This is a genomic window from Pseudomonas sp. 22085 (assembly GCF_052045815.1).
Taxonomy (GTDB): Bacteria; Pseudomonadota; Gammaproteobacteria; order Pseudomonadales; family Pseudomonadaceae; genus Aquipseudomonas; species Aquipseudomonas glycinae.
In genome coordinates this window covers 399725-515067 of record NZ_JBQEQA010000001.1, presented here as the reverse complement: position 1 = coordinate 515067, position 115343 = coordinate 399725, and the positions used below count along the sequence as shown (strand labels likewise).

Below are 115343 nucleotides of genomic sequence, written 5' to 3'. Positions count from 1 at the left end.
GCTTTCAGCGCTGTGGCCAGAACCGCTCGCCACCCCCCGGTGCCTCCGTCCACGCTTGCAATGAGCGGGTCGGCAGGTCGAAGTAGTCCCGGGTCCGTGCATAACCATGCCCGCCCATGCGCCCGATCGCATCCAGCCCCAATTGATCGATGTACAGGGTTTTCGGGTCGATCAACTCGTCGCGCACATGCGCCATCAACACCTCGCCAAAAATGATCTCCCGCGACTGACCGATGTTCAGCGCGATCATTCGCCGACATTCCAGCGCCACGGGTGCTTCGCCGATTCGCGGGCATTTGACCGAGGTGCCGGGAATCGCTGTCAGGCCGGCAGCGGTCAACTCATCGAAACCCGGCGCAAATGGCACGGCGCAGACGTTCATGGCCTCCACCAAGGCGTCACTGACGATGTTGACGGTGAATTCCTGATTCATCTGGATATTGCGCGTGGTGTCCTTCGGGCTCTGGTCGCCGTAGTTCTCCACGCCGAGCGCGAGAATGGGCGGGTCCGCCGACAGCGCATTGAAAAAGCTGAACGGCGCGGCATTGACCCGGCCTTCGGCGTCGATGGTGGTGACCAGTGCAATCGGGCGCGGCACCACGCTGCCGATCAGAATCTTGTACTTTTCCCGTGGGCTCAGTTGGCTGAAATCGAAGCTGTGCATGGCAGTGTTCTCTAAAGAAGTGGATCGATGGCGCTCAACGGCGCCTCGGCACTGTAGTCGTCGGCAAACGCAATGGCCGGCTGGAACAGGGTTTTCCAGTCCGGTTGGCCAAAGGCCCGGTCGCTGTGGCTGCGCATCAGTTTTTCGTATTGGCGCTGGGCCTGACGCTGCAGAGTGGGGTAGTCGACGCCGATGACCTGACCGTCGTGCATCACGCAGCGACCGTCGATGTAACTGGCGATGCAGTCGTCGCCGCGCCCGGCCAGCAGCAGGTTTTTCAGTGGATCGAACAGCGGGCCCAAGTGCAGGCCGCGCAGGTTGAACACGGTGATATCCGCTTTGGCGCCGGGCGCCAGACGACCGAGATCGTCGCGGCCCAATGCCTTGGCGCCGCCGAGGGTCGCGGCGTTGTACAGGTCGAGGCTGCTGGTCAGCGCCGATCCACCTTCCATCAACCGGGCGATGTTCAAACCGTGGCGCATGTTGGCCAGCAAATCCGCCGGCCAGGTGTCGGTGCCGAGGCCAAAGTTGATGCCTTTGGCCCGATAGCGGCCGAACGAATTCAGCGCCTCGCCATCACGGGCGAACACTAGCGGGCAGTGCACCAGACTGGCGCCGCCGTCGATGAGCCGTTGCAGATCGTCATCGCCCGAGGTGTAGATGCCGTGGGGCAGCACGCTGTGCGGGGTGAGCAGGCCGAGTTGCTGCAACCAGCCCAGCGGCGTGGTGCCGCGCAACTGTTCGACCATCGCCACCTCACCCAGCGCCTGACAGCAATGCAGACGCATAGGTGCGTTCAGTTCACGACTCAACGCGGACGTGCGTTGGAGCAGCGCCGGGGTGCAGGTCTGGATGCGATCCGGCAGCAGCGCACCGCGAATCAACCCGGCGTGGGCGCCATCGAAATCCTTGAAAAACCGTTCGGCCGCGTCCAGCCCCGCCAGGCCCCGAGCCTCATCCCAGTGATGGGCGAGGGTGCCGTCGGCGCGCCAGTAACTCATGCCGCTCATGTAGCAGGGGCCGAGATAGGTGCGCAGTCCCAGTTCGCCGGCCACGTCGGCGACCGCCGCGAACTCGTCGTAGGTCTCCGCCCATTCGCGGTAGTACATCGAAGTGATCGGCATGGCCGTGGTAATGCCGTTGCGGATCAACTGGGTGAAGGCGTAGTGGTACTTGAAGACCTCTTCCTCCGGGCTGAATGACTCACGCGGGCCGGCCGCCAGATACTCCGCCGACCACATCCGGCCCATCGCGCGCTCGTCGCCGTTGTCCAGAGTCAGCACGGTGGAGTCGAGATCGCCGAGGGCGTCGAGGTCGATGAAACCGGGGCCGATCAGCGCATTGCCGTAGTCGATCCATTGATCCACCGGCCCTTGGTAACCGCGCCCGACAAACTCGATCCGCGAACCGGCGAACACCACTTCACCATCGCGCCACAGCACATGCTGCGTGCCATCGAAACCGACCACGCAACCGGCCTTCAGGCCGATCCGTTTCACAGACGGCTGCCCAGCAGACGACCGCCGCTGGCGATCAGTTCGCCGCCGCGATAGACCTGACGCACTGGCCGCGCGACTACCGCTTCTCCAAGCGTTTCCACCGGCATCAACAGAAAATCCGCCGGCCGGCCAATGGCGAAGCCGTAATCCTCGATCCCCAATGCGCGCGCACCGTTGACCGTCGCCGCTTCGAACGCCGCCGCCAATTCATCGTCCTTGCCCAGGTCGAAACGGAATGCCAGCAGCATCGCCCGTTCCAGCATGTCGCCATTGCCCATCGGCGACCACGCATCACGAATGCCGTCGGAACCGAGGCACACGTTGACCCCGGTCTCACGCAACGCCAGGAATGGCGGAACAGCACAATCGGCCGGCGCTGAACTCATCAGCGAAATCCCCAGCGCCGCGAGGCGTTCGGCGACCGGTTTGACCTGACTCCACGGCAGCATGCCGAGGCAATAGGCGTGGCTGATCATCACCCGGTTCTGCAGGTTGAAACGCTCGGTGTAATCGGCGATCCGGGCGATCTGCCACAGGCCCAGTTCGCCTTTGTCATGCAGGTGAATGTCGACGCCACGCTGGAACTCGCTGGCCAGTTTGAACACGAAATCCAGTTGCGCGATCGGGTCGTTGTCGATGCCGCAGGGGTCGAGGCCGCCGACATTCTCCACGCCCAGGGCCATGGCTTCGCGCATCAGCTCGGCGGTGCCGGGTCGGCTGATCAGGCCGGTTTGCGGGAACACCACCAGTTGCAGGTCGATCAGGTCGCTGTAGGTTTCGCGCAGTTGCTGCATGGCCTCGACGTGGCGCAGGCCGAATTCCGGGTCGATGTCGACGTGGCAACGCATCGTCAAAGAACCCCGGGCGATGCAGTTTTCCAGCAGGGCGCCGGCGCGTTCGGCGATCGGCGCTTTTATTTCCCGCAGGACGCGGCGCTCGTTGCTGATGTAGTCCTTGAGCGTCGGGCCGGCGCTGTTCGGGCGCCAGGGTTGGCCGTACAGGGTCTTGTCGAGGTGGACGTGGCTTTCCACCAGCGGCGCGGTCAGGAGCTGGTTCTGGCCGTCGATGTCGGTGGCGGCCAGTGGAGCATCGGAGGCCGGGCGGCGTTGGGTGAACTTGCCGTTTTCGATCAGCAGGTCTTCGGCGGGGGCGCCGTAGGGGCGGATGTTTCTGAGCCAGCGGGGGTGGGACATTTCATACCTCTGTTTCTAGGTTGTCTGGGCGGGCCTCATCGCTGGCAAGCCAGCTCCCACAGGGATTTGTGTCGCTCAGAGATCCAGTGTGGGAGTTGGCTTGCCAACGATGGCCGCAACTCGGTCTTGAGTCAGGTGATCAACCCTTAAGCTTCGACCAGATCCGATCCTGCAGCTCCCGCGCCTTGTTGCTGCATTCCTTCTCCGGCCGCAGTCGCGAGGCGTACTCCTCGGGCATGTTGATCGCGTCCATGACCTTCCATTTCGCATCCAGCAACTGATCGCTCTGAATTCCGTTGGCATAGGCAATCGCGTTGGACACGGCCGCCGCGTTTTCCGGTTTCATCATCCAGTCGATAAAGATCTTGGCGTTGCCTGGATGCGGCGCGCTTTTCGGTACGGCGAAGTTGTCCTGGAACATTGCCAGGCCTTCTTTCGGGTACACGTACTTGATGGTGCTCTTCTGCAACGTGGCGCGGGCCGTCGAGCCGTTCCAGTTCTGCATCATGATCACCTCGCCCGAGGCCATGCGGTCGACGGTGTTGTCGGAGCTGTACATCTTCAAAAACGGCTTTTGCTTTTGCAGCAGTTCGAGGATGCGTTTGGCGTCCTGCGGGTTTTCCGTGCATTCGTCGACGTTCAGGTAATGACTGGCGGCGTTGATCACGCTGCTGGAAGTGTCGAGGGCGGCGAGCTGGCCTTGCAGTTCCTTGCGCGGCTCGAAGAATTCTTTCCACGAATCATCGAGCTTGCCGCCCGGTACCCGTGCGCTGTCATAGGAAAACCCGGTGGTGCCCCACAGGTACGGCGCCGAAAACTTGCGGCCCGGGTCGAAGCTCGGATCGCGGAACGGGCCTTTGACGTACTGGAAGTTGCTCAGGGTCGGGGCGTCGATTTCCAACAGCAGGTCCTGCTTGATCAGCGTCTGCATGATCGACTGCGACGGCACGATCACGTCATACGCGGCGCCGCCGGCCTGCAACTTGGCGAGCAGGGTTTCGTTGCTGTCATAGCCGTCCATGGTGACCTTGATCCCGGTCTCCTTTTCGAACTTGGCCAGCAGATCCACCGGGTAGTAGTCGGTCCAGTTGTAGAAGAACAATTGCTTGGGCTCGGCGGCGTGGGCGCTGAACGCGGTGAAACAACTCAGGGCCAGACCGGATACTGCCAGACGCATGTTTTTCACTTTCATGAGCGCGCTCCAGGTTTATTGTTGTTTGCCGCGTTGGCCGAGCCAGAAGGCCAGCACCACCAGCACGATGGAAATCACCAGCATCAGGGTCGAAATCGCGTTGATCTCGGGCGTTACCCCGGCCTTGATCGCCGAGAAGATGTACACCGGCAACGTGGTCGAACCGGGCCCGGCGACGAAGAAGGTCATGATGAAATCGTCGAGGCTGACCACGAACGCCAGCACCGAACCGGACAACACCGCCGGCCACAGCAGCGGCAGGGTCACGCGGCGAAACACCTGCCACGGATTGGCGTACAGGTCGTTGGCGGCCTCCAACAGGCTCTTGTCCAGATCGTTCAGGCGTGCGCGAATCGGCAGGTAGGCGAACGGAATGCAGAAGCCGATGTGTGCGACGATCACTGTCATCAGCCCGAGCTTGATGCCCAGGGCCATGAACAGCAGCAGGGTGGCGACGGCGGTGACGATCTCCGGCAGGATCAGCGGCAGGTTGATCCCGCCCTCGACCATTTTCTGTCCGTAGAACGGCCGGTAGGTCGCCAGCGCCGCCAGCAGTGCAATCGCCGTGGCGCACACCGTGGCGATGGTCGCGACGATGATCGAGTTCAGCGCCGCCGTCTGGATCGAAGGGTTGGCCAGGATCCGCCCGTACCAGGCGAACGAGAACTCGGTCCACACCGTCGCCGAGCGGTTGGCGTTGAAGCTGTAGGCGATCAACACCAGGATCGGCACGTACAGATAGGCGAGGATCAGCAGGCTGATTTCCCGGGTTGCGGGGAGTTTTTTCAGGTGCAGAGAGATCATGCTTTCGCTCCCCGGTTCAGGGTTTTCACCGCGCTGCGGCTGTAGAGGGCGTAGAGCACCAGGGACAACAGCAGAATCCCCAGCAACAGGAACGACAGCGAACTGCCCAGCGGCCAGTTGCGCGCGGTGCCGAATTGCTGCTGGATCAGGTTGCCGATCATCAGGGTTTTGCCGCCGCCGAGGATCGCCGGGGTGATGAAGGCGCCGAGGCTCGGCACGAACACCAGCAACGCGCCGGCAATCACGCCGGGCATCGACAGCGGCAGGATGATCCGCCGCAGGGCGTGCCAGCGATTGGCGCCCAGGTCATAGGCGGCTTCCACCAGACGCCAGTCGAGTTTTTCCAGGGTCGAGTAGATCGGCAGAATCATGAACGGCAGAAAGCTGTAGACCAGACCGACGCTGACCGCGAAGTCGTTGTAGAGCAGGGTGATGCCACCGGCGCTCGGAAACAGCGCGTTGAGGCTCTGGGCGACCCAGCCCTGTTCGCGCAGGATGATCAGCCACGCGTAGTTGCGGATCAGCAGGTTGGTCCAGAACGGAATGGTGATGAGCAACACCATCAGGTTGCGCCGGCGCGGGGTCAGGCTCGACATCCACAACGCCACCGGAAACCCGAACAGAAAACACAACACTGTGGTGCCACCGGCCTGGAACACCGAGCGTAAAAGGGCCTGGGCGTAGACCCAGTTCAGCTCCAGTTCGCCGTCAAAACCTTCCTGGAAAAACAGCTGCACGTAACTCTGCAGTTGCCATTGAGCCTGCCAGTCGACGCCGCCGTAGGTGTTGCGCGGCAACAGGCTGATGTAACCCATGATCCCCAGCGGAATGGCGATCAGGGCGAGCAGGGTCAACACCACCGGGCTGAGCAACAGCGCGCGGTTGAGGGAGGGGGAAGTGCTGCTGACGCTCATCTCAGGCCTCCATCAACAGGCAGGCCTGGGGCGGCAGGTGCACCGCCACGGGCTCACCGACTGCGCGACCACGGTTCAGACCTTCGTTGTTTTCCCGCAGCATGACTTTGATGTCGTTGTTCAAGCGGCACTGGTAAAGGGTCGCGGTGCCGACATACAGCACCGCTTCGATCACGCCGCGCAGATGATGCGGCTGATCTGCTGCAACCAGTTGCGAGCGCTCGGGCCGGAATGCCAGCTGCACGCTGCTGCCATTGACGCCTTGGGGCGGGCAGGGGATTTCCACCGGCATGCCGTTGGGTACGAAGATGTTTTCGTTGTGTTCCCCGCGTCTGAGTTGGCCGGGGAGGAAATTGATGTCGCCGATGAACTGGGCGACGAAGCGGTGCTGCGGGCGTTCATAGATGTCGGTCGGGGTGCCGATCTGCAGGATCTTGCCGGCGGACATCACCGCGATCCGGTCGGACAGGGTCAGCGCCTCTTCCTGATCGTGGGTGACGAAGATGAAGGTAATGCCGGCTTCCTGCTGCACGCGCTTGAGTTCGACCTGCATTTCCTTGCGCAGCTTCAGGTCCAGCGCCGACAGCGGCTCGTCGAGCAACAGCACCTTCGGCTTCGGCGCCAGGGCCCGGGCCAGAGCCACGCGCTGCTGCTGGCCGCCGGATAATTGCGCCGGTTTGCGCCCGGCCAGGTGCTCCATCTGCACCAGCGCGAGCATTTCGTCGACCCGTCCGGGAATCGCCTTGCGATCAAGACCCTGCATCTCGAGGCCGAAGGCGATATTCTGCGCGACACTCATGTGCGGAAACAGCGCGTAACTCTGGAACACCGTGTTGACCCGACGCTTGAACGGCGGCAGGTGATTGACCGTTTCGCCTGCCAGACGGATCTCGCCGTCGCTGACGTGTTCGAAACCGGCGATGGTGCGCAGCAGGGTGGTCTTGCCGCAGCCCGAGGGGCCGAGGAGGGTGAAAAACTCGTTGTCGGCGATATTCACCGAGACGTTGTCGAGGGCAGGCGCGAGGCCAGGGTCATCAGAATACCGCTTGGATACGTTACGCACTTCAATGGCTATTGGTTGACCCATAATGGTGCAATCCTCTAATTATTGTATGCAATATCTGAATGCAATTTAGAAATACCCGGATTAATCTGCTGGCGCAACCCCCCATTTCCCTGACTGAGTCGCTCGTCGGGCAGCGCTGCCAGCATTGAAGGAGTTTTCAGATGACCGAGAAAAAACCGGAAACCACGGTCGACCGCGTCTACCAAGGGGTTTACGAGGCGATCAGCAAGCGTTCGCTGCGTCCGGGGATGAAGCTGGGCGAGGCGTCGCTGGCAGAATTGTTCAATGTCAGCCGCACGTCGGTTCGCGCGGCGCTCAAGCAATTGGAGGCCGACGGACTGGTCACCACCGAGCCCAATAAAGGTGCGTCGGTGTCGCTGCCCAGCGATGAGGAAATCCGGTCGCTGTTCGAAACCCGGCGTCTGGTCGAGATCGGTATCGTCACCGAACTGTGCCGGCGCAAGGACTCTGCGGTGATGCAGGACTTGCGCGATCATTTGCTGCTCGAGGACGAAGCCCACGAAGCCGGCGACCACGAGCGACTGATCCACCTGCTGGGCGAGTTCCACATCAAGCTCGCCCGCAGCCTGAATAACCCGGTGCTGCTCGACTGGTTCCAGAAGTTGATTTCCCGCGCCTCGCTGTACGCCGCGGCGCTGGATGACGACAGCCACGAAGCCTGTCGCGACGACGAACACCTGCGCCTGATCGAGTACATCGAGGCTGGCAATCAGAGCGCCGCCATCGAGCTGACCTGCATACACCTGGACGGCATCCAGAAGGCGATTCTCGACGTCGCTGCGAAGCTCAAGACCGGCTACCATCCGCTCAAACATCTGATCGAAGTCTGAGCGTCGGCTGCCACTGAAATCGGCTATACCTCTAATGAAACCATCGTTGCCCAATGCGCTCGAAACAGACGGGCGCGACGTTTGACCGCGCAGCGATAGATCCGGATCAACCACAAGGCGTTGAAGCAGCTGATGCAGTTTTTATCCGATAGCCATGGGTGTGACGGCTGGCAAGGCGAGATGGCCGGGCGAATCCGTGCGTTCGACTGGAGCAGGACCGATCTGGGCCCGCTCGAAACCTGGCCGGCCAGCCTGTGCAGCACCGTGCAACTGATGCTGGCATCGCCGCTGCCGATGGTCATGCTCTGGGGCCATGCCGGTTACATGATCTACAACGACGCTTACTCACGATTCGCCGGCGGACGACATCCCTACCTGCTCGGATCGCCGGTGGAACTGGGTTGGCCGGAGGTGGCCGATTTCAACCGGCATGTGGTCGATACCTGTCTGGCCGGCGGCACCCTGGAATATCGCAACAAGGTCCTGGTGTTGCTGCGCGATGGCGTCCCCGAGGACGTCTGGCTCGATTTGTATTACAGCCCGGTGGCCAACGATGCCGGTGTGCCTTCGGGCGTGATGGCGATGGTGGTGGAAACCACTGAACTGGTGCTGTCCGAACGCTTGCGTCAGGCCGCCGAAGACGCTTATCGCGCCGATAACGAGCGGGTGCGACTGGCACTGAATGCCGGGGCACTGCTCGGTTCCTTTGTCTGGGACGTCAGAAACAACGTACTGTCGGCCGACGAGCGTTTCGCCCGGACATTTTCCTATCCGCCTGATCAAGACCTGAGCAATCTGCCGCAGCATATCGCCGAAGCGCACATTCACCCGGACGATCGCAATTGGGTCAAGGAGTGCGTGGAGAATTCGGTCCGCACCGGCGAGCCCTACAACGCCGAGTACCGGGTGGTGCGTGCCGATGGCAGTTGTCTGTGGGTGCTCGCCAGCGGCGCTTGTGAATTCGACGAGCACGGCCGGCCGTTCCGTTTTCCCGGTGTGCTGATCGACATTAACGAGCGCAAGGCGGCTGAAGAGTCACTGCTCAAGTTCACCCGCAACCTCGAACAGCGTGTCGCGGATGAAGTCGAGGCGCGCCTCGCCGCCGAAGAGCAATTGCGCCAGTCGCAGAAACTCGAATCCATCGGCGGCCTCACCGGCGGCGTGGCTCATGACTTCAACAACCTGCTGCAAGTGATCGCCGGCAACCTGCACCTGTTGGCGCGGCATGAACCGGACAATGCCAACGTCCAGCGTCGGGTCAGCGCCTCGCTGGCGGCGGTGGAGCGTGGCGCCAAGCTGTCTTCGCAACTGCTCGCGTTTGCCCGGCGTCAGCCGCTGTCGCCGGCGGTGTGCAATCCCCGGCAAATCTTCGACGGCGTCGGCGAGTTGCTGCAACGGGCGCTGGGCGAAACCATTCAGATCGACGTACAACTGCCGGACGAACCTTGGCACATCAACGTCGATCGCAATCAACTGGAAAACGCCATTCTCAATCTGGCGATCAATGCCCGGGACGCCATGAAGGGCGAGGGCACGATTGTGCTCGGTGCCTCGAATCTCTCACTGGATCGGGCGTTCTGTTCGGGCAAGGGCATCGTGCCGGGGGATTTCGTCCGGGTTTCGGTCAGTGACAGCGGCGTGGGCATTGCCCCGCACATGCTCGAGCAGGTGTTCGAGCCGTTCTTCACCACCAAGGCCGACGGCCAGGGCACCGGTCTCGGTTTGAGCATGGTGTTCGGTTTCGTCAAGCAGAGCGGCGGCCATGTCGAGATCGACAGTCGGATCGGCGAAGGCACGCGGGTGCAGTTGTACTTCCCGCGCAGCCTGCGCCCCGTGCTTGATGACTCTCCGAGCGTCAATTATCAGCAGGCGGGTGGTCACGAGACGATCCTGGTGGTCGAGGACAACGAAGCGGTGCGCACCTCGGCGGTCGAGCTGTTGCGCGAAGAAGGCTACCGCGTGTTGATCGCCGGCAACGGTGACGCGGCCATGCAGATGTTGATGGAAGGCGCTCGGGTCGACCTGATCTTCACCGACGTGGTCATGCCCGGTCTGATCAAGAGCTCCGATCTGGCGGCGTGGGCCAAGGTGCAAATGCCGCCGGTGGCCGTGTTGTTCACCTCGGGCCACACCCGCGACATCATCTCGCGCAACCACCAGCTCAGTCCCGATACGCATCTGCTCGGCAAGCCTTACGGGCCCGAAGCGCTGTTGCAGATGATCCGTTCCGTGCTCAGCACCTGAGCTCCAATCCCCTGACCAAGGCTGGCCGATGACTTCCAGACGCAATTCCAGTTCTGCCGCCGGCATGGTTCGCGTGCGCGGTGCCCGTGAACACAATCTGAAGAACGTGGACGTCGACATTCCTCGCGATGCACTGGTGGTGTTCACCGGGGTGTCGGGGTCGGGCAAGTCGTCGCTGGCGTTTTCGACGCTGTATGCCGAAGCCCAGCGACGCTATTTCGAATCGGTGGCGCCCTATGCGCGAAGGCTGATCGATCAGGTTGGCGTGCCGGACGTCGATTCCATCGAAGGCCTGCCGCCGGCCGTGGCCCTGCAGCAACAGCGCGGCACGCCGAGCACGCGTTCGTCGGTGGGCAGCGTCACCACGTTGTCGAGCCTGATCCGTATGCTGTACTCGCGCGCCGGCAGCTATCCGCCGGGGCAGCCGATGCTCTACGCCGAGGACTTCTCACCGAATACGCCGCAAGGCGCGTGCCCGCAATGCCATGGACTGGGCCGGGTCTACGAGGTCACCGAGGCGTTGATGGTGCCGGATCCGAATCTGACCATCCGCCAGCGCGCCGTAGCCTCATGGCCGCTGGCCTGGCAGGGGCAGAACCTGCGCGACATCCTGGTGACCATGGGTATCGATGTCGATATCCCGTGGCGCAAGCTGCCGAAAAAACAGCGTGACTGGATCCTCTTCACCGAGGAAACACCAACCGTTCCGGTGTACGCCGGGCTGACGCCGGAAGAAACCCGCGTCGCCCTCAAGCGCAACATGGAGCCCAGTTATCAAGGCACCTTCACTGGCGCCCGGCGCTACATTCTGCATACCTTCACCCATTCGCAAAGTGCGCTGATGAAGAAGCGCGTGTCGCAGTTCATGATCGGCAGCCTTTGCCCGTTGTGCGATGGCAAGCGCCTCAAGCGTGAGGCGCTGTCGGTAACGTTTGCCGGGCATGACATCGGCGAGTTGTCGCGGATGTCTCTGTTGCAAGTCGCCGAGGTTTTGCGGCCGGTCGCGGACGCGAGCTGGCTGGAACACGCCGATGAAACCGGTGAAACCCTGACCCACAGCCAGACCCGCGAAGCCCGGCAGCAGCGCGTGGCCCATGGCGCCAGCGGCCACGCCAACGCGCCGGACGTGCGCCATACGCCGAACCTGTCGCTGGAAAAACGCCTGGCCGCGCAGCGCATTGCCGAGGATCTGCTGGAACGGGTCAGCACCCTGACCGATCTCGGCCTCGGTTATCTGGCCCTGGAACGCAGCACGCCGACCCTGTCGTCCGGCGAATTGCAACGCCTGCGACTGGCCACCCAACTGGGCTCGCAATTGTTCGGCGTGATCTACGTGCTCGACGAACCTTCCGCCGGCCTGCACCCGGCCGACGGCGAGGCCCTGTTCGAGGCCTTGCAGCGTCTGAAGGCCGACGGCAACAGCGTGTTTGTGGTCGAGCACGATCTGGACACCATGCGCCGGGCCGACTGGCTGATCGACGTCGGCCCGGCAGCCGGTGAAAAGGGCGGGCAGATTCTCTACAGCGGCCCGCCGCCGGGGCTGGCGGCGATCGAGCACTCGCAGACCCGCGCCTATCTGTTCGCCGAACAGCAACGCTCCACACGCGCCGCGCGCAAACCTTCGGGCTGGCTGAAGCTCGACGGCGTCACGCGTAATAACCTGAATAACCTCAGCGCCGAGTTTCCGTTGGGGTGTTTCACCTCGGTTACCGGCGTCTCCGGTTCCGGCAAGTCGAGTCTGGTCAGCCAGGCGCTGCTGGAACTGGTCGGCGCGCAGCTCGGGCGCAGCGTCGGTGACGCCGAGCCGGAAGAACTCAATCTGGAAGACGATACCCCGTCTGCCAGCACCGGCCAGGTCAGCGCCGGGCTGGAGTCGATCAAGCGTCTGGTGCAGGTCGATCAGAAACCCATCGGCCGCACCCCGCGTTCGAATCTGGCGACCTACACCGGGCTGTTCGACAACGTGCGCAAGTTGTTCGCCGCGACTGACGAGGCGAAAGCGGCGGGCTACGACGCCGGGCAGTTTTCCTTCAACGTCGCCAAGGGGCGCTGCCCGACCTGCGAAGGCGAGGGCTTTGTCAGCGTCGAGTTGCTGTTCATGCCCAGCGTTTATGCGCCGTGCCCGACCTGCCATGGTGCGCGTTACAACCCCGAGACCCTGGCCATCCTCTGGCAGGGCTTGAGCATTGCGCAGGTGCTGCAACTGACCGTGGATGAAGCGGTGGTGGTATTTGCCGAGCAACCGGCGATCCGTCGTTCACTGGAAGTGCTGCGCGACATCGGCCTCGGTTACCTGCGCCTCGGGCAACCGGCGACCGAGTTGTCCGGCGGCGAAGCCCAGCGGATCAAACTGGCCACCGAGCTGCAACGCAATCAGCGCGGCGCGACGTTGTATGTGCTCGACGAGCCTACCACCGGTTTGCATCCGCGAGACGTCGACCGCTTGTTGGAGCAACTGGACAATCTGGTGAGCGCAGGGCACACGGTGATTGTGGTCGAGCATGAAATGCGCGTGGTGGCGCAGAGCGATTGGGTGATCGACATCGGCCCGGGTGCGGGGGATCAGGGCGGCCAGATCGTCGTGGCCGGGACGCCGCAGAAAGTGGCGGCGAGCAAGAAGAGCCGGACTGCGCCGTTTCTAGCCCGTGCCTTGAATCGATAACTGCGTCGCCTGGGCCGGCCTCGTCGCGGGCAAGCCCGCTCCCACNAACTGTGGGAGCGGGCTTGCCCGCGATGGCGGTGTGTCAGGAACCGTCGAGGGTGCGACGCACCTTGTCCAGCAATGCGCTGATCTGAAACGGCTTGACCAGCATGTCCATGCCGGCTCCGAGGAATACTTGGCGGTTGATCGCGGTTTCCGCATAACCAGTCATGAACAGGATCGGCAGCGCTTCGCGCCAGCCCCGGGCAACGTCCGCCAATTCGCGGCCGGTCATACGTGGCAGACCGACGTCGGTCAGCAGCAGGTCGATCGACGCGTCGTTCTGCAAGCGTTCCAGCGCCGTTTCGATATCACCGGCCTGGGTGCAGCGGTAACCGGCGTCTTCCAGCACTTCGGTGACGAACAGGCGTACCGCCGGCATGTCTTCGACGATCAACACATGTTCGCCCGAGCCTTGCGGATCAATGGTCACCGGGGCCACATCGACAGCGGTCGGATCGCTGGTGGCCGGCAGCATGATCGTCACTTCGGTGCCGCGTCGCGCTACGCTGCGGATGTGCGCATCGCCACCGGACTGACGGGCAAAACCGTAGATCGTCGACAGCCCCAGCCCGGTGCCCTGGCCCAGCGGCTTGGTGGTGAAGAACGGCTCGAACACCTTGTCGATCACGTTGTGCTCGATGCCGGTACCGTCATCGCGCACCGATAGCGCCACGTAGGATCCATCGGCGAGGTTCGGGTCGCCGTGGGAGTACGCCGCGTAAGTGCTGACCCAGATATTGCCGCCCCGTGGCAATGCGTCCCGGGCATTGATCACCAGATTGAGTACCGCACTTTCGAGCTGAATCGGATCGACCAGCGCGATGGCGGCTTTGGTGGTCAATTCGAGCTTGAGGGCGATGCGTTCGCCGATGGTGCGCACCAGCAATTCTTCGAGCGAGCGGACGTGTCTGTTGATGTCGACCGGACGGGTGTCGAGTGGTTGCTGACGGGCAAACGCCAGCAGGCGGTGGGTGAGCGAGGCCGCGCTCCTCGCCGAGTTCAGAGCCGCTTCGGCGTAGAACTGGACCTTGTCCGTTCGGCCATCGGCAACACGTTTCTGAATCAGTTCGAGGCTGGTGATGATTCCGGTCAGCAGGTTGTTGAAGTCATGGGCGATGCCGCCCGTGAGCTTGCCCAGCGCATCCATTTTCTGTACTTGCAGCAGTTGCGATTCGGCGCGTACCCGGTCGGCGACTTCCTTGGCCAGTTGCGTGGTGGTGTCGTCCAGCTGCGCCAGGTGCGAGCGCTCGCGATGACGGTGTTCGGTGACGTCTTCGACGAACACCAGGCTCAGCTTCGGAGTCCGGTAGGGCGAAATCTGCCATTCGGTCTCGCGAACCTCACCCTGCACGCGCATGTTCAGCGTGCCCTTCCAGCGCTCGCCGTCCACCAGTCGCAGGCGCAGTTCGTCGAGGATCGCGCTCTGATCCTCGGCAAAGCATTCGCTGAGGGTCTGCGGGTCGCGGTTGTCCTGGATCAGCTGGGAAAAGGCGTGATTGCACTCATGGACTTTCAGATTGGCATCGAGCACCGCGATGGGGGCGGAGACGTTGACGAAGATCTCGCGGAAACGCGCCTCGCTTTCGCGCAACGCGTTCTCCGTATCACGCACCCGCAGCAGGGTGCGCAACGTTGCCAGCAGCACGTCGGGATCGACCGGATGAATCAGGTAGGCATCGGCCCCGGCATCGAGGCCGGTGATGATGTCGCCGGTCTGGATCGACGCGGCGGACACGTGGATCACCGGAAGCAGGGCGGTGCCCGGGTCGGCGCGCAGTTTACGCACGATGTCGAACCCGCTCATGTCCGGCAGGTTGACGTCGAGGATCAGCGCATCGAGCGACTGACTGGCGATCAGGGCCAGCCCCTCGCCGCCGGTGCCGGCCTCGAGCACTTCGTAACCGTGGCGCTCCAGCCGTCGGCGCAAGGCATAGCGAGTGGCGACGTTGTCATCGACGATCAACAGACGGATGTCATGTTTCATCGACGTTCTCCTGGGCAAGTGCCAGCGGAATGATCACAAAAAAACTTGAGCCCACGCCCGGTGTACTTTCGACACCAACCTCACCACCGAGCAATTCAGCGAAGCGTTTGCACAGCGACAGGCCAAGCCCGGTGCCGCGCAGGCGTTTTTGCAGCGGTGAGTCGACCTGGGAAAAGTCTTCAAACAAGGTGCCGTGCAGCTCCGCAGCGATACCGATGCCGGTGTCGCTGACGGCGAACCGCACCTTGCCCTCACCCTCAAGACGCGCCGAGATCCGGACCTCGCCACGGGTGGTGAACTTCAGCGAGTTGGAAATGAAGTTGCGCAGGATCTGCGCCAGCTTCTTGTCGTCGGTGTAAAGACGCGGGAGGCCTACCGGCTCTTCGAAAATCAGGTCTACGGCCGTGGCATCGACAATCGGCCGGAACATCCCCCGCAGTGCGGCGAACAGGTCGAACATGTCGAACCACGCCGCAGAAATGCTGATGCGTCCGGCCTCGATCTTCGCCAGATCGAGCAGGTCGTCGACCATGTCGCTGAGTTCCCGGGCGGCGGTGCTGACAAACGCCACCTGCTTGTGTTGCTCGGGGCTGAGGGGGCCGTCGAGTTCGTCGGCGAGCAGGCTGTTGATGCTCAGGATCGAGCCCAGCGGCGTGCGGAACTCGTGGCTCATGTACGACAGAAAACGGCTTTTCAGGTCGGATGCCTGACGCAGTTGTTCAGCCTGGGTATCCAGCTCGGCGTACAGCGCGAGCACGCCCTGATTGGTTTCGTCGAGCTCTTCGCGTAGCGCTGCGGTTTCGCTCTGCAACTGGGCGATCAAGGCAGCCTGTTCGGCGTTGTTCAAGGTCGGGGACTCAGTCATGGGCGGACTCCAGGGCAACCACCAGCACGGTGACATCGTCGCGCCCGCGGCAGAAGTCGCGGTGCAGGACGGTGGCAATCACGGCGGGATGGCGATGCACCAGACCGGGGTAATCCTGAAGGTTCCAGCGGGACTGCAAGCCGTCGCTATACATGATCAATAGATGTCCGTTCACGTGAGCATAGTCAAAAGGCTGGGCTTTTCTGTATTGGCCACCGACGATGCCCGGATGCGAGGCCAGTCCGCGCGACTTGTCGGAAGCGATCAGGCTGGCACCGATGTTGCCGACACCGGTGAACGACAGACTGGCACGGCCGGCGTGAAACTGCGCGAATGCCACCGCGCCGCCCCGGCTACCGATCATCTCACGGTGCATGTCTTCCATCAGCAGCGTCGGCGCACCGAACGGATTCAAGGCAAAGGCCTTTTCACCGGCGCGGGCCGCACGCTCGGCGTCCTCGCCATGGCCCAAACCGTCGACCACCAGTGCACTGACGTCACTGCCGTGGATCGCCAGATGCCAGACATCACCGCAGGCCGGGTCGTTGTGCAGCGAGTGTTGGCTGACACCATACGGCATATCCACCTGCCGGTCGCTGCGCGGGTATAAACGAGCGAGCAGCACCGCGCCGCGATGGTCGGCAAAAACATCGAAGACATCCGCCTGGCGTGCCACGGCGCCCAGACCGATGCCCTGAGTACCGCCGGTGGAAAAACCATCGGCCATGCACGCATCCAGATCAAAGCCCTGCGCCCGGTCGACTGCAATCATCTCGATGCCGTCGTCACCCCGACGCGGCAACAGACGCAAGTGAAGTTCGCCGTGCCCGGCATGCTTGAGCACATTGCTCGCCAGCTCCGTGGCCACCAGCGCGACGCGGCCGGCATCGCTTTCGCCAAAACCGTGTTGCTCGGCCAGACGCTGGGCCGTACGCCGGGCATGGCCGATCTGGCTGCTGTCCTCGATCACCAACACCTGGGTCAATGTCCCGCTGATGTTCATGTCCATCGGGTGATCGTTATGCGAGTGCCTTTGCCGGGCTCGGTGTCCAGTTCGAATTCATCTACCAGTCGCTTGGCCCCGGTCAGGCCCAGGCCCAGACCGCTGCCGGAGGTCCAGCCGTCGGTCATCGCCAGTTTGATGTCGGGAATACCCGGGCCTTCATCGCGAAAGGTCAGGCGCAGGCCGACCTTGTGGTTGTCATCGAGGATCTGCCAGTCCATGTCTCCGCCACCGCCATACACCATGGTGTTGCGCGCCAGTTCACTGACGGCGGTCACCAGTTTGGTCAGGTCGATCAGGCGCATGCCGCACTCGGTGGCCAGCTTGCGCGCCGTTTGCCGCGCCAGCACCACATCCTGCTCGATGTTGATCGGTTGGGTACCGCTGCTGCGCACGGTCATTGCTGGCGTACTCGTTCCTGCAGCAGCTTCATTCCGCGCTCGACGTTCAGCGCGGTGCTGACGCCCGGCAGGTAAAGACCGAGCTCCACCAGCGTGATCGCCACTGCCGGTTGCATACCGACCAGCATGGTTTCAGCGTCCATGATTTTCGACAGGCCGGAAATGGTGCCGATCATCCGGCCGATGAACGAATCGACCATGTCCAGCGCCGAGATGTCGATCAGCACGCCGCGCGCGGAGGTCTTGCTGATGCGCTCGGACAGATCGTCCTGCAAGGTGAGGGCGAGTTGGTCATGCATGTCGACCTGGATGGTCACCAGCAGGAAGTCACCCATCTGAAGAATCGGGATACGTTCCATTGTTCAGACCGTCTTGGTGAGGGTGATGCCCAGACGGGTCAGGGCCAGCTTCAATGCGTCGGCCAGATTGGCTTTGGTGACCACGCCTTGCAGGTCGAGGCCCAGGTGCACGATGGTCTGGGCAATCTGCGGACGCACGCCGCTGATGATGCAGTCGGCGCCCATCAGACGGATCGCGGTCACGGTCTTGAGCAGGTGTTGGGCAACCAGCGTGTCGACGGTTGGTACGCCAGTGATGTCGATGATGGCGATTTCCGAGCCGGTGTCGACGATGCGTTGCAGCAGCGATTCCATCACCACTTGGGTGCGCTGTGAATCGAGGGTGCCGATCATCGGCAGGGCGAGCACGCCATCCCACAGTTTGACCACCGGGGTCGACAACTCCAGCAGTTCTTCCTGCTGGCGCTTGATCACCGCTTCACGGGACTTCTGGAACGTGCGAATGGTGTACAGGCCGAAAGCATCGAACAGTTCGGAGATTTCCCAAAGCTGTTCGGCGAGCAGGGCGGGCTGGTCCCGATAATGGTTTTGCAGCAGGGCGAACAGCGGGCCCTTGAGCGAGAAAATGAAGCTGGCGGTCTGCTGGGAATCCTGACCGAGCTGGGCGCGGCTGTGGGAGAGTTTTTCGAGGAACTGGCGCATGCCTTCCCAGCCCGGCGCGGCGATGTTGGTGCCGCTGTCGTTTTCCAGGCCACTGACCACCAGTTGCAGGAATTCGCCGGTCTGTTGCTGTATGTCGTGTTCTTTGAGGTTGCGCGTAGCGCCGGTGGTTTGAAGCCCGTTGATCCATTCGCCCAGCAGTTGAACCTGATTGTTTTTAATCGCATTAAGTGTGCTGTTCTGCAGTGCTGCCATGTGCCTGTTGCTCCATTGCGAATTGGGGGCCGGATCTTCGGAAAATGACCGGCGCGAAGTGAATGACCCTGGCCGTTCGAAATAGTTGTTCGTTCCCGCGAGGATATTTTTGATCTGCCGCAAGCAATGCACCGGTAACTCTAGTCGGCGTGGCCGCAAATGCTGATCTTTTGCCTGCAACAAGGCCCCAACGCAAAGAGGCCGCGTCCAATGGAGGCGGCCTCTTTGAGTACCTGGCGGTTACTTGCTGGGGTGTTTGGCCTGTAGCTCTTTGGCGGCGGCCAGGTGTTTTTCCAGACCGGGCAACATTTTCTGCGCAAAGGCTTTGAGTTCGGTGGCGCCTTTGACCTTGTCGTCGGTCACGGTGTTGGCTTGTTTCTTGAACAGCTCGATGGTTTCTTCGTGCGCCTTGACCTGATTGTTGGCATAGGCGGCATCGAAGGATTCATCGCGCATGTCGAGGATTTTCTCCTTGGCCTGTTTGACCAGGGTCGTGGTGTCCGGCACTTCAATGTCGTTGGCCTTGGCAATCGTGGCCAGTTCATCGTTGGCCTTGCCATGGTCGGTGATCATCATGTTGGCAAACGCCTTGATGTCGGCCGATTGGCTCTTTTCCAGCGCCAGACGGCTGGTTTCGATTTCGGCGATGCCGCCGGCTGCTGCGTTATCGACGAAATCGTTGTCGGTGGCGGCAAAGGCCGAACCCATGCCGGTGCTGAGGGCGACAGCCAGAAAGAGATGACGCAGTTTGAATCCGTCCATTGGTGTTTCTCCACGCAGGTTTTTGTGAGCGTTAACCAATGGAGGGATTTCGCCGACCAAAGGTTTTATCGCATTTGCGAAAGGGCGACGAACGGGCACCGCTGGTCTGACAGGAGGTCGACAGAACCGGTCAACCGAGGCCATTCTGATACCTGGCCAGCGCAATCGGTCGCGTTGGCTGCCGATCAACTGACGGAGGTGTTCCATGCCGGTGACCCATGATTTGTTACAGGACTTGAAACTGACAAAGGAAGAGATCCAGCAACGACGCACCGCGGATCCACATCTGGATGCACTGATCAACAAGTATTCCCAGGCGGACGCCGAAGTCGTCAAGGCCGAGACGGCGACCTCGGATGCACCCAGCGACGACACCCTGAAGAAACTCAAAGAGAAACGCCTGCAGGTCAAAGACAAGATCGTCGAGCAGTTGCAGGCCCGATCCTGAACGTCAGTCGCGCCACCGGCCCTCGCTGGTGAAACGACTGGAACGACAGCCCCGACCGGCACCTCGAATGTTCAGAGTCTTTACATCGCGACTCTTACCGAGGTGCCTTATGAAAGATCCTAAATTTCCCAGTGAAGAGCAGGGTGCATTCGACCCGGTTCCTACCCATCCCGAGCCCAACAGTCCGGCGCACACCGTTCGTAGTCCTGAAGAAGAACGCAAGAGCGAGGAAGTGCCGGAGGATGAGGATCCGGACAAGTTCGATCGATCCAGTAACTGATAGTCCGCCATCGCTGGCAAGTCGAATCGTCGCACCGCAGCTCCCACAGGTTTTACGTCGTCTGCAGATTCCGCGATCAACGCAGTAACTGTGGGAGCTGGCTTGTCGGCCCGCCGCATCGCAGCGATGACGTCAGCCGATTCATCACAAATCTCAAAGCCTCACTTCAAGGCGGCGTCCAATGGCATCCGCGCCATGTGCGTGGCCTTCAGCGAGCCGAAATACAACCACTCGCCATACTCGCGCACCGTGGTGATCGGCGAGTAATTGCCGGCGCTGGCGTCCTGCAGATTGGCGATCACTTTGCCGTCCAGATCCAGCCCCAACACGAACCCGCGTTTCTCCACCGGTTTGGGCAGCACGGTCATGGCCCGCACGATCATCTTGCGTACGAACGGGTGTTCAGCGGTGCGGTCGAGCAGCGGATTGCGCGGCGTGTACAGCGCCACCCAGAAGCGATCCCGGCCATTGTAGGCGAGGTTGTCCGGCAGCCCCGGCAGGTTATCGATGAACAAATCGTGAGTGCCGGCCTTGGGCCCGGTCAGCCAGTAGCGGCTGATGCGGTAGGCGCCGGTTTCGTTGACCAGCACATAAGCGTCTTCCGGGCCGAGGGCCACGCCGTTGGCGAACTCCAGCTTGTCCAGCAACAGACTGGTTTTTCCGGTCTGGAAGTCGTAACGCAGCAGGCGTCCGTCGCCGCCATGTTCGATGATCGCTTCGCCATCGTGACCGTAACCCCAGCGACTCGAGGCGTCGCTGAAGTAGGCGTAGTGTCCGGACTTGTCGATCGCCACGTCATCCGTGAAGCCGAACGGCAGACCATTGGCTTCGGTGGTCAGCGCCACCAGCTGACCCTGTGCGTCGAGGGACAGCAAACCCTTGACTCCGTCGGCGATCACCAGCAAACCGTTGGGATGCCGCGCCAGCCCCAGCGGCCGGCCGCCGGTATCGGCCAGCACCTTGCGCTGTTGGCCGTCGAGGCTGGTGCGCAGCAGGCGACCGTCGTGCAGGCCGGTGATCAGGAAATCGTTTTCCAGCAGCAGCGCTTCCGGACCTTCGATATTGCTCGGCCCGACCTGTGCAACACCCTTGAGCCGCTGGTTGTCAGCGTACTGGCCTTCGCTCAGCGAGGGCGCTGGTTGCGGTGTCCATGCCACGGGCTCGACCTTGGTCGGCATGAGCAGCAGGAACGCCACGATGACGACGATCAGCAACAACACCGAATAGCGCCACTTCACACGTGAGCTCCTGCAAGGGCCAGGTGCCGGGTGGCCATGTCGCGCAGGGCGAGCATCGAAGTCGCCGATTCGCGCTCGATGCGACGCTTGAGCAGCAGATGGTTGGCGATGCGCAGGCCGATGCCCTCGAACTGGTAATCGAGGGTGCGCACGAACCGCGTGGCACCGTCGTGCGCCGAGCATTCATAGGTCAGCAGCAATGACAGACCCTGATCACCCTGAGCCCGGGCACACCAGCGCCGACCGGGCAGGTATTCGGTCACCTCCCAACGCAAATGCCCCGCGCGTCCCCCGGCATGGATGTCCTCGTCGAATCGCGCGCCGGCATGCAGCGCACCGCTCGGGCCGTCGATCTTCAGTGAAGACGGATGCCACTCCGGCCAGCGACTGACGGTGGCGGCGTAAGCGAGGACGGCGATCGGATCGCCGGCAATGTCGACGGTGTGCTGCATGCGGGTCATGGGCGTCCTCGAATCGGTTGAAGGGGCGGTTTCCGGCTCCCAGTAGAGGGTGCCGAACAGGTAGTCCATCAGCGGAAAAACGATATTGAAATTGCGCTCCTGCATGCGTTCGCGACGGTGGTGCAACTCATGCAGACGGCGCATCTGGCGGATCCACGGCAGCCGGGTCAGCGGGTTCTGCGGCGGCAGATGCTCGCAGGCATGAAACACCTCGTAAGTCAGGTAACCGAACACCATGCAGCCGCCAAACAACCCGGCGACGTTGCTGTTGACCTGCGCAAACAGCCACCACAGGGGCAGGGAGATTGCCAGCGTGTGCAGCACGATCAGCCAGGCCGGGAACAGGATCACCCGCCAGTCGCGGGCGCCGTCGTAGGTCATGTGGCCGGGGGTGAAGAAACTGTGATGATCGCCGGCATGCCGGGCGTAGAACATCCGCGCGAAGCGCTTTTTGTGGTGACCGAGGTGGCGGTGCACCATGTACACGCCGAAATTGAAGAACAGCAGGGTCAGTGGCACGGCCAGCCATTCCAGCGGTTGCACCTGGTGCACGCTGCTCCAGAACGCGCCGATGGCCAGCACACCGAACAGCAGCACGAATGCGCCGTGCAGCCACGGGTTGTAGCGGGGATGGATCGCCGCCCGATAACGGCTGCGAAATGCCTCGGTGGTCTGCCTCACTGCGCTCACCTGCGGATATTGTCGTTATCCCGGCAGCGTAGCCGATCCCGCCGTTTGTGCAGGGCCAACCTTCAGGTCACAAGTGCCATGCTCCGGTGTATGGCGGCCGTCAGCTCAACGGGTTCCAGCGCTGCGACCAGTCGTCATCGGCCTTGATCACTTCGCGCAGCAGATCGAATGCCTGTTGCAGGATCGCCGAGTCGCGGTCGCGGGAGTAGACGAGGTAGGTCGGATAGCCGAATTCCGGGGCTTTGGTCACCGGCTCCAGCGCGCCGCTTTCCAGATAAGTGCGCACGACCCGGGTCCGGAAATAGCCGCTGCCGCCGTTCTCCAGGATGTATTGCAGGGCCAGCGGGCCGAGGTTGAAGCTCAGGGCGGCCTTGGCCTTTTCCGGCAGGGCAGCGTCGTGCTGGCGGCGGAAGTCCGGGCCCCAGTCGATGTACACGTAGGGCGCAGGGCGGCCGGGCGTGGTCACCAGAATCAGTTTTTCTTCCAGCACTTGCTCGACCTGCAGCCCCGGCCAGTATTCCGGTTGATAGACCAGCGCCGCATCGAGCACCCCCAGTTCGAGCTGGCGCAGCAGGTTTTCGCCGTCGCGGATGTCCATGCGCAGGGCGTGACCGGGGATTTTCTCGCGCAATTCGGCGGCCCAACTGAGCATCAACGGGTTGCACAGGCTGACCTCGCCACCAATGTGCAGCACGTTGTGATAGCCCTCGGGCAAGGGCAGGTCGCGGCGCGCCGCTTCCCAGGTCTGCACCAGTTGATTGGCGTAGACCACGAAGGCCTCGCCGTTGGCGGTCAGGCGTGCGCCGGCACGGTTGCGCACGAAGAGAGTGCTGCCCAACTGGCTTTCGAGTTTCTGGACACGGGCGGTGATTGCTGTCTGAGTGACGAACAACTTCTCGGCCGCCGCGGCGAGGCTGCCGTGGCGGACGATTTCCAGAAAGGTGCGGGCGAGGTCGATGTCCATGGGCGGGCCGGTGGTTGAGGTGCGCGCATTGTACGGGCAGCCCCGGGACCGCGTCATTGTTCAGTCAGCCACTTCGACTTCATGCACCCGCGCCCATTCCTCCACCAACCGCGCCGGCGTACAGCAAGTCTTGCGCTTGTACACGAAGTTGCGGCACTTCTCGGCGAACTGATTGCGGTTGTACAGCATGTCTTCCTGCATCTCTTGCAGCTCCGCCTCGCGGCATTGGCGGATCAGCGCATGATCGACCCGCAGCTTGCGTTCGCGCACCGGCGCATAAGTCGGATCACTCAGCACACTGTTGGCCCGTTGCAGCAGCCACAGCGAAAACTCGTCCGGGCAGCGTGGGCCGACTTCCTGGACCATGCCCAGTTGCAGCGCCTGAGCAGCGCTGACCGGCAGACAGGCCTGGGTCAGTTGTTCGGCCATGGCCGGGCCGACGGCGCGGGGCAGGCTGTAGGTCCAGTATTCCGAGCCGTACAGGCCCATACTCTTGTAGTGCGGATTGAGCACGATGTCGGCGCGGGCAAACACGATGTCGGCCGCCAGTGCGAGCATCACGCCACCGGCGCCAGCATTGCCGGTAACCCCGCTGACCACCAGTTGCCGCGCGCTGAGCAATTCTTCGCACACATCATCGATGGCCTGGATATTGGCCCAGGCTTCGGCGCCTGGATCTTCTGCGGCCTGAATCACATTCAAATGCACGCCGTTGGAAAAACTGCCGCGTCCGCCCTTGATCAACAACACCTGCGTGTCGCGGGACTTGGCCCAGCGCAGGGCCTCGACCATGCGCCGGCATTGTTCGGTGCTCATGGCGCCGTTGTAGAACTCCAGCGTCAGCTCGCCGACCTGGCCGGACTCGCGATAGCGGATCGGCTGATACGGCTCGTCGCTGAATGGCGCGTTGGCAATCGACCAGTCCAGCACCGGCACGTGCGCCAGTTGTCCGGCCAGTACATGCCGCGCCGGACGCTTGAAGGTTTCCTCGCCCGGTTGCGGTTTGCGTCGCAGCGAGCCGATCCACAGGCTGTGATCACCGGTCGCCACCAGCACCGCGTCGTCGTGTACCGCGAGAATTTCGCCGGGCATGCCGGTGCGCTGGTCGAGGTGCGCGTCGAACACGTAATACTGCCCGCCGGCGAGACTGGCGAGCACACCGGGCTGGCCGTCCGCCGCATCGATGCAGCGTTTGATGAAGCGCGAGCAGTCATGCCAGCTGAAAGTGCGGTCGTCCTGTTTCATGTTCGGCTGCAAACGCCCGCGCACTTTCGGATCGTTGTAATCCAGCGCCACCGGCACGAAGCCGTCGATGAATTTCTCCACCACTTCACGGATGCAACAGATCGCCGCGTCGCTGACCCGGCCGTTGTACAGCTCGGATTTGCGCAGCCCCGTTGGCAGGTTGAATTCGCAGGTGGCCCAGACCGGGCCGGCATCCATTTCTTCCACCGCTTGCAGGGCGGTCACGCCCCAGGACGGCAGCTCGCGCATGATCGCCCAATCCAGTGCGCTGGCACCGCGATCGCCGACGATGCCGGGGTGGATGATGACGACCGGGCGCTGCGGATTGCTCCACAGCGCGTGGGGCACACGGTCCTTGAGGAACGGGCAGATCACCAGGTCGGCACCGCTGTTTTCAATCTGTTCGCACACGGCGGCTTCGTCGGTGAACAGCACCACGCTCGGCGAGTGCCCGGCCTGGCGCAGGTCCAGCCATGCACGCTGAGTCAGGCCGTTGAACGCCGACGACAAAAGAATGATGTTGAGTGATCGCATGATTGTTCTTCCTTGAAAGGTCAGCCGCAGGCTCCTGTGAGCCGTCCGTGGCTATCGATGGAGGCGCAAGGTTAGTGACTGGCGTGGCTCGCGCCACTGATCGAGATCAACGTTGTGTCAGCCAATATTGCCGTGGCGACGACGTGCCTTATTCTCAAAGGTTTGCTGATCCTGATTTTTTATTACTTCAAATGTCTCAGGCGCTATTGCACAGTCGCATCCCTGATCACCGCCGGAAGATCCCGGCGTATCCATGGATTTTCGCAGCGGGTGGAACCCGTTTTCAGGGAGTAACGCATGGGGAGTCACAACCCGCATTACCAGGTCATCGGGCAGATGTTCCAAAAGGACTACCGATGGCTGTGCGCGGCGGTCAGCCGTACGCTCGGTTGCCCGCACAGCGCACAGGACATTGCTTCGGAAACCTTTCTTCGGGTATTGGCGCTGCCCGATCCGCTGGCAATCCGCGAACCCCGCGCGCTGTTGACCACGATTGCCCGGCGGCTGGTCTATGAAGGCTGGCGCCGGCAGGATCTGGAGCGCGCTTATCTGCAAAGCCTGGCGCTGGCGCCGGAACCGGTGCATCCGTCGCCCGAGGAACGGGAATTGGTGATCGAAACGCTGCTGGCGGTGGATCGCTTGCTCAACGGCCTGTCGGCCAAGGCCAAGGCGGCGTTTCTCTACCACCAACTCGACGGCCTGACCTACAGCGAAATCGGCGAACGCCTCGGCGTGTCCACCAGCCGCGTGCAGCAATACATGGTCGAGGCGTTCAAGCGTTGCTATCAGGCGATGCAGGCATGAGGCCGGACGAAACGCTGATCGACGAAGCGGCGCAATGGATGGCGCTGCTGCAATCAGGGCATGTCAGCTTGCAGGAGCGCGCCGCCTTCGACGCCTGGCGCACGGCGGATCCACGGCATCAGCAGATCATCGAGCAAATGGGCGGCGGGCTGAGCCTGCTACGCCATTCGAACCTGCGCGGCTTGCCGCGTGAGAGTGTGTTGCACAGCCTGAATGCGCCGTCCAGTCGCCGTCGATTCCTCAGCGGCAGTTTGAGCGTGCTCGGTATCGCGGTGCTGGCCGGTTTGCTCGGTCGACGTTATGGCTGGTTGCCCGAGGCCGGCGAGTTGTCGACCGGTACCGGCGAGCGTCGGGAATTCACGCTGGAGGATGGCAGCGCCCTTACGTTGAATGCCCGCAGCCGCGTGGTACCACGCTTCAACAACATCGAGCGTTTGCTGGACTTGCGCAGCGGTGAACTGCTGATCGATGTGGCGAAAAATCTGGCCCGGCCGTTTGTGGTCGAAACCGAGCATGGGCGGATGCGTGCGCTCGGGACCAAATTCCTGGTGCAGCGCGGTGACGATTCGACGCGGCTGGTGATGTTGCATTCGCAAGTCGAAGTGGTCATCGCCAGCGGCGCGCGGCAAGTGGTGGAGGCGGGCGAAAGTCTGCTGTTCAACGCTCAGGAAATCCTCGCCCTGGAACGCAGCAAAGGGCAGGAAAGTGCCTGGGTCCAAGGGCGGCTTGAAGTGCGTGATCGGCCCTTGAGCGAAGTCATAGACAGCCTGCGCAGCTACCGTCGCGGCATCCTGCACTTGAGCCCGGAGGTTGCCGGTCTGCGTCTCAGCGGTCTCTATCCGCTGGACGACAGCGACCGCACCCTGCAACTGCTGGAGCGTTCGTTGCCGATCCGTGTCACCTGGCACAACCCGTACTGGGTCAGCATTGAAGCGCGGTTATAAATCCATAACTTCCCGGTCTATCCGTCCCCCTATAAAAAGCGCCGGGCCGCTGCTCATTCCCTGCAGACGCCTTCAACAGGGAAGCCCCTCGATGTTCTCATTCAAACAACAACAATTGTCCCGCCTGACGCTGACCATCGTGCTGGCGGCGGGCATGGCTCCGGTCGCCGTTCAGGCACAAGACGCCGCCGCTCAGGTCTTTTCCTTCGACATTGCCGCAGGGGCCCTCGACGAGGTGCTGCTGGACATCTCGCGGCAGACCGGCGTGCCGATCTCCTTCAGCCAGAATCTTGTGCAGGGCAAGCGCAGCAGCGCGGTACGCGGCGCATTGGGTGGACGTCAGGCGGTGGAGAAAGCGCTGATCGGCAGCGGTCTGCAAGTCGAGCAGGGCAGCCAGGGCCTGAGCATTCGTCAGGCCGATGGGCCGAGCGCCGCGCCGGTCAAGGCCGCAGCCGTGGCACCCGCCAGCAGCGCCGATTACCGCATGGAAAAAGTCACCGTCACCGGCTCGCGGATCGCCCGTGCGCAGAGCGATGGTGCGACGCCGGTCAATGTCATCACCCACGAAGAAATGGAGGCGCGCGGCTACAAGAACGTCTACGACGCCCTCGCCACACAAACCCAGAACACCGGCATGACCCAGGGCGAAGACTACGGCAACACCTGGCAACCGGCGGCCAGCGCCCTCAACCTGCGCGGTCTCGGCCCCAACCACACGCTGGTGCTGATCAACGGCCGGCGGGTCGCCGATTACCCGACGCCGTATGACGGCAAGGTCAACTTCACCAACCTGGCGAACATTCCATCGGCGATCATCGAGCGCATCGAAGTGCTCAGCAGCGGCGCCTCGGCGATCTACGGTTCGGACGCGATTGCCGGGGTGGTGAACATCATCCTCAAAGACAAAATGAATGGCGTCGACGTCAATCTCAAGGGCGGCACCAGCGAGCGCGGCGGCGGTGACAACCAGCGCTTGCAGATCAGCGGCGGCGGCAGTTGGGGCGACTTTGACGGTTTGTTCGGACTTGAACTGACCCACCGCGATCCGATCTGGGCCGATGATCGCGGCTTCATGCAGAGCGGGCCGCTGGCGGATGTCGGCTATCGGCGCGACCTGACCAATAATCGCTATCTGGGGCCCGGCTGTGGCGCCTATCAGGGCACGTTCGACAACAAACTGTTCAACAGCGGCGGACGTTGCCGCACCGACCAGATGTACAACGATTACTGGACGGTGCAGACGCAAAAGGAAAACTACGACGGCTACACCCGTGGCACCTGGCATTTCAGCGACAGTGGTCAGGTCTTCGCCGACCTGATGTACGGCCTCGATCACATCCAGAACAACACACGCGGCCCGAGCTTCACCTCGCCGGACTTCATCAACCAGAACAGCGGCAATCTGGAGCGCTGGTACCGCCGCTTCGGCGAAGAGGAAATCGGCGGACGCACCAGCAACAACAGCAAATGGCGCGATACCTCATGGACCGGCACCCTGGGACTCTCCGACAAGATCGCCGACACCGGGTGGAACTATGAACTGGCGGCCAACCGGTCCGAGTACAAAAGCGTTCGCACCACCCGTTACACACCGCTGTCGTCGATCCAGGATTTCTACCTCGGCCCACAACTGGGCATCCGCGACGGTTACCCGGTGTTCGCGCCGGATGCCTCGCGCCTCGACCGGCCACTGACAACCCAGGAATGGGAGCAGTTTCGCGGCAATCTGACGCAGAACAGCAAGTCGGTTTCCACCAGCTACAACGCGTCGGTCAACGGCGAGTTATTTGACCTGCCCGCCGGTCCGGTGGGATTTGCCGGCGTGCTCGAGGCGGGCAAGCAGGAATATCGCATCGATCCGGATGACAGCCTTAATGACGGCAGTTTCTACGGCGTGACCCCGGCGCAAAGCTCCGGCGGCTCGCGCAAGCGTTACGCGGCCGGCGGCGAGTTCAGCATTCCGGTCACCGACAGCGTGTTGGCCACAGCGGCAGGGCGCTGGGACCAATACAAATTCAGCGGCCGCACCGAACAACAGAAAACCTACAACCTTGGCCTGGAATGGCGGCCGGTAACCAGCCTGTTGGTGCGCGGCAGCTACGGCACCAGTTTCCGCGCCCCTGACCTGAACTACATCTATCAATCCGACAGCAACGGCTACTACCCGGCGCAGATCGACTATTACGGTTGCAGCCAGGGCGTGGAGGGCGCCTGTGATCGCGGGCGGGTCGATTACACCCAGAGCGGCACGGCGGATCTGGAATCCGAACGCGGCAAATCCTGGACCTACGGTTTCGTCTGGTCACCGTCGCGCAATTTCGATTTCTCCACCGATTTCTGGCGGGTGGAGATCGATGACCTGCTGACCACCGTCGACGAAAACCGTCTGTTGCAGCAAGAGAACGAATGCCGCAATGGCACCCAGGACATCAACTCGGCCAACTGCCAGTCGACCCTGGCGCGCGTCGATCGCAATCCCGGCAATGCCGCCGTCGATCCCAATCAGTTGCAGCGGGTGCGGGTGAACGCGATCAACGCTGCCAGCGAGCGGGTCAGTGGCCTGGACTTCAAGAGCAACATCCGCTGGGGCGCCGGGCAGTACGGTGCGTTCAGTTCGGCGCTGGGCTACACCCTGGTGCTCTCGCATTACTACAAGGAATCGGACGAAGCCCCGACCCAGGACTGGCGCACCTCGCGTACCAACTACGACTGGCGCAGTAAGGTCAACGCCAGCCTGACCTGGGATTACCAGAAGGCCACGGCAACATTGATGGGGATTCGCTACGGCTCGGTCACCAACGGCGCGGGCGACGGGCGTCTGTCGCCGTGGACGGTGTTCAATGCCAGTGCACGCTACAAGCTCAACGACCGGGCAAGCGTCGGGCTGACCGTGAACAACGTGCTCAACCAGGTCAAGCATGACGACTCGGCGGGGTGGCCGTATTACCCGACCGGCAACTACGACCCGTACGGGCGCCAGTGGTGGCTGGATGTGAGTTATCACTTCGGGAGTTGAATACGTAATGACGCCCGACAACGTCCTACGGAAGTTGCCGGGTTTCATGTGAAAGCAGGGATATTTCCGACGACTTTTTCAGGTTGGTCATCGGAAGCGTGATCTATAGCATCGGCGATGACATTGAAGTCGTTAACGGCCTGATTACTCAGGCCTCTGATAATGGATTGATCATGCGAACTGCACACCTCGAATACGAAACGCCGGCTTATTCCGCACGCCAACAGTGGCGCGATGACCGTGCCAGGTGCCCCATGGAGGATGTCGCGTTGCCCAGCGCAAAAGTAACCCGGTTGGCGGGCTTGAAGAAGGTTGAGGGCAAACCTGTCGAATTGCTCGTGCATGGCCGGAACATCGGTGATGACGCCCTGCTGATTGTTCACCTTACCGATGAAGGTTTCGAGTTGAACGACGTCGTCGACATGCTTTCAACCTCCGAGCTTTACCAGCAAGGCGACGTGGTCAAACTCATCACTGGCAAGTCGGTCAGAACGGTACGGCGGCTGCTGAAGGAAGGCAAACCGGTACGGCTTGACCCGCAGCAGAGTGTCATCGCCTACCAATATGCATTGGTGCTGGAGTTGGCCATTCGGGCCTTCGGGGGGCAACCACGGGCGGAGGACTGGCTGCAGAAACCCTCTACCTATTTTCACGGTCATGTGCCGCTGGAGTTGACCCTGCATCCATTGGGTTTTCAGATGGTCGAGCAGTATTTGCAGCAGCTTATCTACGGGGTTTACCCATGAACCCCTTGCCGTGGGACAAGCATTGGTATGCCTGGCGGCTGGATCCCGAGGTTTACGGAGGCACGTGGGACAGCGGGATTGGATCGAAGCTGAAAGGCGGTCGCTGGAATATACCCGGACGACGCGTCGTCTACGCCTCAGTCGATCCTTCCTCGGCCATTCTGGAGGTGGCAGCCAACCGCAGTTTTGATGCCCTGGACCGCGAACCTTATGTATTGACGTGCTTTGAGGTCATCAGCGACGCGAAGGTGAAAATCGTGCAGCCCGAAGAGGTGCCGAACCCTTACTGGCTGAGCCCTGCACAGCCTTCACCCAATCAGCAATTGTTCGCCGACGCGTTGCTGGCCGAGCACCCGTTTGTACTGATTCCGTCGGCGGCAACCCGCCATTCGTGGAACTTGCTGGTGAGCTGCGACCTGGCAGAAGGGCAGTTCAGGATGGTCTCGCAGGAGCGGTTCGGCCTCGATACCCGCTTACTCGCGGAAATGGCGTTGGTCTGATGAAGCGTCATGCCGCATTTTGCATAACCTCAGCACCCAACGGTCTAAATCGCGCCCTATAAATCGTCATCCGCCATCGCACATCCCTGCATAAACCAAAACGCAGGGATGGCTGTTCATGATCCATTTTTCACCCGTTAAATTCCCTTTGAGCCTGGCCTTGCTGCTGGCGATCAACACATTGCCGGCGATTGCTGCCGACAGCAGTGCTACAGAACCGACCACCCAGTTGCAACGGATCGAAGTCACCGGCACCGCGATTCGTCGGGTCGATGCCGAAACCGCTGTGCCTGTCACCATCCTGCGGGTCGAGGAATTGCAGAAGCAGGGCGTGACCACCACCGAAGAGCTGGTCAGCCGTATCTCTGCCAACCAGTCGTCCGTAGGCTCCGGGCGTTCGGTGGGTTCTTCCAGCGGCGGCGCGTCTTATGCGGACTTGCGTGGCATTGGCCCGAACAAGACTTTGGTGCTGCTCAACGGTCGGCGTCTGAGCAACAACGCGACCAATGCGATCAATGGCTCTGGCGTCGACCTCAACACCATCCCGTTCGCTGCCATCGACCGGGTGGAGGTGCTGCGCGACGGCGCCTCGGCGTTGTATGGCACCGATGCCATCGGTGGGGTGATCAACTTCATCACCAAGACCAGCCTCACCGAAGGCCAGATCAGCACCAGCTACGACACGCCGACCCACTCCGGTGGCGGTGAAAGCCGTAACGTCAGCGGCAGTTGGGGTTTTGGTGATTTGCAGGACGATCGCTTCAACGTTTTCGGCGTGGTGAGCTACGACAAGCAGAATCGCCTGGCGGCCGATGATCGCGGCTACACCTATAACTACCAGCCGGGACGCGGACTCGATTACACCTCCGGCACGGCATCGCCCGCCAACTGGAGCCAGGGCAGTAACGCCACCAACCCGCTGGCCGGTTCCGGTTGCAATGCGCCGGGGCTGTTGTCACGCAACGGCATCTGCCGCCAGAGCCTGTGGAATTACCTGGATCTGGTGCCGGAAACCGAAAAGACCTCCGCGTTCGCCAAGGCCACCGGCAAGCTGTCGGATGATCACAACGTCAGCCTCGAATACTTCTGGGCGCGCAACGAAAACCGGACGCAGATCGGCCCCGGCACTTTGATGGGCAATCAGGTCAATCCTGGCACGGCGTTCTATCCGGGTAACGGCATTACGCCCGGCCCGAGCGGTTTCGCCCTCGACCCGACGCAACCGGTGGACGTGAACTGGCGTGAAACTGCCGTCGGTGCCCGGCAGCATGAAGATGACAATACCGGTCAGCGCCTGCTGTTGAACTTCGACGGCACGCTGGTCGGGTGGGATTACAACCTCGGCGCGTCGTACAACCAGAACAAGGTGGTCAACACGATTCGCAGCGGTTACGTGAACGACCGCGCCGTCAGCCAGGGCATCGCCAACGGTGTGATCAACCCGTTCGGTCCGCAGACGGCTGCCGGTTCGGCATTACTGGCAGCCAACGAGGTAAATGGCGATTACGCGACGGCAGTGGGCCGGGTCAAGGCGATTGACGGGCGCATCAGCCGCGAAATAGGCGACTGGTTCGGTGCAGGGCCTTCGGCGCTGGCGCTGGGCGGTGAGTACCGCAAGGAAGATTTCCATCAGGATTTCGCTGCGTTTGCCGGCGACGTGCAGAGCCTGGGTGTTGATCCCAATGGCAGCGTAAAAGGGGATCGCAGCGTCTCGGCCCAATACGCCGAGGTCAACGTGCCGGTGCTCGACAGCCTTGAATTATCCGCCGCCGTGCGCCACGACAAATACAGCGACTTTGGCAGCACCACCAACCCGAAGTACTCGTTCCGCTTCCAGCCCTTCAAGGAACTGGTGGTGCGTGGCGCCTACAGTGAAGGCTTCCGTGCGCCGTCGCTTTATGAGTTGTACAACCCGACGTTCACCTCGTTCACCAATGCCAACTACAACGACCCGCGCCTGTGCGCCGGTGGCAACCCGAGCAACGGCGGGATCGCCAACCGCGACTGCGCCCAGCAGTTCAATCGCACCTCCGGCGGCAACACCGACCTGAGCCCGGAAACCGCACGCAACGTCACCCTCGGTTTCGTTTATCAGCCGTTTGATCGACTGACCACCGGGCTGGATTTCTGGTGGATTGACATCGCCAACCAGATCGCCGAATTCCCAGAATCGGCGGTGTTCGAAAACCCGGAGCTGTACCCGGAGCGCCTGATCCGCAAGCCTGATGGTTCCATCGATCACATCGTCACCGGCCTCGCCAACCTCGGAAAGATCAAGACCAACGGCGTCGACGTGAGCTTCGACTATCGCCTGCCGAGCACACCGTACGGCGATTTCGGCATCGGTCTGCAAGGCACTTACGTCACCCGTTACGACTATCAGCAGCAGCTCAAGGGCGACTACATCGACAAGCTCGGCGATTTTCGTGGCGGCGACTTTGCTTCAGCCGGCGCCGTGGCTCGTTGGCGTCACAGCCTGACCGGCAGCTGGAACTACGGTCCGCTCGGTGCCAGCCTGACCAACCGCTACACCAGCGGTTACCACGACTCGGATCGCGAGACTCACGACTACGTCGGCTCGTACAACGTCTGGGACGTGGCCGGCACATACACCTGGCGCAAGACCCTGGCGGTGACCCTCGGGGTGAAAAACCTGTTCGACCGCGAGCCACCATTCAGCAACCAGACCTACACGTTCCAGAGCGGCTATGACCCGAAATACGGCGACCCGTTTGGCCGCACGCTGTACACGCGGGTCAATTACAAGTTCTGAGAATGATCGGTGACGGCGGGTTTTAGTAACACATGGTTCTAAACCCCGCCCTATAAAAAGGCCCGGCCTGTTGCACATCACAGTCAGGCAGGCGCGTGGTGAAAGGATCTGCCCATGTTTTCCAGAGTCATTCTGTTCAGCGTCGGTCTGTCGCTGAGCCCGGCGCTGTTCGCGGCGCCCCAGCACGCCCTCACGGTCTACGGCGAAGCCCCGAAATACGCCCCGGACTTCCAGCATCTGGCCTACGCCAACCCCGACGCGCCCAAGGGTGGAACCTTGCGCCGCTCTTCACTGGAGAGCGGCCCGTTCGATCACCTGATTCCCTACATCGACAAAGGCACCGGCGTCGCTGACATCGACGGCTGGCTCTACGCGCCGCTGGCCTATCGCAGCAAGGACGAGCCTTACAGCGTCTACGGTCTGGTGGCGCAACGGATGGAGCTGGACGCGGATCGGCGCTGGCTGCGCTTTTACCTCAACCCCAAGGCACAGTTCGAGGACGGCACGCCGATCACCGCTGAAGACGTGCGCTACACCTTCGAACTGTTCACCACTCAGGGCAGCCTCAAATATCGCCAGCAGTTTCGTGATGTCGCCGAGGTGCAGGTCGAGTCGCCGACCCAGGTGCGTTTCGTGTTCAAGAACAACGAGAGCCGTACCTTGCCGCTGGATCTGGCGACGTTGCCGGTGCTGCCCGAGCATTGGTGGCGCACACGCAATTTCGCCGATGGCGCAGGCTTCGAGATTCCGCCGGGCAGCGGGCCGTACAAGGTCAGCGCGGTGGATGCCGGGCGCAGCGTGAAGTTTCAGCGGATCAAGGACTGGTGGGGCAGGGATCTGCCGATCACTCGCGGGCTCTACAACTTCGATCAATTGAGCGTGGAGTTCTTTGCCGACACGGACGTGTCGCGACAAGTGCTCAAGGCCGGTGGCTTTGATTACAACCGCGAGTTCTCCGCCACCAGTTACACCATCGGTTACGCCGGGGCGGCGCTGGAGCAGGGCAAGTTGCTGCGTGAACACCTCGCACCCGGCGCCGCGCAAGGTGCCCAGGGATTTGCGTTCAACTTGCAGAAGCCGGTGTTTCAGGATCGCCGAGTGCGGCAGGCGATCGCCATGCTCTGGGATTTCGAATGGAGCAACCGGCAGATGATGCGCAGTATGTACCTGCGTCAGCGCAGCTTCTTTTCCCACAGTGCGTTGTCGGCCACCGAACTGCCGGATGCCGAGGAACTGAAAATCCTCGAACCGTGGCGCGGCAAGATTCCCGATGAAGTCTTCACTCAGGTGTTCGAGGCGCCGCGCACCGACGGCAGCGGCAACGTCCGCGCGCAACAGTTGCAGGCACTGAAACTGTTGGAGGCCGCCGGCTGGAAACCCCGAGGCGATCAACTGGTGAATGCCGCCGGCGAGCCGCTGCGATTCACCTTTCTCAACGGCCAGAAGGGATTCGAGCGTCTGCTGCTGCCGTTCAAACGCAACCTGGTGCAGATCGGCATCGGCTTCGATATTCGTCAGGTCGACACCGCGCAATACACCAACCGCGTACGCAGCCGCGACTACGACATGATCGTCGTCGGTTACCCGGTGAGTCAGGCGCCGGGGCGCGAGCTGTTCAACTATTTCGGCTCCGACGGCGCTGATGATCCCGGCTCCAACAACTACATGGTGCTGCGCGACCCGGCGGTGGATGCGCTGCTTGAAGGCGTGGTGCAGGCAAACAATCGCGAGAGTCTGCTGCGCCACGCCCATGCGCTGGATCGGGTGTTGCAGTGGGGTTACTACTGGATTCCCAACTACTACCCGCCGGGGATTTCCACGGTGTGGTGGAACCGCTTCGGTCGCCCGGCAATTGCGCCGCTGTACGACGCCGGCCTCGACACCTGGTGGGAAATCAGCCCGACCGCGCTGACCGCGACGCAAATGCAGCAACAGCAAAAGGAGTACGCCCATGTGGGGTTATAGCCTGCGGCGTCTGCTGCTGATCGTGCCAACCTTGCTGGCGATTCTGCTGGTGAACTTCGTGATCGTGCAGGCCGCGCCCGGTGGCCCGGTCGAGCAGGCTATCGCCCGATTGCAGGGGATCGGTGTCGGTGCGGCGGTGGGTGCCAGCCATGTCGAAAGCATTGGCGGCGAGTCCCGCGCGACCCGTGGGCTGGACCCGAAACTGGTGGCCGAGATCGAGCGCCAGTACGGCTTCGATAAAAGCGCCGGCGAGCGCTTGTGGCTGATGCTCAAGAGCTATGCGCAACTGGATTTCGGCAAGAGTTTCTTCCGGGGCGCGACGGTGACCGAGCTGATCTGGCAGAAACTGCCGGTGACCTTGTCGTTGGGATTGTGGGCGACGCTGATCACTTATCTGGTATCGATTCCGCTGGGCATTCGCAAGGCGGTGCACAACGGTTCGGCGTTCGATGTCTGGAGCAGCGCGGCGATCATCATCGGCTATGCCATGCCGGGGTTTCTGTTTGCGCTGCTGCTGATTGTGGTGTTCGCCGGTGGTACGGCGCTGGACTGGTTCCCGGTGCGCGGGCTGGTCTCGGACAACTTCACCGAGCTGTCGCTGTGGGGCAAGGTTGCCGATTACTTCTGGCATCTGGTGTTGCCGGTCAGTGCGCTGGTGATCGGAGGTTTCGCGACGCTGACGATCCTGACCAAGAACAGCTTCCTCAACGAGATCTCGCGGCTGTACGTGGTCACGGCCCGAGCCAAAGGCCTGAGCGAACGACAGGTGTTGTACGGGCATGTGTTTCGCAACGCGATGCTGCTGGTGGTGGCGGGATTGCCCCAGGCGTTGGTCACGGTGTTCTTCGGCGGCTCGCTGCTGATCGAAGTGATCTTCTCCCTCGACGGTCTCGGCCGCCTGAGTTACGAGGCAGCGGTGTCGCGGGATTACCCGGTGGTGTTCGGCTCGCTGTTCATCTTCACCCTGTTCGGGCTCCTGATAAAACTGCTGGGCGACCTGTGTTACACGCTGGTCGATCCGCGCATCGACTTCACCGCGAGGACTGCCTGATGCCGACGCTTTCTCCCATCGGACAGCGCCGTTGGGCGCGGTTCAAGGCTCATCGGCGCGGCTGGTGGTCGTTATGGCTGTTTCTCGCGCTGTTCGGCCTGAGCCTGGGCGGCGAACTGGTCGCCAATGACAAGCCGTTGCTGGTGACCTTTCAGGGCCAGTGGTATTTCCCGGCGTTCAAGCGCTACACCGAGCAGGATTTCGGCGGCGAACTGCCGTTCCAGCCCGACTACCGCAGCGCCCAGGTGCGTGAATTGATCGAGGGGCAGGGCGGACGGATGTGGTTTGCGCCGATCCCGTTCGGCTACGACACGGCTAACTACGACCTCACTGAACCGGCCCCGAGCCCGCCCACCGCTGAAAACTGGCTGGGCACCGACGATCAGGCGCGGGACGTGCTGGCGCGGGTGATATTCGGCACGCGGGTCTCGCTGTTGTTCGCCCTGGCGTTGACGGCGGTGAGCGCGTTGATCGGTATCGCCGCCGGTGCCTTGCAGGGCTATTACGGTGGTTGGGTCGACTTGCTCGGGCAGCGTCTGCTGGAGGTCTGGTCGGGGCTGCCGGTGCTCTATCTGCTGATCATTCTGTCTGGCTTCGTCGAGCCGAACTTCTGGTGGTTGCTGGGGATCATGGCCCTGTTTTCGTGGCTGAGTCTGGTGGACGTGGTGCGCGCCGAGTTCCTGCGCAGTCGGGGGCTCGAGTACGTGAAAGCGGCGCGGGCGCTGGGTGTCGGCGACGTGCAGGTGATCGTGCGGCACATTCTGCCCAATGCCATGAGTGCGACCTTGACGTACCTGCCGTTCATCCTGACCGGGGCGATTGCGACGTTGTCGGCGCTGGATTTCCTTGGTTTCGGCATGCCCGCGGGCAGTGCTTCGCTGGGTGAGTTGATCGGTCAGGGCAAGAACAATCTGCAAGCACCATGGTTGGGGCTGACGGCATTTTTTGCCCTGGCGCTGATTCTTTCTTTACTCGTATTCATCGGCGAAGCCTGCCGTGATGCCTTCGACCCCAGGACTTGATATGCGTAAACATCTGATCGAAATACGCGACCTGCGGGTAGCGTTCAAAGGGCAGGAAGTGGTGCACGGCATCAACTTCGACATTTGCCCGGGCGAATGCCTGGCGCTGGTGGGCGAGTCGGGTTCCGGCAAGTCGGTGACGGCCCACAGCATCCTGCAATTGCTGGACCCGAACATCACGCAGATCGACGGCAGCATCCGCTACGGCGGCGAAGAGTTGCTGGGGGTGCACGAGCGCTATCTACGGCAACTGCGCGGCAACCGCATCGCGATGATTTTTCAGGAGCCGATGAGTTCTCTAAATCCGTTGCACAGCATCGAGCGGCAACTCGGCGAAAGCCTGGCGTTGCACAAGGGACTGGCGGGCGCGGCGGCGCGCAAACGGATTCTGGAGCTGTTGGAATTGGTGGGCATTCAACGACCGCGCGAGCGGCTGAAAGCGTATCCGCATCAGCTCTCCGGCGGGCAACGGCAGCGGGTGATGATCGCCATGGCGCTGGCGTGCGAACCGCAATTGTTGATTGCCGATGAGCCGACCACGGCCCTCGACGTCACGGTGCAGCGCAAGATTCTGTTGCTGCTCAAGGAGCTGCAACAGCGGCTGGGTATGGCGCTGCTGATCATCAGTCACGACTTGAATCTGGTGCGCACCATCGCCCAGCGGGTGGCGGTGATGCGCGCGGGCGAAATCGTCGAACAGGCGAGCTGCGAGCAGTTGTTCCGTGCGCCGCAGCATCCCTACAGCATCGAATTGCTCAACGCCGAACCCGGTGGCGCGGCGTTGTGCCGTGATGCAGCGGAGGATTTGCTCAAGGTTCGTGATCTGCATGTGCGTTTTCTGCTGGGCGGCGGGTGGCTGCGGGCCAAGTCGTATCTGCACGCGGTCAACGGCATCGATCTGAACCTGCAGCGGGGCAAGACGCTGGGCATTGTCGGTGAGTCGGGCTCGGGCAAGTCCACGCTGGGTCAGGCGATCCTGCGTCTGATCGACGCCGATGGCAGCATCCGCTTCAAGGGGGAAGCGCTTGAGCAACTGAGCGGCAAGCAATTGCGTCCGCTGCGCAAACGCCTGCAAGTGGTGTTTCAGGATCCGTTCGGCAGCCTCAGCCCGCGCTTGTGCGTGGAGCAAATCATTGCCGAAGGGTTGCAGGTGCATAGTGATATGACTGCTTTTGAGCGCGAACAGGCCGTGATCGAGGTATTGAAGGAGGTCGGACTCGACCCGGCGACGCGTCATCGCTATCCCCACGAGTTTTCCGGCGGGCAGCGACAACGCATCGCCATCGCTCGGGCGCTGGTGCTCAAGCCGGATCTGATCCTGCTCGATGAGCCGACCTCGGCACTGGATCGCACCGTGCAGAAACAGATCGTCGCGTTGTTGCGCCGATTGCAGGAGGAGCACGGTCTGACTTATCTGTTCATCAGTCATGACCTGGCGGTGGTGCGGGCGCTGGCCCATGATCTGATCGTGATGAAGGATGGCGAGGTGGTGGAGCGTGGCGAAACGGCCGGGTTATTCCATTCCGCCCGGCACCCGTATACGCGGGAGCTGCTGGCGGCGTCGTTTGTGACACCGGTCACGGCAGAAACGGGCAGCCAGGAGGGCAGACTTTCACCCACGGAGCAGATCCGGTAAATTTCCCGGCTCCGCTCATACAAGGATGTAGATGATGGCAAAACCTGCCGCGCGCCTCAGCGATCTCAATGCCTGCCCGATCACTGGACACAGTACCAACCCCAGCACCAGCGGTTCACCCAATGTGAACATCAATGGCATGCCCGTGCTGCGAGTCGGTGATACCACCGCCTGCGGGGACTCGGTCACCGAGGGCATCGGCAACATCCTGATCAATGGCAAGCCAATCGCCTTTCTTGGTAGCGCCACTGCCCATGGTGGAATGATCATTACCGGCTCCGGTGACGTTTTTGTCGGCACGCAGGTGGGCGAGGCTCCCTTCACCCCGATCGTTACAGTGCCTAAACATAGCGAACGCTTCCAGTTGGTGGACGAGAACACCGGCGATGCCATTCCCGATATGCTTTATTGCATCGAAACCGGTGATGGCCAGCGTTTGGTCGGCCACACCGATAACCACGGCAATGCCGCGCGAGTGTTTACCGCCAATCCGACCTCCATAACCGTGCAATGGGGCAAGGAAGCAGCTGCGCATCTGGATGCTTTGGGTATCGATTACTAAGGAGGGTGACGCGTGGCAGCACCGAAAAAGAAACAGGCCCAGACCACTGACCAGCATGGGACGACTCAGGTCAAAGGTACGCTCGCCCAGGATTATGTGACGGTGGTGGGGGCTTCCTATATCAGTTTCATGGCCAATATCCGTGGTCAGCGCGGCAACATGATGAACTTCATCAATCAGGGTATACGGCAAATAAAAAACTATCCTGAGCCCACACCGAATTATTCCGTGCAAAGAGCATTTCTCATCTTCAAGGATGAATACGATCCGAAACTTCTCGCCGAAGTCAAAAAGATCGTGACGGAACGCTATAAGGCCGAGTACCGCGAATACGACAATATCTCGCAACTGGTCGATTTTGTGGTTTCGCGCAAGCGCAGGGGGCGTGAAATCAAGCAGATGGATTTCTTCTCACACGGCGTGGTGGGTGCTATCGAGTTTGGTTATGAACTCGACAAGCGTGAAAGTTACCGCTTGCGCGACGCCCAGGCCCGAATGTTTACACCCGATGCATTCGCTTATGGAGCCAGGATCTATTCCTACGCCTGTCGTACCGGGCTGGGAATCGATGCTGATTTGACGGTGAGAGAAAACGAGGATCCCCACTACGAACGCAGTCTGGCGCAGATTATGGCGAATGCGACCGGTGCCGTTGTGTGGGCATTTCCGCGACGCAGTCTGTATGACCAGACCTATGGAACCGACGAGGATCGTCAGGCTGTCGAGAAAGCACCTGCCCGCCAGGAAGCCGACAAGGCGGCGAGCCGTGCTTATCGCAAACAACTGAGTGACTATCAGCGACGCCTGGCTGCTCATCGAACGGCGCAAAAAAATCCCGAAGCGCAGTTACCGCACGAAACCGCTCCTGTTGCTCCGAAAAAAACCTTGTCGGAGAGAGATGCTGCATTGCTCAAACAGGCTCAGGGACGAGATCAATACAACAGCACCCTTGGTTATCCTCTGGATGCCGAAGGCGCTGTCCACCCCGTTCGATCCGGTAATACACCGGATGGCGTTCCAAAAAAGCTATGCGAATACAAACCCGTCAAATGACGACCACAACACGACTATCGAAGTGTTTCGCCGTAACCGCCCTGATTCTTGTGGTGGCAGGCATTGGCTATTTTCTGGTTGGCAAGGAATACGACATGTCCTCAAAAGTGATGATGAATTACGGACTCTGGAGCCCTGAAGACAATCGTTTCGATGCATCTCGCTGGTTCGAAAGCGGAATGTACCGCCGGCGCACGACAGGGACGCCAGCAGAAATCAGCGTCGACACGATGCTGCGCAACAAACCACTGCCTGTAACACGAGAGATGAATGAGGATCTGGTGGCGATTGCAGGGGTTGCGCTCGAGTATGACTTTCCCGAAATCAATACGGACTCGCTGATCAACCATCCGCCACAATTGACTCAACGTGTCAGATATTGGGTTAGCAAGTTCGATCAGCCTGACAAGCCAGTTGATCTATACAACCTTTATCTTGAATTGGATGGGCAACGTTTTGTGATCACTTTCAGCAGGGATGCGCAGACAGGTGATCTGATCGACAACAACAGTGCGCGAAAGGTTTCGGTTGACCAGGAAGCAGATGCTGAATACCTACAGGTATTCAGAGCGATGGACGAGGCTGAACGCCCTCGGCACTGACCGACCCGATTTTTTCAAACCATAAAAAAATCCCGTTACAAGTACGGGATTTTTTTATCAGACAGGCTCCGCAATATCGGAGCCGCGATCTTACGCCGGAAACAGCTCGGACAGTTTCATCGACAGCATCATGTCGCCTTCAACGCGCAGCTTGCCGCCCATGAACGCTTGCATGCCGTCGGTTTCGCCGCTGACGATGCCTTTGAGGGTTTCGCTGTCCAGCACCAGCGTGCAGTTGGCATCCGGGTTTTCGCCTTCCTGGATATCGCAGGTGCCGTCTTTGACGATCAGGGCGTATTGCTTGTCTTCGTCAGTGATGTTGAAACCGAAGACCAGATCCAGACCGGCAGCGGCGGCTGGGTTGAACTTGGCTTGCATTGCTTTTACGGCATCAGCTACGGAGGTCATGGTTCGATCCTTTTTGGTTGATTGCAGCAGGGTCACAGTAATCCGGACTCAGCGAAAGGTGATGAGTTCCGGGGCCTTCAGCAGTTGCAGGTGTGCATGACTGTTGAAGGAAGCCAGCGCCACCTCGCGACCGCGGAACTTCAGCTGGTTGAGCGAGGTGTTGACGATTTGCCAGTTCAGTTCAAAGGCCTGCCGGGCAGGCATTTGGGTAATCAGGTGAAGCAGGGCGGTGATCGTGCCACCGGAGGTGAACACCGCGATTTTCTGGGAGTTGTCGGCCTGTTCAAGGATTCGGTGCAGCCCGGCCTGGACCCGCTCGACGAAACCCAGCCAGCTTTCCAGCCCCGGCGTGTCGTAGGTGCCGGCGAGCCAGCGTTCGATGATCAGGGCGAAGATGCGCTGGAACTCGCCACGGTTTTGCGCGGCATTACGCAGGATTTCCAGGGCTTCGGGCTCTTCCGGCAACATGGCCGGGAGCAGGGCGCGGATCACGGCGTCAGCGTCGAATTCGTTGAAAGCGGAATCGATTTCCAGAACCGGAACCGACAGGCCGACGGCGGCGAACTGTTCCAGCGCGCTGTTGGCCGTATGTTGCTGGCGTCGCAGATCGCCCGACAGGCAGCGGTCGAAGCTGATTCCGAGTTCGGCGAGGTGACGGCCGAGGATTTCTGCCTGGCGTACACCGGTCGGCGACAGGACGTCATAGTCGTCTGCACCGAAGGAGGCCTGGCCATGTCGAATCAAGTAGATGCTGCCCACGTCCGCGTCGTCCCGGTACGTTGAAGGTTGAGGCGAGGTTATGGGGATGACGGTGAGCTGTCAATGAAAAAACATACGCTTGTTTGAAATGCCCGTTCCAGCCTTGTTGCCAGAGGTTTCACGGCTGGCCGACGGGCCTGTGCATGGGTATGCTGGAGCCAATTCCCGCGTGTGTTTCACGACCGCGCATCGTTTGAAGGAGTCACTGTGGAGTTTTTGACTGAATACGCCAGTTTCCTGGCCAAGACCGTAACGCTGGTCATCGCCATTCTGGTGGTGCTGGCGAGTTTTGCTGCGTTGCGCAGCAAGGGCCGGCGCAAATCTGCCGGCCAGTTGCAGGTCAGCAAGCTCAACGATTTCTATAAAGGCCTGCGTGAGCGGCTGGAGCAGACCCTGCTCGACAAGGATCAGCTCAAGGCCTTGCGCAAGGGCCAGGCCAAGTCCGAAAAGAAACAGAAGAAGAAACCCGACGCCAAACCGCGGGTATTCGTGCTGGACTTCGACGGCGACATCAAGGCCTCGGCGACTGAAAGCCTGCGCCACGAGATCACCGCGCTACTGACCCTGGCCACACCGAAGGACGAAGTGGTCCTGCGTCTGGAGAGCGGCGGCGGCATGGTTCACAGCTATGGTCTGGCCTCGTCGCAACTGGCGCGCATCCGGGAAGCCGGCGTGCCGTTGACCGTTTGCATCGACAAGGTCGCGGCGAGCGGCGGCTACATGATGGCGTGCATCGGCGAGAAGATCATCAGCGCGCCGTTTGCGATTCTCGGTTCCATCGGTGTGGTGGCGCAGTTGCCCAACGTCAACCGCCTGCTGAAAAAGCATGACATCGATTTCGAAGTGCTGACCGCTGGCGAATACAAACGCACCCTGACCGTATTCGGCGAAAACACCGAGAAGGGTCGGGAAAAGTTTCAGGAAGACCTGGACATCACCCACCAGCTGTTCAAGAACTTCGTTGCCCGCTATCGCCCGCAACTGGCGATCGACGAAGTCGCCACCGGTGAAGTCTGGCTCGGCATCGCGGCGCTGGACAAGCAACTGGTCGATGAGCTCAAGACCAGCGACGAATACCTGGCCGAGCGTGCCAAACAGTCCGAGGTCTATCACCTGCACTACGCCGAGCGTAAGAGCCTGCAGGAGCGCATCGGCATGGCGGCCAGCGGCTCGGTGGATCGCGTGTTGCTGAGCTGGTGGAGCCGTCTGACCCAGCAACGGTTCTGGTGAATCGGGCATAAAAAAACGCCGGTCGAATGACCGGCGTTTTTTTATGCCCCGGGGAATTACCGGCGACGGAACAGCGGCAGCGGTTCGTCAGTGGCGGCCTGATAGGTCACCGAAAAGTCCTTCAGGCTTTCAAGGGCGTCGTACGGGTCTTTGTCCGCGCGCAGGGCGAAGGCATCGAAGCCGCAACGGCGCATGTAGAACAGTTGGTCACGCAGCACGTCGCCAATTGCTCGCAATTCACCCTTGAAACCGTAACGGTCGCGCAGCAGACGGGCGTTGGAGTAATTGCGGCCATCAGTGAACGCCGGGAAGTTCAGGGCAATTACCTGGAACTCGTTCACGTCGTCACCGATTTCCTCGGCTTCTTCGTCGGCGTCCAGCCACACACCCAGGCCGCCATCGCGGGCCTTGAGCATGCGGGCGTGTTCACGCCACAGTTGCAACGGGACGATCAGGTCGTCGCAGTTGCTGATTTCGTCGATGTTGAAATCCTTGGGCAGCAGGTGCCAGGTTTCGTCGACGACCTCGTTGTTCTTAATGATTCGCTGCATAGACGCGTTCCTTGAAGAGGTCGATGCCAATACGCTGGTAGGTGTCGATGAAGCGCTCGTCTTCGGTGCGCTGTTCCACGTACACGTCGATCAGCTTGGAGATCACGTCCGGCATGTCTTCCTGAGCGAAAGACGGGCCGAGGATCTTGCCCAGGCTGGCGTCACGGCTGGCGCTGCCACCGAGGGAGACCTGGTAGAACTCCTCACCTTTCTTGTCCACTCCCAGAATGCCGATGTGACCGACGTGGTGGTGACCGCAGGCGTTCATGCAACCGGAGATGTTCAGGTCCAGTTCACCGATGTCGAACAGGTAGTCCAGGTCGTCGAAACGGCGCTGGATCGATTCGGCGATCGGGATCGACTTGGCATTGGCCAGGGAGCAGAAATCACCGCCAGGGCAGCAGATGATGTCGGTCAGCAGGCCGATGTTCGGCGTGGCGAAGCCACTTTCACGCAACTCGCCCCACAGGGTGAACAGCTGGCTCTGCTCGACGTCGGCCAGAATGATGTTCTGCTCGTGGGAAGTGCGAAGTTGACCGAAGCTGTAGCGCTCGGCCAGGTCGGCGACCGCGTCGAGCTGCTTGTCGGTGATGTCGCCCGGTGCAACGCCCGTCGGCTTCAGGGACAGGGTCACGGCCACATAACCTGGCTTCTTGTGCGCCAGGGTGTTGCGGGTGCGCCAGCGGGCGAAGCCCGGATGTTCTTTGTCGAGGGCGGCCAGTTCGGCGTCTTGATTGCTCAGCGCCTTGTAGTCCGGGTCGACGAAGTGTTTTGCCACACGATGCACTTCGGCTTCGGTCAGGGTGGTCTGCCCGCCGCGCAGGTGTTCCATTTCGGCATCGACTTTCTGGGCGAAGACTTCTGGAGTCAGCGCTTTGACGAGGATCTTGATCCGCGCCTTGTATTTGTTGTCACGACGGCCATAGCGGTTGTAGACCCGCAGGATCGCGTCGAGGTAGCTCAACAGGTCCTGCCATGGCAGGAATTCGTTGATGAACGCGCCGACCACCGGAGTACGACCCAGACCACCGCCGACCAGCACGCGGAAACCGAGTTCACCGGCAGCGTTGTGTACCGGCTCAAGGCCGATGTCGTGGACTTCGATGGCCGCACGGTCGGAGGTCGAACCGTTGACGGCGATCTTGAATTTACGCGGCAGGTAGGCGAATTCCGGGTGGAAGGTCGTCCACTGACGAACGATTTCGCACCACGGACGCGGGTCGATCAACTCGTCGGCTGCGACACCGGCGAACTGGTCGGTGGTGACGTTGCGCAGGCAGTTACCGCTGGTCTGGATGGCGTGCATCTGCACAGTGGCCAGCTCGGCAAGAATGTCCGGGATGTCTTCCACCGCCGGCCAGTTGAACTGCACGTTCTGGCGCGTGCTGATGTGGGCGTAGCCCTTGTCATAGTCGCGGGCGATTTTCGCCATCATGCGCACCTGGCGCGATGTCAGCTGGCCGTAAGGCACCGCCACGCGCAGCATCGGCGCGAAACGCTGGATATACAGGCCATTTTGCAGGCGCAGGGGGCGGAATTCTTCTTCGCTCAGCTCACCTGCCAGATAGCGTCGGGTCTGATCACGGAACTGCTTGACGCGGTCCTCGATGATCCGCTGATCGTACTCGTCGTATACGTACATATAAGTCCTGTTCTCAGGCTTTGGCCACTCGGAAAACGCTGCGTTTTCGCTTGCTGGAGTCCGATGGTTCCTCTGCAATTCGGCGCGCACGGCCGCGCACTCCCTGAAGGAGCCGGGGCAATATACCCGTTTGCAGTTATGCGCAAAAGTGATGTTTGAGTATATGGAAAGAACCAAATCGCCTAACGAGAATGGCTGTCAACTAACCCCTGTTTGTCGTGCGGTCAATCATCGTCTTAACTGTGGTCGAGTCTTTCTGCAATCACCGATAAAACCGACAAGAGGCGATGCAATGAGCAACCCAACCAAAGCAAGGAAAAGCGATAGCAGTGTCGATGCCTGGGCAATTCTGTTCCTGATCATTCTGGTCGTGGGAACGGCAGTATTCTGGGTCAGCCATCAGTAAAACGACGCTTCCGGGCCCGTCTCCGACGATTGTCGGACAAAAAGCGGGATCAGGCGCTAATGGCCGGCGATTGAATGGCTATAATGCGCGGCCATTTTTCCCTGGGCCCGGACGCTTCATGTTCAAGTTTCTCCACCTCGGTCTGCTGCTGTTCGGCGCGGTTTTCGGTACCTGCGCGCGTGCAGAGTCGGTGCTGTTCCTGAATCCGGGTTCGACCCAGGAAACGTTCTGGCTCAGCTACTCGCAGTTCATGCAAGCGGCCGCCCGGGACCTGGGGATCGACCTGCGCATTCTCTATGCCCAGCGCCAGCCGGAACTGACCCTGGCTCAGGCGCGACTGGCCCTGCAGGGGCCTGAGCGCCCGGACTATCTGGTGTTCGTCAATGAACAGTACGTGGCGCCGCAGATCCTGCGCATGGCCAATGGCAGCGGCGTGAAGCTCTTTATGGTCAACTCGGCACTGACGCCCAACCAGAAGGCGATGATGGCCGATCGTGCCGATCGCATCGGCAGTCTGGTACCCAACGATGAAGAGGGCGGCTACTTGATGATGAAGGAGCTGATTCGTCTGCATCCGGCTGTCGCGCCCGGTGAAAGCATCGACCTGCTGGCCTTTTCCGGTCTGAAGATCACACCCTCGGCCCAACTGCGAGAAAAAGGCATGCAACGGGCACTCGCCGAGCATCCTCAGGTGCATCTGCGGCAACTGGTCTACGGCGGCTGGACGCAACAGCGTGCCTACGAGCAGGCCAGGCAATTGCTGGTCCGCTATCCCAAGGTGTCATTGGTGTGGGCGGCCAATGATGAAATGGCCTTCGGCGCGATGCGTGCCGTTTCGGAAGCCGGCAAGGTGCCGGGCAAAGACGTGCTGTTCAGCGCGGTCAACACCTCGCCCGAAGCGTTGCAGGCGTTGGTTGACGGGCGGCTGAGCGCGTTGCTGGGCGGCCATTTCACCCTGGGTGGCTGGGCACTGGTCGAGCTGCATGATCACGCGCAAGGTGTCGATCTGAATCAGTACGGCGGTCGTGACCGACAGATTCCGTTGCTGCAACTGATCGATCGGGATCATGCCCGCCGGATCCTTGCCATGGGCGCCTCACCGGACTATGGCGTGCACTTTCGCAAGCTCTCGGCGAAAGGCCGTCCGGTTTCCTACCGCTATCCGTTCAATCTGCAGACACTGATGCACTGAGCGAGTCAGACGCCGGCCAGATGCACCACCAGTTGAACGATGCCGAACAGCGTCAGGGCGAATACTGCCGTGAACGCAATGCCCAGAAAGATGAAATGACTCGGCTTGCCGTGGGTGAAATCCCTCGCCCGGTTCTTGCCGCTTTGCACCCCGAACGCCGCCGCCATGACGCTGTGCAGCATCTGCCAGAAGGTCGGTGGTTTGTTGTCGACTGGATCGTCCATACATCCCTCGTCTCAAAGTGTGCCTGTTGAGCATAGTCAATCGGCCGACAGCGCGCGAAACCGTTGGTAATGCCTTGGTGGCACCGGCATAACTATCTACTGCGAACGGTCGCCCGCGAAATGGTGTGCTGATGCCTCATCCCACAGGAGAGGCGCCATGCCACCGATTCCCGCCGCTGATATGAGACCCGCGGCCTCACAGAGCATCCACGGTCCGTTTCTTGAACAGGCCATTCCCGATTGGCTGACGGACGCCACGGCGCAGCGACGTGCGGAGCTGGGCAGCGCCAACGCGGCACTGACGCCCGGTTATCGCCAGGCCACCGCGCAGCAGCGTCGCGCGTTGAACGACGCCGTTGTCGCCAGTTTCGTCGCCCAGTCCCGGCTGGACCGACAACTGTCATCCCTGCAAAACATCGACACCTTTGCCAGGCCTTTGCTGACCAAGGCACTGCAGGAGCAATTTGGCGTGGAGATGGATGTCGATGTGATTTATCTGTGCCTGAACAAACCGGTTCAAATGGGGATCCTTTCGATAGAAGTGGGTGTGTTCGAGTTCATGAAACTGCCGCTGCTGCAGGCGGCGCTGCATAACTTTGCAGCCTCGGAATGTGAGCCTGAGGCGTTCCACGATTCTTCCGGTTTCTTGATCGAGTGGTGGACATCCGGTGTGCTCCTTCCCCTGCAAACCAGGTTGACCGTTCCCGGGTTCATCACGCTATGCCGTTCGCTGGACATCGGCGCCAAGTATCAGGCCTACCTCAGGGGCTATCTCCACGCCGAAGAGGTGCAAGCGACCCTGCGGGACAATTTCATCGGCGCCGCCAAGACTGATCTGCGCGCTGCCGCCGAGCAGGCGCTGCTGTGCAACGACATCGAGCCTGCCGACTACCCGATGATCCTGTCGGTCATCGATGGCAACCGGCATCCTCGCCTGGGCAACAAGAGCGTCTGGTTTCACGAACTGAGCCTGATGAAGCATCGTATGACTGGATGTGTCTGTTTCTCGATCAGCGAGAATGATCGCTATACAGACGATTTGCTGCTCTATATCCCCCATGATCCCCGGCACCCGTTGAAGCGTTATACGCGCAAGCAACTGTGGGACATGTTCAGGAAGCGCTTCAGCGAACGCGACAGCGGCTCGTCGGCAGAGGTTGTGCCGACGGCGTATCAGCGGTTTTTCAGCCGTTTCGTGGCTTATGCCGATCGCGCGGACTATTTCAGTCAGTTCACTCGCGATGCCTCGGACGCATCGGCCGCCGGGCGTGTTGTTCTCAAGCTCCTTACAATGCTCAATCCCTTCACCGGCTTCACATCCGTCCATGAATGGCCCCCCCTGCGCCAGCAACCGCTCCCGGAGGACGACCCTTATCTGGCCCCGGCAGTCATTCCCCGCGAGGGCGATGACCCCGCATCCGAAAACGTTGACCTGTGGAACTATCTTTTCGAGCAACACCGCGACCGGCTCACTGCCGATGCCCGCAGTCACGCCGTACCCACGGCTGATGTCGATGCGAAAGTGCGCAGTGAGAAGCTCGCGGCACTGCTGAACATCGGCATGCTGGTGCTGACCACGGCAGCAGGGTTTGTACCTGTGCTGGGCGAGATCATGACTGGCGTCATGGTCGGTCAGTTGCTGGAAGAGTCCATTGAAGGCGTCATTGACTGGAGCGAAGGGGATCGCCAGGCCGCCAAGGCGCACTTGATCGATGTCGCGGAAAATCTGGTGCTGTTCGGCGTGCTCGCCGTGGCCGGAAAAAGCCTGGCCGGCGTCAGACCGGCAACGGCTGCACCCGTGGTGGAAAAACTGCATCCGGTCACATTGGCCAGCGGCGAAACCCGGCTGTGGCGTCCGGATCTGACGGCCTATGAAAGCCCCGATTGGCATCCTCACCAACACGAACCCAATGCCCTGGGGCAATTCACCGAAGGGGAAAAAACCTGGATCCGGATCGAGGGCAGGGCGTACGAGAAGCACTGGGACAGGACAATCAAGCGCTGGCGAGTGCGGCATCCCCGCGATCCCCACGCTTATCAGCCGCCGCTCAGCCACAACGGCGTCGGTGCCTGGCGCCATACACGGGAGCGTCCGTTGTCCTGGGACCGGCTGACGCTGCTGCGCCGCATCGGGCATCGAACCGACAGGCTTTCAGACACGCAATTGCTGGCCATCGCCGATATCGGCGGTGTCAGCGACAACGCTTTGCGCAAAATGCACCTGGATAACCTGCCGCCGCCGCCCGAACTGGCCGATGCGTTGCAATTGTTTGAAGCGCCTCGCGGCACTGCCGCGCCGGACGCGCGAATCATCAAGCTGCAAACGGCGTGTCCGGGACTCGGCGATGCCGCCGCCCGCGAGGTGCTGACCCATGCCGATGCCGACTCGCTGGCGATCTTGCAAACCTCCAGGCCAGTCCCTCGCCGCCTGCTGGAGGAGGCGCGTTGGCACGCAAGTCAGGGGCGGGCGAGTCGCGCCTATGCCGGTTTGTACCTGGAGCATCCTTCAGCCGACAGTGGGCGTCTGGCTTTGCAGTTGCTCGAGAAACTGCCGGGCTGGCCGGGTGATGTGCGACTGGAGTTTCGCGATCGGCATCGACAGGGCGGGCTGCTTGAGGCGATTGGCAGCGAATCGGCGGCACACCGGGTGTATCTGGTGAAACAGGGGCCGTTGTTCCAGGCATTCAGCGAGCAGGCATCGAACGCTCGGCTCGATCGGTTTTTCCCCGCGCTCATGCGCGCTTTGCCACGGCAAACAACAGAGGCGCTGGGGATATTCGGGATGACGGACGGCGCCAGGCTACAACGTGCGATCATCGATTACGCCACCGCTCACCCGGAGCAGGTTCGCGCCTTCGTGGTTCCACCCGGCCAGGGCGTCCGTGCGTTCACACCGCCAGTGCGTCTTGAAGGTCGTCGACTGGGGTATTTCGCCAGTGGGGAGGGCGCAGTAGGGCGATCGGGTGTCAATCCTTCGCTGGTGATCCGATTGCTCGACGTCTATCCGAATCTGGATTTGCGACAGGCCAACGGGGTCATCCTCAGAGCGATGAGAGAAGGCCAAAGCGACGCGCAGATCATGCAAGGGCTGGTCGAACGCGCGCTTGAGTGGGAGCGCCTTGAATCAACGCTCGCTCAATGGGCGGTTCCCGGTGCGCATGTCGAAGAGCGCTTGCGAGCTGTGCGTCAGTTGAAGCAATGCTGGCGCAATGCACCACTTGCTGCCGAAACCCCGGGTTACAGTCACCTCGAATGGGTCTGCGACGACCCGCTGCCACCCATGCCGGGGACTTTTCCTCATGTGAAATCCCTGCGTCTGCAATCGCGCCGTTCAGATGCTGCACAAATGCGTGGATTCCTGCGCGCGTTCCCCGAGATTCGCCATCTCGATCTCAGTGAATGTGCGCTGACCACCAATCCCGTCCCCACCGATACCCGCGTGAAACTGGTGGAGCTCAACCTGTCCGGCAATCCGCTGTATCGGCTGGACGTCTCGAACATGCCGAACCTGAAAGTCCTGAACCTTCAAGGGACGCAACTGCAACAATGGCCACGGGCAGCCGAAGAGCTTCGGGCGCTGCGCTGGCTGGATCTGCGCAACACCCGCATTACCACGCTGGCGCCGCAAATGCTTGCCCGTGACGAACTGTTGATCAATACCAATCTGACCGGTGCTCCCCTTACAGACGAAACGCAAGTCCGCCTGCGGGCGGCACAACAACGGGTCGAGTCGACCCTGGGGCTGCCGGAGGGGACGTTGGCAAGGTTTGCCCTTGAACCGATACCCGACCCTTACCCGCACCCCATCGAGACGGGGTCGCGCGTGGCCTCGCGGTTGTTGCCGCTGCCACCGGCATTGCCCGCTGAAGAGCATCCAGGTTCCTTCATCGCTCGCCTGCAGCGAATCATTCCCGAGCTGTCGGAGCAGGAGGCCATTGAAGCAGTCGAGTACCTGCGCATCGGCGCCAGCGACGAACAAGTCAGTGCGCGGCTCGCTGAGTGGAACCGGCGGTTCGACGTGATGACCCGGGAGTTGAACGGCTGGATCTTCGTCCGGCGCAGTTCAGAACAGCGTTTCAGGCATCCGCGAATTTCATCGGAAGGTCGCGGGGACGCGGCACAAAAAATCATCGAGTGCTGGCGACTGGGTCTGCTCGGTGAGGCTGGCGAGGCCGATTATGTGCTGGATCTGGAAGGCACTCTCGGTGTGGGAGCGTTGCCCAGGCTGCCGGAAGCCTTTACCCATGTGGCGGGCTTGAATCTGCGAGGGCTGGAACTGAGCGAGCAGGGCCTCAACGATTTCCTCCTGTCGTTCACGCAAGTTGAAACCCTGGACCTGGCTGCCAATGCACTGGAGAACCTGCCGCAAGCCATCGGCGACATGCAGCGGCTTGAGCAACTGGATCTGTCCGCCAATCACTTGCAGGACGGGCGCACTGTCGTACAGCGGCTGGAGTCGCTGCAGCACCTCAGGCGCCTGAGTCTGAACTACAACCGTTTCAAATCCTTCAACGCCGCGTCCCTGGAGGCGCTGGAGCTGCTGGAACTGAATCACAACCGACTCAAGGATTTCAACGCAGCGATCCCGCCCTGGCTGGAGCGGCTGCATTTGAACGGCAATGACCTGAAGGAATGGCCGGCCGGGGTGCTGCACGCCGAGCGTCTGCATACGCTGAAGCTGTTCGGCAATCCGATCAGGGATATTCCGGCACAGGCGTTTGACGGCCGCCATGATGAACTGCTTGCCGGAACACATTTATCGGGACACTTGCGATCATTGTCGACAGACAGTCTGCAACGGCTCCGTGACCATGCTGAGCGAACGGGCGCTCAGTCGGTGCTGGGAATATCCCGGGAGACGCTTGAACAATGGTTGGCTGATCGCGAGTGGGAGGAACCGGACGGTTCCTCCTCTTCCGACGACTCGGACCGAATCTGATGGCTCAGTTGTCGTAGCCCAGATTGGGTGCCAGCCAGCGCTCGGTCAGGCTCAGTTCCTGGCCTTTGCGCGAGGTGTAACTCTGCACCTGATCCTTGTCGACCTTGCCCACGGCGAAGTACTGCGCCTGCGGATGGGCGAAATACCAGCCGCTGACGGCTGCTGCCGGGAACATCGCGTAGTGCTCGGTGAGGAACACACCGCTGCGACCGGCGCGCATTTCCTGGGCCTCAGGGTCGAGCAGGGCGAACAGCGTGGCCTTCTCGGTGTGATCCGGGCACGCCGGGTAGCCGGGGGCAGGGCGGATGCCGGAATACTGCTCTTTGATCAGCGCCTCGTTATCGAGGGCTTCATCCTTGGCGTAACCCCAGTGCTCTTTGCGCACCTGCTGGTGCAGCCACTCGGCGCACGCCTCTGCCAGACGGTCGGCCAGGGCCTTGACCATGATCGAGTTGTAATCGTCGCCAGCGTCCTGATAGGCCTTGGCCACTTCTTCGGCGCCGATCCCGGCGGTGGTGATGAAACCACCAACGTAGTCGGTCACTTCGCTGTCCTTCGGCGCGACGAAGTCGGCGAGGGAGAAGTTCGGTTTGCCGTCGGTCTTGATGATCTGCTGGCGCAGGTGATGCAGGCGCGCCATTGGCTTGCCGTCATCGCCGTACAGCTCGATATCGTCGTCGTGCACCTGATTGGCCGGCCAGAAGCCGAACACCGCACGGGCGCTGATCAGTTTCTCGTCGATCAGCTTGGTCAGCATCTCGCGAGCGTCCTTGTACAGCGCGGTCGCCGCTTCGCCGACCACTTCGTCTTCGAGGATGCGCGGGAACTTGCCGGCCAGGTCCCAGGAGATGAAGAACGGCGTCCAGTCGATGTACTCGGCGAGAACGTTGAGGTCGATGTTGTCCAGCACGCGGGTGCCGGTGAAGGTCGGTTTGACCGGGGTGTAAGTGGCCCAGTCGAACTGCGGCTTCTTGGCGATCGCGGCGGCGTAGCTCAGGCGTTCGGTGCGGGCGCTGCGGTTGGCGGTGCGCTCGCGGACGTCGATGTACTCTTCGCGGGTCTTCTGGACGAAACCGGCTTTCAGTTCCTTGGACAACAACTGCGTCGCCACCCCCACGGCGCGGGAGGCGTCGGTCACGTAGACCACTGCGTCGTTGCTGTACTTGGGCTCGATCTTCACCGCCGTGTGCGCCTTGGAGGTGGTCGCGCCGCCGATCATCAGCGGCAGGTGGAAGTCCTGGCGCTGCATCTCGCGGGCCACGTGGACCATTTCATCCAGCGACGGGGTGATCAGACCGGACAGGCCGATGATGTCGCACTTCTGCTCCTTGGCCACCTGCAGGATCTTCTCCGCCGGCACCATCACGCCGAGGTCGACGATGTCGTAGCCGTTGCAACCCAGCACCACGCCGACGATGTTCTTGCCGATGTCGTGCACGTCGCCTTTGACCGTGGCCATCAGGATCTTGCCCTTGGCTTCCGGCTTGTCGCCTTTTTCCAGTTCGATGAACGGAATCAGGTGCGCCACGGCCTGCTTCATCACGCGGGCGGATTTCACCACTTGCGGCAGGAACATTTTGCCGGCGCCGAACAGGTCGCCGACGATGTTCATGCCGGACATCAGCGGGCCTTCGATCACTTCGATCGGGCGCGCGAAGGACTGACGGGACTCTTCGGTGTCTTCGACGATGTGGGTGGTGATGCCCTTGACCAGCGCATGTTCCAGACGTTTGTTGACGTCCCAGCCGCGCCACTCTTCGGTCTCGGCTTCCTTGACGCTGCCGTCGCCCTTGTACTTGTCGGCGATGGCGAGGAGGGCGTCGGTGCCTTCCGGCGTGCGGTTGAGGATCACGTCTTCAACGGCGTCGCGCAGTTCCTGCGGGATCTGGTCGTAGATCTCCAGCTGACCGGCGTTGACGATGCCCATGGTCAGGCCGGCGCGGATCGCGTACAGCAGGAACACCGAGTGAATCGCCTCGCGCACCGGGTTGTTGCCGCGGAACGAGAACGACACGTTGGACACGCCGCCGGAGCTCAGGGCATACGGCAGCTCGTCGCGGATGTAGGCACAGGCGTTGATGAAGTCCACAGCGTAGTTGTTGTGTTCTTCGATGCCGGTGGCCACGGCGAAGATGTTCGGGTCGAAAATGATGTCTTCCGGCGGGAAGCCGACTTCGTTGACCAGAATGTCGTAGGAGCGTTTGCAGATCTCTTTCTTGCGCGCTTCGGTGTCAGCCTGGCCGGCTTCGTCGAACGCCATCACCACCACGGCGGCGCCATAGCGCTTGCACAGTTTGGCGTGGTGGATGAACTGCTCGACGCCTTCTTTCATGCTGATCGAGTTGACGATGCCCTTGCCCTGAATGCACTTGAGGCCGGCTTCGATCACGTCCCATTTCGAGGAGTCGATCATGATCGGTACGCGGGAGATGTCCGGTTCGCCGGCAATCAGATTGAGGAAGGTCACCATGGCCTTCTTCGAATCGAGCATCCCTTCGTCCATATTGATGTCGATCACCTGGGCGCCGGCCTCGACCTGCTGCAGGGCGACTTCCAGGGCTTCGGTGTAGTTGTCTTCACGGATCAGCCGGGCGAATTTCGCGGACCCGGTGATGTTGGTCCGCTCGCCGACGTTGACGAACAACGAGCTGCGATCAATGGTGAACGGTTCCAGACCCGACAGGCGGCAGGCCTTGGGAATGTCCGGAATCTGCCGTGGCGCGTAACCGGCGACGGCTTTGGCGATGGCTTCGATGTGGCCCGGCGTGGTGCCGCAGCAACCGCCGACGATGTTGAGGAAACCGCTCTGGGCGAATTCTTCGATGACCTTGGCGGTGTCCACCGGCAGCTCGTCGTACTCGCCGAATTCGTTCGGCAGGCCGGCGTTCGGGTGGGCGGACACGTGAGTGCTGGCCTTGTCCGACAGCTCTTCCAGGTACGGACGCAGTTCACGGGCACCGAGGGCGCAGTTCAGACCGACCGAAATCGGTTTGGCGTGGGCCACGGAGTTCCAGAACGCCTCGGTGGTCTGGCCCGACAGGGTGCGGCCGGAGGCGTCGGTGATGGTGCCGGAAATCATGATCGGCAACTCGAAGCCCAGTTCTTCGAATACGCCTTGCACGGCGAAGATCGCGGCTTTGGCGTTGAGGGTGTCGAAGATGGTTTCGATCAGGATCAGGTCCGCGCCGCCCTCGATCAGGCCTTTGGTGGCCTCGGTGTAGTTTTCCACCAGCTCATCGAAGGTGACGTTGCGATAGCCCGGGTTGTTGACGTCCGGCGACAGCGAGCAGGTGCGGCTGGTCGGGCCGAGCACGCCGGCGACGAAACGCGGCTTGTCCGGGGTCTCGAGGGTTTTCGCGTCGGCGACCTTGCGTGCCAGACGGGCGCCTTCTACGTTGAGTTCGTAGACCAGTTCTTCCATGCCGTAGTCGGCCATGGAAATCTGTGTGGCGTTGAAGGTGTTGGTCTCGAGGATGTCGGCACCGGCATCCAGATAGGCTTTCTCGATGCCGCCGATCACGTCCGGGCGGGTTAGCACCAACAGGTCGTTGTTGCCCTTGACGTCGCTCGGCCAGTCGGCGAAGCGTTTGCCGCGATAATCCTGCTCTTCGAGCTTGTAGCTCTGGATCATTGTGCCCATGCCGCCGTCGAGAATCAGGATGCGCTCTTTGAGAGCTTGCTTGAGAGCTTGAAGGCGGACGCTGCGATCGGACATTGGGACTACTCGAAAAAGACCATGACGAAGGGGCGGGATCATAACAAACCTGTGCGGTTTTAGAGCATGTGGCGCTTTTGCATGAATATCGCTCATGTTGGTACGGGCGTCATAACGGTAGAATCGCGGCGTTTTTTCTTCAGGATCAGGATCAGGGACATGTCGTACCGCGTCATCAGCATTGCATTGCTGTTTTTTAGCTTTGGCGCGGCGGCGCAGAGTCCCGCTGTTTCTTCTTCTATTTCCTACACCCGAGACATCCAGCCGATCTTCACCGAAAAGTGTGTGGCCTGCCATGCGTGCTACGACTCTGCCTGTCAGTTGAACCTGGGCAGCGGCGAAGGTGCGGCCCGTGGCGCGAGCAAGATGCCGGTCTACGATGGCGAACGCACCCAGGCGGCGCCGACCACCCGGCTGTTCTATGACGCCTTCGGCAAACGGGCCTGGCAGCAGAAAGACTTTTATTCGGTGCTCGACGCCCAAGGTAGTCAGGCCGCTCTGATGGCACGCATGCTGGAGCTGGGACACAAAACGCCGCTGACACCCAACGCCAAACTGCCGGAAGACATCGTGCTGGGCCTCAATCGCGAGAACCTGTGCGCGATGCCTGCGGAGTTCGACGGCTATGCCGGCGCTCATCCGAAAGAGGGCATGCCGCTGGCGGTGACCGGCCTGACCGACCAGCAATACCAGACCCTGCAACGCTGGCTGGCGTCCGGCGCACCGATCGATGAGCAAGGCCTGGCGCCAAGCGCCAAGGAGGCGATGCAGATCGTCCAGTGGGAAAACCTGCTCAACCAGCCTGGCGCGCGGGAAAGTCTGGTCGGGCGCTGGTTGTTCGAACACTGGTTTTTGGCGCACATCTATTTCAAGGACGGCGAGCCGGGGCATTACTTCCAGTGGGTGCGTTCGCGCACGCCGACCGGGCAACCAATCGATCTGATCGCCACCCGTCGCCCGAACGACGATCCGGGCACCCAGGTCTACTATCGCCTGTGGCCGGTGCAGGGCGTGATCGTGCACAAGACCCACATCACTTATCCGCTGAGTGCGGCGAAGATGGCGCGGGTCAAGAGCCTGTTCTACAACGGCCACTGGCAGGTCAACGCCTTGCCGGGCTACGGTCCGCAGAGCCGGGCCAACCCGTTCGCCACCTTCGAGGCGATCCCGGCGCAGGCGCGTTATCAGTTCATGCTGGATAACGCCGAATACTTCGTGCGCACCTTCATTCGCGGCCCTGTGTGCCGTGGGCAGATCGCGACCGACGTGATCCGCGACAACTTCTGGGCGCTGTTCCAGGCGCCGGAACACGACCTGTACATCACCGACCCGAACTATCGCGGCCAGGCCACGCCGTTGCTGGCCATGCCGGGGCAGAACGACGATGTCGGCAGTGTCCTGAGCCTGTGGCACAACTACCGCAACAAGCGAAACCAATACGAAGCCCTGCGCCGTGACAGCTACGCCGACCTGCCGGCACCGAGCTGGTCGACCCTGTGGGCCGGCAACGACAACGCCTTGCTCAGCATCTTCCGTCACTTCGACAGCGCTTCGGTGACCAAGGGCCTGATCGGCGAGGTGCCGCAGACGATGTGGCTGTTCGACTATCCGCTGCTGGAACGCACCTATTACCAGCTGGCGGTGAATTTCGATGTGTTCGGCAACGTCTCCCATCAGGCGCAAACCCGCTTGTATTTCGACCTGATCCGCAACGGCGCCGAGCAGAACTTCCTGCGTCTGATGCCCGCCGATTCCCGCGAGGGCTACCTCGACGATTGGTACCAGAGCAGCGGCCAGTTCAAGATGTGGCTCGATTACGAAGCCATCGACGACGACAAGCCGACCGCGCTGAAACTCGACGAGAAAGACCCGAAACACGATTTCGCCATGCAGTTGCTGGCGCGTTACGGCGATCTCAACGCGCGTCCGGATCCGATCAACCGCTGCGAAGACGCCTATTGCTCGCGCCCGAACATCGACCCGGCCCTGCAAAATGCCGAACAGGCGCTGAGTCGCCTGACTTCGCGCCCGGCGGCGGGGCTGAAAGTGATCGATCAATTGCCGGAAGCGACCATGCTGCGGGTCGAAACCCGTAGCGGCAAGCGCGAGGTCTACAGCCTGCTGCGCAACCGCGCCCACAGCAACGTGGCGTTTCTGCTCGGCGAATCGCTGCGTTATCAGCCGGGGCTGGACACGCTGACGATCTATCCGGGCGTACTCAGCAGCTACCCGAATTTCATGTTCAACATCCCGGCGGATCAGGTGCCGGCGTTTGTCGATGCCATGGAAAACGCCAAGGATGCGCCGCAATTCGAGAAGATCGTCGAACGTTGGGGGATTCGCCGCAGTCATCCGCAGTTCTGGTTCTATTTCCACGACCTGAGCCAGTACATCCACGAGACCGAGCCGGTGGAAGAGGGTGTGCTGGACATGAACCGGTACGAGAATCTTTGATCGTTTGACGCGAGCCTGCTGTCCCAATTCATGACTAGACACAAAGTTCCTGTGGGAGCTGGCTTGCCAGCGATGAGGGCGGTCCATCCGGCATTTAAGTGGCCTGACACTCCGCCATCGCGGGCAAGTCGAGTCGTCGCACCGCCGCTCCCACAGAGTTCAGTGGTGGTTCAGAAAGAGTGACGGGAGTGGGCAATGTTGATTTCAGTGCAGGCCCTGCGAGCGCTCGCCGCGTGGGCGGTGGTCTGCCATCACTTCATGCAGATTTTCTTCGACTTCGAGGCGCGCGGGCCGATCGGGCAGCTGTTCATCGACAAGGGCGCCGTGGGCGTCGATATCTTTTTTGTGATCAGCGGGCTGGTGATTTTCCTGTCCACCGAAGGCAAGGCACTGCCGCCGGCGCGGTTTCTGTTGTATCGACTGTTCCGTATTGTTCCGGCGTATTGGCTCTACACCGTGCTGATGGCGGTGCTGGTGGTATTCGCCCGGCCGCTGCTGCCGGATCAGACGGTGGACTGGAGCCATTTGCTGTTGTCGTTGCTGTTTATCCCGACCGAAAACCCCGGCGGCTACGGGATCTATCCGACTCTGAATGTCGGCTGGACCCTGAATTACGAAATGCTGTTCTACGTGTTGTTTGCCTGGGCACTGTTGTTCCGGCTGCAAGTACGCCTGCTGGTGGTCGCGGCGCTGCTGTTTGCGGTGTGTCAGGCCTGGACCGGATTTGGCTGGGTCAGCCAGTTTTATCGCTCGGACATCGTTTATGAGTTCCTGCTGGGGATCGGCATCGGCATGCTTTACCGTCGCGGCTGGATCGGGCCGGCGCTCTGGCTGCCGTTGCTGGGGATCGGTGCGGCATTAGTGGCGATCTATCATCTGCCGCCGGAACCCCGTTTGCTCAATTGGGGCGTGCCCAGTGCGGTGCTGGTCATGGCCAGTATGGCGCTGGAGCGGCATGTCGAACGCAACAGGCTGCTCAAACTGCTGGGCGACTGTTCCTACTCGGTGTATCTGATGCATGTGCTGGTGCTGTCGGCCGGTGGTTATCTGGCCCGGCGCTACGGAATCAACCCGTATTTGATGTTTATCGTCTGTGCGCTGGCCATTGCTATCGGTTCGTGGCTGAGCTACGAATGGGTGGAAAAACGCAGTTATCAATGGCTTAGGGCACGGATTGACGGCGAACCTGGCGCTTAGCCGATTTGCGAACTATTCCTACGTAAATAGTAGGACTTTGTGCCGCGCGCCGATTGGCGTAAACTCCGCCTCAAGCCTGCGAGGAGTCTCCATGACCGCTATTACCATTACCGACGCCGCCCACGATTACCTGGCCGATCTGCTCTCCAAGCAGAACACCCCGGGCATCGGCATCCGCGTTTTCATCACCCAGCCTGGCACCCAGTACGCCGAAACCTGCATTGCCTACTGCAAGCCGGGCGAAGAGAAACCTGAAGACACGGCGCTGGGGCTGAAAAGCTTCACCGCTTACATCGACTCGTTCAGCGAAGCGTTCCTCGATGATGCCGTCGTCGACTACGCCACCGACCGCATGGGCGGCCAGCTGACCATCAAGGCGCCAAACGCCAAAGTGCCGATGGTCAACGCCGACAGCCCGATCAACGAGCGCATCAACTACTACCTGCAAACCGAAATCAACCCGGGGCTGGCCAGCCACGGCGGTCAGGTCAGCCTGATCGATGTCGTTGAAGACGGCATTGCCGTATTGCAGTTCGGCGGCGGTTGTCAGGGCTGCGGCCAGGCGGACGTGACCCTGAAGGAAGGCATCGAGCGCACCTTGCTCGAGCGCATTCCTGAGCTCAAGGGCGTTCGCGACGTGACCGACCACACGCAGAAAGAAAACGCCTATTACTAAGGTGTTCGCTGCGGCATGAAAAACGGCGCCCCGTGAGCGCCGTTTTTTTATGCGTTGATCGTTCCCACGTCGAGGCGTCGAACCGTCCGCGTGGGAACGCAGCCCGGGACGCTCCGCGTCCCATTCACGGTCGATAAAGGTGCGCATGTCCCGCACGATACAGCGACGACTCACTGAAGTGATCGCTGCCCAACACCCGCCCGACCAGAATCAACGCCGTACGCCGAAAACCCTTGGCCGCCACCTTCTCGGCAATATCTTCCAGCGTCCCCGTCACCCAGTCCTGATCCGGCCATGTCGCCCTATGAATCACCGCGATCGGGCAATCCGCGCCGTAATGCGGCAGCAGCTCGGCCAGGATCTTCTCCAGATGATTGACCCCCAGATGAATCGCCATAGTCGCCCCGTGCTGCGCCAAATTGCCGAGCTCTTCACCGGCAGGCATCGCCGTCTTGTCCGCATAACGGGTCAGGATCACGCTTTGCGAGATGTCCGGCAGGGTCAGTTCGGCGCCCAACAGCGCGGCGCACGCGGCGGTAGCGGTCACACCGGGAATGATCTCGAACGGAATATCCAGCTCGCGCAAATGACGAATCTGCTCGCCAATGGCGCCATACAGACTCGGATCCCCCGAATGTACCCGCGCCACATCCTGGCCCTTGGCGTGGGCGGTCTTGATCAGGTCGATGATCTGTTCCAGGTGCAGTTCGGCGCTGTTGACCACGGTTTCCGCGCAATGACCTTCCAGCACTGCCGTCGGCACCAGCGAACCTGCGTAGATGATCACCGGGCAACGGCGGATCAGCCGCTGGCCTTTGACAGTGATCAATTCCGGGTCGCCGGGGCCGGCGCCGATGAAGTAAACGGTCATCGTTGGGTCCTGTAAAAAAGGGGCAGGGCGGTGCGTCACAAGCGCTTCAGATGAAGAATGCTCATGATCGAAAGCATGGATTATCGGGAATTTACGCCGCGCCGGCCAATGCCAGAGTTGCCTGGGCGTACTTTTGCCGGGATATCAGCAGTTTTGCCGGGCCGCTGATCAACTGTTCGGCGAGCGCCAGCGCGGCACTTTCCGCCACGCCGTAGCAACCGGTGCGTTCGAAGGCGATCTGTGAATGATGACTCAAACGTTGCTGATAACTGGCCAGTTCTTCGCTGCTGAAGTACAGCAACGGCAGCGCCAGTTGGGCGGCGAGTTCCTGCAAACCGGGTTCGTCACGCTTGAGGTCGATGCTGGCGAGCGCCTTGACCTTCTCGAGGTCAATTCGATGGGCCTGTAACGCCTGGTCAAGTAATGCACGCAGCGTGCTGGCCGGGCAGCCGCGCTGGCAGCCCAGGCCGACCACGAAGGTCGGCGCTGCGCTGTCATCGGTCATGCGTGGTACTGACCTTCGCTTTTGCGGCGGAACAACCAGGCGCTGATCAGGCCCAGGGCCAGCCAGAACGCGACGTTGGTCAGCTGCGAAGCGATTTTGAACTGGGCTTCCAGGGCTTCCGGAGCGAGCATCGAATGCACTTCCGGTTGCGGCGCGCCGATCACGTGCGGCACGGCAAGGATCGCCACACCGAGGATTTTCATCAGCCAGTTACGGCTGAACGCTATCAAGGCCAGGCCGACAGCGGTGGAGGCGGCGGTGCCGATCCACCACATCTGACGCGAGGCCAGATCTGCGGCGGCGGTGCCCGGCAGTTCAGGCGGCAGCCCCATGGTCGGGGCGAGCACGAATGTCGCGTAACCGGCCAGACCCCAGAGCAGGCCTTGCGAGGTCTTGGTCGGCGCACGCAGGGTGTACAGACCTGCCAGCATCAGGGCAAAACCCACGGCTACCACCAGATTGCCGCCGGTGGTGGAAGCCACTCGCTGCCAGCCGTCTTCCGGCTCCCAGGCCTCGGCATCGTGGGTGTGGGCGGCGGTGCCGGCGGCGTGTTCGTGAACTTCGGCAACCGGCTCGGCTTTCTCGAAGGTTTCGGCCTGCAGAATCAGCGGCGAAACCCAGAAGCTTTGCAGCAACGTCAGGAGCAGGGCGGCCAGAAGGCCGGTGAAACCTGCGGTCTGCGCAATACGCTTGATCAAGTCGTCAGGTCTCAGTGGCACGGGAACGCGGCGCTGTGGCGGGTATCGTGCGCGGCGTTATGCACCGCTTCGATGTGCGAGAAACCGGCGAAGTACACCAGGCAGGCACCGAGGATCGACGCGCAGGCGGCGGCGGCCAGGCGTTGGCTCAGGGTGGTGGTGCTGGAGATCTTGTCCGAATTGCTGCCGGTGCTGCTGATGATCGACATGGCGCTTCCCTCTGGAGTGTCAGCGGGCGGATAGAGCGCATGAAAACCCCTGCGGCCGGGCGCGCAGAGGTTCGAACAGCGCCCGCCCACCGCGGGTTTGTTATGTTCAGTGGCGATGTCGCGCACTGTGTGTTGCGGGCCGGTCTCCGGGCTCACGAGGGGTGGCTGTCTGCCGACCTGCAAGCGTCACCTTCCCATGCCCGTGGGCACAGTGGATCTGACGCTTCGCTCGCTTACCGTTGCGGGGGCAGCACCGGACTGACATGGCTTTAGAGTAAAGCACATGATTCACCGGTTTCCCGTTTCACCCTGTGAGGGGCACCCGTAACAAGTTGTGTAGGAGACCATGAGGGGGAATTTGAGTCAATTGGGATTGGGATTGGGATTGGGATTGGGGGCAGATCCGTTGCTGCGGTTATGGCTGCTTAGGGTTCCGCCCTTACGGCGGGTCACTTTTTCCAAACGCCGAAAAAGTAACCAAAAAGGCTGCACCCTGACGTACGGCCCTCGCTGTGGCTCGGGTTCCTTCGCTCCGGGATCGATCCGGGGGCATCGCCTACGGTTTGCTTCGCTGCACCTCCTCTCGATGTGTTTGGCTTCGCCAAACGGTCGCTGCGCTCCCACCCCCGGATCAATCCCTCCACTCAGCCTGCCGACGGGCCCTGCGATCAAAAGCGGTACTCGAGCTAACGCTCATCGTTTTGAGTGGGGGGAGCAGGGCGTGTTTGGCTTTGGTTTTGTGGTGGGTTTACCCCTCACCCCAGCCCTCTCCCCTAGGAGAGGGAGCCGATTTTTGTGCTTTTCAAAGTCTGAGTTCAACGCGGTATCGCACGTCGGCGTATCTCTTCCAAACACCCCGATCAGTTCCCTCTCCCTACGGGCGGTCCGACGTTTCGGGAGGGCTAGGGTGAGGGGGCTCTTGATCTGGCCTTTGCTCTGGCTCTGGCTCTGGCTCTAGCTTTTGATCTTTAGCCCCTTCGGCAGGCCTCGCTACGGTGTCCATCAGGGGGTAGGCGCGCAGCGCCGTGCGGCGAAGCCGCATACATCGAGAGGAGGTGCAGCGAAGCAAACCGTAGGCGATGCCCCCTGATGGACACCGTAGCGAGGGAACACTGAGCCTAGGCGAAGTGCCGTACGCCGGGGCAAAAGCCTTTTGCTTACTTTTCGGCGTTTGGAAAAGTGAGTCGCTGTAAGAGCGAAACCATAAGAAGCCGTTACCGCAGCAACGGATATGCCCACAAAACCAAAAAGCACCAACCATTGACCCATCACGAACCCATGCGTAGCCTTGCGCTTTCGAGGTTCTTCGGCCCACGCCGAAGCTAAGAAGGGAACGCGGTCCAAGCCGCGGCTGCCCCCGCAACTGTGAACGGTGCTGTTCGCTGCCACGCCACTGCCAACTCAATCCAGAGCCAGCGGGAAGGCGCAGCGAATACCGGGCCAAGGCCCGAACACCGTCAGCCAGGAGACCTGCCTCGTCACAGATTCTCACTTTCAACCGGGCGGGGTGATCCGGTGGCGAACTCTCCAGGCACGCACCCGCGTTGCCGGTCTCGTCCCGTATGCCCGCCACCTTGCCAAAGGGCATCCGATGAAAACACTGGCCAAACTCCCCGTCACCATCGTCACCGGCTTCCTTGGCTCGGGCAAAACCACCTTGCTGCGGCATATGCTCGACAATGCCCAGGGCCGCCGTATCGCGGTGATCGTCAACGAGTTTGGCGAGTTGGGCATCGACGGTGAAATCCTCAAGCAGTGCACCATCGGCTGCACCGAAGAAGAAGCCACCGGCCGCGTCTACGAACTGGCCAATGGCTGCCTGTGCTGCACGGTGCAGGAAGAGTTCTTCCCGGTGATGCGCGAACTGGTGGCCCGTCGCGGCGACCTCGACCACATCCTGATCGAAACCTCGGGTCTGGCCCTGCCAAAGCCGCTGGTGCAAGCCTTCCAGTGGCCGGAAATCCGCAGCGCGTGCACCGTCGACGCGGTGATCACTGTGGTCGACAGCCCGGCCGTGGCCGCCGGCACTTTCGCCGCGTTCCCGGATCAGGTCGATGCCCAGCGCAAACTCGATCCGAACCTGGATCACGAATCGCCGCTGCACGAACTGTTCGCCGACCAACTGGCCAGCGCCGACCTCGTCATCCTCAACAAGGCCGACCAGACCAGCCCTGAAGACCTTGCGCGGGTCCGTGTGGAAGTCGCCGAAGAGCTGCCGCCTGCGGTGAAAGTCATCGAAGCCAGCAACGGTCGCCTGCCGCTGGACGTGCTGATCGGCCTAGGTGCCGGTTCCGAAGAACACATCGACAGCCGCCACAGCCATCACGATCACCACCACGGTGAAGGCGATGACGATCACGACGACCACGATCACGACGCCTTCGATTCGATCTCCATCGAACTGCCGCAAGCCGACGAAAGCCTGTTGCTCGACGCGCTGACGCAACTGGTGGTTCAGCACGGCATTCTGCGGGTCAAAGGCTTCGCGGCGATTCCGAACAAGCCGATGCGTCTGCTGATCCAGGGCGTGGGTACACGTTTCGACAAGCACTTCGACCGTCAGTGGGGCGCCGATGAGGTGCGCGTGACGCGTCTGGTGTTGATCGGTCAGGAGCTGGACGCAGCCCAGCTCGAAGCGCAACTGCGCGCCGCGCTCAGCGTTTAAGCCATGCACCTGCTCAGGACCCAGCCCGGCGGTTTCGTGTCGGATGACAACATTGCCGACCTTGGACAAACCCCCGCCGAGCTGGTGATCCTGTGCAGCGGCGATTCCAGCCTCGCGCTGCTCGCCGAAGCCGCGCAGCAACTGCCCGACGATTACCCGAGCGTGCGGCTGGCCAACCCGATGCAGGTGCAGAACCATGCGTCGGTCGACCTGTATGTCGATGAAGTGCTGCGCCACGCCAAGGTCATTCTGATTTCGCTGCACGGCGGCATCGCTTATTGGCGTTATGGCGTCGAGCGGCTGGTCGAGTTGTCCGAGCGTGGCATGCAGGTGATTCTGGTGCCGGGCGATGACCGTCCCGACCCGGAGCTCAGCGACCTGAGCACCGTGGGCGCCGAGGATCGCGACCGGCTCTGGCAGTTCCTGCGCCAGGGTGGCCTTGGCAATGCGCTGGACTTTTTCCACTGCCTGGCCAATCGCTGGCTGGCGCGGGATTACGTGTGGGGCGAGCCGCAAACGCTGCCGCGCACGGCGATTTATCACCCGAACAAAAACACCGCCGCACTGAGTGACTGGCAAGCCGACTGGCTGCCCGGTCAACCGGTCGCGGCGGTGTTGTTTTATCGCTCGCATTTGCAAGCGGCGAACACGGCGTTTATCGACGTGTTCTGCCAACGGCTTCAGGTGGCGGGACTCAATCCGCTGCCGATTGCCGTGGCCAGTTTGAAAGAGCCCGGCTGCCTGTCGGTGGTCGAGGACTGGCTGGATGAGGTGGAGGCCTCGGTGATTCTGAACACCACCGGTTTCGCCCAGTCCAGCCCGGAAGCGCCGCATCTGCGGCCGTTTCGTCGCAACATTCCGGTGATCCAGGCGATCTGCGCCCAGGACAACGAGCCCGGTTGGCGCGACAGCGAGCAGGGCCTCGGTCCGCGGGATCTGGCGATGCACATCGCCTTGCCGGAGCTGGACGGCCGGATCATCAGTCGGCCGATCAGCTTCAAGGACCTGGCCTGGCGCAGCGAGCGCAGTCAGTCCGACGTGGTGTGTTATCGGGCCCAGCCCGAGCGCATGGATTTTGTGGCCGAACTGGCGCGCCGCTGGGTTGAGCTGGCGCGGGTGCCGAACGCTGAAAAGCGCATCGCCCTGATCCTCGCCAACTACCCGACCCGGGACGGGCGCATCGGCAACGGCGTCGGCCTCGACACGCCGGCCGCCGCGCTGAATATCCTGCGAGCGTTGCAGGCTGAAGGTTATCCGTTGCCGGCCGAACTGCCGGAAAGCGGCACCGAGCTGATCCAGCAATTGCTCGGCGGCGTCAGCAATGACCTCGACACCCTCGATCAGCGCCCGTGCCAGCAAAGCCTGGCGATGGACGATTACCTGACGATGTTCAATGCGCTGCCAGAAGCCAATCGCGCGGCGGTGCTGGAACGTTGGGGTTCGCCGCAAAACGATCCGATGTGCCGTGACGGGCGAATGATGATCGCTGGTCTGCGTTTCGGCCTGACCTTCGTCGGCATTCAGCCGGCGCGGGGTTATCAGGTCGATCCGAGCGCGGTGTATCACGACCCGGATCTGGTGCCGCCGCACGCGTACCTCGCGTTCTATTTCTGGCTGCGCCAGACCTACGGCGCTCATGGCGTGATCCACGTCGGCAAGCACGGCAACCTCGAATGGCTGCCCGGCAAAGGTGTGGGCCTGTCGGAGAACTGCTGGCCCGACGCATTGCTCGGGCCGCTGCCGAATATCTACCCGTTTATCGTCAACGATCCGGGCGAGGGCGCCCAGGCCAAACGTCGCACCCAAGCGGTGATCATCGACCACTTGATGCCGCCGCTGACCCGCGCTGAAACCTATGGTCCGTTGCGCAATCTGGAACTGTTGGCCGACGAGTATTACGAAGCTCAGTTACTCGATCCGCGCCGCGCCCGTGAGTTGCAGCGCGACATTCTGCAACTGGTGCGTGACACGCAGATCGATCGTGAATTGCAGCTGGATGCCGCACTCGACAGCGACGCCGATGCGGCGATCTGGCTGCCGCGTCTGGACACTTATTTGTGTGACTTGAAGGAATCGCAGATCCGCGATGGCCTGCATATTTTCGGTGAGTCGCCCACCGGACGTTTGCGCATCGATACCTTGCTGGCGTTGCTGCGGATTCCGCGTGGCGATGGCAAAGGGGCACAGTCGAGTCTGTTGCGGGCGCTGGCCAAGGCGTTTCAGTTGGGGTTCGATCCGCTGGATTGTGCACTGGCTGATCCCTGGACTGGCCCGCGTCCCGAAGAGCTGCAGATCGTTAGTGGAGCAGTGTGGCGCACCGCAGGGGATACCCGCGAACGCCTTGAACTGTTCGCCACCCAGCTGATTGAGCAGGCACTCAACCCAAGTCAAGCCTTGCACAATACCTGTGGGAGCGGGCTTGCCCGCGAAGGCGTCGTGTCAGTCAATATCTCTTTCACTGACATACCGCTTTCGTCGGATCGCCGTCCGGGGACAAGCCCGCTCCCACAGGGTCCTCACTGGTCTGAGGTGAGTGCCATTCTTGCTCATCTGCGCGAAGTGATCGCCCCACGCCTCGACGCCTGCGGCCCGGCCGAAATGCGCGGCTTGCTCGACGCGTTGAGCGGCCGATTCGTCCCCGCTGGCCCAAGTGGTGCGCCAAGTCGCGGTCGCCTCGACGTGCTACCTACTGGGCGCAACTTCTATTCGGTGGACGTGCGCAACCTGCCGACCACCACGGCATGGCGCATTGGTTTCCAGTCGGCGACCCTGATCCTCGAGCGACACCTGCAGGATCACGGCGACCATCTGCGTCAGCTCGGCCTTTCTGTGTGGGGCACCGCGACCATGCGCACCGGCGGCGATGACATCGCTCAGGCCATGGCGTTGATGGGCGTGCGTCCGGTCTGGGCCACCGGCAGTCAGCGAGTCGATGATTTCGAGATTCTGCCGTTGAGCCTGCTCGACCGGCCTCGGGTCGATGTAACGCTGCGGGTCTCCGGATTTTTCCGCGATGCGTTCGCCAACCTGATCCGCCTGTTCGACGCCGCCGTACAAGCCGTGGCCGAACTGGACGAGCCGGACGACCTCAACCCACTGGCCGCCAAAGTGCGCGCCGAACGCGAAGCGCTGCGCCAGTCAGGGCTGGATGAGGATGCTGCCCGGCGTCAGGCCGGCTGGCGGATCTTCGGTGCCAAACCCGGCGCTTATGGCGCGGGCGTGCAGGGCGCCATCGACGGACGCCTCTGGCAAACCCGCGAGGATCTGGCCGAGGTCTACCTGAACTGGGGCGCCTACGCTTACGGTGGTTCCGATGAGGGCACCGCCGCCCGCGAGCAATTCGTTCAGCGCCTGAGCCAGGTGCAGGCCGTGCTGCAAAACCAGGATAACCGCGAGCATGACCTGCTCGATTCCAACGACTATTACCAGTTCCAGGGCGGCATGCTTGCTGCCGTGGAAAGCTTGCGTGGCGAGGCGGCGGCCAGTTATCACGGCGATCACAGCCAGCCGGATCTGCCGAAGATCCGCACCTTGAAGGAAGAGCTGAACCGGGTCATCCGCTCCCGGGCGGCGAATCCGAAATGGATCGACGGGGTCAAGCGCCACGGCTATAAAGGCGCGTTCGAACTGGCGGCGACGGTCGACAACCTGTTTGCCTTCGATGCCACCACGCAACTGATCGACGATCACCAATACGCATTGCTGGCCGATGCATATCTGCTGGACCCGGCGACCCGCGAGTTCGTGCGCGAGCATAATCCCCACGCACTGCGCGACATGACCGAACGCATGCTCGAAGCCCAGCAGCGCGGAATGTGGCAGGAACCGGGCGCCTACAAAGAGGCCCTGGAAAACCTGCTGCTGGACATAGAAGAAGAGAGCTGAGACTGAACATGACCGACACCCCGCATTTCCCGCTCTCCGCCGTGGTCGGCGCCGATGATCTGAAACTGGCGCTGTACCTGACGGCCATCGACCCGAAAATCGGCGGCGTGCTGATCGAAGGCCCGCGCGGCATGGCCAAGTCGACGCTCGCCCGGGGGCTGGCGGATCTGTTGGCCAGTGGTCAGTTCGTTACCTTGCCGTTGGGTGCTACTGAAGAGCGATTGGTCGGCACGCTGGATCTGGACGCGGCGTTGAGCGACGGTCGTGCGCAGTTTTCTCCGGGTGTGCTGGCGAAGGCGGACGGCGGCGTGTTGTACGTCGATGAAGTGAATCTGTTGCCGGATCATCTGGTGGACCTTCTGCTCGATGTGGCCGCCAGCGGCACTAACCTGATCGAGCGCGATGGCATTTCCCATCGGCATTCAGCGAAGTTCGTATTGATCGGCACGATGAACCCGGAAGAGGGGGAATTGCGTCCGCAATTGCTGGATCGTTTCGGCCTTAACGTCGCGCTGAGCGGTCATACGGCGCCGGCCGAGCGGGGGCAGATCATTCGTCGTCGGCTGGATTTCGACAGCGATCCGCAGGCGTTCTGTGCGCAGTGGGAGGCTGAGCAGCAAGCTCTGCGCGAGCGCTGCGAGAACGCCCGCAAGGTTTTACCGGGCATCCCGCTGGATGATGCGGCGCTGGCACAGATCACCGAGCGCTGCTTTGCGGCAGGCGTCGACGGTTTGCGCGCCGATCTGGTCTGGCTGCGTGCGGCGCGGGCTCATGCCGCGTGGCGTGGCGCTGAAACCATCGCCGAGCAAGACATTGATGCCGTGGCTGAGTTTGCATTGCGTCATCGTCGTCGCGAGCAGTCTTCATCCCCCGCACAGCCACCGACGCAATCGCCGTCCGGCACTCACGCCGAACCGAGTGAGGGGCAGGGCCAGTGGGGAGAAATGCCGGCACCGGCACTGGCTACCGGCGCACGCCGCGAAGTACCTGTCTGGCCGCCACACCTACAAAAAAAGCCCTAGGCATTCGCCCCCGATCCGACGCGGGGGCGAATGCCAGACCCCGCGCCGGACGCCTCGATAACGGTCGCCAGGGCAAGCGTCACGCGGCTCGCAGCGGCTCGGTGAACTGGCCGGGAACCTTGCTCAACGGTCGCCCGAAAACCAGAGCGGATTTGCTGTTTCAACTGCGCACACGCACGCCCCATGAACTGTGGCTGGTGATCGTCGACGCCTCGGCCTCGACCCGTCGCTATCAAGCCTTGAGCGATGCCAAGGGCGTGCTCGCGCAACTGTTCGACGACGCTTATCGGCAGCGCGCGCGTCTTGCGTTGTTGACCGCGAGCGGCGCGGCGCCGAAATGGCAGGTGCAAGGGCTGAAGGCTTCCAGCGGGTTGCGCGCGTGGCTCGATGGATTGGGCGCGGGAGGCGGCACGCCTCTGTTGGCAGCGCTGACGGAAGCCGGGCATTGGCTGGCGGTGCGGCGCAAGCGTTTTCCCGCCGAACAACAACGGTTGCTGGTGATCACCGATGGTCGTTTGAAAGACTGTCCGCAGCTGCCAGCGCTGGCGTGTCCGGGCCTGTTGATCGATATCGAGCGCGGACCGATTCGGCTGGGTCGCGCGAAACAATTGGCGACAGCACTGGGCGCCGATTACCGGCATATCGACGAGTTGATGTCGGTCTGAGGGCTATGCTGCACTGAGGCCCAATCACAAGGAGTGAATCATGCGCGTACTGGTCGCCAATCCGCAGGACGATTTTCGCGTCAAGGCCTACGCCGGCACCAACGGCGTGCTGCTCGCCATGGACCTCGCCGAACCCCGCCGCAAAGGCTTGCTGGGGTTTGCCATCGAAAAGCAGCAGGGCGACAAACCGTGGCTGTTCCTGTTCAACAGCCTGACCTTTCCCGGCAGGGCCCATACCTTCCCGCAGTTCCACGCCACGCCGAGCGATAAGGCACCGCTGCAGAAATTTCGCTGGGCCGATTACGCGGTCAATCCGGGCATGACGATTCACTATCGCGTGCACCTGGCGTATGGCTCGCCGGATGCGCCGCAACTGGGTGAAGTGCTGGAACTGACAATCTGCTCCGACGACGGTCATCCCGCCAATCAGGGCGTGATCTTCAACCGCGCCGTGGCCGCCAGTCAGGCGTTTCAGCGTAAATTCCCCGATCTCGACGCACAGATCAGTGCCAACAAGAACATGCCCATCGAAGCCTGGCCCGATGCGGCGCGTCAGTGGCTGGAGAACGGTCTGCTCGGGCGCCTGCAAGGGTTTATCGAGCGTGCGGTGGACGGGCAGTGGGCGCTGGACATCGCGATCTACGAATATCAGTTGCAAGCCATCATCGACACGGTGAACGCGGCGTTCGATCGAGGTGTTCAGGTGCGTGTGCTGTATCACGCCCGGCCCGACGACGAAGACACAACGATCAACGAAGCTAGCCTTGCGAAACTGCCGGTGAGCAGCAAGCGCGGGCGGGTCACCCACAATATTTTCCATAACAAATTCATCGTCCTCAGCCGCCTCGACGCAGGCGGCGAACGTCAGCCGCAAGCGGTGCTGTGCGGCAGCACCAACTTCACCGCCAACGGCGTGTACCGCCAGGCCAACGTGGTGCATGTGCTGGACGATTCGCCGGTCAGCGCGAGTTACCTGAAAACCTTCGAGCAGATCTGGGCCGAGCCGGCGGACGTCGGCGCCACCCGTGACTGGATCAGCCAACACAACCCGATGAACCCGGCGCAACCCCTGTTCGCCGGGTTCTCCCCGCGCACCGGCGGCGCCGACTTGCGGGAGTTCGTCGAGATCATCGAGGGGGCGAAGAAAGACCTGCTGTTCGTCACCGCATTCGTCTTGCCCGACGCGATTCTCAACGCGTTGCTCGGCCAGCCCCACGACGACATCCTGCGTTACGGCCTGCAAAACACCGTCAGCCGCATCACCGGGTTTCACGCCGACCGAACTGCCGAATTCGCCGCCACCGCATTGCTCAACACCGGGCTGGAAGGCTGGCTGCGGGAAAACATGAAAGGCCAGAAGGGCAACTTGCTGGTGCACACCAAAGCGGTGGTCTCCGACTTCACCAGCGACAGCCCGACGATCATCAGCGGCAGCCACAACCTCAGCACCTCTGCCAGCACCGGCAATGACGAGAACTACCTGATCATTCGCGGCGACACCGATCTGGCGGACCGCTATGGCCTGGAGCTGCTGCGGTTCTACGAGCACTACCGTTTCCGCTACTTCGCGAAAAAACTGGCGTTGAAGCAGGTGCAGCCGTTGGCGGCGGATGACAGCTGGACCAACGATTACTACGTCGAGGGCGACCTGCGCCGGTTGTCTCGCCTCAGGTTTGCCGGGCGTTAGCCCTTAACATCCGTTGGTTGCCGATGCTGACGGGGACGGCGATAAGCTGGCGGCGTACAGATTTTGAAATGATTTCCAGCTGTAGGAAAAGTCATCTGAGCCTGTACGCTTCAAGGCCTTTTTTCATTCAGGATTTGCATGAACACCCTCTCGGAGCCTCCCAGTTCTATTCCAGGAACCCCGTTCCCCTCGCGCCACGGCGCGGTCTTGACGCACTCGCAACATCCGGTCTTCCGACTACCGACTATCGTTGTTGGCGCAGCCTTTGAGCTTTCGCGCCGCACTTTGCCGTGTCCGGCAGCCTGAATTCACTGACGAGAGATAGAGACAGATTATGGAATGGTTAGCCGATCCCACGGCATGGCTGGGCTTGTTGACACTGATCGTGCTGGAACTGGTACTGGGTATCGACAACCTGGTGTTCATTGCGATCCTGGCGGACAAACTGCCGCCGCATCAGCGCGACCGCGCACGCATCATCGGCTTGAGCCTGGCGCTGATCATGCGTCTTGGCCTGCTGGCGAGTATTTCCTGGCTGGTCACCCTCACGGCACCGTTGTTCGAGGTGTTCGGCAAGAGCTTCTCCGGCCGTGACCTGATCATGCTGTTTGGTGGTGTGTTCCTGTTGTTCAAGGCGACCATGGAGTTGCACGAACGGCTGGAAGGCCATGTCGGCGAACGTTCGACCAACACCGCTTATGCGCTGTTCTGGCCTATCGTGGCGCAGATCGTCGTGCTTGACGCGGTGTTCTCCCTGGACGCAGTGATTACCGCCGTGGGCATGGTCGATGAACTGGCGGTGATGATGATCGCGGTGGTCGTGTCCATTGGTGTGATGATCGTTGCCAGCAAGCCGCTGACCCGCTTCGTCAATGCCCACCCGACGGTGATCATGCTGTGTCTGGGCTTCCTGATGATGATCGGTTTTGCCCTGACGGCCGAAGGCCTGGGCTTCCACATCCCGAAAGGTTATCTGTACGCGGCCATTGGTTTCTCGATCCTCATCGAGATCTTCAACCAGATCGCCCGCGCTCGTCGCAAACGCTCGATGCAGGGCTTGCGCCCGATGCGTGAGCGCACGGCTCACGCGGTGATGCGTCTGTTGGGTGGTCGCAAACTGGCGGTGGAAGAAGTCGGCGAGGAAATCTCCGACTTGCTGGACAACGGTGAAGCGCCGAGCACGGAGCTGTTCGACCGTCGCGAGCGGGTGATGATCAGCGGCGTGCTGCAATTGGCCGAGCGACCGATTCGTGCCTTGATGACGGTGCGCGCCGATGTCGATCACATTGATCTGGCCGACGACGCCGAGGCTATTCGTACACGGTTGATGCATTCGTCCTACTCGCGCTTGCCGTTGATTCGTAACGGCGCAGTGGATGAGCCATTGGGCTTCGTGCACAAGAAGGAATTGCTCAAGGAGTATCTGGCCGGCAACGAGCCGAACCTGGAACACCTGGCGCGCAAGACCGTCAATCTGCTGGACAGTTACTCGATCCTCAACGCACTGGAGCAAATGCGTGCGGCCTCGACCCACATTGCCTTTGTGGTGAACGAGTTCGGTGACTTTGTGGGTGTGTTGACCATGACCGATATTCTCGAGTCGATTGCCGGCGAACTGCCGGACGCCAGCGAAATCGCTGGCCCCGACGTGGTCGAGGAGCAGGGCGGGTTTATCGTCAACGGTGCGCTGAACCTGACCCGCATCCGCGAACACACCGGTTTTCGCGCCGAGCCGACCGAGGATTACCAGACCCTGGCCGGGCTGGTGATGAGCCTGCTGGATCGCCTGCCGATGAAGGGCGATCGTCTGCAGCATGAAGGCTGGGGCATGACCGTGATGGCGGTGGAAGAGCGTCGCGTGACGCGGGTGTTGCTGGTGCGTGAGGCGTGACGGCCTCACTGATGAAAAGTGTACCGGTCCTTGCCGGTATGCTTTGACTCGTACAACGCTTCGTCAGCCTTGATCAGCGCCTGGTTGAGGGTGTCGCCGTCCTCGACCCGGGCCAGACCGATGCTGATGGTCACCGGGTGCCGGGTCGGTTGCTCACGCACCACCCGGCACAATTCCCCGGCCAGCGCCTCGACATCTTCGCGGCGCACACCGGCCAGATAGATCGCAAACTCCTCACCGCCCAGTCGGGCATATTCGAAGCGTGACATCACGGTTTTGATGTCCGCCGCGATGCGCTTGAGCACTTCATCGCCGATGTCGTGGCCGTACACGTCATTCACTTTCTTGAAGTTGTCGATGTCGATCATCGCCAGGTAATGGTCATGCTCGCGCGGTACGGCTTGCAGGGTTTTTCCGGCGCGGGTCATGAACGAGCGACGGTTGGGAATTTCGGTGAGGGTGTCGTTGTAGGCTTGATCCAACAGCAGTTTGGACATGATGTAGTTGTAGAGCTTGGCCTCGCGCAGCTTCAGAAACGTATAGATCGTCAATGCGCAGAGAAAAACGCTGTAGGCGATGGTCATCACGCCTTTGAGTTCCAGCAGGTCGATGCCGGTGTTCATGAACGGATTGAGCACCAGCCAGGTGATGACCTGGGCACCGAAGAACGACCAGCGGCTGAGCGGCAGTACTGAGGCGCTGTACAACGTAGTGGCTGCGGCGAGCACCAGCCAGATGCCATGAAAGGTCGGCGGCAGGCCGTCGATCACCATTCGGATGCCGAGTGTGATGATCACCACGAATGTCAGGTTCAGCCAGTCGAAGTGTCGGGCCTTGCGGGTGAACATCAACACCACAGCAAGAATCGCAAAGGCTGCAATGAACACCATCGAACGCCAGGTGAATCCCTGATTGCCGATGAAGCTGACGATCAGGTCGAAGGCCAGCCAGATGCCGATGCTCGCCAGGTAGATCAACAGGCAGAACGAATGCAGCCGCTCGAACTCATGCTGTATAAACTCGCTCCACAGTTCGGCGGGCGCGCTCTTTTTCAGGACTTCGTCTTCAATGGTTTTGTACATTGCTGCCCAGATGCTTGCGTTGGTTGTCGAGGATTACCGAGCCCCACGGTCGATAACGCAGGGAAAACACCGCGTTCTGATGACAGCCGGTCGAGGTCGCATCCGGGCTGGCCGGTTCGGCACGGAAGGGCTCGCCCTCGCGGCTGACCTGGCGGAAGGCTTCGCGCACGATACCCACGGAGCAGGGCAGCGCACTGGCGTAACTGTTGCGCACCAGTGGTGACAAACGACCGGTTCCCGCGCCGTCCTGCCACCAGACCTGCGCCCCGGCCGCCGTCAATTCGCCCAGCCATTGAGCGTTGACCGCCGGGGCCAGTTTGCCGGCACTGAAGGCGCTGACATGCAGCGGGGCATCCAGCTTCGCAACGAAGTCCTTCAACTGACGCGCAAGCGTGGCCCGCCGATCTGCCGCCAGAAAGTGCAGGTCATCCAGTTCCAGCGGCAGATACCAGCCACTGACCGGCAGTTTCCAGTCCTGGCGCAGTTTCTGCTGCTGGGCCAGCGACTGGCCCAGTTGTGCCTGCCAGTAGGCACCGAGACCGGCGCTGTCCAGTTCATCGATCCGTTTGTAGTAAGCCGGGTCCATCGCCAGGCCGAGCACCAGTTGCAGACCTTGTCGCTGAGCGAGTTTCAGGCTGTTGGCGAGCCAGCCATTGGCGCCGCCGAAGTCCGAGTCGCCATAGGCCGTCCACTGCACGATCACGGTTCGCGTGCCTTGCTTCGCGGTGTCTTGCCAGACTTTCTGCCACTGCGCCTGGGTCAGGCCTGCATCGACATTCAGCGGCTGATAGAACACCCGCTCATCGGCCTTGGCGACAGTGGCGCTCATCAGCAGGCATATACACAGCATCCATCGAGCCATCAGAAATTCCACTCCACGCCCAGCAGCACACCATTGCCGCCTTCATACAGATTGCCGCCCAGCGATTGTTGGTATTCGGTGCGAACCGTCAGTTTCGAACGGTAGGCGTTGTAGCGATCCTCGTCGTACCACCATTGCCAACGCAGGCCGACACCGGTGCGCAGGTCCTGACGCCAGTCGTTGCTCGGGTCCTGGCTGGCAAATTCGAGGAAGCCGTAAGGCATGATCGTCTGGGCTCCGCTGAACGGCAGTTTCCATGCATGACCTTGCTGGAAGCGCGACAGCCACTGGTGATCGCCGGCCTTGGTCCACCACGCGGCGTCGAGGTACAGGAAACGCTCGTCCCAGTCGTTTTCGTCGACCCGCCAGTCGTTGCGGTACTTGCCCTGATCGAGGAATGAGGCGGTGGCGCGCAGCAGGTAGTCGGTGGTGGTGTGGCCGTCCTTGCGGTGATCGTTGACCTGATCGAACAGTTTTTCCGGCACCAGCATCTGGCCGAGGCTCAGGCTGTGGCTATCGTTATCGTCGAACTGGCTTTGCTTGTAGATCTCGCCGTAGAAGTTGATGTTCTGTGTGCCCCACGGTTTGTAGCGCAGGCCGACACCGGCGGCGAGGGACTCGGCGTAACTTGAGCGACCTTGTCCGCCCAGCAAGACGCGTCCGTACACCGACAGCGTGCTGCCGGCGCGGCTTGGTTCTTCGCCCAGGGCGTGTTCCCACATTGCCAATTGCACATTCTGCGAATCCGAGCGACGGCGTGAACCTTTGCTGTCATCCGGGCGCACGAAGTCATTGGTCGAGATCCCGGCTGGCGACCAGGTGTTGGCAATCGTCCGGCTGTCACGCAGGGACAAGGTTTCATGGGCGCGGCGCTGGCGATAACGGCGGGCCTCCATGCTGCCATCTTCGTCATCGGCCGCCACCGGGTTCTGCTCCAGATCGATCACCCGGCGCAGTTCCTTGCGCGCGGAGGCGCTGTCTTCGACTTCGTCGTAGCGCCAGGCCAAGGTTTCGCCGAGGCGGTAATCCTCGGGGAAATCCCGGGTCGCCTGTTGCAGATACGGAATCGCCGTGGCGCGCTCTTCGCGGGTTTCGGCACCGGCCAGACGCATGCCGTAGTCGGCGCGATAACGCGGGTTGTTCGGCTCGCGGCGTACCGCTTCGGCCAGCCATGCAGTGCTTTGCGGCAAGTCCCCGGCCTTTTGCGCGGTGACCGATGCAGCGTAGAAATGCCCGGCATCCGGTGCCTGTTGCAGAGCCTGACGCTGACGTTGCAGCGCCTGGGCGTGATCACCCTGTGCGTCGGCAATGGCTGCGCCGAGGGCCCATTCATTGGCGCCGCGAGCGGTGCTTTGTTGCCAGTAGGTTTCGGCGGTCTGGCTGTCGCCGACATTCAGCGCGCTGCGACTGGCCGTCAGACGCGCGTTGTCGCTGAGTTCGGCGGTCGGGAAGCTGCGCCAGATGGCCAGTGCGCCGGCAGAATCACCGGCCGCTTCCAGGGCATAGGCCAGCGGCAGATGACTGCCGCGATCGCCGAGCTTTTCAGCCTGCTGGTAATAGATGACGGCTTCACCCGGGCGATCAGGCATGGCGCAGCCACCGAGCGCGCGGTAATCGCCAGCCGCTTGCGGGTGGCTGCCGATGGCTTGCTGCACGGCGTCGCACTGGCCGGTCTCCGCAAGTTGCGCGAGCAGTTGGCCGCGCGTGGCACCGTCCACCCGATTGAGCAGGAGCGCCATGCGCCGCTGTTGCTCGGGTGTCATGGATGGCGCTGCGGCATACAAACCGGCCAGACGCTGCAACGCCGTCGCCGGCAAACGCCCGCCATGACGATCGAACGCGGATTCCAGCAACTGTTGTGCATGTGCGCGATCACCGGCATTTACCGCCAGGTAAGTGGCCTGATTCAGTGAGGAAAGATTGCCGGTTTGCCGGTAGTGCAGTTCCCACAGGGTTTGCGCTTCAATCATCCGTCCCATGCGCTGCGTCAGTTCCGCCCGGCGCTTGACGATATCGGGCGTCTGTTTCTGGCCGGCCAGCCAAGCATTGACTTCGGCGCTGCGACCTTGCTCCTGCCAGATGTCGAGCACCTGCGTTTGCCGCCGACTGTCCCAAGGCTCCGGCAGACGGGTGCTTTGCAAAAGGTCAGTGGCTTGCAGGCGCTGGGCGAGTACCAGCCAGGTCTGTGGGTCGTCCGTCGGCGTACAGCTGCGCAGTTGTTGGAGCGCCGCTTCCGGATCCTGACGCGACAGCCATTCGGCGGTTTCGAGGCAAGGCCGTTGCAGATCGTTGCTCAGGCGCTGCACGGTGGGCACGTCTTCGGTCTTGCGCGCCAGTTCCCACAGCCGCTGACGTTGCGCCGGATCGGCGAGGTCGCTGGCCGGCAGCGACTGCATCCAGCGTTGGGCCTGCTGCTCGTGACCCATGGCGATGGCGCGGTCGACCATCGCCAGGCGAATGTTGCGAGCGGCTTCGGGACTCGGCGCCTGTTGCAGCAGTTGCTGCAGCGGCTTTTCATCGAGCCGCTGCACGTAAGCGTTGGCCAGCCGTTGCCAGCCTTCGGCGTCCAGTTGTTTGCGTGCGGCCAGCGGTGCCAGTTGGTCGATGGTGCCGCTCCAGTCGCGCAGTTGCTCCGACCAGTTGGCGCGGGCCAGACGCAGGATATTGTCATCGCCCTTGGGCGCCAGTTGCGCCAGCCAGTCGTGGGCCTTGGCCGCGCCGCCGAACTTGGCCAGGCTCAGGCTGTAGGCCTGCCAAAGACGCACACGGTCATTCAGGCTGCTGGTGGCCATCCAGTCTTCAACTTGAGTGCTGGTCGGAGGATCCTGTTCGATCCAGGTCAGGCGCAGATCGAGCAGGGCGTTGCTGTCGTCCGGCAACGCTTGCAGTGCTTCCTTGTAACGACGTTGTTTGGCCAGGGACTCCACCAGCAGTGCCCGGGCCTCGTCATTTTTCGGGACCTTTTCCAGCAAGTGGCGCATCAGGCGTTCGACTTCTTTCCAGTTACCCTTTTTCGCCTCGCGATAGCTGCGGTCCATGTAGGGATAGCTGCGGAACTGTTCAAAGTCGCTCAGCGGTGCCGCTTGCAGCGGACACGCGGTGCTCAGGCCCAGCAGCAGGCTGCCCATCAGCAAGGTTTGACGATGCACAGGCTTCATGCGACCTCCCGGACAATGCGGTAGGCGGCTTGCTGTTCGCTGGCCTGATCGGCCAGGGCCTGTTCCAGTACTTCCTGGGTAATCATGCCCCGGGAAATCAGGTGTTCACCGAGTGACATTTTCTCGGCATCGAAGTCGATCAGCGCCTGATTGAACAGGGTCGGCGGAACCATGCCGCGCACCTGCAACAGATTGCCCAGCAGCACCTGATGGCGGCTGACCCGTTCCAGCAGGACCTCATCGTCCTGATGGCGCTCAAGCACTTCGAGCATATGACGCACTTCCTCATTCTGGCGGGGGCTGGCGTACCAGTAGCGAATCCCCAATGTGACGCGGCCCTGTGGTGCGAGACGGCTGCGCACCGGGCGTTTCAGTTGACGGCTGATGGCGCCGAGCGAGACCTGGCTGACCGGGCCTTCGGAGGCCAGGATCAGGGTGTCTCCTTCTTCGGCCACCGGCAAAATGCCGTAGTGGGAAGCGACCCGGCGTGGTACGGCATCGATCAGGCGTTTGTCGAGCTTGAATGGATTGAGTGGCGCCCATTCCAGATCAAGCTGTTCGGCCAGGGTTTGCACGAGTTGGGTGCTGTTGATGTATTCACGCAACAGCAGTTCGCGCCCGAGGCGCCGGCGTACCGGGCTGGTGATCGCCGCTTCCAGTTGCTCCTCGGTAAGCAGACCTTTTTCCACCAGCCGATGGCCAAGTGGAGTGCGCTGGGCCTTGGTCAGCGCCGGGAATTCGTGAGTGGTTTTGTCCCAGGCCACACGCCGCGAATCGCCCATTTCCATGACCTGACGCAAGGCGCGCAGGTTGGCGAAGAAATTGACGAAGTTGCTCCACATCATGCGCGGCGCTGACAGCAGACCTTCAACCAATCCGTAGTAACGAGTGACAAACCAGCCGCGCTGGAACAGGCGGTTGAGCAGCATCAGGCCGTTGAGCCACAGCAGCACCGAGAGCAGCGAACTGTCGGCGAGGATCGAGGGGTAGCGCCACGAGTCCGGGGAGATGATCGTGACCGCCCACATCGCCAGCAGCACCAGGAACAGCAGGTTCACCAGAAAGCTCAGCAAATAGGCGATCAGCCCGCGACGGTCGCGCCACAGGAAGTAATTGAGCAGACCTTTGCGGCTCCAGCCGAGGTTCTTGGTGCCCTGGAAGACGATGCCGACAATCCACCGCGATTTCTGCCGGATTGCGTGTTGCAAGTCACGCGGGAAATGTTCCCGGACACAGATCACCTGAGAGAACTCGCGGTTCATGCCGAACACCCAGGGTTGCTTCAGCGCCAGTTTTGGATCGCTGACCGAATAACGGGCGAAGATGCATTTCATGCCTTTCTGCTTGAGGCGGAAACCGATGTCGTAGTCCTCGGTGAGACTCTGCACATCGAAGGCAATACCGTCGCCGTCTTCCAGCAGGGCGCTGATGGCTTTACGGCTGAAGCAGGTGCCGACGCCAGCGCTGGGTACCTGGCCGGTGAGAGCTTCGCGGACGATGACATCCTTGCCGTGGTTTTCCGCGAACTCATCGACGTAGTGCCCGGCGGTGAAGCCTTTCCACTCCGGTGCGTAGGGGTAAACCGGAATCTGGATCAGGTCCTTGTTCGGCAACAGATAGTTGTAGAGGCGCAATTCCATCGGCGAAATCACGTCTTCGGCGTCGTGCAGGATGAACCCGGCGAACTCGATTTTCGCCTCGCTCTCGAAGCGCAGGATTGCGTCGATGATGTTGTTCAGACAGTCGGCCTTGCTGGTCGGGCCGGGTCGGGCGCAAACCACTTTGTGCACGTTGGGGTAGTGCTGGCACACCGCGTCGACATCTGCCTGGGTTTCGGCGTCGTTGGGGTAGGTGCCGACGAAAATCTGATAGTTCTCGTAGTCGATGGTCGAGGCCGCCAGGCGCGCCATTTCACCGACCACGCCGACTTCGTTCCACGCCGGCACCATGATTGCCAGCGGTTTCTCGGGAATCGAATACAGGCGCTCCTCGTCGGCACGCTTGAATTTCTCGTAGATCCGCCAGCGCCGGATGAACTTGCGGCTCCAGTACACGAGGTCGATGAACAGGTCATCGAGCCCGAGGATGAACATCAGCAGGGCGAGGGCAATCGCCACATATTTGAGACCGAACAGCACATACGCGAAGAAATCGACCCAACCCAGACTCATACCCCTTTACCCACCGCCGAGCGTGCGCTCAGCCAGGCGTGGAGGCGGTTGGAACAGATGTTGAGTGTGATGTCGGGCCACTGACGCAGAATCCGGGCCAGCGGAGCCATTTTGATGGCCTCCGGGCGAGTGCCGAAAACCATCATGACTTTAAAGGACATTGACCCCTCCTGGGACGTAGCAAGGCTGCGACCCGAGGGCCGGCAGCGCTCTTCTCTTTCTGAGAAATAAAGAAAAGCAGCCGGATTGGAGCTTGTCCAATCCGGTCTCGAGGCTAGTTGTTACAGATCAATTGGAACGACGGTGCCATTGCTTGATGGCTCTTAGGTGGCAATTTCAGGAAAAATTCCACCGTTTTGCGCGGGGGATGGTGCAGAGGGTGCTGAGGGTGTGGCGCAGCCAGTTCAGGTCATGGGCCGATTTGCGCGGTACAGCGGGGTGACGGGTTTTGCCGAGGAATTGGGTGAAGTCTTGCAGGAGGGATTCTTCCGAACCGATGCCTTTCAGTTTTTTGACCAGAACGCCTTCCTTGTAGAACAACACTGTCGGTGTGCCCGTGACATCCGGATGTCGACACGACTGTGCGGTATCGAGCATGAAAATATCCATCCAGGGCCGAAAGGGCTTGGCGATCTCAAGAAAGACCGGGCCGGAAAATTCGCAGGCCCCGCAGCGTCTGTTGAAAAAATACAGGACGACAAGGCGCCTGGCTTTCAAAACCTTCCGATACGTCGGGGGCAACGCTGAATATCGAGTCGGCGTCATCATTGGAGCCTCCTGGTCAATGAGTCTGGAAGGCCTTTGAAGTTAAAGCAGGGCAAAACGGCGGTCTACTGTCAGAAATTACAGGTAGTTCCTGCAAAGGATGATTTCGTCCCACTTTGATGCAAGAGCATTCCCTCAGAAGACTCAGATCCGTGGAGGCCAGGCAGCTGGTATCGTTTTTCAGGCATTTATCAAAGGAGCTTCTGATGGGCAGCGATGCGGGTTTGAAAGCAGTTTCCGTAGCAAAAGGATTGAAGTCAGATGCGTCCTGGAGTGCTATTTTCAGCACTCTGAAAAGCACTCCGAGGCAAACCTTCATGACTCATATTGTCCTTTCCCAAGTCGTAGCAAGCATTTCCGAACTGAAAAAAAATCCCATGGGAACTGTCGCAGCAGGCGGCGGTGATTCAGTCGCAATTCTCAACCGCAATGAGCCGGCCTTTTATTGCGTCCCGGCAAAAGCCTATGAAGCGCTGATGAATCGCCTTGAGGATCTGGAGCTGATTGCTCTGTGCAAGGAACGGGAAAATGATCCGACCATAAAGGTCTCGATAGATGACCTATGAGCTGGAGTTTTCGGAGAAGGCCTGGAAAGAATGGAAAAAGCTTGATGCGAATCTCAAGGAGCAGTTGAAGAAGAAACTTCAGGAGCGACTTGAGAATCCGCATGTTCCAGCCGACCGGCTCAGAGGACTCGGAGGGGCTTACAAGATCAAGTTGCGGAATGTCGGGTATCGACTGGTCTATCGCGTCAAAGCACGAAGTGCTGCTCGTGACAGTCATTGCCATTGGTAAGAGGGAGCGGGGAGACGTATACAAAATTGCTACCGAACGTTGATCCTATTGCCTGCATCTGCTCCAGCATCTCTTACGATAACAAATGGGCACTGCCCCTGAATCGATCACCCGTGCACCGACTGGGAACCTGTTACCCGCATTGTTGTAGCCAACGGTAGCGCACGCTCCGCTCTCTCACTGTTTCTCTATTTTTCCTTCTTACGTATCTCTTTGATTCCTGTGAATTTTCAAACCGGTGCAGATTCCCCATGAATCCTGTGGCACACTTTCTGCTGTCTATTCCGTAGTAACAAACCGTGTTCCGGTATAGCGGAATAAACAATCCTCTGGAGTGCTTGCCATGCATCGCCGACCTTCCTTGTTCAATGCGTGTGTTTTTGTTCTCGCGGCTTCGTCCGCTGTCATGGGTATGGCCCAGGCGGCCGACAGCAAGCTCGACAGCGTCCTGGCCCGTGGAAAACTGATTGTGGGCACCGGCAGCACCAATGCGCCGTGGCACTTCCAGGGCGCGGACGGCAAGTTGCAGGGCTTTGATATCGACATCGCCCGGATGGTGGCCAAAGGTCTGTTCAATGATCCGAGCAAGGTCGAGTTCGTGGTGCAGTCGTCCGATGCGCGGATTCCCAACCTGCTGACCGACAAGGTCGACATGAGCTGCCAGTTCATCACTGTCACCGCCAGCCGTGCGCAGCAAGTGGCGTTCACTCTGCCGTACTACCGCGAAGGCGTCGGCCTGCTGCTGCCGAACAACAGCAAGTACAAGGAAATCGAAGACCTGCAGGCCGGTGGTGACGGCGTGACCGTAGCCGTGCTGCAGAACGTGTACGCCGAAGAACTGGTGCATCAGGCGCTGCCCAAGGCCAAGGTCGATCAGTACGACAGCGTCGATCTGATGTACCAGGCGGTGAACTCCGGCCGCGCCGATGCTGCCGCCACTGACCAGTCTTCGGTCAAATACCTGATGGTGCAGAACCCTGGTCGCTACCGTAGCCCGACTTATGCCTGGAGCCCGCAGACCTACGCCTGCGCCGTCAAACGCGGCGATCAGGACTGGCTGAACTTCGTCAACACCGCCCTGCATGAAGCCATGACCGGCGTCGAGTTCCCGACTTATGCCGCGTCGTTCAAGCAATGGTTCGGCGTGGATCTGCCATCGCCTGCCATCGGTTTTCCTGTCGAATTCAAATGATCCCGTGAGAGTGGGGCGCCCTGATGCGCCCCGCTCAAGGTACTGCCGACCATGAACTATCAGTTGAACTTTGCTGCCGTGTGGCGCGATTTCGACACCTTGCTGGCGGGGCTCGGTCTGGGCCTCGAACTGGCGCTGGTGTCGATCGCCATCGGTTGCGTGATCGGCCTGCTGATGGCGTTTGCCTTGCTGTCCAGGCATCGCGCCTTGCGGGTGCTGGCATCGGTGTATGTGACGGTGATCCGTAACACGCCGATTCTGGTGTTGATTCTGTTGATCTACTTTGCGTTGCCGAGCCTGGGGATCCGGCTGGACAAGATCCCGTCGTTCATCATCACCCTGTCGCTGTATGCCGGGGCGTACCTGACCGAAGTGTTCCGCGGTGGTTTGTTGAGCATTCCCAAGGGCCAGCGCGAAGCGGGGCTGGCCATTGGGCTGGGCGAGTGGCAGGTGAAAGCCTACGTCACCGTGCCGGTGATGTTGCGCAACGTGCTGCCGGCGCTGTCGAACAACTTCATTTCGCTGTTCAAGGACACCTCGCTGGCCGCCGCAATCGCGGTGCCGGAGCTGACCTACTATGCGCGCAAGATCAACGTCGAGAGCTACCGGGTGATCGAAACCTGGCTGGTGACCACGGCGTTGTATGTCGCGGCCTGTTACCTCATTGCCATGCTGCTGCGTTACCTCGAGCAGCGTCTGGCGATTCGCCGATAGGAGGCTGCGATGTACCAATCCCCCAGTTGGTTGCATGAGTTGTGGATTGCCCGCGAAGTCTTGTGGCAAGGCTTTTTGACCAGCGTGCAGGTGTCGGCGCTGGCCATTCTGTTCGGCACGGTCATCGGCGTTTTCGCCGGTCTGGTGCTGACCTACGGCAAGTTCTGGATGCGCGCGCCGTTCCGCTTTTATGTCGACCTGATTCGCGGTACGCCGGTGTTCGTGCTGGTGTTGGCGTGCTTCTACATGGCGCCGGCGCTTGGTTGGCAGATCAGCGCATTTCAGGCCGGCGCATTGGGTCTGACGCTGTTTTGCGGCTCCCACGTGGCCGAAATCGTGCGCGGCGCGTTGCAGGCGTTGCCACGCGGGCAGATGGAAGCCGGCAAGGCCATTGGCCTGACGTTCTATCAGTCCCTCGGCTACGTGCTGTTGCCTCAGGCGCTGCGGCAGATCCTGCCGACCTGGGTCAACTCGTCCACGGAAATCGTCAAGGCCTCGACCTTGCTGTCGGTGATCGGCGTGGCCGAGCTGTTGCTCAGCACCCAGCAAATCATCGCCCGGACGTTCATGACCCTGGAGTTTTACCTGTTCGCCGGTTTTCTGTTCTTCGTCATCAACTACGGCATCGAATTACTCGGCCGGCACATTGAAAAGCGGGTGGCCCTGCCATGACTCAAGCTCAAATTTCCAACCTCCAGAACGGTCAGCCGCTGCTGGACATCCGTGGCCTGCACAAACAATACGGCGCGGTCGAAGTGCTCAAGGGCGTCGATCTGAGCATGCAGCGCGGCAATGTGGTGACGCTGATCGGTTCCAGCGGCTCGGGCAAGACCACGCTGTTGCGCTGCGTGAACATGCTCGAGGAATTCCAGGGCGGACAGATCCTGCTCGACGGCGAATCCATCGGCTATGACGAACTCAACGGCAAGCGCGTGCGCCATCCGGAAAAAGTCATCGCTCGTCATCGTGCGATGACTGGTATGGCGTTCCAGCAATTCAACCTGTTCCCGCATCTCACCGCGTTGCAAAACGTCACGCTCGGCCTGCTTAAAGTCAAAAAGATGCACAAGGACGAAGCCGTGGCCCTGGCCGAGAAATGGCTGGAGCGGGTCGGCCTGCTGGATCGGCGCAATCACTTTCCCGGTCAGTTGTCCGGCGGTCAGCAACAGCGCGTGGCGATTGCCCGGGCGATTGCGATGAACCCTAGCCTGATGCTGTTCGACGAAGTCACTTCGGCCCTCGATCCGGAACTGGTCGGCGAAGTGCTGAACGTGATCAAAGGCCTGGCCGAGGACGGCATGACCATGTTGCTGGTGACCCACGAAATGCGTTTTGCCTTCGAGGTCTCGGACAAGATCGTTTTCATGAATCAGGGGCGCATCGAAGAGCAGGGGCCTCCCAAGGAACTGTTCGAGCGTCCGCAATCGCCGCGGCTGGCGGAATTTCTCAAAAGCACGCGGTTCTGACTTTTCACTTTTTCAATCAGGAGAAACACCCATGAGCATTACTCGTTACGGCACCGGCAGCACCGCCGCTGGCGGCCAGCCGCGTCCATTCGCCCGCGCCGTTGAAGCCGATGGCTGGCTGCACGTTTCCGGGCAGGTGCCGGCGGTGGATGGCGAGATCATTGTGGGCGGCATCGTCGAGCAGACGCACCAGACCATGAAGAACCTGATCGCGATTCTCGAAGAGGCCGGTTATGGCCTGGAAGACGTGGTACGCGCCGGCGTGTGGCTGGACGATCCGCGGGATTTCAGCAGTTTCAACAAGGTCTTCGGCGAATACTTCAAGCCTGAACACGCACCGGCCCGGGCCTGTGTGCAGGCGAGCATGATGGTCGACTGCAAGGTCGAGATCGACTGCATTGCGTACAAGAAGAAAGCTTGAGAGGTGTGGCGTTGCTGAGCCCATAGCCCCCTCACCCTGGCCCTCTCCCCCAGGAGAGGGGACTGATTTCCATCGATGCAGATTGTTGTGTCAGACGCTGGCATTTGCATCGATGCGATCAGGCTCCCTCTCCCCCTGGGAGAGGGCGGGGGGTGAGGGCTGCGATCCAACTGACACAACGCCAAGGGCCAGTTACCATCCCGGCATCTTTCAAGGGAACCACAGAAATGACCGAAGACACCATCAAGCGCCGGGCACGCGGTCTGGACCGGGCGTTCGATATCCTCGATTTCCTCAAGGAAATCGGCCAGCCACTGCGTCCGAACGACATCGCCAACGGCATCGGCAGCCCGAAATCCACGGTCTACGAACTGGTGGCGTCGTTGCTCGAACGGCGAATTCTGGAGCCGGTGGGCAAGGACGGTCACGTCTATCTCGGTCGTCAGCTGTACTTCCTCGGCCAGGCGCATTTGCGTCATTTCGACCTCAGTCGCGAGGCCGATCACGCCTTGCAGGAGATCGTCAGCCAGACCCGGGAAACCGCGCAGATGTGCCTGCTCAACGGGCGCAAATACACGGTGGCGCTGATGAAGGAGGGCGAGCGGCATTTCCGCATTTCTTCCGATATCGGCGAAAACGCGCCAATCCCGTGGACCGCCTCGGGACGCCTGCTGCTGGCGCACTTGAGTGACCAGCAGATCAGCGACTTGATCGACCCCGACGACTTCATCCTGCCGGATGGCGAACGCCTGCCGATGGAAACCTTTCTGGCGGAAATCCGTCAGGCCGGCATCGACGGTTTCTTCTCCTTCGACAGTGTCGCCGACACCTTTACCCACTGCTTCGCCGCCCCGGTCAAAGACCCTCAAGGCGTTGCCATCTGCACCCTGTGCATCGTCGCCCCGCGTGCCGATGCCAAGAACAATTACAACGACTATCGCCGGGTCTTGATCGAGAGCGCCAACAGCCTCGCCCGGCGAATCAACGAATAACCGCGCCTGCCTGCGGGCGCGACTGTGAGGAGTTCGACCATGACGACTGCCAACAACACTGCTGCCGTGGAAAAGGGCGATGCCGCCGTCGGCGCGCAACTGGTGCGTGACATCAGCCTGCCCGCGCTGGTGCTGCACCGCGAAGCGCTGGAGCACAACATCCGCTGGATGCAGAAGTTCGTCAGCGACAGCGGCGCCGAACTCGCGCCCCACGGCAAGACCAGCATGACCCCGGCGCTGTTTCGTCGTCAGCTCGAAGCCGGCGCGTGGGGCATCACCCTGGCCAGCGCCACCCAGACCCGAGCTGCTTACGCCCACGGCGTGCGCCGGGTGTTGATGGCCAACCAACTGGTCGGTACGGCGAACATGGCGCTGATTGCCGATCTGCTGGCGGCCGATTCCGGCTTCGATTTCTATTGCATGGTCGATCACCCGGACAACGTCGCCGATCTGGGCGCTTATTTCGCATCGCGCGGTGTGCGTCTGAACGTGATGATCGAATACGGCGTGGTCGGCGGCCGTTGCGGTTGCCGCAGCGAGCAGGAAGTCATTGAACTGGCCAAGGCTATCGGTACGCAACCGGCGCTGGCCTTGACCGGTATCGAAGGTTACGAAGGCGTGATCCATGGCGATCACGCCGTCAGCGGCATCCGTGAATTCGCGGCTTCGCTGGTACGCCTGGCCGTGCAGTTGCAGGACAGCGGCGCATTCGCCATTGCCAAGCCGATCATCACTGCGTCGGGTTCGGCGTGGTACGACCTGATCGCCGAGTCGTTCGAAGCGCAGAATGCTGGCGGGCGTTTCCTCAGCGTATTGCGTCCCGGCAGTTACGTGGCTCACGACCATGGCATCTATAAGGAGGCGCAGTGCTGCGTGCTCGATCGTCGCAGTGACCTGCACGAAGGGCTGCGTCCGGCGCTGGAAGTCTGGGCCCACGTGCAGTCGATGCCGGAACCTGGCTTTGCCGTGATTGCCCTGGGCAAGCGTGACGTGGCGTTCGATGCCGGGATGCCGGTGCCGTTGCTGCGTTACAAGGCAGGCGTGCTGCCGGCGGTGGGCGACGATGTCGGCGCCTGCAAGGTGACGGCGGTGATGGACCAGCACGCGTTCATGACCGTGGCGCCGGGCGTGGAGTTGCGCGTGGGCGACATCATTTCCTTCGGCACTTCGCACCCATGCCTGACCTTCGACAAGTGGCGCGTGGGGCTACTGGTGGATGAGCAACTGTCGGTGATCGAAACCATGGAAACCTGTTTCTGATGAGCGCGCTCAGTCCTTTGGGCCCAAACACCCCGCGCATCGCCCTGATCGGCGAATGCATGATCGAACTCCAGCAACGTGCCGACGGCAGCCTGCAACAGAGCTTTGGCGGCGACACACTGAACACGGCGGTCTATCTGTCCCGCGCCATGGGCGACAAGGCGCAGGTCGATTACGTCACGGCGCTGGGCGACGACAGTTTCAGTGACGCGATGTGCCGCATATGGGCCGACGAAGGCATTGGTCTGGATCTGGTCCAGCGCTTGCCCGGTCGTTTGCCGGGCCTGTATTGCATCCAGACCGATGCTGCCGGGGAGCGCCGCTTCCTTTACTGGCGCAACGAAGCCGCCGTGCGCGACTGCTTCACTACGCCAGCCGCCGCACCGATTCTGGCGGCGCTGGCGGATTACGACGTGCTGTATTTCAGCGGTATCACGCTGGCGGTGCTCGGCGCGCAAGGTCGGGAAAAACTGATCGGGACATTGATCGAAGCCCGCCAGCGCGATGCGCGAATCGTCTTCGACAACAACTATCGGCCACGCCTGTGGGCTTCAGTGGAGGAGGCGCGGGCGGCGTATCGCAGCGTGTTGCCCCATGTCGATCTGGCGTTGCTGACAGTGGACGACGAGCAGGCGCTGTTTCATTTCGAAGACTGTGATGCGGTGTTTGCAGCGTACGCGCAGATCGGCACGCCGGAAGTGGTGCTCAAGCGCGGGGCCGAAGCCTGCCTGATCCGTTGCGACGGGGAAGCGTTTGAGGTGCCGGCGCAGAAGGTCGAGAAGGTGGTGGACACCACGGCGGCGGGGGATTCGTTCAGTGCGGCGTATCTGGCGAGTCGCTTGTCGGGGGCAAGCCCAGCGCAGGCGGCGGAGGCGGGACATCGCTTGGCCAGTCAGGTCATTCAAGTACCGGGGGCGCTGATCCCCAAGGATTGATTCCGGTCCCTGAAGGCGTTGGCGAAAGCCACGCCTTCAGGGCACTGGATCAATCGCGGTAAAACACCTGCACCAGGTGATAGCCGAACTTGCTCTTGATCGGCCCGTGCACGGTGCGCAGCGGTTTCTTGAAGATCACCGCATCGATCGCACCGACCATTTGCCCCGGCCGCACTTCACCCAGATCGCCGCCGCGCTTGCCGGACGGGCAGGTCGAAAATTTCTTCGCCAGCACATCGAACGCTTCACCGTTGGCGATGCGTTGTTTGAGTTTTTCAGCCTCTTCGGCGGTTTTCACCAGAATGTGGCGGGCTTGGGCTTTCATCGTGCAATACCTGTAGCGGGGTGACGGCGGGGCGCGGATTATGCCTCAAGTCACGGGTTTTGGCTGAGCATCGTGCGGATCTTACCGGCCAGTTGCTCGATGGAGAACGGTTTGGCGACCATGTCCATGCCGTCTTCGAGGAAGCCCTGACGCTCTGCGGCTTTCTGCGCGTAACCGGTCATGAACAACACCTTGAGGCCCGGACGATGTTGACGGGCGATCTCCGCCATTTGCCGACCGTTCATGCCCGGCAGGCCGACGTCGGTCACCAGCAGGTCAACCCGCAGGTCGGATTCGAGCAACGGCAGGGCACCCTTGGCATCTTCGGCCTCATGGGCGCGATAACCCAGCTCCTTGAGCAGGTCCATGACCAGCATGCGCACTGCCGGATCGTCCTCGACCACCACCACGGTTTCGCCAGTGGCGACAGCCGGAGCCTCGGCAACCGCTTCGATTGCCGGCAGCTCCGCTTCCAGTGCATACAAACGCGGCAAGTACAGGCGCACGCAGGTGCCCTGGCCCGGCAGGCTGTCGAGGCTGACGTGCCCACCCGATTGCTGGGCAAAGCCATAAATCATCGACAAGCCGAGACCGGTGCCTTGCCCGATGGGTTTGGTCGTAAAGAACGGATCGAACGCTTTGGAACGTACTGAAGGCGTCATGCCGGTGCCGTTGTCGCTCACCGCCAGCATCAGGTAATCACCGGCCTTGACCGGTTCGAGGGTGGTGATGTCGTTGCCGTCGAGGTAGACGTTGGCGGTTTCGATCAGCAGCTCACCGCCGTCAGGCATGGCGTCGCGGGCGTTGATCACCAGGTTGAGCAGGGCGTTTTCCAGTTGACTGACATCGGTGCTGACCGGCCATACATTGTCGGCCAGGCGCAACTTGAGCTCGATCGGATCACCCTTGGTGCGGCGGATCAGATCTTCCAGCGAATGGATCAGCTCGTTGACGTCGAGGGTCTTGCGATCCAGCGACTGACGCCGGGAGAACGCCAGCAGGCGGTGGGTCAACGCGGCCGCGCGGTTGGCCGAGGACACCGCCGCATCGGTGAAACGGCCGATTTCATCGGCGCGGCCACTGGCGATGTAGCGTTGCATCAGGTCGAGGCTGCCGATGATGCCGGTCAGCATGTTGTTGAAGTCGTGGGCGATGCCGCCGGTAAGCTGGCCGACCGCTTCCATTTTCTGCGCGTGGCGCAGAGCATCTTCGGCGCGCTCGCGTTCGAACATCTCGTTCTGCAAACGCTGGTTGGCCTGAGCCAGTTGTTCGGTGCGCGCACTCACACGCTCCTCAAGGGTTTCATTGAGGTTGCGCAGGGCTTCTTCGGTCTTTTTTCGTTCGGTTTCGTCGATCACGAAGATGTAGAAACCGTTCACTGCACCGTCCGCACCGTGGCGCGGCAGGTAATTCATCAAGGCATGCCGCTGGCTGCCGTCGCGGTGCGGCGTGTACAGGCTGAACGAGCAGGGGCGACCGGCCAGTGCTTCGGCGATGTACGGCGCCCGCAGGAAATAGGCCTCTTCGCCGATCACCTCGCGGATCGTGCGACCGTACAGCTCCTGCGGCGTGAGCCCGTACCAGTCGAGGTACGCGGCGTTGTTCAGACGAAAGCGTTCCTCGTGGTCGACATAACTGATCAGGATCGGCATGGCGTTGATGATCAGTTGCAGCTCGGTCTGACTTTGCCGCAATGCCTGTTCGGTGTGCTTGCGTTCGGTCAGATCCAGCGCAGCGCCGAGAAAGCGCGTCGGCCGACCATGATGATCCTTGTAGCAACGCCCGCGGGCGAACACCCAGCGCAGCTCGCCGTTGGCCTGCAGCAGGCGGTATTCCTCGGCGTATTCGGTGCCGTGGGTAATGCAATGCTTGATACTGCGGGCGATCATTGCGCGGTCTTCGGGGTGCACGCCGTGCAGATACTCGCTGATCGGCAACTGACCGGCCAGCGCTGGATCGACACCGTGCAACTGGGCGAAATGCGCGTCGGCAATGAAGCGGTCTTCGCCGATGTCCCAATCCCAGGTGCCCACCGCATCGGTGGCTGCCAGCGCCAGTTGCAGGCGCTCTTCGCTTTCGCGCTGGGCCTTGAGGCTGTCTTCGGAGCGTTGTTGCAGTTCCAGGGCAATGCGTCGCCGTTCGTTGGTTTCGATGGCGGTGACCAGAATTCCGGCCACCTGCGCGCTTTCGTCGCGGATCGGGCTGTAGGTCAGGTCAAGCCAGAAGTCGGACTCCTGGCCGTCCCGTTGCAGGGTGAAGCGTCGTTCGCTGTAGGTTCGCACCTGGCCCTGTAGGACGGCGCTGTAAATAGGGTCGGTAAAGTCTCGGAGTTCCGGCCATATCTGGTGCGCTGGTTGTCCGAAAGCGTGCGGATGCTTATTGCCGGCCAGCAGCGCGAAGCCGTCGTTGTAGATCTGGGTCAATTGCGGGCCCCACAACAGCAGCATCGGCATCGGCGAGTGAATCACGATGTCCACCGCGGTGCGCAGGCTCTGAGGCCAGGTGCCGGCGGCGCCCAGCGGGCTGCGGCTCCAGTCGGTTCGGGCTATCAATGTCTGGGCGTCGTTGGTGTTCGGTACAGCGTTCATCACATCAATCCTGAGCGTCGGTCGGTGAGGCGGCGTCTACTATCCTAGTGCGGTAGACGCTGTAAGGCACGTCGCGTCACGGCGCGGTCTTGTGTTCATTGAAAGCTTCGCAGGTGCTTTTGGCCATGGAAATCGACGCACTGCTCAAACAACTGGCGAGCCGTCACGGTTCGGATCTGTTCCTGTCCACGGGCGCACCACCCAGTGCGCGGTTCGACGGGGTGCTCACGCCCTTGAGCGAGCAGCCCTTCAAACCCGGTGAGGTGGCCACTATCGCCGTCTCCCTGATGGACGCCGAACAACGACGGGAGTTCGACCGGGATCTGGAAATGAACCTAGCGATTTCCCGCACCGGGATCGGGCGCTTCCGGGTCAATATTTTCAAACAACGCAACGACGTGTCGATCGTGATCCGTAACGTCAAACTCGACATTCCGCGATTCGAAGACCTCAAATTGCCAGCGGTATTGCTGGAAACGGTGATGCTCAAACAGGGGCTGATCCTGTTTGTCGGTGCTACGGACTCGGGCAAGTCGACCTCGCTGGCGGCATTGATCGATCATCGCAATCGCCATAGCAGCGGGCACATCATCACCATTGAAGACCCGGTGGAATACATCCATCGCCACAAAAAGTCGATCATCAACCAGCGCGAAGTCGGGGTCGATACCCGCAGCTTTCACGCTGCGCTCAAGAACACCCTGCGCCAGGCCCCGGACGTGGTGCTGATCGGCGAGATCCGTGACCGCGAGACCATGGAGCATGCGCTGGCTTTCGCCGAAACCGGGCATCTGGTCCTGTCGACTTTGCACGCCAACAACGCCAATCAGGCGCTGGACCGGATCATCAATTTCTTTCCCGAAGAGCGTCGCCCGCAATTGCTGCACAGTTTAGGCAATCATTTGAAGGCCTTCGTTTCCCAACGTCTGGTACGCACGCTTGATGGCCAGCGACGGGCGGCAGTGGAAGTCATGTTGGGGTCACCCACCATTGCCGACCTCATTCGTCGCAATGAACTGGGCGAGTTGAAAGTCATCATGGAAAAATCCACAGAGCTGGGCATGCAGACTTTCGATGACGCACTTTACAAGTTGGTGGTTGAAGGTGTTTTAAGTGTGCAGGAGGCACTTAAACATGCGGACTCAATCAATAATTTAAAGTTGAAGTTGAAGTTGGAGCGCCAGGGCGAGACGCCCACTTCAAGTGCGGGTGAGTGGGGGTTGGCTGATTGAAGGGGTTGATTTCAGCCTCTGTTTGTCTGATTGAAATGTTGTCTCATGAATAACGGCTGGAAAGTTTGTTGGGTGGAAGTAGGATCGCCTCCGCCAAGCAGGCATACATTGTTATTCATGAGGGAGCTATGAGCTATAAAACGAACGAGAAATTTTTCAAGTATGCAGCCGGTATAGACGCACAACAGCGCCTTGATGCTGATGCGTTAGAGCGCAATCTGGTAGTGGCGGAACTTAAGTCGAGTCTGGCGAACAGTGCGACAGACCAGAAAATTCTGGGATGGGACTACCAGATCGAATTGCAAAAGAACTCCTCTCTGGATTTGATTCATGCGCCTGGCAAGGCGCTCTTGAGTCGCTTGACCCAAACAGTTGCCATGCGAAGTCTGTTGCTGGGCCTGACGCAGCAGGACCGACCGCCGATTTGCGTTGCTCAGTCGGGAAAAATGGAAGTATTCGCTCCAGATGGCTGGATTGATTTCAAGGATCACAAGAATCGCGAAGGGTTGGGATTCGATCACTCGGTGTTGTCGCTGATAACGGATATCGCCAGGGAAACGGGTGGGTATGTATGGACAGACAACGAAATTACCGTGGAACAATGGCTGGGGTTTCATGGCTATGATGTGCCCACTACGGTCGCTCAGCTGAATAATCTGATTGCTTACTTTGAGTTCGATTTTCCGGAAGTTGATGAACTTGGGAACTATAGCGGGCAACTCGTCGTGGACGATCAATCATTCATTACGTTGTCTTCCGAACAATGCCTGGCGATCAAAAACGTCACGTCTCGGCAATTACCCAGTCAATCCAGGTTGTTGGATAGTTTGATGTCGGGTTCCCGGATCGGGGTTGCAGTGCATGACAATGCAGCGGTGTTGTTAAAACAAGTCATTGGCCATTCGATATCGCAGGACTGGGCGCGCTCATGCCTGCAGCGGTTGGGCTGGTATGGCTCGCAGGCGGGGCAGACGATGTCCGAGTCGCAACTTGACCAGCTGTTGGTAACTGCGCTGTTGCTGGATATCAATCCATTTATCGGCAAGCCGCAGAACAGAAAGTCTGTCGGCAGTTACGAGATGTACTCGCCCCGTTATCTCGGCAGGCCGGCATCGGTTGTCCTGGAGGGATTGCGTGATCATATGGTGAGCAATCAATGGGTCAGGCACGATTCGGCACCGCTGGCGATTCACTTGTGTCTGGCACAGGTTGCCCCTGAATTCATTGTCAGGCAGGTTCCGACCTCCATCGCGATCGGATCGCTCGAGTGGGTGGCGTTCTGTCGGGGTGTCGCTTTGGTCGAAGCCGTCGTTCAAGGCGCTGCGCGCGTGATGACTTATGCGCAGATCATGGCGTATGCGCAGCTGGAGCCAGTCAGTCAGGCGCTGGCCGATGTGCATACGCTGGCATTGATCGATCCGATCGTGGACTGGGCGTTGATCAACGCAGTCGTCACTGAAACCGAGCTGAAGCAGGACGAGCAGGCGACAACGCAGCGGGCCATCGTCGCCTATCAGCAATATGTGGCGAATTTCTCTCAGGTCAGCATTGCCTATTCCACGCCACTGCCTGACCGCAGGGCCATCGCCAGGGCAGCGCTGGAGCCTGCCACCCCGGGTTGCGACTTTCTGGAAAAGCCGCGGCTCAATCAGCGTCCTGGACTTGGGGCGTCCCCGACCACCATGTCGATGATCGATCTGCACATGTCCGGCGATCTCACAACACAGCAGTGGAACTTTCGCCCTGTCTTTCCAGACAGCAAGACGCCCGATCTGCTATCCCAGATCACCGGCAGCAGACCTGCACTTCACGATCCATCGGTCGAGAGCATTTACCGTCGCTATCCACAACTGTTGCGGTTGGTAGATAACAATGTCGAATTCATCCGTCAGCTGCGCAGTCATCTGGACCAGTTGAACGAAGCCCTGGCCACAACCCTCAAGCTGGCGCTGTCGCGGATGTCCTATTTCGACCTGCAGGATGTGCTGCGCGGTGAATTGACGTTTCTGACCGTACGCGACTCTGCCGTCATCACTCGTACCACTCCAATAGGCGGGCCGTTGACCCGAGAAGAGCCCGTCGAGAGCCAGGCCGCAAAGGATGCCGCGACGGGACGGTTCGGTGTTGTCATGTGTGCCACCCATGGCGGCAAAACGAGTTGCTATGAAGTGTTCACCCTGCGAGGTGAAATCCACCGTAACGATGAACTGGCCAGACTGATCGTCAGCAGTGGCAAGCTCCAGGCCCCGGCCCGGGTGGATTTCAAGGGCGATCTGAAGACCCATGTAGCACCGACTCCCAAACAGCGGTTGCCGATCAATATCAAGTGCTACATCGAAGGCGTGGCGAATGATTTCAAAGTCACGCGCAGCGAAGCGATTATCGACAAGTTGATTGTGTTGTCTGCACCGACCACGCCTTCGAAACCGAAAAACAGCGAGTACCAGAATTTCTCTGACCCGCGGATCGAGCAGATTTCGGCTCTTGTCGTGTCGCGGCATCCGTTGATGACCTTTGAGCAACTGCGGGCGGCCGCTACTGTGCCCACGGAACTCGAACGTGAGCGGGCAAAGGGTGAAGTGGTGGCAGCCTACATCGTGGATCTCGCCGCGCCATTCAAACGCTGCATTCAGGACCTCAGTTCCGGCGAACACAATCTGGTGGTCGACGGCCTCTACGGTTGCGCCATGGATGCCATTGCGCTAGTGGGCACCGCTGCGGGTGTTGCCAGCAAAACAGCTTCGATCGTGTCAAAGGCTTCCTCGCTGACCACCAGACTGGGGCACCTCGCCAAGCTGGCAATTGCTACCGGGATTGCCATTTTCAACCCGCTGGATGACCTGCCTTCAGTCGTGCGCGGCACGGGCAAGCTGGTCTATAAGGGCGGGATGCGTTTGAGTCGGCAGACTCAGGAAATCATTGCGCTGGCCAAATCACAGATGAGTCATATCAAAGGCACTCACAAATCCGGGCGACTGCTCGGTACCCGTCACAACGCGATCGTCGGACAAGGCACCTGGCGCCCGAAAGCGGTCAGTGCCGACACCCTGACCGTTCTGGCTGCACGCGAAGATTTCCATTGGTACGCACTTGATCGCACGGGCAAGGCCTGGGGGCCAAAGCTGAGCCATTTCGCGATCGATTCGCCTTTCAGGGTGAGCCAATTCCATAAAACACTGCCGATCAGTTACACCCGGGCCGTCATCGAGAACAGCTTGCCGAAGGCCAAGGCGAAGATCGAACAGGCGATCAAGGCCCTTGGCGATCATGATTTCACCAAGGAACGGGATTTCATCATCAAGGCCTTTCTAGGCAGCAATACCTCGGATGCCAAGGACCGGTTGTTGAAATACCTGAAGCTGATCCGCACGGACTTCGCCGGTTTTTCACTGAGCAATCTGATCCTTGACCCGTACAAGGACAACGGCAATATCGCCTCCTTCAATCCGCAGTTGTACCGGCAATGGATCGCCGCCAGTGCCAACGAGCGACCCAAGGTGATGTTCATGGAAATCTATACGCGCAATCTGAACGCTCATTTCATCGGGCACGCCTACAACCACGCTGTAGTGGCGGATGACCTGATTCACGAGATGCTGCACGGTGCAGCGCAGACTGAAGATGTCAGCTACGCCAGCGATACCGCCAAGAGTGGCGAGGCTGACCAGATGCTGAACGTTGCGTCGCTGCTCAATCTTGCCAGCGGCAGACTTGCGATGGATGAGGACGGCGCCACGACGCAATACCACTCGGCAGCCAAGGCCGTTGAAAACGCTGACTCACTGGCCTTGGTCATCTCGTTGCTTGGCCAGTACTACACCGACAAACCGGAATTCGAGCGCAACCTCTACACGCTTGAAGCCTGTCTCGCGACCCGTCGCACCGGTGCGATTGCCGACCCGGTGGTGCTGACCCTGAACCGACCTGAATGATCCGTCTGCATTACAGAACAGCGCTCCTGGCACAGGAACGCTGTTGTCAGCTGTTCAATTCCGGTCGATCGCGAAACTGCTCGAGCGCTTGCGGATTGGCCAGCGCATCGGTGTTTTTCACCTGTTCGCCATGCACCACATTGCGCACGGCCAGCTCCACCACTTTGCCGCTGATGGTGCGCGGAATGTCGGTGACCGCGACGATCTTCGCCGGTACATGGCGCGGTGTGGTGTTGGCGCGGATCACCTGGCGGATCTGCTGTTGCAGCGCCTCATCCAGCGTTACACCTTCCTTGAGGCGCACGAACAGCACCACCCGCACGTCATCCTGCCACTGTTGGCCGATGGCGACGCTGTCCAGCACTTGCGGGACTTTCTCCACCTGACGGTAGATTTCCGCCGTGCCGATGCGCACGCCGCCGGGGTTGAGCACGGCGTCGGAGCGGCCGTGAATCAGCATCCCGCCGTGGGGCAGCTGTTCTGCGTAGTCACCCTGGGCCCAGACCCCGGGGAACTGGCTGAAATAGGATTTGCGCAGCTTTTCGCCCTCGGGATCGTTCCAGAGTCCGATGGGCATCGCCGGGAAGGGGCGAGTGCACACCAACTCACCTTTTTCGCCGATCACCGGTTGCCCGGCGTCATTCCACACTTCCACTGCCATGGCCAGGCTCTTGCCCATGATCTCGCCCCGGCGAACCGGCGTCATCGGATTGCCGTTGACGAAACAGGACACGATGTCCGTACCGCCGGACATCGAGGACAGGCACACATCCGGTTTGAAGTCGCGATAGACGAAGTCATAACTCTGCGGTGACAGTGCGGAGCCGGTGCAAAGCAGGGTTTTCAGGTGGCTCAGGTCGTAGCTTTCACGCGGTTTGATGCCGCTGCTTTCCAGTGTGGCGAGGAATTTCGGACTGGTGCCGAACACGCTGACCTGCTCATCGTCGAGCAGCTCCAGCAACCGCTCGTTGTCCGGGTAAAACGGTGAACCGTCATACAGCACCACCGCGCTGCCGACCGCCAGCGCCGAGACCAGCCAGTTCCACATCATCCAGCCACACGTGGTGTAGTAGAACAACCGGTCGCCGGGACCCAGATCGACATGCAGCCCGTGTTCCTTGGCGTGTTGCAGCAACACGCCGCCTGTGCTGTGAACGATGCACTTCGGCACGCCGGTGGTGCCGCTGGAATACAGCACGTACAACGGATGATCGAACGGCACCGGGACGAATTGCGGCTCATCGCCCGGTTCATAGAAGTCGTCCCACAGCGTGACGTTGGCGGGCGTCCGGTAATCGGTGACATGGGCGTGGGAACGCGCGTAAGGGACGATGATCAGCTGTTGCAGGGACGGCAGCTGTTCGAGGATTTCATTGATCTTGACGGTCTGGTCGATCTCTTTGCCGGCGTAACGGTAACCGGCACAGGTGATTAGTACTTTCGGTTCGATCTGGCCGAAGCGGTCGATCACGCCGTGGGTGCCGAAGTCCGGCGACGAACATGACCAGATTGCGCCGAGACTGGTGGTCGCGAGCATCGCCACCAGGGTTTGCCAGGTGTTGGGCATGCAGGCCGCAACCCGGTCGCCAACCACCACGCCGGCCGCTTGCAGGCTGGCCTGGAACCCGGCGACCTGCTGGGCCAGTTCGGCCCAGGTCAGCAGTTCACGCTGGCCGTTTTCCCCGATAGCGATCACGGCGATGGCATCGTCGCGTCGGCTCAACAGATGCTCGGCGAAGTTCAGGGTGGCGCCGGGAAACCACTCGGCGCCCGGCATTTTCAGGCCGCCACGCAGAACGGCGTCCGGTTGGGTGTGAAAACTGATGCCGAAGAAATCCACGATCGCCTGCCAGAACGCTTCGCGCTGATCGATGGACCATTGATGCAGGGCCGGGTAGTCGTCGAGCTTCAGGTGGTGGCGCTGATTGATGAAGCGCCGAAAGCCGTCCATGCGGGACCGGGCAATGCGTTTGGCATCGGGCTGCCAGAGAATGTCGGACATGGTTTGCCTCTTATTGTTGGTCAGAAGGCTCCCACGACAGCGTGGGAGCGATCATTTGCACGCTTACTGCGCTAGCCACCCGCCATCGATATTCCACGCTGCGCCACGCACCTGGCTGCCGGCCTCGCTGCACAGGAACAACACCAGTTCACCCAGGTGTGCAGGCGTGACGAACTCCAGCGACGGCTGTTTTTCGGCCAGCAGATCGTGTTGCGCCTGCTGCGGGTCGACGCCCTTGGCTGCGCGATCATCGATCTGCTTCTGCACCAGCGGCGTCAGCACCCAGCCCGGGCAGATGGCGTTGCAGGTGACGTTGCTGGCGGCGGTTTCCAGGCCGACCACTTTGGTCAGGCCGATCACCCCATGTTTGGCTGCCACGTACGCGGCTTTGCCGGTGGAACCGACCAGACCATGCACCGAGGCGATGTTGACGATTCGCCCCCAGCCCTTGGCGCGCATGCCCGGCAAACTCAGGCGAGTGCTGTGAAACACCGACGACAGGTTGATGGCGATGATCGAATCCCAGCGCTCCACCGGAAATTCCTCCACCGCCGCAACGTGCTGGATACCGGCGTTATTGACCAGAATGTCCACGCCGCCGAACTCGCGCTCGGCGTAGGCGATCATGTCGGCGATTTGCGCCGGGTCGCTGACATCCGCCGGGTGATGGCCGACCTTGCCGCCGAACTGTTCGACTTCGGCGATCACCTTCGACGCGTCGCCAAAACCGTTGAGGATCAGGTTGGCGCCAGCCTTGGCCAGCGTCAGGGCGATGCCCAGCCCGATGCCGCTGGTGGAGCCGGTAACCAGTGCGGTCTTGCCAGAAAGAGTCGTCATCAATACCTCACACAATGCCAGTGGCGTAGAAAGTGCCGATCACCACGAAAACCGCCAGGGTCTTGATCAGCGTAATACAGAAAATATCCTTGTAGGCCTCACGGTGAGTCAGGCCGGTGACGGCGAGCAGGGTGATCACCGCGCCGTTGTGCGGCAGGGTGTCCATGCCGCCGCTGGCCATCGCGGCCACCCGGTGCAGCACTTCCAGCGGAATGTTGGCGGCGTGGGCGGCGCTGATGAATTGTTCGGACATCGCTGCCAGCGCGATACTCATGCCGCCCGAAGCAGAACCGGTGATACCGGCCAGCAGGGTCACGGTGATCGCTTCGTTGACCAGCGGATTGGGGATGCTCTTGAGCCAGTCGGCCAGCACCAGAAAACCCGGCAACGAGGCGATGACGGCGCCGAAACCGTATTCCGAAGCAGTGTTCATTGCCGCCAGCAGCGCACCGCTGACTGCGCTTTTGCTGCCCTCGGCAAGCTTGCTGCGAATCGCCTGAAAACCGAATGCCAAGACCATCAGAATGCCCACCAGCAATGCTGCCTGCACCGCCCAGATCGCCGTGAGTTTGGCGATTTCAGTGGTGACCGGCGCGGCCATGCCCGGCAGCGCGAGGCTGTGAGTCTTGCCGTACCACTGCGGAATCCATTGGGTGAACAACAGGTTCATGATGCCCACCGCCAGCAGCGGCGACAGGGCGATCCATGGGTTCGGCAGTTTCAGGTCTTCGGCGGTTTCCGGTTCGTTGCGCAGTTCGGTGCCGTAGCCTTCACCGGCACGCTGCGCCTTGTTGCGCTGGCGTTGCAGAAACAGCATGCCGGCGCAGAACACGAAAATCGTACCGATCACACCCAGCCACGGCGCCGCCCAGGCGGTGGTATTGAAGAAAGTGCTGGGGATGATGTTCTGGATCTGCGGCGTGCCGGGCAGGGCGTCCATCGTGAAGGAGAACGCGCCGAGGGCGATGGTTGCCGGGATCAGGCGCTTGGGTATGTTGCTCTGGCGGAACATCTCCGCTGCGAACGGGTAGACCGCAAATACCACGACGAACAGCGAAACGCCGCCGTAGGTAAGCAGGGCGCAGACCAGCACGATCACCAGCATCGCCTGGCGGGTGCCGAGCAAGCTAATCGCTGCCGCGACAATCGAGCGGGAGAAACCCGAGAGTTCGATCAGCTTGCCGAACACGGCGCCGAGCAGGAACACGGGAAAGTAGAGTTTGATGAAACCGACCATCTTCTCCATGAACACGCCGGTGAAGGCGGGGGCGACGGCGGACGGGTCGGTGAGCAGGACGGCGCCGAGGGCGGCAATCGGAGCAAAAAGGATAACGCTGTAGCCACGGTAGGCCGCGAGCATCAGCAGCGCGAGAGCTGCCAAGGCGATGATCACACTCATGGTGTGCTCCTTCGATTGTTATTTTTGTGGGTGGAACGGGTGCAGGTAGAGGCGTAAGCGAGAACTGTGCCAGATGCTTAACTTGTTGAAATTAAAGGAATTGGTTTGATTTTTGGTGGCGGCTTTCAAGGTTTTGTCTCTGTTTTGAGACTTCTATGACTGAGAGGACGCTTTCGCGGGCAAGCCCGCTCCCACAGTTGAGTGCGTTACCCTGTGGGAGCGGGCTCGCCCGCGATGCTTTTGATGTTGTCTTGATTTGGAGAGCTGTGTCTCCTTATTGAGACTCTGCGATCCCCAGCGCAATCATTTTCTTGTACAGCGTCGAGCGACCCAGTCCCAGCCGCTCAGCCGCCTCGATCACCTTGCCTCCGCATTGCACGAGGGTGGATTGAATCAACTGCCGGTCAAAACGCTCCCGGGCTTGACTGAAGGTCTCGTTGATTGCCGGTTCAGGCAGGGGTGCCAGCGTTCGTTCAACCGGTGTAAACGTTCCAATTGCAGAGCGAATGTCATCCGCCGTCAGCATCAAGTCATCGCTGAGCAACGCTGCCCGCTCCAGTACATTGCGCAGCTCGCGGATATTGCCTGGCCAGGCATGCTGACCCAGCAGCTCCAGCGCTTCGCGGTTCAGTTCATGTTGACTGCGCAGTTCTTCAAGAATCGCCTCACTGAGGGCCGGCAGATCGTCCAGTCGTTCACGCAGTGGCGGCACCTGAATTGGCAATACGTTGAGGCGGTAATACAAGTCGGCGCGGAACTCACCGCGCTTGATCGCCGCCTCCAGATCCGTCGAGGTCGCTGCAATCACCCGCACATCGCTCTGGATCACGTCGTTGGAGCCTACGGGTTCGAACTCCTTTTCCTGCAACACCCGCAACAATTTGCTTTGCAAGGGCAGCGGCATGTCGCCGATCTCGTCGAGAAACAGCGTCCCGCCCTGGGCAATCTGCAGCTTGCCGGTGCGACCCTTGCGGTCGGCGCCGGTAAAAGCACCGGGGGCGGTGCCAAAAAACTCGGCTTCAAGCAGTGCTTCAGGAATCGCCGCGCTGTTGATGCTGACGAACGCCTTGTGCGCCCGAGGCGAAGCGCCGTGGATCGCTTGAGCCAGCAACTCCTTGCCGCTGCCGGTTTCGCCCAGCAACAGCACCGGCGACTCGGCACTGGCGCTGCGACGGGCACGGCGTTTGACTTCCAGGCTGGCAGCGCTGGTGCCGATGAAGTGGGCAAAGTTGTATTTGGTCTGCCGGGCGCGCAGCAGCGAACGGGTCGAGGCCAGCTCTTCCTGCATGCTCAGGTAGCGCTTGAGCATTGGCGACAGCGTGCGCAGTTCGTCGAACAGGGCAAAACCGATGGCGCCGATCACCGACCCGGCGTCGTCATGGATCGGCAGGCGCATCACTACCAGCGGTTCTTTCGGGGTGTCCTGCATGTCCAGCAGAATCGGCCGCCCGGTGCGTACCACTTCGCGCAACAGGCTGCCGGGGATCACGCTTTCGCAAGGCTTGCCGATGGCCCCGGCGGCGGAATCGAGCCCGAAGCGCCGAGCGTAGCGCTCGTTCATCCAGACGATGTTCGCGTCGCGGTCGACAATCACCGTGCCCTCACTGGATTGCTCGATGATCTCGAACAACGAGCGAATCGCCAGGGTGCGAACCCGTTGGTAATCCTTGAGGCTTTCGGTGGTGTTCATCTGACTGATCCTGAATGTGTGCCGCCAGGCCTGGCCCTATCGCTGGCAAGCCAGCTCGCACAGGGCTTTTGGTCGTTCACAAATACCCCCCGATAAACCTGTGGGAGCTGGCTTGCCAGCGATAGCCGCGACTCGGTTCAAAGGCATGCGCTGATTATGCCTATCCCGGATGCGCCGCCGCCAACAGCTCTTTGGTATAGGGATGCTGCGGTGAGTCGAACACGTCATGGCTGGCGCCGCGTTCGACCACCTTGCCGTCTTTGATCACGATCATCTCGTGGGCCAGCGCCCGCACCACGGCCAGGTCATGACTGATGAACAAATAGGTCAGGCCGTGTTTTTCCTGAAGCTGGCGGAGCAGGGCGACCACCTGTTTCTGCACGGTACGGTCCAGCGCCGAAGTCGGCTCGTCGAGCAAAATCAGCGCCGGTTTGAGCACCAGTGCCCGGGCGATGGCAATGCGCTGACGCTGGCCACCGGAAAACTCATGGGGGTAGCGGTGACGGCTTTCAGGGTCGAGGCCCACTTCCTTGAGCACACGGATCACCTGATCGTCGCACTCCTCGGCGGTGGACTGGCAATGCACCTCCAGCCCTTCGCTGATGATCTGCGCCACCGACATGCGCGGGCTGAGGCTGCCGAACGGGTCTTGGAACACCACCTGCATTTGGCGGCGCCACGGGCGCATCTGTTTCTGGTCGAGGCCGTCGAGGGCTGTGCCCTGGAAACGAATGCTGCCCTTGGAGTCGAGCAGGCGCAGAATCGCCTGACCGAGAGTCGACTTGCCCGAACCGGACTCGCCGACGATGCCCAGCGTCTTGCCCCGCTGGATGTTCAGGCTGATACCGTCCACCGCGCGCAGGTATTGCTTGCGCTGGAACAGCCCGCCGCCAACCGTGAAATCAACCCGCAGGTCATCGACTTCCAGCACGTTCTCACGCTCGTCCCGGGGCAGTGCTTCGCCTTCCGGTTCAGCGTTGAGCAACACGCAGCTGTAAGGGTGTTTCGGTTCGGTGAACAGGGTTTCGCACGGTGCCTGCTCGACGATCTCACCGGCCTTCATCACGCACACCCGTTGGGCGATGCTGCGCACCAGATTGAGGTCGTGACTGATCAGCAGCAGCGACATGCCCAGACGCCGTTGCAGGGACTTGAGCAGCACCAGAATCTTGCGCTGTACGGTCACATCGAGGGCGGTGGTCGGCTCGTCGGCGATCAGCAGTTCGGGTTCGCAAGCCAGGGCCATGGCGATCATCACACGCTGGCGTTGGCCGCCGGACAGCTGGTGAGGATAAGCCTTCAGTCGCTCTTTCGGTTTCTGGATGCCCACCAGTTCCAGCAGTTCGAGGATCCGCGCCTGAGCCTCTTTGCCGCCGAGGCCGCGGTGCAGCAACAGGGTTTCGCCGATCTGCTTTTCAATCGTGTGCAACGGATTGAGCGAGGTCATCGGCTCCTGGAAAATCATGGCGATGCGGTTGCCTCGCAGATCGCGAAGGGTCTTGGGATCGGCGCCGACCAGTTCCTGTCCGCGATAACGAATACTGCCGGTCGTTCTGGCATCGGATTCGGGGAGCAGTTGCAGTATCGAGTGGGCCGTCACCGACTTGCCCGAACCCGACTCACCGACCAGCGCCAGGCACTCGCCGGGGCGGATGTCCAGGCACAGGTTGCGCACCACGGTCTGGCCATGGAAGGCGACGCTCAGATCACGGATTTCGATCAGGTTGTCAGTCATTTCAAGGATCCGTTCATGAGCGCGGGTCAAAGGCATCGCGCAACGCTTCGCCGATGAATACCAACAGGGAAAGAATCAGCGCCAGGGTGAAAAACGCGGTCAAGCCAAGCCACGGCGCTTGCAGGTTCTGCTTGCCTTGACCGATCAGCTCGCCCAGTGACGCACTGCCGGCGGGCATGCCGAAGCCGAGGAAGTCCAGCGCGGTCAGGGTCGAAATCGCCCCGGTCAGAATGAAGGGCAGGTAGCTCAGGGTCGCGTTCATCGCGTTGGGCAGGATGTGCCGGACAATCACTTTGCGATCGCTCAAGCCCAGGGCCCGGGCAGCCTTGACGTACTCGAGATTGCGACCGCGCAGGAACTCGGCGCGTACCACGTCCACCAGCGCCAGCCAGGAAAACAGCGCCATGATCCCCAGCAGCCACCAGAAGTTCGGCTCGACGAATCCCGAAAGGATGATCAGCAGATAAAGTACCGGCAACCCCGACCAGACCTCCAGCAAGCGCTGGCCGAGCAGATCGACCCAGCCGCCGTAATACCCCTGCAGAGCACCGGCCGCGATGCCGATCAGGGCGCTGACAAACGTCAGCATCAGGGCGAACAGGATCGACACCCGCGCGCCGAAGATCACCCGGGCCAGGACGTCGCGCGCCTGGTCGTCGGTGCCCAGCCAGTTGACCGAAGTCGGCGGGCTCGGTGCCGGTTTGTTGAGGTCGTAGTTCGGGGTGTCGTCACTGAACGGAATCGGCGGAAACAACAGCCAGCCACCGTCCTTGCGGATCAGTTTCTGCACGTAGTCGCTGCGGTAGTCGGCCTGGAACGGCAGTTGTCCGCCGAACTCCTGTTCGGTGTGACGCTTGAATACCGGGAAGTACCACTGGCCCTGATAACTGACGACCAACGGCTTGTCGTTGGCGATCAGTTCGCCGCCGAGGCTGAGCAGGAACAGGCCGATGAATAACCACAGCGACCACCAGCCTCGGCGGTTTTTCTTGAAACGTTCGAAACGGCGACGGCCCAGAGGCGAGAGCTTGAACATCAGGCATTCCTCGCGGCGAAGTCGATGCGCGGGTCGACCAGGGTGTAGCACAGGTCACCGATCAGTTTTATCAGCAGGCCGAACAGAGTGAAGATGAACAGCGAGCCGAACACCACCGGATAATCGCGGGACACGGCCGCTTCGTAACTCATGCGCCCCAGGCCATCGAGGGAGAAGATCACTTCGATCAGCAACGAACCGGCGAAGAACACACTGATGAACGCTTGGGGAATGCCCGACACCACCAGCAGCATCGCGTTGCGGAACACGTGTCCGTAGAGCACCCGGTTTTCGCTCAGGCCTTTGGCGCGCGCGGTGACCACGTATTGGCGGGTGATTTCGTTGAGGAATGAGTTCTTTGTGAGGATGGTCAGGGTGGCGAAACCGCCGATCACCAGCGCCGTGACCGGCAGCACCAGATGCCAGAAGTAGTCGGTGATCTTGCCCAGTGTCGACAGAGATTCGAAGTTGTCGGACACCAGCCCGCGCACCGGAAACCAGTTCAGCGAGGTGCCGCCGGCGAACACCACAATCAGGAACATCGCGAACAGAAACGCCGGCATGGCGTAACCGATGATGATCGCCGTGCTGCTCCAGATATCGAAATGGCTGCCGTGGTGCACGGCTTTGCGGATGCCCAGCGGGATCGACACCAGATAGGTGATCAACGTCGCCCACAGCCCGAGGGAAATGGTCACCGGCATTTTCTGCAGGATCAGGTCGGTGACCGTGGCGCCGCGGAAGAAGCTTTTGCCGAAATCCAGTTGCGCGTAATTCTTGAGCATCAGCCACAGGCGTTCATGGGCCGGTTTGTCGAAGCCGTACTGTTTTTCGATGTCCTTGATCAGTTGCGGATCGAGGCCGCGGCTGGCGCGGGACGTGCCGCTCATGGTCTCGCTCGCACCGCCGCCGACGCTGGCGCCGCCGATGCCTTGCAGGTGGGCGATGGCCTGTTCCACCGGACCACCCGGTGCGGCCTGAATGATCACGAAGTTGACCAGCAGAATGATCACCAGCGTCGGGATGATCAGCAGCAGGCGCCGCAGTATGTAAGCCCACATCAGTGCGGCCCTCCGGGTCTGCCACGGCTGATCTTCTCGGCCGTCATCTGCTGATTGGTCAGTGGCGTGCTGCTGATTTCCCACCAGCTCTCGATCGCTTCGTCATTGCTCGCCTGCACGGTGGGAATGCCGAAACGGTTCCACCACACGGTGGACGTGCCCGGCGGGTAATAGTTGGGAATCCAGTAGTAGTTCCATTGCAGCACCCGATCCAGCGCATGGGCATAGCGCAGCATTTCAGGCTGGGTCGAGGCGCGGATCAGGCCGTTGATCAAGGTGTCGACCGCCGGGTTCTTCAGCACCATGTAGTTGTTGGCGCCGGGATCGTTGGCCGACGCCGAACCGAAGTAGTTCAATAGCTCGCCGCCGGGAGAAGTGGTGACCGGGTAGCCGGTGACGATCATGTCGTAGTCGCGGCTCATCAGGCGGTTGACGTACTGCGAGGAATCGATGCGACGGATGTCGAGGTTGATGCCGATCTGCTTCAGCGTGCGTTTGTACGGCAGCAGCAGGCGGTCCATGCCGTTCTGGCTGACCAGAAAGGTGAAACTCAGCGGCTCGCCGCGTTCGTTGACCAACTGGTCGCCATCGGGTTTCCAGCCGGCCTGTTCCAGCAGCTCCAGCGCTTGCAGTTGTTTGTCGCGGATAATGCCGCTGCCATCGGTCTTCGGTGCTTCGAAGACCCGGGTAAACACCTCGTCGGGAATCTGGCCGCGCAAGGGTTCGAGAATCTTCAGTTCGGCGGCGTCCGGCAGTTTGCGGGCGGCCAGATCAGTGTTGGAAAAGTAACTCTGCTGGCGGATGTACATATTGCGCATCATCTGCCGGTTGCTCCATTCGAAATCCCAGAGCATGGCCAGCGCCTGGCGTACCCGACGATCCTGGAACATCGGCTTTTGCAGGTTGAACACGAATCCCTGGGCCGACTGCGGCGCCTCGGTGGCCAGATGAGCCTTTTGCAGGCGACCGTCGCTCAGAGCGGGGCTGTCGTAGCCGATGGAGTAGCCGGTGGCGGAGAATTCTCGGTTGTAGTCATAGGCGCCACCGCGCAAGACCTGGCGAGCGACGTCGGTGTCGCCGAAGTACTCGATGCTGAAATGGTCGAAGTTGTACAGGCCACGGCTGACCGGCAGGTCCTTACCCCACCAGTCAGGGTTGCGTTCAAAGGTGATGCTGCGCCCGGAGTCGACTTTTCCGACTCGGTACGGCCCGCTGCCCAGCGGCGGTTCATAGCCGCCACCGCCGGCGAAATCACGGGTCTTCCACCAATGCTCGGGAAACACCGGCAGGGTCGCGATATCGAGCGGCAGGGTGCGGTTTTCGTTGCTCTTGAAATCGAAGCGCACGGTGAGCGGGGCTTCCACTTCGACGCCTTTGACGTCGGCAAACTGGGTGCGATAACGCAGGCTGCCCTGAGTCATCAGCAAATCATAGGTGTATCGCACGTCTTCGGCGGTGATCGGCTTGCCATCGGCGAAGCGGGCCTTGGGATTGATAAAGAAGCGCAGGGACAGGCCGTCATCCGAGCGCTCCATTTTCTGCGCCACGAGGCCGTATACGGTGTAGGGCTCGTCGAGCGAACGCTGGGCCAGCGGGGAATACAGCAGGCCGTCGATCTGGCTGACGCCGATGCCTTTGTCGATATAGGGCAGGACATGGTCGAAGTGGCCGATTTCGATGGCCGAGCGGCGCATGGTTCCGCCCTTGGGCGCCTGGATATTGGTGTAATCGAAGTGACTGAAACCGGGCGGATACTTTGCCGGTTCGCCATAGACGGTCATCGCATGCAGCGGTGCGGCGTCCACACCGGTGATCCCAAGCAGCAGGGTCACGGCAGTGAACATCAATGTCGGGAAAGCCAGTCGCATTGTCAGCCTTAAAGCCGGGTAATCGATAAGCGCAATTTGTACGCGAGCGGCGCGCCGTTCGCCAGCGGTGTGGTGTAACCAAAACAAAACGGCCCGCCATCAGGCGGGCCGTTGCACAGCAGGTCGGGCTGAAAATCAGTCCTGACGGCTGGTGACTTCCAGCAGGTGGTAGCCGAACTGGGTCTTCACCGGGCCTTGTACGACGTTGATCGGCGCGCTGAACACTACGGTGTCGAATTCCTTGACCATCTGGCCAGGACCGAACGAACCCAGGTCGCCGCCCTGACGGCTGGACGGGCAGGTGGAGTTGGCCTTGGCCACCTCGGCGAAATCAGCGCCACCTTCGATCTGGGCCTTGAGTTCGTTGCACTTGGCTTCGCTGGAAACCAGGATGTGGCGGGCAGTGGCTTTAGCCATGGGGAAACTCTCCAATCAAATCAGTAAAGGGGGGAGCCTACCGGAATCAGTTGCCGATTTCTCGGCAAAGTTCCGGTCGCTTGTCTGATATCGCTAGAGATCAGCTGCTTGCAAACGCAAGGCGTGCTCCAGGTAAAGCCCGATCGAATCGTGTGCCATGGCATATTGCCCGGTGGTTCGTCGCAGAGTGCCCAAGTGGTCGAGTGGGTAGTCGGAACGGATCACGGTCCCCAGGTGAGAGCTGAAACGACCGACAAAGCCGTCGTTCTGCGCGGGTTCTGTAATGAAGTATTCGGACAGGGTGCTGCAGATACTCCGGACCGGGTCGAGTGTCGGCCCGTCAAGCTCCGCTACGACACCACTCCACGAATAATAACGAACGCCATTTACCCACTCGGGACCTTGGCCGCCCCAGGTTTTGGGCAGGCCCTGGGGGTATTTGTCATTAAAGTTGCACACCCCTTCCGTAGTCAGCGCACCCAGCGCGGCCAGTGCACTGCGTGGCAATGTCGTATGCCCGCTGAGCAGGGACAGAAAGTCTGCAAACCTTGTCGCCACATTCTGGGCCACGAGCTCCGGCAGTCTTCCCGGTATCAGCGCCTTGCGCAGGAAGTCGGCCAGTTCCGAGCCATGATTGGGCCCGCTGACCGACGTCACAGAAGCGACGCAGTGTGGGGCAAGCGCTGCAGCGTAGCGTGCTGTGAGTGCGCCCTGACTATGACCGATCAGGTTGACTTTGGTCGCGCCTGTGCCTCTTAACACGGAGCCGATTTGCGAGAGCAGCTGCTCCCCGCGAACTTCATTGTCATGGACCGCCGACAGATGAGGCACAAACACCTGCACGCCGGCCGCTTTAAGCGCCTGTTTAACGTCATGAAACAGTTCGAAAGGTCCAATGCGCTCGAATCCGAACAGGCCATGCACCAGCAGAATGGGATGATTGGTTGTCGCATTTAGTAGCATTTTTCGTCCTTGATCGCAGAAGATCGTCGATGTTTTCTGCGTGCCACTCTAAAACAGTCGTGCGGCTTGGGATGCCTGAAGATTCGCCGTCACGCGTTGGAAACTGGAGCAATGTGTGTGTGAATTTTCACTTCTGGACGAAATCCACTTCGGAACATTTAGACAGCTCTCGCCTCGTTGGAAGTCGTTTTCCCATATTTGCCTACCTCCTCCAGCGCATTTGACTCAGGCCTGAAACGTGATGAGCTGACATCGGGTCGATGATGAAAGGCTTTAAATAGAAGCCCTTCGACGCGGCGTTCAGGCGACGTGTCATTTCCAGGGAGTGGAGAGACGACTGATGAATGATGCACAAGCTACGGTTTTGCAGGAAAAGGCCACAGGGATGGAGGGTGAGAGCGTTCGGTCGTTCGGGCAGTGTCGGGAGGTTGAACGGGATTTGCCGCTGCCGGCACCTGCACTGGATTCAGTAAAGGGTGCGGTCGTTGATCCGTCATTGAGCAGGGTTGTCATCAGGATTGCGCCCTGGCCTGGAATGGTCTGCGGGGACAGGGTGGTCTTGAGCTGGCATGGCCTTGACATGGAAGGTTTGCCGTATCGCCACGACATTTCGCGATCCGTCAGTGAAGGGCAGCTGGGCAAAGATATGGTTCTGGTCGTACGGGACGTTCATATCGCGGCGCTGGACGGGGGCTCTCTGGAAGTGTTCTGGACGTTGACCAGCGTCACGAGGCCGGAGCCTGTCGCTTCAATACGTCTACAGCTGGATGTCGGGGACGTCCGCTACAGTCTGTTGCCAGCCCTCATCGAGGATGCCGTCGGAGGCAGTCTCGATCCGGCTCGCGTACCTGACGGAACGACGGCCATCCTTCAACCCTATGCCGGCATGAGTGCAGGCGACCGGGTGCAGCTGATCTGGGAAGGGCCTTCACCGGAGGCATCGTTTCGAGACATTCTCATCGTTGAGTTCTTTAGTGTGGGTCAGCCCCTGGTGTTCGGTATCGCTCCAGAGTTCATCGGCCCGCATCTGGGTGGCGAGGTGGTGGTCCGTTACTGTATTGAGCAGAACACCGGAGCAGTGCGCGAGTCAGGTGTAACGCGAATCAGCATTGCGCCATTGGTGCGAGGTGAGCTGCCGGCTCCTCAGGTGCTTGAAGCGGATGACGGCGTGCTCGATTTGGAGGATGCCATCGATGGTGTCAGCGTGTTGATCAGTGATGCGCGAGTGGAGGAAGGCGAGCTGGTTTATCTCAAGTGCGACGGCGAGTCATTTTTTCACCGTGACGACCGGGAAATCCTGAGGGGGATGGCCATGCAGCCTCTGGTGTTCATTGTGCCCTATCGGTTCTGGCGCGAGCACGTGGGTACCGTCGTGCGGCTATCGTACTCGGTCGAGCGGCTGGACGACGTCAGTCAGCAGTCCGGGGTGATGTTGCTGCAAGTGAAGGCGTGACATCTATTGTGAACCTTGTCCCGCCCTCCGGTAGAAAACTCAGCGGAGGGCGGTGCTCATCATCAGGCCGAGGCCTGTTTTCGCAGGCGATGCGCTGCTTCGAGCAGCAACTGCCCGGTGGCTTCGAACCCAAGGCAGGCATCGGTAACCGAAACACCGTATCGAAGCGACTCGCTCAACGGTTGGCATCCTTCAAAAAGGTGTGACTCAAGCATCATGCCGATCAGCGAACGATCGCCCTGCAAGCGCTGCTCCAGCACATCGTTGAACACGCCCGGCTGGCGGAGCGGGTCCTTGCCACTGTTGGCATGGCTGCAATCAACCATGATCCGGCTCGGGATTTTCAGGCGGTTCAGTTCGGCGTTGATTCGAGAAACGCTTTCACGGTCGTAGTTCGGCCCTTGGTGACCACCACGCAACACCAGATGGGTGTCCGGATTGCCCGGTGTCTGGATGATTGCCGGGTGACCCTGGCTGTCGACGCCGAAGTGGCGATGGGGATGAGCTGCCGAGCGCATTGCATCGACGGCAATGGCGACGCCCCCATCGGTTCCATTCTTGAAGCCGACCGGCATGCCAAGTCCGCTGGCCATTTCACGATGGATTTGTGATTCGGTGGTACGGGCGCCAATGGCGACCCAGCTCAGCAAGTCGTCGAAGTATCCGGCAGCCATGGGCTGTAGCAGTTCTGTAGCAATCGGGAGCCCGAGGCGGATCATTTCCAGCATCAATTCGCGCGATAGCGTCAGGCCGGCCGCCATGTCGTCGCTGCCATTCAGATGAGGATCGTAGGCAAGTCCTTTCCAGCCGACGGTGGTGCGAGGTTTTTCGACGTAGGCACGCATCACCAGCAGCATGTCATCACGGACTTCGCTGGACAGCTGCGCCAGCTGCGCTGCGTATTCGAGCGCTGATTTTGGGTCGTGAATCGAGCAGGGGCCGACAATCACCAGCAAACGCGGGTCATGGCCATCAAGAATCGCACGAACCGCCTGGCGGTGGGCGATGACTTGCTGGTTCAGCGCATTGCTCAGCGGCAATTGCTGTTTGAGTTGCAGCGCACTCGGCAGACGCAGGGTCAATGCTTCGTTGGCAGGGTTCAGGGTGGACAGTGGCAGGGCAGAAACGGACGAGTTCATATTCGGTTTTCCTGGGCGGAGGGCGGGTGCTTCCCGCTCACTCGGCCCTACTGGAGTGTTCGACAATTGGCCGGATTGGCTACGTGTGTTGGCTTGCCACCTGTGGGTGACCGATCGGAGGCGGCAGGCTGTCCCGAGCGGAGGCTGGTAAATCGCCAAGCGGTAAAAATGTCGTAACGGTAATAAGTGGCGTAGTTCATTGGCTGAATCCTCAAAGTGTCTGGTGTATTGCTGAAAAAAGTTCGGGCCTGAAAAAACAAAACCCCCGGTCGGGAGGCCGACCGGGGGTTGAGAAATCTCTGGTAGGCGACCCGTTGAAGTGGGCGCCGTGTTGGGTATCAGGCGCGCCAGTGGCTAAACCAATACCCAAAATAAAAGCTTGCTGGAGCAGTACAGGCGCCATTCACCCGGGCAGCCGCTACCGAGCGCAAGGCGCTGGCGGTACGAAGCTGTGAAAGGATGTCGAGC

General features: G+C 61.0%; 88 protein-coding genes, 2 pseudogenes and 2 riboswitches. Of the genes and pseudogenes, 43 read left to right on the top strand and 47 right to left on the bottom strand.

Features of this window, described 5'->3' with window-relative positions:
• Positions 1 to 4 precede the first annotated feature (4 nt).
• The 7 genes from ACTJK7_RS02180 to ACTJK7_RS02150 form a co-directional block, all read right to left on the bottom strand.
• A complete protein-coding gene (locus ACTJK7_RS02180; protein WP_440780117.1) occupies positions 5 to 664 on the bottom strand; it encodes a flavin reductase family protein in 660 nt (219 codons plus the stop codon).
• An 11-nt stretch (positions 665 to 675) separates the two neighbouring features.
• Positions 676 to 2163 (bottom strand): amidohydrolase family protein, encoded by a 1488-nt coding sequence (locus ACTJK7_RS02175; RefSeq protein ID WP_108562277.1) that lies wholly within the window; start codon positions 2161 to 2163, stop codon positions 676 to 678.
• Positions 2160 to 3356 carry an amidohydrolase family protein gene (locus ACTJK7_RS02170; RefSeq protein WP_108562275.1) on the bottom strand — a complete coding sequence of 399 codons (1197 nt, stop codon included), beginning with the start codon at positions 3354 to 3356 and terminating at the stop codon, positions 2160 to 2162. The genes ACTJK7_RS02175 and ACTJK7_RS02170 overlap by 4 nt, the downstream gene beginning before the upstream one ends.
• Positions 3357 to 3495: 139 nt before the next feature.
• On the bottom strand, positions 3496 to 4548 hold the full coding sequence (locus ACTJK7_RS02165; protein WP_108562273.1) for an extracellular solute-binding protein: 1053 nt from the start codon (positions 4546 to 4548) through the stop codon (positions 3496 to 3498).
• Positions 4549 to 4563: 15 nt separating this feature from the next.
• On the bottom strand, positions 4564 to 5352 hold the full coding sequence (locus ACTJK7_RS02160) for an ABC transporter permease (RefSeq protein WP_064597101.1): 789 nt from the start codon (positions 5350 to 5352) through the stop codon (positions 4564 to 4566).
• Positions 5349 to 6266 carry an ABC transporter permease gene (locus ACTJK7_RS02155; protein ID WP_039768864.1) on the bottom strand — a complete coding sequence of 306 codons (918 nt, stop codon included), beginning with the start codon at positions 6264 to 6266 and terminating at the stop codon, positions 5349 to 5351. The genes ACTJK7_RS02160 and ACTJK7_RS02155 overlap by 4 nt, the downstream gene beginning before the upstream one ends.
• A gap of 1 nt (position 6267) precedes the next feature.
• Positions 6268 to 7353: an ABC transporter ATP-binding protein gene (locus ACTJK7_RS02150; protein ID WP_323151900.1), complete on the bottom strand. Its 1086-nt coding sequence runs from the start codon at positions 7351 to 7353 to the stop codon at positions 6268 to 6270.
• A gap of 140 nt (positions 7354 to 7493) precedes the next feature.
• Between ACTJK7_RS02150 and ACTJK7_RS02145 the strand changes: the two genes are divergently transcribed.
• The 3 genes from ACTJK7_RS02145 to ACTJK7_RS02135 all read left to right on the top strand — a co-directional run bounded on the left by ACTJK7_RS02145 (position 7494) and on the right by ACTJK7_RS02135 (position 13089).
• The gene (locus ACTJK7_RS02145) at positions 7494 to 8183 is read left to right on the top strand and encodes a GntR family transcriptional regulator (protein ID WP_064381273.1); all 690 of its coding nucleotides are present in this window, start codon (positions 7494 to 7496) and stop codon (positions 8181 to 8183) included.
• A gap of 132 nt (positions 8184 to 8315) precedes the next feature.
• Complete coding sequence (locus tag ACTJK7_RS02140; protein WP_440780120.1) at positions 8316 to 10427, top strand: ATP-binding protein; 2112 nt, start codon at positions 8316 to 8318, stop codon at positions 10425 to 10427.
• A gap of 28 nt (positions 10428 to 10455) precedes the next feature.
• Positions 10456 to 13089, top strand: coding sequence for an excinuclease ABC subunit A (locus tag ACTJK7_RS02135; protein WP_440780121.1), 2634 nt, complete (start codon positions 10456 to 10458; stop codon positions 13087 to 13089).
• Between the two features lie 82 nt (positions 13090 to 13171).
• Here ACTJK7_RS02135 and ACTJK7_RS02130 read toward each other — a convergent pair whose 3' ends face one another.
• The 7 genes from ACTJK7_RS02130 to ACTJK7_RS02100 form a co-directional block, all read right to left on the bottom strand.
• Positions 13172 to 15115, bottom strand: coding sequence for a response regulator (locus ACTJK7_RS02130; RefSeq protein WP_108562262.1), 1944 nt, complete (start codon positions 15113 to 15115; stop codon positions 13172 to 13174).
• The gene (locus ACTJK7_RS02125) at positions 15105 to 15980 is read right to left on the bottom strand and encodes a sensor histidine kinase (protein WP_011334521.1); all 876 of its coding nucleotides are present in this window, start codon (positions 15978 to 15980) and stop codon (positions 15105 to 15107) included. Before ACTJK7_RS02125 ends, ACTJK7_RS02130 begins: the two co-directional genes overlap by 11 nt.
• A complete protein-coding gene (locus tag ACTJK7_RS02120) occupies positions 15973 to 16983 on the bottom strand; it encodes an ATP-binding protein (RefSeq protein ID WP_440780142.1) in 1011 nt (336 codons plus the stop codon). Before ACTJK7_RS02120 ends, ACTJK7_RS02125 begins: the two co-directional genes overlap by 8 nt.
• A complete protein-coding gene (locus ACTJK7_RS02115; protein ID WP_011334519.1) occupies positions 16980 to 17384 on the bottom strand; it encodes an anti-sigma regulatory factor in 405 nt (134 codons plus the stop codon). The genes ACTJK7_RS02120 and ACTJK7_RS02115 overlap by 4 nt, the downstream gene beginning before the upstream one ends.
• Positions 17381 to 17743, bottom strand: a complete 363-nt coding sequence (locus tag ACTJK7_RS02110; protein WP_011334518.1) for an STAS domain-containing protein — start codon at positions 17741 to 17743, stop codon at positions 17381 to 17383. Before ACTJK7_RS02110 ends, ACTJK7_RS02115 begins: the two co-directional genes overlap by 4 nt.
• Before the next feature lie 3 nt (positions 17744 to 17746).
• Complete coding sequence (locus tag ACTJK7_RS02105) at positions 17747 to 18598, bottom strand: STAS domain-containing protein (protein ID WP_064381281.1); 852 nt, start codon at positions 18596 to 18598, stop codon at positions 17747 to 17749.
• A 240-nt stretch (positions 18599 to 18838) separates the two neighbouring features.
• The gene (locus ACTJK7_RS02100) at positions 18839 to 19360 is read right to left on the bottom strand and encodes a DUF4142 domain-containing protein (RefSeq protein WP_085695913.1); all 522 of its coding nucleotides are present in this window, start codon (positions 19358 to 19360) and stop codon (positions 18839 to 18841) included.
• A gap of 205 nt (positions 19361 to 19565) precedes the next feature.
• Here ACTJK7_RS02100 and ACTJK7_RS02095 point away from each other — a divergent pair, with 205 nt between their 5' ends.
• A complete protein-coding gene (locus ACTJK7_RS02095; RefSeq protein WP_039768852.1) occupies positions 19566 to 19808 on the top strand; it encodes a YdcH family protein in 243 nt (80 codons plus the stop codon).
• A gap of 109 nt (positions 19809 to 19917) precedes the next feature.
• Complete coding sequence (locus tag ACTJK7_RS02090; RefSeq protein ID WP_170928923.1) at positions 19918 to 20088, top strand: hypothetical protein; 171 nt, start codon at positions 19918 to 19920, stop codon at positions 20086 to 20088.
• Between the two features lie 161 nt (positions 20089 to 20249).
• On the opposite strand, the gene ACTJK7_RS02085 is transcribed toward ACTJK7_RS02090, so the two are convergent.
• The 4 genes from ACTJK7_RS02085 to ACTJK7_RS02070 all read right to left on the bottom strand — a co-directional run bounded on the left by ACTJK7_RS02085 (position 20250) and on the right by ACTJK7_RS02070 (position 25220).
• Positions 20250 to 21266 carry an SMP-30/gluconolactonase/LRE family protein gene (locus tag ACTJK7_RS02085; protein ID WP_419791550.1) on the bottom strand — a complete coding sequence of 339 codons (1017 nt, stop codon included), beginning with the start codon at positions 21264 to 21266 and terminating at the stop codon, positions 20250 to 20252.
• A gap of 56 nt (positions 21267 to 21322) precedes the next feature.
• The gene (locus ACTJK7_RS02080) at positions 21323 to 22468 is read right to left on the bottom strand and encodes a sterol desaturase family protein (RefSeq protein ID WP_323151886.1); all 1146 of its coding nucleotides are present in this window, start codon (positions 22466 to 22468) and stop codon (positions 21323 to 21325) included.
• Between the two features lie 109 nt (positions 22469 to 22577).
• Positions 22578 to 23441: a LysR family transcriptional regulator gene (locus ACTJK7_RS02075; RefSeq protein WP_041475306.1), complete on the bottom strand. Its 864-nt coding sequence runs from the start codon at positions 23439 to 23441 to the stop codon at positions 22578 to 22580.
• 60 nt (positions 23442 to 23501) lie between these two features.
• Positions 23502 to 25220, bottom strand: a complete 1719-nt coding sequence (locus ACTJK7_RS02070; RefSeq protein ID WP_440780126.1) for a hydrogenase maturation protein — start codon at positions 25218 to 25220, stop codon at positions 23502 to 23504.
• Positions 25221 to 25517: 297 nt separating this feature from the next.
• On the opposite strand from ACTJK7_RS02070, the gene ACTJK7_RS02065 reads away from it, so the two are divergent.
• The 13 genes from ACTJK7_RS02065 to ACTJK7_RS02005 all read left to right on the top strand — a co-directional run bounded on the left by ACTJK7_RS02065 (position 25518) and on the right by ACTJK7_RS02005 (position 41894).
• Positions 25518 to 26024: a sigma-70 family RNA polymerase sigma factor gene (locus ACTJK7_RS02065; protein WP_011334510.1), complete on the top strand. Its 507-nt coding sequence runs from the start codon at positions 25518 to 25520 to the stop codon at positions 26022 to 26024.
• Positions 26021 to 26968, top strand: coding sequence for a FecR domain-containing protein (locus ACTJK7_RS02060; RefSeq protein WP_108562252.1), 948 nt, complete (start codon positions 26021 to 26023; stop codon positions 26966 to 26968). Before ACTJK7_RS02065 ends, ACTJK7_RS02060 begins: the two co-directional genes overlap by 4 nt.
• 91 nt (positions 26969 to 27059) lie before the next feature.
• Positions 27060 to 29984 carry a TonB-dependent receptor gene (locus ACTJK7_RS02055; RefSeq protein ID WP_108562250.1) on the top strand — a complete coding sequence of 975 codons (2925 nt, stop codon included), beginning with the start codon at positions 27060 to 27062 and terminating at the stop codon, positions 29982 to 29984.
• 254 nt (positions 29985 to 30238) lie between these two features.
• The gene (locus ACTJK7_RS02050; RefSeq protein WP_011334507.1) at positions 30239 to 30730 is read left to right on the top strand and encodes an antitoxin Xre/MbcA/ParS toxin-binding domain-containing protein; all 492 of its coding nucleotides are present in this window, start codon (positions 30239 to 30241) and stop codon (positions 30728 to 30730) included.
• On the top strand, positions 30727 to 31230 hold the full coding sequence (locus ACTJK7_RS02045) for an RES family NAD+ phosphorylase (RefSeq protein WP_011334506.1): 504 nt from the start codon (positions 30727 to 30729) through the stop codon (positions 31228 to 31230). Before ACTJK7_RS02050 ends, ACTJK7_RS02045 begins: the two co-directional genes overlap by 4 nt.
• A gap of 118 nt (positions 31231 to 31348) precedes the next feature.
• Complete coding sequence (locus tag ACTJK7_RS02040) at positions 31349 to 34003, top strand: TonB-dependent receptor (protein WP_323151184.1); 2655 nt, start codon at positions 31349 to 31351, stop codon at positions 34001 to 34003.
• Between the two features lie 114 nt (positions 34004 to 34117).
• Positions 34118 to 35968, top strand: a complete 1851-nt coding sequence (locus tag ACTJK7_RS02035) for an extracellular solute-binding protein (RefSeq protein ID WP_108562246.1) — start codon at positions 34118 to 34120, stop codon at positions 35966 to 35968.
• On the top strand, positions 35955 to 37019 hold the full coding sequence (locus ACTJK7_RS02030) for a microcin C ABC transporter permease YejB (RefSeq protein ID WP_064381296.1): 1065 nt from the start codon (positions 35955 to 35957) through the stop codon (positions 37017 to 37019). Before ACTJK7_RS02035 ends, ACTJK7_RS02030 begins: the two co-directional genes overlap by 14 nt.
• Complete coding sequence (locus ACTJK7_RS02025; RefSeq protein WP_108562244.1) at positions 37019 to 38041, top strand: ABC transporter permease; 1023 nt, start codon at positions 37019 to 37021, stop codon at positions 38039 to 38041. The genes ACTJK7_RS02030 and ACTJK7_RS02025 overlap by 1 nt, the downstream gene beginning before the upstream one ends.
• Position 38042: 1 nt before the next feature.
• Positions 38043 to 39677 (top strand): ABC transporter ATP-binding protein, encoded by a 1635-nt coding sequence (locus ACTJK7_RS02020; protein WP_440780130.1) that lies wholly within the window; start codon positions 38043 to 38045, stop codon positions 39675 to 39677.
• A 34-nt stretch (positions 39678 to 39711) separates the two neighbouring features.
• A complete protein-coding gene (locus tag ACTJK7_RS02015) occupies positions 39712 to 40239 on the top strand; it encodes a PAAR domain-containing protein (RefSeq protein WP_064381302.1) in 528 nt (175 codons plus the stop codon).
• Positions 40240 to 40251: 12 nt separating this feature from the next.
• On the top strand, positions 40252 to 41292 hold the full coding sequence (locus ACTJK7_RS02010) for a hypothetical protein (protein WP_085646805.1): 1041 nt from the start codon (positions 40252 to 40254) through the stop codon (positions 41290 to 41292).
• 95 nt (positions 41293 to 41387) lie between these two features.
• Positions 41388 to 41894 (top strand): hypothetical protein, encoded by a 507-nt coding sequence (locus ACTJK7_RS02005; RefSeq protein ID WP_064381305.1) that lies wholly within the window; start codon positions 41388 to 41390, stop codon positions 41892 to 41894.
• 90 nt (positions 41895 to 41984) lie between these two features.
• On the opposite strand, the gene ACTJK7_RS02000 is transcribed toward ACTJK7_RS02005, so the two are convergent.
• Both ACTJK7_RS02000 and ACTJK7_RS01995 read right to left on the bottom strand, forming a co-directional pair.
• Entirely contained in the window at positions 41985 to 42302 is a 318-nt protein-coding gene (locus tag ACTJK7_RS02000; RefSeq protein ID WP_007959502.1) for an SCP2 sterol-binding domain-containing protein, read from the bottom strand.
• A gap of 48 nt (positions 42303 to 42350) precedes the next feature.
• A complete protein-coding gene (locus ACTJK7_RS01995; protein WP_108562238.1) occupies positions 42351 to 43061 on the bottom strand; it encodes a histidine phosphatase family protein in 711 nt (236 codons plus the stop codon).
• A gap of 207 nt (positions 43062 to 43268) precedes the next feature.
• On the opposite strand from ACTJK7_RS01995, the gene sohB reads away from it, so the two are divergent.
• The gene (gene sohB, locus ACTJK7_RS01990; RefSeq protein ID WP_064381309.1) at positions 43269 to 44291 is read left to right on the top strand and encodes a protease SohB; all 1023 of its coding nucleotides are present in this window, start codon (positions 43269 to 43271) and stop codon (positions 44289 to 44291) included.
• A 56-nt stretch (positions 44292 to 44347) separates the two neighbouring features.
• On the opposite strand, the gene ACTJK7_RS01985 is transcribed toward sohB, so the two are convergent.
• Together ACTJK7_RS01985 and ACTJK7_RS01980 are read right to left on the bottom strand one after the other, a co-directional pair.
• Positions 44348 to 44842, bottom strand: coding sequence for a DUF934 domain-containing protein (locus ACTJK7_RS01985; protein ID WP_007959510.1), 495 nt, complete (start codon positions 44840 to 44842; stop codon positions 44348 to 44350).
• The gene (locus ACTJK7_RS01980; RefSeq protein ID WP_064381311.1) at positions 44826 to 46484 is read right to left on the bottom strand and encodes a nitrite/sulfite reductase; all 1659 of its coding nucleotides are present in this window, start codon (positions 46482 to 46484) and stop codon (positions 44826 to 44828) included. The genes ACTJK7_RS01985 and ACTJK7_RS01980 overlap by 17 nt, the downstream gene beginning before the upstream one ends.
• A gap of 524 nt (positions 46485 to 47008) precedes the next feature.
• Between ACTJK7_RS01980 and ACTJK7_RS01975 the strand changes: the two genes are divergently transcribed.
• A complete protein-coding gene (locus ACTJK7_RS01975; protein WP_064381313.1) occupies positions 47009 to 48082 on the top strand; it encodes an ABC transporter substrate-binding protein in 1074 nt (357 codons plus the stop codon).
• 5 nt (positions 48083 to 48087) lie between these two features.
• On the opposite strand, the gene ACTJK7_RS01970 is transcribed toward ACTJK7_RS01975, so the two are convergent.
• The gene (locus ACTJK7_RS01970) at positions 48088 to 48306 is read right to left on the bottom strand and encodes a DUF2970 domain-containing protein (RefSeq protein ID WP_007959515.1); all 219 of its coding nucleotides are present in this window, start codon (positions 48304 to 48306) and stop codon (positions 48088 to 48090) included.
• A 157-nt stretch (positions 48307 to 48463) separates the two neighbouring features.
• Between ACTJK7_RS01970 and ACTJK7_RS01965 the strand changes: the two genes are divergently transcribed.
• Positions 48464 to 53245 carry a dermonecrotic toxin domain-containing protein gene (locus tag ACTJK7_RS01965; RefSeq protein WP_440780134.1) on the top strand — a complete coding sequence of 1594 codons (4782 nt, stop codon included), beginning with the start codon at positions 48464 to 48466 and terminating at the stop codon, positions 53243 to 53245.
• 4 nt (positions 53246 to 53249) lie between these two features.
• On the opposite strand, the gene metH is transcribed toward ACTJK7_RS01965, so the two are convergent.
• Entirely contained in the window at positions 53250 to 56960 is a 3711-nt protein-coding gene (gene metH, locus ACTJK7_RS01960) for a methionine synthase (protein ID WP_011334495.1), read from the bottom strand.
• A gap of 159 nt (positions 56961 to 57119) precedes the next feature.
• Here metH and ACTJK7_RS01955 point away from each other — a divergent pair, with 159 nt between their 5' ends.
• The 3 genes from ACTJK7_RS01955 (at position 57120) to nfuA (ending at position 61287) form a co-directional block, all read left to right on the top strand.
• Positions 57120 to 59414 carry a fatty acid cis/trans isomerase gene (locus tag ACTJK7_RS01955; RefSeq protein ID WP_108562232.1) on the top strand — a complete coding sequence of 765 codons (2295 nt, stop codon included), beginning with the start codon at positions 57120 to 57122 and terminating at the stop codon, positions 59412 to 59414.
• A 195-nt stretch (positions 59415 to 59609) separates the two neighbouring features.
• Positions 59610 to 60611, top strand: coding sequence for an acyltransferase family protein (locus ACTJK7_RS01950; RefSeq protein ID WP_440780136.1), 1002 nt, complete (start codon positions 59610 to 59612; stop codon positions 60609 to 60611).
• 91 nt (positions 60612 to 60702) lie between these two features.
• A complete protein-coding gene (gene nfuA, locus ACTJK7_RS01945; protein ID WP_007959519.1) occupies positions 60703 to 61287 on the top strand; it encodes a Fe-S biogenesis protein NfuA in 585 nt (194 codons plus the stop codon).
• Positions 61288 to 61411: 124 nt separating this feature from the next.
• Here the strand turns inward: nfuA and cobM are convergent, their stop codons facing one another.
• The 4 genes from cobM to ACTJK7_RS01925 form a co-directional block, all read right to left on the bottom strand.
• Positions 61412 to 62158 (bottom strand): precorrin-4 C(11)-methyltransferase, encoded by a 747-nt coding sequence (gene cobM / locus ACTJK7_RS01940; RefSeq protein WP_064381321.1) that lies wholly within the window; start codon positions 62156 to 62158, stop codon positions 61412 to 61414.
• Positions 62159 to 62249: 91 nt separating this feature from the next.
• Positions 62250 to 62663 carry a cobalamin biosynthesis protein gene (locus tag ACTJK7_RS01935; protein ID WP_011334491.1) on the bottom strand — a complete coding sequence of 138 codons (414 nt, stop codon included), beginning with the start codon at positions 62661 to 62663 and terminating at the stop codon, positions 62250 to 62252.
• Entirely contained in the window at positions 62660 to 63361 is a 702-nt protein-coding gene (locus ACTJK7_RS01930; RefSeq protein ID WP_108562227.1) for a CbtA family protein, read from the bottom strand. The genes ACTJK7_RS01935 and ACTJK7_RS01930 overlap by 4 nt, the downstream gene beginning before the upstream one ends.
• Positions 63362 to 63372: 11 nt before the next feature.
• The gene (locus ACTJK7_RS01925) at positions 63373 to 63570 is read right to left on the bottom strand and encodes a CbtB domain-containing protein (RefSeq protein ID WP_064381325.1); all 198 of its coding nucleotides are present in this window, start codon (positions 63568 to 63570) and stop codon (positions 63373 to 63375) included.
• A gap of 120 nt (positions 63571 to 63690) precedes the next feature.
• Positions 63691 to 63911: riboswitch (cobalamin riboswitch) on the bottom strand.
• A 941-nt stretch (positions 63912 to 64852) separates the two neighbouring features.
• Positions 64853 to 65062: riboswitch (cobalamin riboswitch) on the top strand.
• A gap of 99 nt (positions 65063 to 65161) precedes the next feature.
• Between ACTJK7_RS01925 and cobW the strand changes: the two genes are divergently transcribed.
• The 6 genes from cobW to ACTJK7_RS01895 all read left to right on the top strand — a co-directional run bounded on the left by cobW (position 65162) and on the right by ACTJK7_RS01895 (position 75385).
• Positions 65162 to 66235 carry a cobalamin biosynthesis protein CobW gene (gene cobW, locus ACTJK7_RS01920; protein WP_323150766.1) on the top strand — a complete coding sequence of 358 codons (1074 nt, stop codon included), beginning with the start codon at positions 65162 to 65164 and terminating at the stop codon, positions 66233 to 66235.
• Positions 66236 to 66238: 3 nt separating this feature from the next.
• Entirely contained in the window at positions 66239 to 70120 is a 3882-nt protein-coding gene (gene cobN, locus ACTJK7_RS01915) for a cobaltochelatase subunit CobN (protein WP_323162327.1), read from the top strand.
• A gap of 8 nt (positions 70121 to 70128) precedes the next feature.
• On the top strand, positions 70129 to 71142 hold the full coding sequence (locus ACTJK7_RS01910) for an ATP-binding protein (protein WP_236196903.1): 1014 nt from the start codon (positions 70129 to 70131) through the stop codon (positions 71140 to 71142).
• Entirely contained in the window at positions 71055 to 71807 is a 753-nt protein-coding gene (locus ACTJK7_RS01905) for a vWA domain-containing protein (protein ID WP_440779567.1), read from the top strand. The genes ACTJK7_RS01910 and ACTJK7_RS01905 overlap by 88 nt, the downstream gene beginning before the upstream one ends.
• Before the next feature lie 40 nt (positions 71808 to 71847).
• Positions 71848 to 73494 (top strand): phospholipase D-like domain-containing protein, encoded by a 1647-nt coding sequence (locus ACTJK7_RS01900; RefSeq protein WP_323150763.1) that lies wholly within the window; start codon positions 71848 to 71850, stop codon positions 73492 to 73494.
• A gap of 334 nt (positions 73495 to 73828) precedes the next feature.
• The gene (locus ACTJK7_RS01895) at positions 73829 to 75385 is read left to right on the top strand and encodes a TerC family protein (RefSeq protein WP_064381336.1); all 1557 of its coding nucleotides are present in this window, start codon (positions 73829 to 73831) and stop codon (positions 75383 to 75385) included.
• Between the two features lie 5 nt (positions 75386 to 75390).
• Here ACTJK7_RS01895 and ACTJK7_RS01890 read toward each other — a convergent pair whose 3' ends face one another.
• From ACTJK7_RS01890 to ACTJK7_RS01865, 6 genes and pseudogenes are all read right to left on the bottom strand, one after another.
• Positions 75391 to 76467, bottom strand: a complete 1077-nt coding sequence (locus ACTJK7_RS01890) for a GGDEF domain-containing protein (protein WP_108562217.1) — start codon at positions 76465 to 76467, stop codon at positions 75391 to 75393.
• On the bottom strand, positions 76451 to 77329 hold the full coding sequence (locus ACTJK7_RS01885) for a DUF4434 family protein (protein WP_108562214.1): 879 nt from the start codon (positions 77327 to 77329) through the stop codon (positions 76451 to 76453). The genes ACTJK7_RS01890 and ACTJK7_RS01885 overlap by 17 nt, the downstream gene beginning before the upstream one ends.
• On the bottom strand, positions 77329 to 80487 hold the full coding sequence (locus tag ACTJK7_RS01880; RefSeq protein WP_440779568.1) for an NfrA family protein: 3159 nt from the start codon (positions 80485 to 80487) through the stop codon (positions 77329 to 77331). Before ACTJK7_RS01880 ends, ACTJK7_RS01885 begins: the two co-directional genes overlap by 1 nt.
• Complete coding sequence (gene nfrB, locus ACTJK7_RS01875; RefSeq protein WP_323150759.1) at positions 80484 to 82658, bottom strand: cyclic di-3',5'-guanylate-activated glycosyltransferase NfrB; 2175 nt, start codon at positions 82656 to 82658, stop codon at positions 80484 to 80486. The genes ACTJK7_RS01880 and nfrB overlap by 4 nt, the downstream gene beginning before the upstream one ends.
• 38 nt (positions 82659 to 82696) lie before the next feature.
• Positions 82697 to 82819 (bottom strand): annotated as a pseudogene (locus ACTJK7_RS01870) (non-hydrolyzing UDP-N-acetylglucosamine 2-epimerase); the annotation flags it as partial.
• 175 nt (positions 82820 to 82994) lie between these two features.
• A complete protein-coding gene (locus tag ACTJK7_RS01865; protein ID WP_108562207.1) occupies positions 82995 to 83426 on the bottom strand; it encodes a thioredoxin family protein in 432 nt (143 codons plus the stop codon).
• Positions 83427 to 83740: 314 nt separating this feature from the next.
• Between ACTJK7_RS01865 and ACTJK7_RS01860 the strand changes: the two genes are divergently transcribed.
• From ACTJK7_RS01860 to ACTJK7_RS01815, 10 genes and pseudogenes are all read left to right on the top strand, one after another.
• Entirely contained in the window at positions 83741 to 83989 is a 249-nt protein-coding gene (locus ACTJK7_RS01860; protein WP_007960251.1) for a type II toxin-antitoxin system Phd/YefM family antitoxin, read from the top strand.
• Positions 83979 to 84261 (top strand): annotated as a pseudogene (locus ACTJK7_RS01855) (type II toxin-antitoxin system RelE family toxin). The gene ACTJK7_RS01860 and the pseudogene ACTJK7_RS01855 overlap by 11 nt, the downstream one beginning before the upstream one ends.
• Positions 84262 to 84561: 300 nt before the next feature.
• Positions 84562 to 85410: a transporter substrate-binding domain-containing protein gene (locus ACTJK7_RS01850; RefSeq protein ID WP_064381340.1), complete on the top strand. Its 849-nt coding sequence runs from the start codon at positions 84562 to 84564 to the stop codon at positions 85408 to 85410.
• 51 nt (positions 85411 to 85461) lie between these two features.
• Positions 85462 to 86124, top strand: a complete 663-nt coding sequence (locus ACTJK7_RS01845) for an amino acid ABC transporter permease (RefSeq protein WP_007960243.1) — start codon at positions 85462 to 85464, stop codon at positions 86122 to 86124.
• Positions 86125 to 86133: 9 nt separating this feature from the next.
• Positions 86134 to 86796, top strand: a complete 663-nt coding sequence (locus ACTJK7_RS01840) for an amino acid ABC transporter permease (protein ID WP_085745506.1) — start codon at positions 86134 to 86136, stop codon at positions 86794 to 86796.
• A complete protein-coding gene (locus tag ACTJK7_RS01835; protein WP_323150758.1) occupies positions 86793 to 87590 on the top strand; it encodes an amino acid ABC transporter ATP-binding protein in 798 nt (265 codons plus the stop codon). The genes ACTJK7_RS01840 and ACTJK7_RS01835 overlap by 4 nt, the downstream gene beginning before the upstream one ends.
• A 31-nt stretch (positions 87591 to 87621) precedes the next feature.
• Positions 87622 to 88011 (top strand): RidA family protein, encoded by a 390-nt coding sequence (locus ACTJK7_RS01830; RefSeq protein ID WP_007912330.1) that lies wholly within the window; start codon positions 87622 to 87624, stop codon positions 88009 to 88011.
• Positions 88012 to 88238: 227 nt separating this feature from the next.
• A complete protein-coding gene (locus ACTJK7_RS01825) occupies positions 88239 to 89003 on the top strand; it encodes an IclR family transcriptional regulator (protein WP_011334479.1) in 765 nt (254 codons plus the stop codon).
• Positions 89004 to 89042: 39 nt separating this feature from the next.
• Positions 89043 to 90263, top strand: a complete 1221-nt coding sequence (locus ACTJK7_RS01820) for an amino acid deaminase (protein WP_108562203.1) — start codon at positions 89043 to 89045, stop codon at positions 90261 to 90263.
• Positions 90263 to 91198, top strand: coding sequence for a sugar kinase (locus ACTJK7_RS01815; RefSeq protein ID WP_108562201.1), 936 nt, complete (start codon positions 90263 to 90265; stop codon positions 91196 to 91198). The genes ACTJK7_RS01820 and ACTJK7_RS01815 overlap by 1 nt, the downstream gene beginning before the upstream one ends.
• 49 nt (positions 91199 to 91247) lie before the next feature.
• Here ACTJK7_RS01815 and ACTJK7_RS01810 read toward each other — a convergent pair whose 3' ends face one another.
• Positions 91248 to 91523, bottom strand: a complete 276-nt coding sequence (locus ACTJK7_RS01810; RefSeq protein ID WP_007952044.1) for a peptidylprolyl isomerase — start codon at positions 91521 to 91523, stop codon at positions 91248 to 91250.
• Positions 91524 to 91573: 50 nt separating this feature from the next.
• Positions 91574 to 94111: a PAS domain-containing hybrid sensor histidine kinase/response regulator gene (locus tag ACTJK7_RS01805; RefSeq protein ID WP_323150757.1), complete on the bottom strand. Its 2538-nt coding sequence runs from the start codon at positions 94109 to 94111 to the stop codon at positions 91574 to 91576.
• A 125-nt stretch (positions 94112 to 94236) separates the two neighbouring features.
• Between ACTJK7_RS01805 and ACTJK7_RS01800 the strand changes: the two genes are divergently transcribed.
• Together ACTJK7_RS01800 and ACTJK7_RS01795 are read left to right on the top strand one after the other, a co-directional pair.
• Entirely contained in the window at positions 94237 to 95343 is a 1107-nt protein-coding gene (locus ACTJK7_RS01800; RefSeq protein ID WP_085654172.1) for a PilT/PilU family type 4a pilus ATPase, read from the top strand.
• Positions 95344 to 95471: 128 nt separating this feature from the next.
• The gene (locus ACTJK7_RS01795) at positions 95472 to 99275 is read left to right on the top strand and encodes a hypothetical protein (protein ID WP_159085217.1); all 3804 of its coding nucleotides are present in this window, start codon (positions 95472 to 95474) and stop codon (positions 99273 to 99275) included.
• Positions 99276 to 99321: 46 nt separating this feature from the next.
• Here the strand turns inward: ACTJK7_RS01795 and ACTJK7_RS01790 are convergent, their stop codons facing one another.
• The 10 genes from ACTJK7_RS01790 to ACTJK7_RS01745 all read right to left on the bottom strand — a co-directional run bounded on the left by ACTJK7_RS01790 (position 99322) and on the right by ACTJK7_RS01745 (position 112283).
• Positions 99322 to 101277 (bottom strand): acetoacetate--CoA ligase, encoded by a 1956-nt coding sequence (locus ACTJK7_RS01790; protein WP_323150756.1) that lies wholly within the window; start codon positions 101275 to 101277, stop codon positions 99322 to 99324.
• Positions 101278 to 101340: 63 nt separating this feature from the next.
• Positions 101341 to 102114 carry a 3-hydroxybutyrate dehydrogenase gene (gene hbdH, locus ACTJK7_RS01785; RefSeq protein WP_007952053.1) on the bottom strand — a complete coding sequence of 258 codons (774 nt, stop codon included), beginning with the start codon at positions 102112 to 102114 and terminating at the stop codon, positions 101341 to 101343.
• Positions 102115 to 102121: 7 nt separating this feature from the next.
• On the bottom strand, positions 102122 to 103513 hold the full coding sequence (locus ACTJK7_RS01780; RefSeq protein ID WP_108562191.1) for a GntP family permease: 1392 nt from the start codon (positions 103511 to 103513) through the stop codon (positions 102122 to 102124).
• A gap of 274 nt (positions 103514 to 103787) precedes the next feature.
• Positions 103788 to 105203, bottom strand: a complete 1416-nt coding sequence (locus ACTJK7_RS01775; protein ID WP_108562188.1) for a sigma-54 interaction domain-containing protein — start codon at positions 105201 to 105203, stop codon at positions 103788 to 103790.
• A gap of 160 nt (positions 105204 to 105363) precedes the next feature.
• Complete coding sequence (locus tag ACTJK7_RS01770; protein WP_440779570.1) at positions 105364 to 106938, bottom strand: ABC transporter ATP-binding protein; 1575 nt, start codon at positions 106936 to 106938, stop codon at positions 105364 to 105366.
• A gap of 13 nt (positions 106939 to 106951) precedes the next feature.
• Entirely contained in the window at positions 106952 to 107974 is a 1023-nt protein-coding gene (locus ACTJK7_RS01765) for an ABC transporter permease (RefSeq protein WP_007952058.1), read from the bottom strand.
• Positions 107974 to 109035, bottom strand: coding sequence for a microcin C ABC transporter permease YejB (locus ACTJK7_RS01760; protein WP_007952064.1), 1062 nt, complete (start codon positions 109033 to 109035; stop codon positions 107974 to 107976). The genes ACTJK7_RS01765 and ACTJK7_RS01760 overlap by 1 nt, the downstream gene beginning before the upstream one ends.
• A complete protein-coding gene (locus ACTJK7_RS01755) occupies positions 109035 to 110903 on the bottom strand; it encodes an extracellular solute-binding protein (protein WP_440779572.1) in 1869 nt (622 codons plus the stop codon). Before ACTJK7_RS01755 ends, ACTJK7_RS01760 begins: the two co-directional genes overlap by 1 nt.
• 135 nt (positions 110904 to 111038) lie before the next feature.
• Positions 111039 to 111320: a peptidylprolyl isomerase gene (locus tag ACTJK7_RS01750; protein ID WP_007952068.1), complete on the bottom strand. Its 282-nt coding sequence runs from the start codon at positions 111318 to 111320 to the stop codon at positions 111039 to 111041.
• Between the two features lie 93 nt (positions 111321 to 111413).
• Positions 111414 to 112283 (bottom strand): esterase/lipase family protein, encoded by an 870-nt coding sequence (locus ACTJK7_RS01745; RefSeq protein ID WP_064381365.1) that lies wholly within the window; start codon positions 112281 to 112283, stop codon positions 111414 to 111416.
• Between the two features lie 340 nt (positions 112284 to 112623).
• On the opposite strand from ACTJK7_RS01745, the gene ACTJK7_RS01740 reads away from it, so the two are divergent.
• Positions 112624 to 113736 carry a hypothetical protein gene (locus ACTJK7_RS01740; RefSeq protein WP_440779573.1) on the top strand — a complete coding sequence of 371 codons (1113 nt, stop codon included), beginning with the start codon at positions 112624 to 112626 and terminating at the stop codon, positions 113734 to 113736.
• Positions 113737 to 113798: 62 nt separating this feature from the next.
• On the opposite strand, the gene ACTJK7_RS01735 is transcribed toward ACTJK7_RS01740, so the two are convergent.
• A complete protein-coding gene (locus ACTJK7_RS01735) occupies positions 113799 to 114875 on the bottom strand; it encodes a 3-deoxy-7-phosphoheptulonate synthase (protein ID WP_108562182.1) in 1077 nt (358 codons plus the stop codon).
• Between the last annotated feature and the right edge of the window lie 468 nt (positions 114876 to 115343).

Excerpts from the sequence above, each read along its gene's own strand:
- ACTJK7_RS02165 (WP_108562273.1), bottom strand. The coding sequence starts at position 4,548 with ATGAAAGTGAAAAACATGCGTCTGGCAGTATCCGGTCTGGCCCTGAGT.
- ACTJK7_RS02090 (WP_170928923.1), top strand. The coding sequence starts at position 19,918 with ATGAAAGATCCTAAATTTCCCAGTGAAGAGCAGGGTGCATTCGACCCG.
- ACTJK7_RS01850 (WP_064381340.1), top strand. The coding sequence starts at position 84,562 with ATGCATCGCCGACCTTCCTTGTTCAATGCGTGTGTTTTTGTTCTCGCG.
- ACTJK7_RS02170 (WP_108562275.1), bottom strand. The coding sequence starts at position 3,356 with ATGTCCCACCCCCGCTGGCTCAGAAACATCCGCCCCTACGGCGCCCCC.
- ACTJK7_RS02145 (WP_064381273.1), top strand. The coding sequence starts at position 7,494 with ATGACCGAGAAAAAACCGGAAACCACGGTCGACCGCGTCTACCAAGGG.
- ACTJK7_RS01775 (WP_108562188.1), bottom strand. The coding sequence starts at position 105,203 with ATGAACACCACCGAAAGCCTCAAGGATTACCAACGGGTTCGCACCCTG.
- ACTJK7_RS01865 (WP_108562207.1), bottom strand. The coding sequence starts at position 83,426 with ATGATGACGCCGACTCGATATTCAGCGTTGCCCCCGACGTATCGGAAG.
- ACTJK7_RS01925 (WP_064381325.1), bottom strand. The coding sequence starts at position 63,570 with ATGTCGATCATCAGCAGCACCGGCAGCAATTCGGACAAGATCTCCAGC.
- ACTJK7_RS01770 (WP_440779570.1), bottom strand. The coding sequence starts at position 106,938 with ATGACTGACAACCTGATCGAAATCCGTGATCTGAGCGTCGCCTTCCAT.
- ACTJK7_RS02120 (WP_440780142.1), bottom strand. The coding sequence starts at position 16,983 with ATGAACATCAGCGGGACATTGACCCAGGTGTTGGTGATCGAGGACAGC.
- ACTJK7_RS01975 (WP_064381313.1), top strand. The coding sequence starts at position 47,009 with ATGTTCAAGTTTCTCCACCTCGGTCTGCTGCTGTTCGGCGCGGTTTTC.
- ACTJK7_RS02065 (WP_011334510.1), top strand. The coding sequence starts at position 25,518 with ATGGGGAGTCACAACCCGCATTACCAGGTCATCGGGCAGATGTTCCAA.
- ACTJK7_RS02075 (WP_041475306.1), bottom strand. The coding sequence starts at position 23,441 with ATGGACATCGACCTCGCCCGCACCTTTCTGGAAATCGTCCGCCACGGC.
- cobM (WP_064381321.1), bottom strand. The coding sequence starts at position 62,158 with ATGACCGTTTACTTCATCGGCGCCGGCCCCGGCGACCCGGAATTGATC.
- ACTJK7_RS01765 (WP_007952058.1), bottom strand. The coding sequence starts at position 107,974 with ATGTTCAAGCTCTCGCCTCTGGGCCGTCGCCGTTTCGAACGTTTCAAG.
- ACTJK7_RS01950 (WP_440780136.1), top strand. The coding sequence starts at position 59,610 with ATGTTGATTTCAGTGCAGGCCCTGCGAGCGCTCGCCGCGTGGGCGGTG.
- ACTJK7_RS01760 (WP_007952064.1), bottom strand. The coding sequence starts at position 109,035 with ATGTGGGCTTACATACTGCGGCGCCTGCTGCTGATCATCCCGACGCTG.
- ACTJK7_RS01800 (WP_085654172.1), top strand. The coding sequence starts at position 94,237 with ATGGAAATCGACGCACTGCTCAAACAACTGGCGAGCCGTCACGGTTCG.
- ACTJK7_RS01935 (WP_011334491.1), bottom strand. The coding sequence starts at position 62,663 with ATGACCGATGACAGCGCAGCGCCGACCTTCGTGGTCGGCCTGGGCTGC.
- ACTJK7_RS01910 (WP_236196903.1), top strand. The coding sequence starts at position 70,129 with ATGACCGACACCCCGCATTTCCCGCTCTCCGCCGTGGTCGGCGCCGAT.
- ACTJK7_RS02130 (WP_108562262.1), bottom strand. The coding sequence starts at position 15,115 with ATGAAACATGACATCCGTCTGTTGATCGTCGATGACAACGTCGCCACT.
- ACTJK7_RS01900 (WP_323150763.1), top strand. The coding sequence starts at position 71,848 with ATGCGCGTACTGGTCGCCAATCCGCAGGACGATTTTCGCGTCAAGGCC.
- ACTJK7_RS01885 (WP_108562214.1), bottom strand. The coding sequence starts at position 77,329 with ATGGCTCGATGGATGCTGTGTATATGCCTGCTGATGAGCGCCACTGTC.
- ACTJK7_RS01820 (WP_108562203.1), top strand. The coding sequence starts at position 89,043 with ATGACGACTGCCAACAACACTGCTGCCGTGGAAAAGGGCGATGCCGCC.
- ACTJK7_RS02030 (WP_064381296.1), top strand. The coding sequence starts at position 35,955 with ATGTGGGGTTATAGCCTGCGGCGTCTGCTGCTGATCGTGCCAACCTTG.
- ACTJK7_RS02160 (WP_064597101.1), bottom strand. The coding sequence starts at position 5,352 with ATGATCTCTCTGCACCTGAAAAAACTCCCCGCAACCCGGGAAATCAGC.
- ACTJK7_RS01795 (WP_159085217.1), top strand. The coding sequence starts at position 95,472 with ATGAGCTATAAAACGAACGAGAAATTTTTCAAGTATGCAGCCGGTATA.
- ACTJK7_RS02155 (WP_039768864.1), bottom strand. The coding sequence starts at position 6,266 with ATGAGCGTCAGCAGCACTTCCCCCTCCCTCAACCGCGCGCTGTTGCTC.
- ACTJK7_RS01740 (WP_440779573.1), top strand. The coding sequence starts at position 112,624 with ATGAATGATGCACAAGCTACGGTTTTGCAGGAAAAGGCCACAGGGATG.
- ACTJK7_RS02095 (WP_039768852.1), top strand. The coding sequence starts at position 19,566 with ATGCCGGTGACCCATGATTTGTTACAGGACTTGAAACTGACAAAGGAA.
- ACTJK7_RS02055 (WP_108562250.1), top strand. The coding sequence starts at position 27,060 with ATGTTCTCATTCAAACAACAACAATTGTCCCGCCTGACGCTGACCATC.
- ACTJK7_RS01735 (WP_108562182.1), bottom strand. The coding sequence starts at position 114,875 with ATGAACTCGTCCGTTTCTGCCCTGCCACTGTCCACCCTGAACCCTGCC.
- ACTJK7_RS01965 (WP_440780134.1), top strand. The coding sequence starts at position 48,464 with ATGCCACCGATTCCCGCCGCTGATATGAGACCCGCGGCCTCACAGAGC.
- ACTJK7_RS02115 (WP_011334519.1), bottom strand. The coding sequence starts at position 17,384 with ATGACCGTGCGCAGCAGCGGTACCCAACCGATCAACATCGAGCAGGAT.
- ACTJK7_RS02085 (WP_419791550.1), bottom strand. The coding sequence starts at position 21,266 with ATGCCGACCAAGGTCGAGCCCGTGGCATGGACACCGCAACCAGCGCCC.
- ACTJK7_RS01810 (WP_007952044.1), bottom strand. The coding sequence starts at position 91,523 with ATGAAAGCCCAAGCCCGCCACATTCTGGTGAAAACCGCCGAAGAGGCT.
- hbdH (WP_007952053.1), bottom strand. The coding sequence starts at position 102,114 with ATGACGACTCTTTCTGGCAAGACCGCACTGGTTACCGGCTCCACCAGC.
- ACTJK7_RS02020 (WP_440780130.1), top strand. The coding sequence starts at position 38,043 with ATGCGTAAACATCTGATCGAAATACGCGACCTGCGGGTAGCGTTCAAA.
- cobW (WP_323150766.1), top strand. The coding sequence starts at position 65,162 with ATGAAAACACTGGCCAAACTCCCCGTCACCATCGTCACCGGCTTCCTT.
- ACTJK7_RS01860 (WP_007960251.1), top strand. The coding sequence starts at position 83,741 with ATGACTCATATTGTCCTTTCCCAAGTCGTAGCAAGCATTTCCGAACTG.
- ACTJK7_RS02135 (WP_440780121.1), top strand. The coding sequence starts at position 10,456 with ATGACTTCCAGACGCAATTCCAGTTCTGCCGCCGGCATGGTTCGCGTG.
- nfrB (WP_323150759.1), bottom strand. The coding sequence starts at position 82,658 with ATGAGTCTGGGTTGGGTCGATTTCTTCGCGTATGTGCTGTTCGGTCTC.
- ACTJK7_RS02180 (WP_440780117.1), bottom strand. The coding sequence starts at position 664 with ATGCACAGCTTCGATTTCAGCCAACTGAGCCCACGGGAAAAGTACAAG.
- ACTJK7_RS02015 (WP_064381302.1), top strand. The coding sequence starts at position 39,712 with ATGGCAAAACCTGCCGCGCGCCTCAGCGATCTCAATGCCTGCCCGATC.
- ACTJK7_RS01880 (WP_440779568.1), bottom strand. The coding sequence starts at position 80,487 with ATGAAGCCTGTGCATCGTCAAACCTTGCTGATGGGCAGCCTGCTGCTG.
- ACTJK7_RS02045 (WP_011334506.1), top strand. The coding sequence starts at position 30,727 with ATGAACCCCTTGCCGTGGGACAAGCATTGGTATGCCTGGCGGCTGGAT.
- ACTJK7_RS01830 (WP_007912330.1), top strand. The coding sequence starts at position 87,622 with ATGAGCATTACTCGTTACGGCACCGGCAGCACCGCCGCTGGCGGCCAG.
- ACTJK7_RS02035 (WP_108562246.1), top strand. The coding sequence starts at position 34,118 with ATGTTTTCCAGAGTCATTCTGTTCAGCGTCGGTCTGTCGCTGAGCCCG.
- ACTJK7_RS02070 (WP_440780126.1), bottom strand. The coding sequence starts at position 25,220 with ATGCGATCACTCAACATCATTCTTTTGTCGTCGGCGTTCAACGGCCTG.
- ACTJK7_RS01745 (WP_064381365.1), bottom strand. The coding sequence starts at position 112,283 with ATGCTACTAAATGCGACAACCAATCATCCCATTCTGCTGGTGCATGGC.
- ACTJK7_RS01750 (WP_007952068.1), bottom strand. The coding sequence starts at position 111,320 with ATGGCTAAAGCCACTGCCCGCCACATCCTGGTTTCCAGCGAAGCCAAG.
- ACTJK7_RS01825 (WP_011334479.1), top strand. The coding sequence starts at position 88,239 with ATGACCGAAGACACCATCAAGCGCCGGGCACGCGGTCTGGACCGGGCG.
- ACTJK7_RS02125 (WP_011334521.1), bottom strand. The coding sequence starts at position 15,980 with ATGACTGAGTCCCCGACCTTGAACAACGCCGAACAGGCTGCCTTGATC.
- ACTJK7_RS01840 (WP_085745506.1), top strand. The coding sequence starts at position 86,134 with ATGTACCAATCCCCCAGTTGGTTGCATGAGTTGTGGATTGCCCGCGAA.
- ACTJK7_RS02150 (WP_323151900.1), bottom strand. The coding sequence starts at position 7,353 with ATGGGTCAACCAATAGCCATTGAAGTGCGTAACGTATCCAAGCGGTAT.
- ACTJK7_RS02110 (WP_011334518.1), bottom strand. The coding sequence starts at position 17,743 with ATGGAACGTATCCCGATTCTTCAGATGGGTGACTTCCTGCTGGTGACC.
- ACTJK7_RS01835 (WP_323150758.1), top strand. The coding sequence starts at position 86,793 with ATGACTCAAGCTCAAATTTCCAACCTCCAGAACGGTCAGCCGCTGCTG.
- ACTJK7_RS02000 (WP_007959502.1), bottom strand. The coding sequence starts at position 42,302 with ATGACCTCCGTAGCTGATGCCGTAAAAGCAATGCAAGCCAAGTTCAAC.
- ACTJK7_RS01805 (WP_323150757.1), bottom strand. The coding sequence starts at position 94,111 with ATGAACGCTGTACCGAACACCAACGACGCCCAGACATTGATAGCCCGA.
- ACTJK7_RS01780 (WP_108562191.1), bottom strand. The coding sequence starts at position 103,513 with ATGAGTGTGATCATCGCCTTGGCAGCTCTCGCGCTGCTGATGCTCGCG.
- ACTJK7_RS01890 (WP_108562217.1), bottom strand. The coding sequence starts at position 76,467 with ATGTACAAAACCATTGAAGACGAAGTCCTGAAAAAGAGCGCGCCCGCC.
- ACTJK7_RS01955 (WP_108562232.1), top strand. The coding sequence starts at position 57,120 with ATGTCGTACCGCGTCATCAGCATTGCATTGCTGTTTTTTAGCTTTGGC.
- ACTJK7_RS02005 (WP_064381305.1), top strand. The coding sequence starts at position 41,388 with ATGTCCTCAAAAGTGATGATGAATTACGGACTCTGGAGCCCTGAAGAC.
- ACTJK7_RS01980 (WP_064381311.1), bottom strand. The coding sequence starts at position 46,484 with ATGTACGTATACGACGAGTACGATCAGCGGATCATCGAGGACCGCGTC.
- cobN (WP_323162327.1), top strand. The coding sequence starts at position 66,239 with ATGCACCTGCTCAGGACCCAGCCCGGCGGTTTCGTGTCGGATGACAAC.
- ACTJK7_RS01970 (WP_007959515.1), bottom strand. The coding sequence starts at position 48,306 with ATGGACGATCCAGTCGACAACAAACCACCGACCTTCTGGCAGATGCTG.
- ACTJK7_RS02040 (WP_323151184.1), top strand. The coding sequence starts at position 31,349 with ATGATCCATTTTTCACCCGTTAAATTCCCTTTGAGCCTGGCCTTGCTG.
- metH (WP_011334495.1), bottom strand. The coding sequence starts at position 56,960 with ATGTCCGATCGCAGCGTCCGCCTTCAAGCTCTCAAGCAAGCTCTCAAA.
- ACTJK7_RS01895 (WP_064381336.1), top strand. The coding sequence starts at position 73,829 with ATGGAATGGTTAGCCGATCCCACGGCATGGCTGGGCTTGTTGACACTG.
- ACTJK7_RS01755 (WP_440779572.1), bottom strand. The coding sequence starts at position 110,903 with ATGCGACTGGCTTTCCCGACATTGATGTTCACTGCCGTGACCCTGCTG.
- ACTJK7_RS02050 (WP_011334507.1), top strand. The coding sequence starts at position 30,239 with ATGGAGGATGTCGCGTTGCCCAGCGCAAAAGTAACCCGGTTGGCGGGC.
- ACTJK7_RS01985 (WP_007959510.1), bottom strand. The coding sequence starts at position 44,842 with ATGCAGCGAATCATTAAGAACAACGAGGTCGTCGACGAAACCTGGCAC.
- ACTJK7_RS01815 (WP_108562201.1), top strand. The coding sequence starts at position 90,263 with ATGAGCGCGCTCAGTCCTTTGGGCCCAAACACCCCGCGCATCGCCCTG.
- ACTJK7_RS02140 (WP_440780120.1), top strand. The coding sequence starts at position 8,316 with ATGCAGTTTTTATCCGATAGCCATGGGTGTGACGGCTGGCAAGGCGAG.
- ACTJK7_RS02025 (WP_108562244.1), top strand. The coding sequence starts at position 37,019 with ATGCCGACGCTTTCTCCCATCGGACAGCGCCGTTGGGCGCGGTTCAAG.
- ACTJK7_RS02060 (WP_108562252.1), top strand. The coding sequence starts at position 26,021 with ATGAGGCCGGACGAAACGCTGATCGACGAAGCGGCGCAATGGATGGCG.
- ACTJK7_RS02100 (WP_085695913.1), bottom strand. The coding sequence starts at position 19,360 with ATGGACGGATTCAAACTGCGTCATCTCTTTCTGGCTGTCGCCCTCAGC.
- nfuA (WP_007959519.1), top strand. The coding sequence starts at position 60,703 with ATGACCGCTATTACCATTACCGACGCCGCCCACGATTACCTGGCCGAT.
- ACTJK7_RS01790 (WP_323150756.1), bottom strand. The coding sequence starts at position 101,277 with ATGTCCGACATTCTCTGGCAGCCCGATGCCAAACGCATTGCCCGGTCC.
- ACTJK7_RS02105 (WP_064381281.1), bottom strand. The coding sequence starts at position 18,598 with ATGGCAGCACTGCAGAACAGCACACTTAATGCGATTAAAAACAATCAG.
- ACTJK7_RS01845 (WP_007960243.1), top strand. The coding sequence starts at position 85,462 with ATGAACTATCAGTTGAACTTTGCTGCCGTGTGGCGCGATTTCGACACC.